Here is a 115343-nt window from a genome sequence, read left to right on the forward strand (position 1 = left end):
GTGGTACAGGTAAATGCATCATAGGAGAAAATGAAATAAAATCCGGCACAAATTTGTCATTGTGCCGATCTTTATACTAACCAAAAGTTAAGTTATTTAGTTTGTCTATGTAAGAAGGGAACAGTGTAATGCGCAAATGTTACAGTTTTATATGATTTGCTTTTACAAAAGTCATTCCCATTTCTCCGGCTTTTTCAAAAATAGCATCGGCCAGATGACCCCAGTTGGTTACGTCCGACATGCAATCCGAAAGAATCTTTATTTTGGGAGCAAGTTCCGGTGCATATTTCATAAGCTGGCTAATGCTCGTTGCCACACAATGCGAACGTGCTTCGCCGGCGACGAGTATCCGATCAAAACCTGCCAGTTCGTTCAGCAAATTACGGTCAAGTTCTGTTTCCGGCGCATTTTCAACAGGAACCTGCGCGCGAAAAATACCGAAATGCTCTGTTAACGGATTGGTTCCTTTGGATATTGCCCTGTATTCTCTTCCGGTGCTGTGCGTCCAGGCCAGGATAGCGCTCATAATGGTGTCATCCAGTGCATTTCCGCGCGATCCGATGAGGCAATGTTCCGGCCAGATAAAATGTTTGAATTCGCCTTCGCTTTCAAGCGTTTCCAGGTATTTGACAACATACTCTTTGTGAAAGCGCGGAATCCATTTACCGTCTTTTACGGCCTGTGAAGTAATCAGCGTAAAAGGAGCGACCGTATTTCCGTTCCGGTCTTCCCAGAAAAGCGGATGCGCAATATCCAGCACCTTATGCGTGTCGAGCGTTACAAAAATGGCGTCTATGTTTTTTCCTTCCAGCGCAATCAGCTGCGCAATGCGCCTGACATCTTCTTCCGCTCCGGGCACGTATAAGGAACCTTTGGGATCACAAAAATCAAACTGCGCGTCAATAATCAGTAATGCGGTTTTTTCCATAGCGGGCGTTTCGTCAGTAAGTCGGCAGGATCATTCTTCCAGTTCCTGCGGCAGTTCCAGTTGTTTTGCGTACGTTTTTGAACAAAGGCTGAATACCATTTTAAGCATCCGGTTTGTATCTTTTATATAATCCACGCGGTAATCTTCATCCAGCCTGTTCAGACCGTTCAGGATGGTCTGGGCTTTTTTTGCAATATACAAAGCGCAGGTGTCTGCACGGGAAGAATACGTTCTGAGAATATCCGGATATTTTTCCAGGAATGTGTTCAGCAGGAACAGGTTAAGTTCGATACCACCGATTTTGTCCTTTGTAACTTTCACATGATAGGAAATATCGCCGCTCAGGTTCCGCAAATCCATCAAAATCCAGCCCGGCGTATTCTGGTTGAAATTGGACGTTCTTACAATGCGGCCCATAATTTCTTCGCGGCGCTCGGAAATGGTTGCACTGTCTTCAATAAGCTCGAAATGCAGCCTGTCCGTTAATGTTTTGTCCTTGGTAATTAGCCTTAGCAACAGTTTATCCTTTTCTTTGGCAGGCATCTGGATAATTGCCTTTTTAAGCTGATCGGGTAACGCCATTCAGAATCCTTTTGATAACTTTATTTAAATTCCCAAAACAGGGACCATAACTTTATGTGTCGTCAGAGGCGCAAAGTTTCTTGACAAAAATATCAGATATGAGTAAATATTTCTCAATCGGCTTAACGCTTGCCATTATTTTAGTTTTTGGATTTACGCTTTTCAATAATGTCCTGAATGCACCCACTTTTGACGATTACAACACAACGCTGGACTTTATCCGCCGGTTTTATTTTGAAAACAATACTTTCACCGGAAAAGTCTCAGAAATATTCAACCGTCATAACGAACACAGAATACTGATTTCAAAAGCTGCGGCCGCTGTTTATTACGGCCTTTTCCATTATATCAATTTTGCGCATCTGATCCTTTTTCAGAATCTGTTTCTATGCGGTTTTTTTGTTCTGATGCTGGCACTTGCAAAGCAGCAGAAGCAGCTGGTTTCCGAAACGGTGCTTATCATAACGACATTTCTGGCCAGTTTGTCTTTCTGGCAGGTTACGTTTTATTACTGGGGCGGCATTCAGCATTATACTGTTTTTTTCTTTTCATTTTTAAGCCTTTTTCTGCTGAACAAAACTTCGGAGCGGCCGGACGGCAATTTTCTTGCATCCGTATTTGCTGCGGTACTGGCCGTGCTGTCGTTCGGAAATGGCTTTATCGTGTTGTTTCTGGGTACTTTTTTGCTGTTTGCACAAAAGAAGCGGCTTTTGCTTTTTATATGGGGCACGCTTTCGCTTGTACTTTTGGTCATTACTTTTCTCCCGCGTCCGGAAATCGGCGCTACGGCTCATTCAGCGTTCAATTTCGGATGGATGGCACGGCTGCTGTTTACTTTTCTGGGCAGCTTTATTTATGTCAATCCGCCGGCAGGTGTGAACGTAAACATTATTTTGTGCATGGTTACAGGCCTTGCTGTTGCAGTTTGCTGGCTTTGGCTTTTCCTGAAAGGCTATGCTTTTAAAAACCCGCTGTTGTATTGCCTGCTTTCATTTCCGGTTCTGACGGGCATCATTATTTCCATTTCAAGGTTTGAAACCAAGGCGGCCGGAGGCATAGCGCCGCGTTACATGTTTTTCACAGCTTCAATCCCGCTTTTCCTGCTCCTTATTTTTTTGGATATGAAAATCATCAAAAAAAGTCATCTCAAATTAATTGCAGCGTCCGGCGTGCTGATTTGGGGAATCAGCTTTCACAATAATCTTGCGGCACTTAAAAACATGAACAAAGAGCAGATTGCAACCATTATGAAGTGGAAAACGAATCCCGCTACGCCGCTGATTTATTATCGTGAAGCCAAAACCTACTCGGATATTATGTCCTGGGCAGTGGCTCATCATGTCGTAAAACTGCCTGTTGCGGAAAATTACCCAATAGATAAATCATGGTAAAAATGTGTGTTCCGTGTTGCGCGGAGGTATGTTTCGCAGTTAACTTGCAGCATTTTAAATCAAATTCTATATACACATTATGATTTCAGTAGCCATGTGTACTTACAACGGGGCAAAGTATTTGTCTGAACAGTTGAGGAGCATTGCTGACCAGACACTCGCTGTCGATGAGCTGGTTGTATGCGACGACAGGTCGAAGGATGATTCTATCAATATTCTGAAAACTTTTGCCGCAACAAGCCCTTTTCCGGTTCATATTTATATAAACGAACAGAATATCGGCTCTACCAAAAACTTCGAAAAATGCCTGACATTGTGTAAAGGTGACGTTATTTTCCTTTGTGATCAGGACGATTTGTGGCGGGAAGACAAAGTGCAGAAACAAATTGATTACCTGAATGAACATCCGCAAACCGACGCTGTTTTTTCAGACGGACTTTTGATTGACGATAATTCAAAACCTACCGGAATCACAATCTGGCAGGAAATTGAATTCAATCAGCCGGGGCAAAACAAATGGAAAAGCGGAAAGCCGCATGAAATCCTTTTTAACGGGTTTGTCGTCACCGGCGCAACGCTTGCCATCCGGAAATCCTGTCTGGAAAGGCTCATTCCTTTTCCGACGCATGTTCCCGATCTGATTCATGATGCCTGGATCGCCGTTGTACTGAGCCTGGAAAACAAAATCGATTTCATTGCCGATACTTTGATCATGTACCGCATCCATTCCAGTCAGCAGGTCGGGTTCGGAAGCCGGCTCGAAAAAGTGCAGCTGAAAGACCGGCTGCTGCGAGACCGTGAGGAAAAGCTTGTTCCATTAAAAGAAAAGGCAAACAAGCTCAACGAACTTTACCTTTTGCTAAGGTCCATACCGTTCATTCCGAGAGAAAAACTGATCAAGCTGTATTTATCGCAAAAGCATTTCAACCGCCGGGCATCTCTTCCGAAAACACGTTACAAAAGACTTACGCCTATTCTCAATCAGCTTGTGAGAGGTTATTACAAATTCAGCAGTAAAGACTGGTGGCTGCCTGCCATTGGCGACTTGCTGGAATAGTTTTCAGGTTATGAACAGTTCACAAAGCGATCCGTCCGTTGCCGTTGTCATTCCGGTTTATCAATCCCGGTTATCCGAAGCTGAAAAGTTGTCTTTAAAGCAGTGTATGACCGTTTTGCAAGGTTATCCTGTAAAAGTTTTCAAGCCCCGGAGTTTAAACCTTGATCACCTGAAAGAACAATATCCTGCCATTGACCTGATCTCGCTGGATGACGCACATTTTACCGGCATTGACGCTTATAATAAATTGCTTGTTTCCATTGAATTTTACAGGTCGTTCCTGCCGTATGAATACATGCTGATTTATCAGCTGGACGCATTGGTGTTCCGTGACGAACTGATGCAATGGTGCCGGAAAAGGTATGATTACATCGGCGCGCCTTCTTTGCATCAGAGTGAATTTGATGCGCTTCCGGCAGGCTCAGCGAATGTATTTTCAGCTGCATTGTCCAGCCGCCGTTTCGTACTCAACGGAGGTCTTTCCCTGCGCAGGATTCCGTCATTTATCCGTTACCTGAAAATTTACAACCGTTTTTATCCGCCGTGGAAAGGCAATGAAGACATGCTTTTTTCACAGGAAGCTACGCGTCTCTTTCCCATGAAACTGTTTCTGAAACTTCCGTCCTGGCAGGAAGCCATGCATTTTTCTTTTGAAAAAAGTCCGGCCGCTACATTCGAGCTTACCAATCATGAACTTCCGTTTGCATGCCATGCGTGGGAACGTTATGATCCGCAATTCTGGGCAGCGCATATTCCTGCTAATTAGAGAGTTCGCTGCGTTTAACAATTTTTAACAAACTATCAGAGCCGTTCGGGCGTTTTTTCGGATATTTATTAAAGATTAAATTTTTACAGTCATGAATGTCAAGTCATTATTAGTATTCCTTCTTACTATATGGACTTCCGTCAATAGCAGCTTCGGACAAATTACCGATAACCCGAAAGTGGACGAGCAGTCTGCGCCATATGTAAAGATCAAGCGCGTGGAGCTTACAGGCCAGCATACGGTTATTTATCTGCAGTTTACGGAAAACAAATCTTCGTCTCCACTGATGCCGCAGCTGAAACTGTACGGATTGCCTGATATGAAAAGTCCGGATATGCAAAATATGGGTAAAAACCAGATCTGGCTGGATCCTGAAACGCGGTTGTACAAGCCCGGTGAAATTGATAAAAAGTACAAGCTGATCAAAGCGGAAAATATTCCGACTACAACGACAAAAGGCGTAGTGCCGGGAGAAAAAGTGGATTTTGTCGCGTATTTTGAAAAGCTGCCGCCGGGAATGGAAGTGTTTGACTTTTATGAAGGCCGTAGTTCGCAAGGATCGCAGACTTGGAACTTCTACGGAATTCACATTAAAAATCCTTTGAATAAAACGCCTAAAACGACAGCAAAAGCCGAAAAGCCTGTAAGAAAGCCGGTTGAACCGGCTCCTGCTGAAAAGGCACCGGTTGAAAAACCGGAACCGCTGAAAAAGGAAACAGAAACTGCGGTTACGGCTGCTGTTCTGAAAGGAACTGTTTACAATATAAAAACCAGACAGCCGGTTGCAGCACAGATTACTTATGTTGAAAAAGGGGATTCACTTCAGATCAAATCCTCATCGGGCAAGTTCCGGATTGGCATGGACCCTGCGGAAAAATATACTTTGCGCGTAACGGCAAAAGGATATTACGGTTCTTCCTTTGAAATTTCCCCGGCGGATTCGGTAAGCCGCAGTGCATTTGAGCAGGATCTTTATCTGACGCCGCTGGCTGTGGGAGAAACGATTACACTTCCGAATATTTACTTTGAGACTTCCAAGTTTACGCTTTTACCCGAATCGTCCAGTGAGCTGGATCAGCTTGTGCAGATGATGAAGGACAATCCGGAAATCCGCATCCGCGTGGAAGGCCATACGGACAATGTCGGTGACTTTGACAAAAATCTTGAACTTTCCAGAAAAAGGGCAGAAGCGGTTCAGGAATATCTTGTAAATAAAGGAATTGACAACAGCCGTATTGAAGCCAAAGGATATGGCGGAACCCGGCCGCTGACAAAAGGAAGCGACGAGGAACGCAGGAAAAACAGAAGGGTTGAATTTGTAATTACAAACATGTAATTCCTGATTTCAGCTTCTAACATAAAAGCTCAGGCCAAAAGGATAACCTTTAAGCCTGAGCTTTTTATTTAAAACAATGCAGCAGAAATTATCTTGCCTTGATAATGTTAGTGAATTCTCTTGATTTCAATGACGCACCGCCCACCAGTCCGCCGTCGATATCGGGAGAAGCAAACAGTTCGGGCGCACTTGCCGCCGTAACGCTTCCGCCGTAAAGAATAGAAATTTCCTGCGCGACTTCTTCGCCGTATTTTGATGCAATGTGCTGACGCAAAGCTGAATGCATTTCCTGAGCCTGCAATGCGGAAGCAGTAAGCCCGGTGCCGATTGCCCAGATCGGTTCATACGCAATAACAACGGAAAGCAGCTGCTCGGCTGATAAATGGAAAAGGCTTTCTGTGATCTGGTTTTTTACAAATCCGATGTAATCCTCATTCTGTCTTTGTTTGAGCGATTCGCCGCAGCAGAAAATCGGAGAAACGCCATTTTCCAGCGCCGTATTGACTTTTTCAGCCAGCAGTTCATTGGATTCATGAAAATACTGACGGCGCTCGCTATGTCCGATCAGCACATATTCCACACCAATGGATTTCAGCATCTGTGCAGAGATTTCTCCGGTAAATGCGCCCGAAACTTTGTCGGAGCAATTTTGTGCAGCCAGCGAAAAATTCGGCGAATTTTCTATATATTTTTTAATGACCGTCAGATAAATGGCAGGCGGGCAAAGTATAATTCTGACATCGCCCTGTACTTCATCCTGAGCCATCGTAATCAGTTCGGAAGTAAGTGCAACTGCCTCATCCAGAACCTTGTTCATTTTCCAGTTACCGGCAACAATTTTTTTACGCATGGGAAAATTTTTATTGTGAAAAAACGTCTATTTACGCAACAAAAGTACCATATTTTCATCATTTACATGATTATCCGTAAATGTTCTGGAAAATTGCAGAAAGTTTGTAAATAGGAAGATTTTTTTGTGTTTAATTAAGACAAATAATATTAATTTTACCTTAATAACCGATCAGGCAAAAATCGGCACTTAAGACAGCGGACGAAGAGAAAAGCAGCGGTAAGTTGCTTGTAACCAAAGGGTTTTTGATGTTAATACAGGATTTTCGTACTTAGAATTTAAAGAAAGGAGGCCACGATGAAAACGTCTAAGTGGTTTATAACAGCAATCATACTTTTTACTTTCAGCATATCATTTGCAGAATCAACAGATGTTCCCCCGGTTTCAGAGGAAAAGTATGGTTATTTTCTTGAAAAGAACCGCAAATCTGCCCGCATCCGCTTTGAACTGCATTCCAATCTGATCCTTTTGTATGCAAAGATCAACGACACCGATTCGCTCCGCTTTATTCTTGACACAGGAGTAAGTTCCATTATTATTACCGATCCTTCCGTTCTGAAGCCCGACAAACTCCGGCTTACCAGAAAAGTAAACCTGACCGGCGCGGGAGAAGGAAATGCCATTTCAGCACATGTGGCCATTGATAACCGGTTTTCAATGGGCAGGTTAAAAGCCAATCACCAGAATATAGTCGTGCTGGAAGATGATTTCCTGCGCCTTTCGGAGTACGTCGGTGTTCCGGTGCATGGTATTTTCGGCTATGAAATATTCAACAATTTTGTTGTCACGATTGATTTTTCCAAAAAAGAACTCATTCTCATGCGTCCGGAAAACTATCGTTACAAAACAAGCAAAGGCGACAAGCACAAGCTTATTATTGAAGATACCAAACCTTTTACCGATGCGGTAACGCTGTTTGCCGATGGCCGCGAACGCCCGATCCGCGTCCTGATCGATACCGGCGCAGGCCACGCATTGTTACTGAACAATTCGCCCAAAGAATCTTTCCGACTGCCGGAAAAAGTGATCAGGGCCCAGCTTGGACGCGGTCTGAACGGCGTGATCAACGGGAATCTGGGCCGGATAGACAAGCTGCGGCTCGGACGTTTTCAGCTGAACAACATTGTGGCTTCTTTTCCCGACAGCATTGCATTTGCTTCCAAACTGCATCCGGGCTTTGAACGGCAGGGAAATATCGGATGCGAGCTGCTGCGACGGTTTAAGGTCACCATGAATTATCAGGAACAGTACATGGTGCTCAAACCGGTAAAAAGCCGTTTGCGTGAGAAATTCGAGCATGATATGAGCGGTATGGAAATCCGGGCGGAAGGAAATGACCTGCATTCCTATATTGTCAATCACATTGTAAAGGATTCTCCGGCTTCGCATGCGGGGCTTATGGAAGGCGACCAGTTGCTTTTTATCAACAATCATCCGGCAGAAGAACTGAATGTAAGTGAAATATACAAACTGATGCAGCGCGGCGACGGCAAAAGCATCGATCTGCTCGTGAAGCGCAGAGGAGATATTTTCTTTACACAAATAATCCTGCGAAGAATGATTTAATTACTTTTAAGCCAAACTAAATACACGGCTTAATTTTGGAACGCCTTATTGTAACAGAAGACGGTTCACATTCTTTGTACAGCTTCCGGCACAACCAGCAGTATCATTCTTTACAGGGTGCGCTCAATGAATCGGAGCACATTTATATCAACCTTGGCCTGCGTCCTGTACTGGAAAATGCAGCCGGCCCGGTTTATGTTTTTGAAATGGGCTTTGGCACAGGATTGAATGCGTTGCTTGCATGGAAGCTGGCGGATCAGCTGCAAAAACCTGTTTTTTATACAACCGTAGAAGCTTTTCCCGTACTGCCGGAAGAAGCTCTCCTTTTGAATTACGAAGCGCTTACCGGACAGGCAGGATTTATGAAACTTCATGAATGCACTTGGTCCGAAGAAAACCGCCTTTCGGAAAATTTCTCATTTCGGAAGGAAAATATCCAGCTTCAGGATTATACTTCGGACGTGCTTTTTGACGTCATCTTTTACGATGCATTTGATCCCCGCGCGCAGCCTGAGCTATGGACTTCGGAAACATTCCTTAAAATTGCATCACATACAAAGCCGGAAGGCATTCTTGTAACGTATTCGTCCAAAGGCATCGTTAAAAGAGCACTGGCCGCAGCTGGCTTTACCGTACAAAGGCACAAAGGCCCGGGCCGGAAAACGCATGTGCTGAAAGCTATAAAAAATTAAAGACATCACAGAAAATGGATTATAAAAGCATTGTTAACCAGGAATTAAATGAAGCACAAAAGGTTCTTGAAAATTTTCTGAACGACCCGGAGCAGGTAGCAAAAATTGAAGCCGCAGCCAGGCTCATGGCCGATTCGATCATCAATAATGGGAAAATCATTTCATGCGGAAATGGCGGTTCTCACTGTGATGCCATGCATTTTGCTGAAGAACTGACCGGCCGTTACCGCGATAACCGCAAAGCTCTGCCCGCCATTTGCATTTCGGATGTAAGTCACCTCAGCTGCGTCAGCAATGACTATGGTTACGAATTCGTATTTTCAAGATACATTGAAGCATTGGGCCAGGCGGGTGATGTTTTGCTGGGATTGAGCACGAGTGGAAATTCGGCCAATATCATCCGCGCAGTGGAGGCTGCAAAGGCAAAAGGCATGAAAGTGGTTATCATGTCGGGCAAAGACGGCGGAAAACTGGCCGGCGCTGCGGATGTGGAAATCCGCGTTCCGCACTTTGGTTATGCCGACCGGATTCAGGAAATACATATTAAAGTGATTCACATTTTTATGCTGCTGATTGAAAAAATGGTTTTGCAGGATTAATTTTTGTTTACTGATTATTTAAAACCTGAAATTCCGGGAAAAGAGCAAACAACAGCAAACAGAAATTATGAACGTACGTCCTTCGGCTATCATTCTCAGTAATAATTCACTTCTTACCCTGCGTTACTGCTATGGCGACAAGCATGTGTATGCTTTGCCCGGCGGTAATCCGGATTCAGGAGAATGTCTTTCCGATGCGCTTGAACGTGAGCTGAATGAAGAACTTGGGATTGCTGCAAAAGTAAATACGATGGTTTTCAGCGGCGAAGTTTTATGGCCCGAACTGGGCCGGGAAACATTGCATATGGCCTTTGAAACCGAGATTACCGCCGGCGTACCCCAATTGAATCCGGAACAGACGACAGCGCTTGAAATCGTCTGGATTCCGCTGAATGAACTGGATGCAAAACTCATGTACCCGAACATAGGCACGCATATTGCTGCATTCTACCAGAAAAAAATAAGTCCGGGCCATATTGGAGTTATAGATCAGCCTTACATACAGTAATTCAGTTTTTCTATATATGCCTTCTGCGTTTCTATAAAACAGAAACATCCCGTACTTTTGCATTTTAAATGGCAGCAGGGTAAATGGAAAACGAAAAGAAGGAGAAATTATCCAACTTCTTAATAAGGCGGGCGGAGAAAGATGTATTGTCAAGAGGACGTTCCATTTATAGCAGTGGCGGGCTGAAAGTCTCCAAACTGGACTATAACGGACCCGGTAACGCTGAATTCAAGGTCAAAAGCGACTATTCTATTCAATATTATCAGATCGGGATCCGGGATTTCCTCACACCCCAGATAACGACCGAGTGTTCTTGTCCTGATAAAAACGGACTTTGCAAACACCGCGTTGCAGCAATCCTGTACATACTCGATAAAATGCCGGCTATCAAGCAGGTGGATTATGAAATGAGCAGTACGGTGATCGAGCTGGCAGAAATCAAGGAAATTTACCTTAGAAACCTGGTTCTGGAAGATACCTGGAAAAACAGGGAATCCATTCAGAAAACAGAAATAGTTTCTGCAAAAGAAGGCGAGGCCGAATGCCTTGTTGAGGAAAATGGACAGGAATATACGGTTGGTGTTCAGAGAGTTAAAGGTACAAAACAGATACATACTTCCTGTACATGCAACAAGAAGCTGTGGGTTCCGCTTTGCGAGCACAAACTGGCGGCTTTGCTGAAACTCAGGCAGGAACTTGGCGAACGTGCATTCGAAGTCATGCGCGATCTGACAGCCGAGAAAACCAGTTTACTTGCAGAATACGGCTATTCGCTCGAAAATGATATTAAAGGCAAATTCGATTTCAAACTGGATGAAGACGGAAAGCTGAATCTTGTCAAACTCGATCCGGCCATTCAGAAAATAGGGGCATTTCAGGACTGGAATACTTTAAAGGAAAGAATACTGCCCGTTCAGAACACATCTTTCAGCGTTACAGCCGCTGACGGCAGTCAGGATGAAGAAGACCGCATATCAATATTTGTTTTCTGGCCAAAGGGAAAAGATCATTTGCTTGACGTTGGCTTCGGTGTATTTTCTGTCAAGCACAGTTCCAAATCCGAAAAAATCACCAACATCCGGAACATAGCCGGCGGATCGAGCCATTACTATACGGCTGATGAAATTCCGGTGCTTACAGAAGCCGATGCCAGACTTGTGCGCGTTGCCAAGCACTGGGAAGAAGGACTTCAGAAATTTATCCGCAAACAGGGCTGGGCCTATAACGCATATCTGCACTTTGACGATGTAAGTGCCGAGCAGCGCTACGAAGCCAGAAATTACGTAGGAAAGCAGCTGAACCGGATTTTCAGCGATCTGGACTCGGAAAGACTTTACCTTTCCGACGGCGATTATGTAACAAGCAATAACCAGCTTACACAGCTTGACCTGCATCGCGATCCGGTCAAGATTTTCTTTGTACTGACAGAAGACAAGGAATTTATTACGCTTAATCCTTACGTGGAACTGAAAGCCGGCAGTCCGGTGGAATTGCAGAAAGTGGTTTCACTCGACAGTTTCTGGCTGGGTATTTACAATGAAAATATCCTTTTCCGCTGGGCTGGCATCAGCGAAGCAGAAATGGTTGCTTATCTTAGTCAGACGGGTTACAAAATCCGCGTTAAAAAGGAATTTTCGGAAAGCTTTTTGTCAGAATGGATCATTCCGCTTACAGAACAGTTCGACATTATTTTCCAGACGCGCCATGAAGTACAGTCCAAACCGCTGAATTTCCTCAAACCGCGTATATTTCTTAAAGAGGACGAAGCCAATTTGCTGATTGTGCCTTCTTTTGTTTATGCCGGTGAAAACGATGAAAATGAGATCGAATTCCTGCACGATCAGCGGCGGACCAAAGCCGGTTTCGAAGACAACCGCATTACAATGCTGGAAAGAAATCTGGAAGCAGAAAGTTCAGTCTGGGAATGGATTAAATCATTGAATCCGATCTTTAAAAATCAGTCCGGACAGCCGTTTTTTTACGTTCCGCTGGACAATGTCATGAAAGAAGGCTGGCTGTTCAGTTTTGTGGAAGCAGTCGGGAAAAAGAAGTATGAACTTCTGGGTTTCAAAGACCTGAAAAAAATGCGTTTCAATCTCAATCGCGGTACTGTAAAAGTTACGGCTTCCTCAGGAATCGACTGGTTTGATATGCAGGTGGAAATCAGCTTTGGCGATCAGCAGGTTACATTGGCCGATGCTAAAAAAGCTTTGCTGAAAAAACAGAATTACGTTCAGCTTCAGGATGGTTCTCTGGGCGTACTGCCGGAAGAATGGATCAGCAAACTGGAACCGCTGCTGCAGTTCGGACGGGTGGAAGGAGAGCAGATTCATTTGTCAAAAATCCATTTTTCTCTGATTGACGAGCTTGTATCCGAAATAGACAATGAAGAAGTTTTCAGGGAATTATGGGAAAAAAAGCAAAAACTGCTCAATTTCAAACAGATCCCGAATGTTCCGCTTCCGGAAAATGTCAATGCGACATTAAGGCAATATCAGGAAGAAGGTTATAAATGGATTCATTTTCTCGATGAATTTGGTTGGGGCGGTTGCCTTGCCGACGATATGGGTCTTGGAAAAACATTGCAGATGCTGACGTTTCTTCAGCAGCAAAAAAACCTGAATCCAGAGTGTACGAACTTGGTCGTAGTTCCTACTACGCTGATTTTCAACTGGCAGGCTGAGGCAGCAAAGTTTACGCCGGACTTGAAATTATACGTTCACCGCGGCATGACGCGTCGTAAGGACATTGCTTTTTTCAGGGATTACGATGTTATTCTGACCACATACGGAACCATGCGCAGCGATGTGGAACTGCTGCGCAAATTTGATTTCAATTACATTGTTCTGGATGAAGCGCAGGCCATAAAAAACCCCGATTCACTGACTTCAAAAGCATCGCGGCTGTTAAGGGCAAAAAACCGCTTAACCATGACGGGAACGCCGGTAGAAAACAACACTTTTGATCTGTATTCCCAATTTGAATTCCTGAATCCGGGCATGCTCGGCCACGCGGATTTTTTCAGAGCGGAGTATGCAACGCCGATTGATAAATACCAGGACAAAGACAAAGCCGCTGAACTCAGGAAACTGGTTTATCCTTTTATGCTGAAACGCACAAAGGAAGAAGTAGCGACGGATTTGCCGGATAAAACCGAAACGATCCTGTTCTGCGAAATGGGTAACAAGCAGCGCAAGGTTTACGATACTTTCAGGGAAAGATACCGTCTTGAAATTGCAGAAAAACTGGCTACGGAAGGTCTGAACAAAAGCAGTTTTCTGATACTTGAAGCATTGCTTAAACTCCGCCAGATTTGCGATTCCCCGTCCATTTTATCGGGCGATGAAGATTATGGAACCGAATCGGCAAAGCTGGAAGAAATTACAAGGGAAATCGAGGAAAATGCTTCCAATCACAAGATTCTGATATTTAGCCAGTTTCTCGGAATGCTGGATCTGATCCGCAAGCATCTGGAAAAAATGAATATTCCTTACGAATATCTGGACGGACAAACCGTTGACCGTGCCGGACGGGTAAACCGTTTTCAGAATGACCAGACATGCAGGGTGTTTCTGATGAGCCTGAAAGCCGGCGGCGTGGGACTTAACCTGACGGAAGCGGATTACGTGTATCTTGTAGACCCGTGGTGGAATCCTGCCGTGGAAAGACAAGCTATTGACCGAACACACCGCATCGGACAAACGCGTAAGGTATTTGCTTATAAAATGATCTGCAAGGATACAATTGAAGAAAAGATCCTTTTGCTTCAGCAACGCAAGCAGGATCTTGCCGAAGACCTTGTCGGAGGGGAATCCGGGTTTATCAAAAAATTAAGTCAGGAAGATATAATGGGCCTTTTCAGCTGATTGAAACCTTTGTTTACCCAATTACCCAGAATTTCGCTTTCTGGTGAAATATTCAGCAAATCAGGGCTTAAAGCTTTGACTGGAGTTTTGACCCGGAAGTACTGTCGGCAGAAGTGAACTGAAGCATGGCGTATCTTTGGTAATCCGGTTTTTCGACAGCTTCATTTTCTTTGGTTTCAGGAGCAGTTTTATCAGAAATAACAGCATTATTGTAATTTTCTGATGTAGTGTTGAACATATTCTTTGCATTTTCAACTTTTGAAGCTTTATCGCTTGCATTTTTTTCAAATACGCAAAGAGCCAGCAGAACAGAGGATATAATTAATGTTTGTCGGTTTTTCATAAAAGGTGCCTTTGTTTTCAATTCCAATTCAGACAACTACTAAACAAAGAGCAATTTTCAAGCCAATTGGTTGTAACGCAGATAAATTAATGTATAGCATCAAAATGGCCTTAAAACATCGTTAAGGCCACTTTGACTATTCTTTTATATTATTGAATTATAGCTGTAAACTCAATTTCCACCAGATAATCGGGAGCGACCAGTTGACTGATCTCGTAAATTCCGGTTGCCGGTTTTATATCTTTGAAATAACCGCCATGTGCTCTTGCTATGTCGTCAAAATAAAGGATGTCCGTTGTAAATATACGTGTCCGGATGACATCGTTCAGACTGGCTCCGGCTTCTTCCAGCACTTTTGCAATTCTTTCAATGATGTTGTCGGTTTGTGCATAAGCATCGTTCGCTTTTACTTTTTCACCGTCCACAATGGCAACAGTTCCCGCCACTTCAATAACATTTCCAATCCGGACTGCCCGGCAATAGCCCATTTTATCTTCCCACGGAGATCCCGATAGTATATTCTTTCTCGACATAGCAATTGATTTAATTTATAATAAGGATTCTTCTTCTGTAATTTTCTGCTTTTTATATTTTTTAAAATGGGTCTTCATCTTCCGACAAAGCCAGCGCAAGCCTGATCTGGCCGTAATCAAACTGCTCATTAAGCAGCTCAAACAACGGTTTCAGCGGATCATTTTTGCCGACCTGTATTTCACGTGCCGCCTGCGTTATGGTTGTTAATGCTTTATGGTCAATGAGTTTTTTCAGATTAATATCGTGGCCGTCTTCTTTCAGCTTGATCAAGTGCGAAATGATCGTAACGGCATTGAGTTCTCTCTTTTCGGCAATTACTTTTACGGAATAGCCTTCCTTGTACAAATCCAGCGTTTCAATATAAGTCATTCCTTTCACGACACGCGTTCCCGGCTTAGTGTTCTCCTTTGCAAAAGCAACGATTTCATTGATAAACGTTTCACCGTACCTTCTGAATTTTTCGGCACCGACGCCAGAAACGGCCTTCATCTGTGCTTCGGAAACCGGCTTTTTCTGTGCCATTTCGGAAAGCGTGGCATCACTGAAAACGACATAAGGCGGCACGCCGAGTGCATCGGCCATTTGTTTCCGCATCATACGAAGGCGTTCGAACAGCGCGTCGCGTATAATTTCCTGTTTTGGTTTTTCTTTCGGAACAAGTTCTTCTTCCCGGGCTTTGCGTTCGGCCAGCGGGATAAATTTCACCAGCTCTACTTTGCGTTCGCCTTTCAGGATTTGTCGGCTTACCGGATTCAGTTTAAAAGCATGCGCCTCGTCATAAGCAATATCCATCGCGCCCGAATTCAAAAGCTGACTGATGTATTCGGCCCATTCTTCACCCCGCAACTCGGTTCCAACGCCGAAAGTCGGAAGCTGTTCATAGCCATAATGCAGCACATTGCGGTTGCGGCTTCCTCTCAGAATATCAATCAGCATACCCATTGCCACTTTCTGGTTCGTACGTGCAATGCCAGATAATGCTTTTTGTGCAATGATCGTTGCATCAAAGCGCGTTCTCGGATTCTGGCATACGTCGCAGTTTCCGCAATCTTTATCCACAGCTTCATTGAAATAGCTCAGTAAAATCCTGCGGCGACAAATATCGGCTTCTGCATACTGTTTCATGCGGTTAAGTTTGGCATGCAGCAATTCTTTCTGTTCAGCAGACTGATCCGAATTGTTGATCATATCCTGACGCGTTATGATATCGAGATAACTGTAAAAAAGAACCGTATCGGAAGGAGAACCGTCGCGGCCGGCACGCCCGATTTCCTGGTAAAAACTTTCAACGTTGGAAGGCAGATTGTAATGAATTACCCAGCGCACGTTGGATTTGTCGATGCCCATTCCGAATGCAATCGTTGCCACAATAATCTGAATGTCATCTTTCAGAAACTGTTCCTGAACGCGCGACCGTTTTTCCGGAGCAAGGCCCGCATGATAAAAATCCGCTTTGAAACCGGCACTTTGCAAGCTTGCAGCAACAGTTTCGGTTCCTTTGCGGCTCAGGCAGTAAATGATTCCAGGCTGGGAATCATGTTTGCTGATAAAACTCTGGATCTGCTGAAGACGCTTTCTTCCCGGAAGTACCGTCAGACTAAGATTCGGGCGGTCAAAACTGGCGACAAATATTTCTGCATTTTCAATGTTCAACTGTTTAAGAATATCGCGGCGCGTAACCCGGTCGGCAGTTGCAGTAAGTGCAATGACGGGAACATTCGGGAAACGCAGTTTCAGGGAATTAAGCTGTCGGTATTCCGGACGGAAATCATGGCCCCAGGAAGAAATGCAATGCGATTCGTCAATAGCAAACAGCGATACATTCCAGTCTTTCAGAAACTCAAATGTATTTCCTGAAAAGAGCCTTTCCGGAGCAATATAAAGTAACTTAAGTTCACCCGTTTTTGCCTGCCACATCACCTGATCCTGTTCCGAAGAAGAAAGAGACGAATTGAGAAATGCAGCATTGATACCATTGCTTTTCAGCGCCTCCACCTGATCCTTCATCAATGCAATGAGCGGCGAAATCACAACAGTAAGCCCGTTGCGGAGAATGGCCGGAATCTGGAAGCAAACCGATTTCCCGCCTCCTGTCGGCATCAGGACCAGACAATCCTTATCCGCCATTACCGTATCAATAATCTCTGATTGTTGAGCACGAAAGGCATCGTACCCGAAATATTTCTTTAGAACTTCTTGTTTATTGTCCGGCATTGGAAAATTAAAATTCTGTTTTGGAATTGCTTACAGATAAACAAAAATAGCAGGTCAGAATTGATACATCATCTGCATTTTTATTTCACTTCGTTTATTTCCTTCAATTTCGTTGAGCCCCGAACTGATTTTATCCAGATGCGAATACCTTGTTTGCGACCATCGTACCCATAGTTTTAAATGTTTGTCAAGATTGTACCGGACCATCATATAATGCCTTGTTCCGGTATCGTAACAGGCAGGAATCGAAAAGGCATAAAGCATGTCTTTTTCGTAAATGTATTGCCTGCTGTCGTAATCGTCCGTATTGAAATAGGCTATTCTGGCGCTTAATTCCATTTTTCGGAAATGCCAGCTGATATCCTGTAAAACCGTAAAACCTTTTGATTTTGAAATCTTAAGGTAATTCAGGCTGCCGCTTTGCAAACGCGTTCTCAACGAAAAAAGGAGCGGGAAATCATATTCAATATTGATCATGGCCGTATGGTGAACAGTTGTCCCAAGCGGAAGTTTGGCTGCATGGTTTCCGGGCTGGTTCTTTTGTTTTCTTTTTTCATGAAAAAGCGCGTAAGCGTTGAACTTCCTGTTTGGTTTCCAGAGCGCATGCAAGTAATAATCATGTCCGCGGGACGGAGAATCCACCTGATATTTCAGCCAAGGAAACCAGAAAAGGTCATAAAAAGTACTGAACTGCCAGCGTCTGTTTGGGGCATATTTCAGACCGGCATACAAGCCCGTTTCATTGATCGGGCGCGAACCTTCACCAAACGGATTTCCGTAAAATGTATGAAAATGCTTATCGTAATGCCGTGCAAGAAGCGTAAGATCCAGTTTCTTTCCCAATCCCGCTATCATTCCGCCGACTGCGCCCAGCCCGCCGCTTTGTGACCTTGCGCCTTCTCCGAAAAAATGAAAATTCTGCCAGCGGTAATCGCCATGCATGCCAATAATCAGATTCCGGTTTCCTGTAAATTCATAGCGGTTATAAGCAGCGTCCCGCTTTCTGATCGTCAGGCTGTAAAAAGTATAAAGCATGGTTACACCAACTTGCCCGTTCTGGGAAGGCATTTTGTACAGCAAATGCATGCCTGCATTCTGCTCGGAAAGGTTATTGTGCTTTTTCTGCTCGGCCGGCGTGCGGTGATAACCCGTTACGGGCAAGGAAGAGGCAACGATTTTGTCAGGCTCATCCGGAATGTTGTCCTCCGTTGCATCTCTGTTAACAAAGGAATAAAAGACGGAAAGCTCTGTATTCTTCTCCGGTGCAATGGTGGCCGCTATTCCGCGAAAGAAATTGGCTTCCAGCACGGATGTATACGGTTTTAACCCCAACGTACTTCTGTAACCGGTTTTGATCACTTCCGAACCTTTTCCAAGCGAAAACCCGGCGGCCATCACCAGACCTTGTCCGGCCTGCATCTGGAAATCGCCGGCGATAAAGTTTTTAAGCTTTCGCCGGTTCATGATCTGCGCGTGGAATGAAGTAAAATCACTGCCGAAAATCTGGCGCTTTCCGTTCCAGAGCCATAGTTTTTCTCCGGCGTCTTTCTCCATTGTTAAGCCAAAACTGTAAGATCCTGCGCGTGAATTTCTGTATTTCAAATAGCCGTTAAATGATTTTCCCTGATACCGGGAAGCAGAGGCCGAACTGGCGGGTAAATAGCCTTTTTGTTTTTCCAGCAATTTTCCGGAACGCAGCATCAGAAAGTGCTGCGTAGGGTTTTTCAGCGATTCCCGCAACGAAAGCACACGCGGCTGAACGGTTACAAACGGAAGCAGCCGGTAAATGGTTGCCAGGTCAAATTCCGGAACGGCCTGCAGTTCATAAAGCGACAGCAGCGGCCCCAGTTTCTCACGGTACAGAAAAAATGATTTTAACTGAATGTCTGAAAGGATAAATAAAGAAGCCAGCTCGTCATGCGTTACGGTATTCAGGTCCAGCGGATTGGCGTAAAGCTGAAACAGGGATTCATAAAGATCCGAATAGTCAGTGTCTTCCGAAGGATCAGGAAAAAGATTCTGTATAAACTGATTGATGTCAATTTCCCTGCGCGGAGGCTCCTGACCAAAAACGTGTGCAGGCACAAAAAGAAGAAAAGTAATCAGGCCGTAAAACCCTGCATATACAGGGTTACAGCAAAAGATTTTTAAAGCGTATGCATTTTTATAAAATATAAGCATACGCTTTATATTTTGGTTAAAGATCAGAAGGCTTTCAAACTTAGATCCAGACTTTTTGCCTGATGCGTCAACGCACCGCTAGAAATGCCGGTTACGCCCGTTTCAGCCACAGCACGGATCGTTTTTTCATTAATATTGCCCGAAGCCTCCGTTTCAAATCGGCCGTTGATCCGCTTTACTGCCTCACGCATATCTTCAATGGAAAAATTATCCAGCATGATAACATCCACTTGTCCGATCCGCAGGACTTCATCGACTTCGTTCAGGTTCCGGGTTTCAATTTCTATCTTCAGGTTTTTCCCGGTTCTTTCAAGGTATTTTCTTGCATTTGTAATGGCTGCTTCAATGCCGCCGGCATAATCCACATGATTATCTTTCAGCATAATCATATCGTAAAGGCCCATTCGGTGATTGACCGCTCCGCCTATTTTCACTGCCTTTTTTTCAAAAAGCCTGAAATTGGGCGTGGTTTTGCGGGTATCCAGCAACTTGACAGGCAAATCGCCGATCAGTTTCAGCATGTGGTTTGTATAAGTGGCAATGCCGCTCATACGCTGCATCATGTTCAGGACCAGGCGCTCTGCTTTCAGTATCAGTCTTGCATTTCCGGCTACCGTAAATACGATATCTCCGCTTTTGACGGAAGTTCCGTCAGAAAGTAACACATCTATTGCAAGCGGCGGATCATTATAATAAGCTGCTGTCTCTTCCAGGATAATCAGTGCGACATCCACACCGGCAAGAATTCCGTCCTGCTTGACGAGTAATTTTGCGCGGTTCTTTGCATTTTCGGGTACGGAGGAAAGGGAAGAATGATCGCCATCGCCAATATCTTCCAGCAGTGCAAGCCGGATCAGATCGCGGAGTTCGTGCGGGTTAGTTTCCATAATAAAAAAGTAAATTCAAAAAGTTTGCTGCCTGTATGCCATGTTGTACCGGATGGCAAAAGAGAACACGTTGGCATCGGCTGTAGTCCTTGTTTCTGCAGATTTGATTTTCCTCATCAGATAACGTCCGTCGAGAAATAAATTGTGTGCCAGAGAAAAGCTGAGCCGCAGGTCTGTATAAGTAGTTGTAGCCTTGATTCCCTGCAGGATTTTCTGATTCAGGTCGCCGTTCCGCGTTTCGTAGCTCTTTGCAATATTTCCGCCGTAATTGATATTGCTGCCGAAAGGATCATTTCCTTTTTCTGCATACATCACGGTTCCGTAAGCAGAAAGGCGTGCGGATAATTTATAACGTAGAATGCCAATGTATTCTTTAAAATTGGCGCCGAGCGGATGCGCAAGTGCCTGTCCGTAATGCATGTAATTTCTTCCGCCGTCCTTGTGCGAGTAAGTATAAGGCCGCGCCATGTTATATTCCGCCTGCAGGTCCAGATTAGGAATCCCGAATGCATCCACATATTTGGCTCCTACCTGCAGACTGTATTTATTGGTCCAGGATTTACTTCCGTTGAAAAGGAATTTGGTAAGAAATTCGTCCAGAACGAACTGGCTGTAAAGCGAAGCTTTTTTACCGATCAGCCAGCGAAAATCAAAGCCCAGAATGGCATTGTCCTGACTTCCGATGTAGGATTCGACATATCTGTAAAAAATGATCGGATTGAGATAATTCAGGTCATAACCGCCGCCGACCGAATCACGGTTGAAAACTTCCGCCTCAAAAACGCCGATGTTGACGCGTTCGCCGAGATTTACGCTCAAATGGTGAATTGCCGCAAATTTTTTACCCCTTAACCCTTCCCGCCACGACTGATCATCCGAATTGATCATGCTTGTCCAGAGGTTCGTATAATGGAACCGTCCAAGCTGCGTATCCAGTCTTAAAAACAAGTACGGGCTGCTGTTATTGGATAAAATCATGGAACGGTAGCCACTGCCGAATACATTATAGTCATGGCCAAAACGGACGTTCACACTTCTCAGCGGACGAAATGTGATATAACCGCGTGCAGACAAAAAATCGACGCCATTATTCCTCGTTACTTTGGCAAGTCCTTCGCCGGGAAAGCTGTACTGCGGCTTGAAATCATTTACATACCTCGGAAAGCGGCCCTGATTATCGGCTACGTACGTGTAAAATCCCAGTTTTTCATTGATCATTCCCCTGATTTCAACGCCTCTGCCGGTAAACCACAAGTTGGAAGTACTGTCCGGATTTTGGTCCTGACCGATAAAATTGGTCGTTGTAAAATTGAAGTGTAGGTCAAAATCCTTGTTGTGAATGCTGTATAAGTCTGCCGGATGTTCAAAAAATTTCCTCTTTTTTCCGGGAGGCGGCGATTTGAACCAGCCCAGCCTTCCAAGGCGGCTGTATTGCAGCGAGTCGGTTGCAACCATATTATCGGCCCATTCCCAGCTGTCTTCTCTCAAATAATCAATCGTTTCCCAATCCCGCTTGGTGAGATCAACCGTACCTTCCTTAAGAATGGAATCGGTTAATGCGACAACTGCTTTTCTTTCAAAGGGTTTTACATTGGAATGAAAACCTTCGGTCAGCTTGCCGCGCTTGATCTCCAGCCGGTCAATCAAATGGTAATAATCATCATTAAGCGGAATAAAAGAGCTTTGTGCATGTACGTACGACAAGGATGTCAGTGTTATAAACAGTATTTGGGAAAGACGGATAATTCCTTGATACATAGGCAAAAAATTTCTACTGGACACATAACTCAGGCATTTGCCCGAAATTTTTCGAATCACTGTTCCAAATTACGTCAATGAATTTGTATTATCTTGCATGAAGTAGTTTAAAATACTGTCATCCCTATGTTTTTACTTACCCAGAAACCTTCTATCGCCGACCATTATCTGGCTGAATTGCGTGATGTGAATTGTCAGAACGACCGGATGAGATTCCGGAGAAACATGGAGCGGATAGGAGAGTTGCTGGCTTACGAACTTTCCAAAACACTTACTTTTAAAACGGAAAGGGTCGAAACCCCTTTGGGGCAGGCTTCTTCCAGGTCTTTATTACAGCCGGTGGTTCTTGCTACGATTTTACGCGCCGGACTTCCTCTGCATCAGGGTTTTCTCAATCTCTTTGACAAAGCGGACAATGCTTTTATCGGTGCATACCGAGGCCATCATATCAATGATGAAGATGAGTTTGAAGTAGAAATGGATTACATCACCAGCCCGGACCTGACAGGAAAAATACTGATCCTTATTGATCCGATGCTGGCAACAGGCCGTTCGCTGGAAAAAGTGTATCATGCACTGCTGCGTTTCGGTATTCCCGCCCAGACGCATATTGCCTCCGTTATCGCCAGTCCCGAAGGCGTGGAGTTTCTTCAGAAAAGAATTCCGCACTGCCGTTTATGGCTGGGTGCTGTGGATCAGAAACTGAACGAACAGTATTACATCGTTCCAGGCCTCGGCGATGCCGGCGACCTGGCTTATGGTGAAAAGTAAGTTTTCTAATTCAGCAGTTCATCAAAAGTGATGCTGACGTAATAAGTCGAACCTACGCGGGCACTTCCGTATGCCTGAAAGTACGATTTTCCGAAAAGATTCGTCCCGCCAATCTTTAAAATAGATTTAATCGATGAAACTTTCAGACTCACCTGCGCATCCAGATTACTTATTGCCGGAACCATTGTGTTGGAAAACAGCGGCGCATCCGTTGAAGTGGGCACTACAAAGCTGGATTCCCATAAAAATGCCTGCTGATAGCGATAGGAAACATTAAACCCGAAAGAACCGGTGCTGGTGATTCTTTTTCCGAAGTTCAGGTTATAACGGTATTTGGGCGTGTTGAACTGTGAATACTGTACTTCTGCCGAAGGTTTGAAATCGGTCAGCTCGTTATTTGCAACATTGCCGCCTGCATTGAAGCCTCTTGGAAATGCGTAGTTCAGCCCGAGCGCAAATCCGCGCGTGGTGATTGTTTCAGATGTGTTGACCGTTCTGGAATAGGCATTGTAACTGCCTACGCCGATTCCGGATTCTACGGGCAGTCCCGGCGCCGCAGCTGCTGTGGGCACTACAATCACCGAACCGCCGAGGAAATTTCTGTATTTACTCACATAATAATAAGCGTCTATGAAAAGCTTTTTGGCAATCACGCCTTTATAACCGATTTCATACGAGGCAATCCGTTCCGGTTTCAGTTTGGTTGCTTTGTATTTGGGCAATTTTTCCAGTGCATAAGCCTTGGCAAGATCGGGAACGAGGCCGGGAACCTGAGCCGCCAGAATACCCGGAAGCTGTGCGGCCAGTACGCCGGGAAGGCTTTGGTTTACGCCGGCAGTAATGGCTGCCTGGATTGCTGCGGGCTGGTTCGGGATTTGGCCGGCTGCAACGGCCTGGTTTACAGCTTGTGTAACCTGAGCGGTAACTGCCTGCGTAATGGCAACCGTTGCCTGCTGCGTAACGGCTGCTTTGGCATAATTCGTCGCACTTTCCAAAATAGAAGGATCGCTTGCTATGGCATTTCGGATGGATTCTTCGGATAGATTCTGTCTTAAAATCCCTTTGGAAAGATGATAGCGTTCATCAAATTCAGGAAGACCGCCGATCAGCGTTCCGGCCGGCGTTTTCAGGTCAATATACTGGTTTTGTGTAGTCGGGATGCGAAAACCGGTCTGGTATGACAAGCGGATATTGTGCTCGCCGAAAGATGTCACGGCTGAAATACGCGGCGTAAACTGTCCGTCAAAATTCTCATTTTTATCATACCTGACAGATCCGGCCAATTTAAGGTGATTCGAAAGCAGGTTTTTTCCTGCCTGAACAAAAGCGCCGTATTCATTGATCGGGATAACGCCGTCTCTTCCTTCTTTTGTATCTGCAAACAAAGTTCCCGCCGAACGCAGCTGATACAACCTGTAATTGGCGCCTGCAAGCAATTCAACAAACCGGACTTCATTTTTAAAATTGTAAAAACCTTCCATATGATAAAGATTCGTTTTGTCCGCAAAGCCTCCGCCGCCGTTAACAATGGCTGTATTCCGGTATTTGTTCAGCAAATCGTTGAATGCAGCAGTTCCCGGCATGGGCATGTCTTTATCCGCAAACTGGCGGGCGGCAATATGCGCTTCTGCCTCCGGAACGCCGGAACCCCGTGCCGTTGCAAATGCGCCCACGTATTGTCCGAACCATGTACTGTTGGGTTTAGCCTCGTTGAGCATGGAAACGGCCGCCAGGCCGGACAAATACGATTTTCCGGAACGTTCCTGCGTCGTGTAGGCACGAAGTGTGAAGTTATCGCCGCGCAGTTCAAGCTTGGCCTGCGTAAGATTGAAATTCCTTAGCGAGTAGCGCCCTGTTCCGGTATAAACGGTCGTTCCGTAACCGTAATTTACCTGTGCAACCGCTTCAACTTTTTCATTGATCCGGTAATGAATGGCCGCATTGGCTTTTAAACTTTTCGTGTTGTAATCCACAAGGTCTTTTTCTCTGTAACCTGTACGGCTTACGAATGTACTCGGAACCAGCCCTACGGCCTGCTGCGGAATGATGCCGTTTGCGGCCAGTGTTCTTGCTACGGAATTGATGTTTGTCTGGATTTCATCCCCGTAAATATTTACCCCGTCATAATCAAGGTCTGTTCCTGCGCCGCGGTTCGGATCGCCGTTTCCGCCAACGTTAAGATTGGTATAATTGTTTGCCTCCCAGTCCTTTGCGGTTACATAAGACAGATTTGCCTTAAACGCAAACTTGTTGTTAAACGCTTTGGCATAACGGATTGTACCTTCCACAAACGGCGTAGTTGCTTTGGAGCGGCTGGATTCATGCATAACGCCGCTTTTTACGTTCGCACTTAATCCCTGATACAAAAACGGACTCTTGCTGTTCATCAGGATCAGGCCGTTAATGACATTCGGGCCGTAAAGTGCCGAAGCTGCGCCGGGCAGTACTTCCACGCTCTCGACATCCAGTTCCGACATTCCGATCATATTGTCCAGAGCAAAGTTCAGCCCGGGCGCCTGATTATCCATTCCGTCGATCATTTGAACGGTACGCGTATTTCCGGTACTTCCGAACCCGCGCATGTTGACCGATTTGAACAAAACACCCTGCGTTGCAAAGTCGATGCCTTTCAGGTTGGCAAGTGCATCGTAAAAATTGGGCGAAGCCGTTTCCCGGATTCCTCTGATGTCCATTTTTTCAATCGCAACCGGCGATTTCATAACGCTTTCTTCCATTCTGGATGCGGAAACGACGAGTTCTTTTCCCAGAACAGCCTGCTCAACCAGCTTTATATCCAGATTTGACAATCCGCCCGTAATCCGGATTTCCTGCGCCTGGAACCCGACTGACGAAACGGCAATAACAAACGGCGGCTCCGAAGTGGTGCTCAGGCTGAATTTTCCTTTGTTGTCTGTTATGGTTCCGGCTACTTTTCCCTTCACCTGCAGACTTACGCCTGCAAGCGGCTCGCCCGTGACGGATTCCGTTACGTTTCCTTCAATTACAATCTGGGAAAATGCCCGGTTGCCAGCAACAACAAGCAAGACCGACAGGCAGATTTTTATAACAGTAGAAGTGTATTTCATAGGATTGTGAGGAAAGATTTTAGCAATGTTGTATAAAGTTATAAAGATTAAATATTAAATTTTATATTCTATTTTTTCTTAAAATATTACTTATTTAACGCACCTGTTTTATGGATGCCAACCTGGGCATTTTGCTTAGTATAAGTAATTTAGAAGGTAAATCTTTATGCTTTGCAACTTTCCGGAGGCTCATTCCCAGCTTGCCACAAGCGGTCTGACCGGGCATAAGTGGCTCTTTATACTTAGATTTGAACAGATTTTACAGTTTGAATATAAATTGCCTTTCACAATGCAGGATACCTTTGTTATCATTATGGCCGGCGGAGTCGGCACGAGATTCTGGCCTTTCAGCAGAACCCATTTTCCAAAGCAGTTTCATGATGTATTGGGAACGGGGAAAACGCTTTTACAGCAAACTGTTGAGAGATTTTACGGTGTTTGTCCGGTAGAAAATATATACATCGTCACAAGTCTGGAATATAAAGATATTGTAAAAGAACAGGTTCCGTTTTTGAATGACGAACAGATATTGCTGGAACCGAACCGCAGGAATACAGCGCCCTGCATTGCTTATGCCTGTTATAAAATCGCATCCAGAAACCCCAACGCCAACGTTGTAGTGGCTCCTGCCGATCATATTATTCTGAAAGAGGACGTTTTTCGAGATACGATAAAAGTGGCTCTGGGCGCAACGCGGAACGAGGATATTCTGGTGACGCTGGGCATTCAGCCAAGCCGGCCGGATACGGGTTACGGCTACATTCAGTACATTCCCGACAAGCTGACCGTAAAGAAAGTAAAATCATTTACCGAAAAGCCGCATCTGGAACTGGCCATGCAGTTTCTGGACAGCGGGGACTTTGTATGGAATGCAGGCATATTTGTATGGAACATCAATGCATTCAAAAAGGCGCTGAAGAAATTTCAGCCATATACCGCGGAAATATTTGAGGAAGGCAACACGCATTATTATCTGGAAACAGAAGATATGTTTGTTCAGCGCGCATATCAGCATTGCGGCAGCATTTCCATTGACAACGGCATTATGGAAAAAGCGGATAATGTCCACGTGGTTTTAAGCAATTTCGGCTGGTCGGATCTCGGGACATGGAAATCGCTTTATGAAGTATCGGAAAAAGACGAGCATATGAACGTTACCGACGGCAATGTAATCCTTTACGATACAACCAATTCCATTATCAAAACGCCAAAGGATAAGCTGGTTGTCATCAATGGCCTCGACGGTTTTATCGTAGCCGAATATGATGGTGTTCTGCTGATCTGCAAAAAAGAGGATGAACAAAGAGTAAAAGAGTTTGTCGCGGATGCAAAAGAAGTAAACAGCAAGTTCGTTTAGACTGTAAGCAAAGCTGCACATTCTCTGTGCAGCTTTCTCTTATTTTATTAAATTTGTCAAGTGTTCAAACAATTATTTCAAAGATGTCATCAGTCGAATTAAAATCGGAAGTAATCCGTCTTGTGAATGAAATGGACGCTGCATGGATGGAGGATCTGCTGTCTTCAATCCGTGTATTTATTGAGCAGCAGCATTCGCATCATATCGATACTACTTCCCCCGAATTACTAAAATCTTTAAATGAGTCTCTGATTCAGGCTGGACAAAATAATCTATTTTCCAACGAGGAAGTGTTAAAAAAGAATTTCGACTGAGCAAGTTGAAGTGTTTGCTTCTCATAACACTTTCTTGATCTCAAAAAAGCGGACATCAGCCTTTACATTTTCCAAAATCCGCTGTGAACGTTCGGGTCGTGCATCTGTAATGAAAACCTGTCCGAGAAAGCCCGTATCAATCAGTTCGATCAGCTTGTGTATGCGGCGGTCGTCCAGCTTGTCAAAAATATCGTCCAGCAGTAAAATCGGCGTTTTTTCCTTTTCTTCTTTCAAAAGTTCAAACTGAGCAAGTTTCAGCGCAATCAGGAAAGATTTCTGCTGTCCCTGCGAACCGAATTTTCTTAAAGTAACACCGTCTATTTCAAAGATATATTCATCTTTGTGAACACCTTTGCCGGTGCGCTGCGCATGAAGGTCTTTGCTACGGTTTTTGCGGAACCCGGCCGGAAAGTTCGGATCGGCCACTTCACTTTCGTAAATGACATCGACCAGCTCGTTTCCGCTGCTCAGGAATTCATAATATTTATAAAAAAGAGGCACAAACCGCTTCATGAATTCACTCCGGTGTTCGTAAATCCGCTGAGATAAGATAATCAGCGGCTCGTTGTAGGTTTCCAGCAGGTCTTCGTCAAGGTAATTGCGCTCCGCAAACAGTTTTAGCAGTCCGTTGCGCTGCGACAGGATTTTGTTGTAATTTAAAAAATCGCTGAGGTAGCCGGGCGCGGCCTGCGCCAGAACACCGTCGAAAAACCGTCTCCGTTCCTCGCTGCCGTCGCGGATCAGATCCGTATCGTTGGGTTCGATCAGCACAAGCGGGAAAAGGCCGATATGATCGCTCAGTCTTTCATAATTCTTCTTGTCGGCCATAAAAACCTTGCGCTGGCCGCGCTGAAAGCTGCATGTGATCTGAATGTTTTTGCCGGATTCATGGAATATTCCGTCCAGCACAAAAAAATCATTGGCATGCCGGATGCCCAGCGCATCCTGATTGTGAAAGGCGCTTTTGGTTAGGGTAAGAAAGTAAATGGCATCCAGCAGGTTGGTTTTACCGCTTCCGTTCTCACCGACGAGGCAATTTACACGTTCCCCGAAGGTAAAGGCTTTCTCTTCATAACTTTTAAAGTATGTAAGGTGAAGCTTTTCTAGCCACATGAACTTCTTTGTTATTTAGTTTATGCTTATTTTCGCAAATCATTTGCGTGAGTACGGCAAAAAACAGACTCTGTTCAAACCACTAACTTTAAGACAAAGTTCTGTCTTTATAAACGAGAACCAAATACATGGCCACCGTTACTGAAAATATGGAAGCATCAGCGCCTCAAAAGTTGCAGCATCCGAAGGAACAATATATGTTCTGGTTCGAAAGTATGCTTTTACAACGACGTTTTGAAGAAAAATCCGGCCAGCTTTACGGCCAACAGAAAATCCGGGGTTTTTGCCACTTGTATATCGGGCAGGAAGCCTGCTCATCAGGAGCAGTTTCAGCTTTAAAGAAAGGTGACAAGTACATAACCGCTTACCGCGATCACGGCATTCCGCTTGCGCTGGGTACCGATCCGAAAGCGATTATGGCTGAACTTTACGGCAAGAAAACAGGAACAACCAAAGGAAAAGGCGGTTCCATGCACATTTTTGATAAAGAAAATAACTTTGTCGGAGGACACGGAATCGTTGGCGCACAAATTCCGCTGGGTGCCGGAATTGCATTTGCTGAGAAATACAACAAAACAGGAAATCTTTGTATTTGTTATTTCGGCGACGGAGCTATTCGTCAGGGTGCTTTTCACGAAGCGCTGAACATGGCGATGAATTGGAAACTGCCTGTGATTTTTGTTGTGGAAAACAACGGTTATGCCATGGGAACTTCGGTTGCAAGGACTTCCAATGTTACCGAGCTTTACACCATGGGCGAAGCTTATGATATTCCTTCAGAGCCTGTGGACGGCATGAGCGTGGAAGCAATCCACGAAGCAGTTTCCCGCGCTGCCGAACGTGCGCGCAGCGGAGAAGGTCCTACATTTCTTGAATTCCGTACTTACCGTTACCGCGGACACTCCATGTCGGATCCGCAGAAATACCGTTCAAAGGAAGAAGTGGAAGAATACAAACACCGCGATCCGATCGAGCAGATCCGCGCTGTAATTCTTTCCAATAATCTGGCAACAGAAGAAGAGCTGGAAAACATTGATAAGAAAGTAAAGGATATCGTTGCTGAATCTGTGCAGTTTGCCGAGGAGTCCGAATTTCCGGATCCCAAAGAAGCTTATACGGATGTGTATGTAGAGAACGATTATCCTTTTGTCATGGACTAATCAGATATCAACCAATTTAAAAAAACCCGCCGGATTATTTCGACGGGTTTTTTAAGTAAATTCGGCCATTGACAAACAGGGAATGATCCTGTTTTTACTTTTTTACGTAGATTGAGTTTCAGTAATTTTTAATAATATGTCCTTGGATCAGGAATTTGATAACGAAGAAGATGGAGGAAAGGAGATGTCGTTTATCGGACATCTGGAAGAGTTAAGATGGCACGTTATCCGTGCAGCAGGCTCAATACTGGTATTTGCAATTCTGTCCTTTATTTATATCAAAGAAATTTATCATTACGTCATTATTGCACCTGCAAAGCCGGATTTCTGGACTTACAGAATGCTTTGCAAGCTGGCAGATAAAGTAGGTTACGATGAACTTTGTATAAAAGCGCTCAATTTCAAGTTACAGGCCATCGGCGTAGGAGACCAGTTTACGATGAGTATGACTTCTTCTGTAATCGCCGGGCTCGTTTTTGCTTTTCCATATGCTTTCTGGGAAGTATGGCGGTTTATCAAGCCAGGACTTAGACCGGCCGAAAGAAAGTCTGCAAGCGGAGCTGTATTTTATGTAACGTTTCTTTTCTTTTCAGGGGTATTTTTCGGATACTTTGTTGTTACGCCCCTGGCAATGAACTTTTTAGCTAATTACACACTGGACGAATCCATTATCAACGAGTTCAGCCTGGCGTCTTATATTTCTCTTGTTGCTACGCTTACACTGGCATGCGGCATTGCCTTTCAGTTGCCCATCGTTGTGTTTGTACTTTCAAAAGTAGGCGTGCTGACCCCGGCATTTATGCGGGAATACAGAAAACATTCCATGATCGTAATTTTGATCGTGGCAGCTGTTATTACGCCTTCGCCCGATATTTACAGCCAGATCCTTGTTGCCATTCCGCTTTTCCTGCTTTTTGAAGTCAGTATTCTGGTTTCTGCAAAAGTAGAAAGAGAAAAGCTCAGGGAAGAACAACGGCTTGCCAAACTTGGAAATACAGAACTGTAACAATTAATCCTGACTAATGAACAATTTACAGACCTCGGCTAATTTGTCGAGGTCTTCTTTTTGGTGCAAGGCGCTTACAACGATGCGTGTTACAGGCGCATCGGTCGGCATCGGATAGGAAAAGCAGCTTGCCATTATTTTATTTTCGAGCAAATGATCAAATAAAGCGGGATTTTTGCTGCAATAAACGGGATAAGCATTTATTCTTTGAAAGAGGTTGCCCGCAGGAATTTTTTGCTCAAAGTATGCGATATTCTGCATCAAAGCAGAATGAAGCGTTGTATAAAGCGAGGTTTCCAGCATCATTTTCAAAACATGCATGTAAGCCGGAGCCGGCGGAGATGCGCCTGCAAACCATGGAGAACGGCGTAACTGACTATTTGTAATGTCATCACTCAGAATGACGCCGCCCGGAATGCCCAGTGCTTTGTTCAGTGAGGAAAGAACAATTTTGTTTACACCCGAAATCTGATTTAAATTTTTCCAGAAACCGCATCCGTCTTGTCCGGCAATTCCAAGGGCATGCGATTCATCAACAATCAGCCACGTATTTTGTGAAGGAGAAAGTTCGCTGAAAATGGAAAAATCAAATTCTTCAACCATCGGTGAACCTATTGCATCCGTGCAAATTATATGTGCCGTTTCTAAGGAACTGCTTTCAATTTCATACACAACCTGATCTGACCATTCTTTCCAGCTTTTGTTTTCAGGCTTGAAATAGTTGCCCCACAAAGCCGGATGTACCCGCGGAGCATAATGGTATTTTATCAGCTCAGCTTCTGACCTGCTATGAACAAGATTTTCTATTTCTTTCATAACCAGCTGCCCGGCCCACATTCCTGAAGAAACCATTATTGCAGAAGGAGCTCCTGTAAATGCAGAAAACAACTCCTCTGCCTCATCATAAGCTACAAGCTGAAGGCTATTGTTGCGTGAACTTCCAAAATGGTTTCCATAAGCTTCCAGACCATCTTTCAGGAATATACGAAATGCTTCGTTGTGCCCAAGGCCAAGATAATCGGTGCCGCTAAACCAAAGAAATTCTTCATTTGCAGCCGAGATTACAGTTCTTCCGGGAAGTTTGTTGGTTTTGAATATACTCACTGGAAAGATGCCGGAACATGGTTTTTCAGGAAGGCTCCGGTTCCGTTTTCATTGGCGTAAATCACTTTTCCAAAATCAAAAGTAACGCCGGACGCCGGATCATTTTTAATCAGTAAAGTGCCATCCATATCAACATAGTCGAGCAAAGGCAAAAGATGTGCAATGGCAGAAATCCCAACACTGGACTCTGTCATGCAGCCGATCATGGTTTTCATTCCAAGATTTCTAGCTTCGGAAATCATTCTTCTGGCGGCAGTCGGGCCACCACATTTGGTAAGTTTTATATTGACGCCATGAAAAAGACCATAGCAATTTTTTACATCACTTTCAACAATGCAGCTTTCGTCTGCAATTACCGGAAGTGCGCTTTTGGCATAAACCAGTTTCATTCCCTCCACATCGTTAGCGGCAAGCGGCTGCTCGATAAATTCCACACCCAACTTTTTCAGCTCGGGGGCAATTTGAATGGTTTGCTCCGCTGTCCACGCACAATTGGCATCCACACGGAACAAAGCACTGGTATGCTGACGTAATTCCTTGACTATACGAAGGTCTTCATTGGTGCCCAGTTTTATTTTGTAAATAGGCCACGGAAGTTCTTTCATCTTTGAAACCATTTTTTCAACAGTATCAATTCCAATTGTAAAGTTCGTGAGCACATTATTTTCAATAGACAATCCCCAGCTTTGATAAAGTTTTTGCCCGTTCTTTTTGGCAAAAAAATCATGTGCCGCTTCATCCAGCGCGCATTGTGCAAAGGAATTGGATTGAAGCTTCGGATGTACTTTACTCCATAAATCCTCTGCGTCTGAATAAGACCCGCTTTCAACAATGTTTTTGACACTTTCCAGTGCTTGAACCATATTATCGATCGTAACGCCGTAATATGGATTAGAGGTAGCCTCGCCGTAGCCGCTGAATTCACCGTCCGTAAGCTCTGCTATCAGTGTAGGCTGCACATCCCGGGAATCGTGTGCAATCGTAAATGTATGTTTGAGTTCCAGATTGAAGGTGTGAAAGATCAGCTGCATTGGCTTGTTTTGTTTACCGCGTGTATTTAATTGCGCATGTCCAGACCCCACGAAAGTTTGCTGCGTAAGGTATTCAGAAAGCTGTCGTCAAGCATTTTAATCAGTCTGGCTGTAAAATCTGCTTTCCGGATTGTAAGTTGTGTATTTTCATCGACGATAAGCGACCGGGCATCAAGGGAAATAAGGAAATTGTTGCTTCTGCTTTTTACTTCCAGTTTGATCACGGCTGTATCTTCCACGACAAGCGGCCGTACGTTAAGGTTATGCGGGCTTATGGGAGTAATGATAAAGTTCTGGGAATGCGGAACAAGAACCGGGCCGCCGCAGCTCAGTGAATATCCGGTCGATCCGGTTGGTGTGGAAACAATCAGTCCGTCGGCCCAGTAGGAATTCAGAAATTCGTCATTCAGGTATGAATGGACGGTAATCATGGAAGAAGTATCCGTTTTTGTGATCGTGAAATCATTCAGGCCAAAATTCAGGCCGTCAAAAACATCCGTATTTGATTCCAGTGCGACCAGTGTTCTTTCGTCGATGCGGTATTGATCATTTTCCAGCGAATTGACAAGATCCGAAATGCGTTCCGGAGAAACAGTAGCCAGAAATCCAAGCCGTCCTACATTAATACCAATTACAGGAATCTGCCTTTTTCCGATATGGGAAACTGTTTCCAGTAAAGTTCCGTCGCCGCCCATACTGATTACCTCGTCTGCCTGGAAAAGTTCTGCGGGCTTGTCATAAACCAGTTCCGAGTAATGGGGGATTCCAATCTGATCCAGAAACATACGAAATGGTTTGGAGAGCTGGACTTCAACCTTCCGTCGGGACAGTTCATTGAACATATTTTCAATAAACGGGCGGGCGGACTCATTAAAGCTGCGTCCGTGAATTGCTATTTTCATGGAAGAAAAAGTAGATCATCTTGATTCTTCCGAAAGATACGTGACAAATATGCCGATTCAAAGGCAGCGGCATTTACTGCAGTGAAGAATCAGGTTGCAAGATATCTCAAAAGCATATCCAGCCGCTCCTGATCCACACTCTCGATCGGGTCGTTGGCATGGGCTTCTTCAATCTCGTAGCCAAAGCGTTCCAGCGTGGCAATAACCGGCGTAATGTGCGTGCGGTTGAGTTTCAGGGTAAGCCGGGCTTCATTGGCAGGATTATAGGTTTCTCCTGATGAGTAATAGCTGCTGAGGATTTTGGTACCGTTGGATTCAATAAGCCGGCTTATTTCTGAAAGCGAATAACTGCGTTCGGCAATTTTCAGCACAATCACAGCGCCTTTTTCCTGCACGCCCAGTTCATTGACAAAATGCTCGACCAGATCATTGACAAGAATGCTGCCTGCAAAAGTCCGGTCTTCATGAAGAACCGGGATAATCAGCAGTCCAAACTGATTGACAAGCCGTAAAAGTTCGTACGGATGCTGGTCTTCAGATGCAAAAATATCCTTGTGCTGAATAATTATTTTGGAAAGCGAATCGGAACTGTCGACAACATCATAAAGAATATCTTCAGAAACAATTCCCTGATAAATGCCTGAATCTGCAACAACAAGCTGTTTTACACTGAATTCGTCCATCCAGTCCAGTGCCATGCTTACCGGATCGGTAAGTTTAAGGACGGGAATCATGGGGTTTATCAGTGTTGCTGCGAGCATATCAGGATGTCTTTTTTCGAAGCTATAAAAAAACTATATATGTGTCAACTTTCGTATCAAAAGAAATTTCAGTCAGAGTAACCGGATTTTGTTTTCTAAAGTTTACAGAACCTGAACTGAAGCATGCTTTTCAAGAAAACGCTCAAGTATAAGATTAAATTCACGCGGATGTTCCATCATCGGCGCATGAGAGCATTTATCGATAAAATATAACTCCGAGCCGGCAATCAGACGGTTGAATTCGTAACCGACATGCGGCGGCGTAATCGTGTCATTCAGGCCCCAGACGAGCAGCGTAGGAACATTTATTTCGTGCAGATCCTTGGCAAGATTATGCCGCTGTGCAGATTTGGCAATGCCTACAATACTCATGCATTTGGGAATGCTGGACGTGGTTTCAAAAACTTCATCCACAAGGTCTTTTGTCGCAACTTCCGGATTGTAAAAGGTATAGGCTACGCGTTCCTTGATATAATCATAGCTTCCGCGCTTTGGAAAAGACCCGCCCATGGAATTTTCAAACAGGCCCGAACTTCCCGTCAGCACAAGCTTGTGTACGTTGCTCTGATTTTTAAGGGTGTAAAGCAAACCGATATGTCCGCCAAGCGAATTGCCGATAACGGTCACATTGCTGAGTTCCTTAAAACGCACGAAATCTTCAAGAAACGCCAGAAGAGCTTCCAGCCCGGCCTCGCGCGGCGGCAGTTCATAAATTGGCAGCAAGGGAATAATAGTGCGGTAACGACTGGAAAAATGCTCAATAATACCGTCCCAATTGCTCAATGCTCCGAAAAGGCCATGCAAAAGCAGTAAAGTTTCGCCTTTTCCCTCGTCGATAAACTGAAACCGGCCTTCTGCATGTACTGTAAATTTCATTCTGTATACTGTGGTGAATTAATAATGATTACAAAGTTGAAAAACAGAAAAAGCGTTCAACTTATCTTATAACGCATTAAAGAAACAAATGCATGATTTTTATACCCTGCAAAACTAATTATTTTTTTCGTTGAATACGGGCTTAACATGATTTACCGGGTTTTAATTTCTTGTAAATATTATATTAATGATAACATAATACGATTGCTGACATTAAAAGATACAATTTGCTCCGGCACGGGAACCAGCATTTCTGTTATTAAACGTATGGCGTACAGGTATATTCAGGCATCGCTGAACTTCATTCTATTAAATGCAATATAACAGGCTTTTTAATGGCATGCATGTTATTTTGATCATCTTAAATTAACTGATTATCAAGTGTAGCCAAAAATAATTCAGGAACTGCATTTATTGGATTAGAAAAATATTAAAATAAATACTACAAATCATGACTTTCCTGCTGAAAATTGCAAGGCCTCTAACTTTATTGTTCTGTATGCTGTGCTTAGCCCTGAATGCATTTGCACAAACTGAAATTCCGCTTTACCCCGCTCAGATTCCCAATTCCATTCAGGTTGCGGATCAGGAAACGAACAAGGATAATATCATCAGAAATGTCTCAAAACCTACACTGACTGTTTATTTGCCCGAACCCGGAAAAGCGAACGGAACTTCTGTAATTGTGTGTCCGGGCGGAGGATACGGCGTGCTTGTAATGGATTATGAAGGTCACAGAATTGCAAAAGAACTGAACAAATCGGGCATTGCAGCTTTTATCCTGAAATACCGACTTCCGGATGCCCGTATCATGAAAGACCAGTCCATCGGGCCCTTGCAGGATGCGCAGCAAGCCATTAAAACCGTTCGGGAACGTGCTGGTGAGTGGAAAATTGATCCCGGTAAAATCGGAATCATGGGCTTTTCAGCAGGCGGACACCTGGCATCTACGGCAGGAACGCATTATGACAGCACTTTTATAGAAAACCCTCGTAAAATCAGTTTAAGGCCGGATTTTATAATTCTTATTTATCCGGTTATCAGTTTGTCGGACAGAATAGGGCATAAAGGTTCAGGCACTAATTTGCTGGGAGCAGCGCCGTCAGCTGAGAAAATCAAGTACTTCTCAAATGAACTGCAGGTGAGTAAAACCACACCTCCGACTTTTCTGACACATGCCGGTGACGATACGGTTGTTCCGGTTTCAAACAGTATAAAATTCTATGAAGCGTTGAATGCTCACGGCGTGCCGGCGGACATGCATATTTATTCCAGGGGCGAACACGGTTATTTAAAGTCTCCTGCTTTTCAGGAATGGTTTGGGCGCTGCCTGCAATGGATGCAAAGCAATCAACTGCTTCCTGACAGCAAATGATCGCCAATGCCGGTCTGAAATAAGGAGTATTCCGGAACGGCAAGTTTCAGCAAACAAATTGATTTTTTGACCGGAAGCAATAAAAAAAGAGCTGTAAAACGTACAGCTCTTTTTGCAAATATAAATTCGGGTACTTCAAATCAGGTTGTCAAAAATGCCCGGAGCCAGGCCGAATAGAATCGTTAGAAAAGTTGCTATGAGCAGTATAACCTGATAAAACGGCGCAATCCGGATCTTGATCATATTTCCTTCTCTTAAATAGGAAGCAATGATAACGCGGAAATAATAGTAAATCCCGACTGTCGACATCAGCACCGCAATCACGGTAATCCACATAATGCCTCTTTCCGCCGCGCTTGTGAAAATAAAGAATTTACCCCAGAAACCCGCAGTCAATGGAATTCCGGCAAGAGAAAGCATGGAAACAGCCAGTACAAATGCAAGCAAAGGGTTCTGTTTTGCCAAGCCGTTAAATGCATCGTAATGTTCGTTCGGCTGACCTTCAATCGTCTTTTCTTTTGAAACGAGCATCAGAACGCCAAATGCGCAGATGGTTGAAAGGGAATAAGCAAGAGAGTAAAATACAATCGCGTTTTCCGACGGTCTGGAAAGTGCTGTCAACGCAATCAGTAAATAGCCCGCATGGGAAATCCCCGAGTAAGCAAGCATTCTCTTGAAGCTGTTCTGGCTGGTTGCTCCGATATTCCCGACAAGCAGCGTAAGTACCGCAATAAGCGCAATAATAATCCACCAGAAGCTGTAAATGTTTGTAAAGGAAGTATTCAGCAAGCGGAATAAGGCTGCAAAACCTGCCGTTTTTACAATCGTTGACATAAATGTCGTAAAAATCGTCGGTGCGCCTTCGTAAACGTCCGGCGTCCAGAAATGGAACGGCGCTGCGGATACTTTGAACAGCATTCCGATCAGCAGCAGCAGCAAGCCGGCGTACAGAATATAAGACTGCGAGCCTTGCTGCATATTGGAAGCAAAACCCTGAATCTGGCTGAGTTCGAAAGAACCTGTTGCTCCGTAAAGCAAAGTCATGCCAAAAAGCATAAAACCGGTCGCAAAGGCTCCCATCAGAAAGTATTTCAATGCAGCCTCATTGGAACGAAGATTGCGTTTGTTGCTTCCTGTAAGCACATACATGGCAACGGACAAAATCTCCACGCCGATAAAAAGCATGATCATATGTTCAAAGCCGACCATCATCATGGCCCCGACAAGCGAAAACAGCATCAGGCCGTAATATTCTGCCGGCTCGGAATCGGCGTTATCCTGAAACCCGCCTGAGATAGCCACAATCATAAAAGCAGAAAGCAGAATGATGCCGTTAAAGGACAGCGTAAGATTATCGACCCGGAACATATCGTAAAAATACAGCAGCGGCCCTTTGTTCCATTCAACGAAATTTCCGATCAACGCAATGATAAGGAACAGAAGCGTTGCAGGAAGAAGGATATTCTTGGATTTCGAAAAGCCCAGAAAAAGGGTTACGACGCCAAGAACAGACAGCAATATAATGGGATACATATTTTTACTTAGTTATTTACCAGTTGTAAAAGCTGACTTACAGCAGGCTCGGTTAATTTCAGAAATGTATTGGGATAAATTCCAATCCAGAAAACCATAATGACAAGCGGCAGCAATACGGCACTTTCGCTTGCCGTAAGATCCTGAAATCCTTCCACCCATTTGGATCTCGGTCCGAACATGGATTTCTGAAAAAGCCGCAGCATATACACAGAACCTAAAATGATGGTCAGACCTGCAATGGCTCCCAGCCAGCCATCGTAATGGAACACGCTGGACAGCAGCAGAAATTCACCTACAAATCCGTTGGTTAAAGGCAATGCAACGCTTCCAAGCAATAAAATCATGAAATAGATGCTCAGATGCGGCGTACTTTGCGAAATACCGCCAAGCTGATCGAGAAACCTTGTTTTGGTACGGGAATAAATAATATCAATGATAAAAAACAATCCGATTACATTGATCCCGTGTGCAAGCATCTGGATCAAGGCACCTTGCAGGCCGTTTACCGAATAAGAAAAAACACCCGCAGCCATCAGTCCGACGTGTGCGAAGGACGAATACGCAATAAGGCGTTTCATGTCACTTTGCTGGATGGCAATGATGGAACCGTAAATAATGCCGATTACCGAAAGGATCATCGCCATCATTCCCCAGCTTTCCATTCCCTGCGGAACAATCGGTAGCAGAAAGCGGATCAGTCCGTAAACACCCATTTTCAGCATAATCCCGGAAAGCAGCATGGTGGCCGCAGTCGGAGATTCCGTGTAAGTATCCGGCTGCCACGTATGGAACGGGAACAAAGGCATTTTGATGGCGAAAGCAATAAAGAACGCCCAGAAAATAAATCCTTGCGTTTGCGGGCTCAGCTGAAGCTGGTAAAAAGCCGTGATTTCAGAAGTATGCGTTCCGGGTGTCTGGTAATAAAGATAAACCAGCGCCACCATCATGAACAAACTTCCGAAAATGGTGTATATAAAGAATTTGAAAGTAACCTTGATCCGGTTTTCTCCGCCCCAGATTGCTGCGAGAAAATAAACGGGAATCAACGCGGCTTCAAAGAAGAGGTAAAACAGAAACGCATCCGTTGCTGTAAAAACACCGATCAGTGCAGCTTCCATGAAAAGGATCAAAGCATAAAAAGAAGCCGGTTTTTTATAATCGTGCTTGAAGGCAGAAAGTACAATAAGCGGTGTCAGAAAAGTGGTAAGCAGCACAAGCACCAGGCTGATTCCGTCCAGACCGGCAGCAAAGGAAATTCCTCCTGATGAAACCCAGGCGTATTTAAAACCGAACTGCGTCCCTGCAGCCGGATCAAACTGCAGCCACGTCATTACGGCCAGGCCAAGTGTAGTAAGGCCGCCGATCAGCGCAACTGTTTTGGCCAGCCGTTCCCCTGAAAAAAGAGTGATGACAGCGGCTATTACCGGTAAAAGAATCAATAGAAGAGTAAGCATATTTTCAAGTCAACGGTCAGCAGTAAATGGCAAACGGATTTTATTGATAAATACTGATCAAAGTAAAAGCTTCCAGAACAATATAAGCGCAATGCCCAGAACCATGGCAAAAACGTAATCACCTGTGGAGCCGGTTTGGGTTTTTCTCAGCAATCCGGAAAGAAAGCCAACAAGCCGGGCAGCGCCGTTTACAATCAGATCAATAAAGAATTCACCAAAACTGTAAAGAATATTGGATAATGTTTTGACGGGTTTTACAAAAACGGCATTGTAAAGCTCATCAACATAATACTTGTTGTAAACCAATCTTTCAAGTCCTGATTTTTCATGCGAATCTAGAGCAGGAACAGCTCCTCTTTGTACATACATGACGTAAGCCGCTATAGCTGAAATCAGGGCAGCGGCTACAGAAATGCCCATTAAAATGTATTCTTCGGTATGCGAAAGTTCTGTTGGCATAAATGCTTCCGGATTGGCCTGCCGTGCACCTTCGTACAACGGACTCATGAATTCGGCCAGATAATGCGAGCCGTGCAGCGCAGCCGGCACACCGATAAACCCGCCAACTGCCGAAAGGACCGCCAAAATAATCAGCGGTACAGTCATGGAAGCAGGCGATTCATGCAGATGATGTTCCTGTTCGTGCGTGCCGCGGAATGTTCCGAAAAAGGTAAGGAAAAGCAGGCGGAACATATAAAAGGACGTCATTAAAGAGCCGAGAACACCGATTGCCCAGAGCAGTTTGTTATGCTCGAACACATGCGCCAGAATTTCATCTTTCGAGAAAAACCCTGCAAATGGCGGAATTCCGGAAATTGCAATGGTTGCGATCAGGAAAGTAAGAAAAGTAACAGGCAATTTTTTTCTTAAACCGCCCATATGACGAATATCCTGTTCGTCGGACATGGCATGGATCACGCTTCCGGCTCCAAGGAAAAGCAGGGCTTTAAAGAACGCATGCGTAATGACATGGAACATCGAAGCTGAATAAGCCATAGCGCCCAGACCCATAAACATATAACCCAGCTGGCTCACAGTGGAATAGGCAAGTACTTTCTTGATGTCATTTTGTAAAAGGCCGATGGATGCTGCAAAAAGCGCCGTGGCACCGCCGATTACGCCGACAATTTCCAGCGTTGAAGGCGCAAGGGAATACAGGATATTGGAACGGATCACCATGTAAATCCCGGCTGTAACCATGGTCGCCGCGTGAATAAGCGCCGAAACCGGGGTAGGGCCGGCCATTGCATCCGGAAGCCATGTGTATAATGGAATCTGGGCCGATTTTCCCATTGCTCCGATAAACAAAAACAATGTGATTGTAATAATTACCGGATCACCGACACTGAAAGCAGTTGCTTTGCTGAAAACTTCCGAATATTCAACCGAACCGAAAGTGGCAATGATCGTAAAGATTCCCAGCAGAAAGCCAAGGTCACCTATACGGTTCATAATAAACGCTTTACGAGCAGCATCGTTGTAGTTTGTATTTTTGTTCCAGAATCCGATCAGCAAATAGGAACACAGTCCAACGCCTTCCCAGCCGATGAACATGATCACATAATTGGAGCCCAGAACAAGCAGCAGCATGAAAAACAAGAACAGGTTCAGATAAGCAAAAAACTTTCCGAAACCCGTGTCGTGATGCATGTAGCCGATGGAATAGATATGGATCAGCGAGCCGACACCTGTAATGATCATCAGCATCAATAAAGAAAGCTGATCGATCTGAAATGAAAAGGGAATGTTCAGTTCTCCGACCGTAATCCAGTCAAAAAGCGGTACAATCAGCGTTTCACTTCCGGATGCAACAAATGCATTAAATGTCATGACAGACAAAACAAAACTCGCTACAACGGCCAGTGTTCCGATAATACCGACGGCACTTTTGGGTATGTTTGGGAATCCGATTCCGTTGATCAGGAAACCGATAAGCGGTAACAGCGGGATCAGAATAAGTAATGATGCAGACATATTTAATTTTTAATCTTGAATCCTGAGTATCTGTGTCGGGAAATACTTACCACTTAAGTTTATTGAGAAAGCCGATGTCCGTATTTCTTGTATTCCGGTATATCATTACAATAATAGCCAGTCCGACAGCAACTTCGGCCGCAGCAACGGCCATAATAAAAAATACGAAAACCTGTCCGGAAGGATCTGACCGGTAGGAAGAAAATGCGATTAGCAGCAAATTAGCAGCATTAAGCATCAATTCTACAGACATGAAGATGATAATGGCATTACGGCGGGTCAGTACGCCAATGATGCCGATTACAAAAAGTAAAGTACTGAGAATTAGATAACTTTGAAGTGGAATATTCTGAATAACCGCTGGTACATTAACCTCTGGAATATTAGGGTTTGGAATCATATCAGGTTTACCTGTTTGGATATTCGGTTAAAATAATCAAAAATAGATTTCCGGCAAAAATAGACATAAATAGCACTTACTCAAATGCGGGCGAATGATTATGTCAGCGCTGGGTTAATCCTCGCAGTTTAATCTCGGTCAGTTTTCTTTTGGTATCCAGCGGAAATTCTCCTTTCATCATCCAATCGAAGAATGACGGCTCGTTTTTTAGTATATCTGCTACGCGTTTGCCATTATGTTTGCCAAAGTTAAAAATTTCTTCTCCTTTGTCATTATAAGCCATTCTGCCCGCAAAATCAATTAGCCTGGAAGCCGTAAGTTCATGTAAAACGGCCACATCATTTTTAATGGGTTCCGTTTCATTGCCGTGCACATCTGTAATCTTGACGCCTTCGTAACGGGCAATTTGTCCCTGAAGAACTTCGAATGTAGCAATGGTATCAGCTTCTGCACTGTGCGCGTTGGTGAGCGTCTTGCCGCAATAAAATTGATAAGCTGCCGAAAGATTGCGGGGCTCCATCAAATGGTAAATGCGCTGTGCATCCACCGTTTTCCTGTTTTTCAGATCAAATTCAACGCCGGCGCGCAGAAATTCTTCCACCAGCATGGGAATATCAAACCGGTTGCTGTTAAATCCCGCCAGATCACATCCTTCCAGAAATGCAGCAAGGGTTTTGGCAATTCCCTTGAAAGTCGGAGCATCTTTAATGTCTTCGTCATAAATGCCGTGAATCAAACTGCTTTCCAGCGGAATGGGCATTTCAGGGTTAACCCTGCGTGTACGTATTTCAGTTTCGCCGTTCGGCAGGGCCTTTACAATAGAAATTTCTACAATGCGGTCACGGACAATATTGACTCCGGTTGTTTCAAGATCAAAAAAAGCGAGCGGCTTTTTCAGACGGAGGGTATGCATAAGGCACTCTGATTTGATTTTCGAGCCGTGAAGTTACGTTTAAACATAAGATAGCGCAAGAAAGAGATTAGTTTATACAGATTATAAAAAGATTAAAACATTTTGGGAAGGATACTGTTACGAGTAGTTACGGATTGTCATGTTTGGTTATTTTTTGTCATGTATGGTCAAGTGTGGTCAGGTGTTGTCAATTATGGTCAAGTGTTGTCAAGAGTTGTCGTGTTTGATTCGGGATTATAACAAATTGTTAAGAGTTGTCATTTTTTGTCATGTGTGGTCATTTTTAGTCAAGAGTTGTCAATTATTGTTAAGTGTTGTTATGAATGGTTTTTTTGTCAGGAATTGTTAGTTGTAGTTATGAGGTATAAAAAATGGTCGGGAAATGGCAAAGGATTTTAGCATTTTTTACTATTTTCCATAAATCTTCAAAATTCCTCAAAACAACAAATGATAGTCCTGCCTTCCAATGACCATTAATGACAATGCATGACTACTTATGATAATTTAAACAATGCTTGACTACTTTATGACAAAAAGTGATAATATATGTCACTGAATGACTTTCATGACCAATCATCCTCTCAAAACAAATCCCACCAAATGACCACCTCATGACAATTTATGACAATCCATGACCACTCATAACAACCTATGTATGACAACAAATGACTACCTGGACAATTCATGACCACTCATTAACAAAAAATGACCACCACATGACAACAAAGTAACCGCCACAACTCATCCCCGCTTTCTTTACTCCATCCAGTCGTAAGACTTTGTTACAGCCTTTTGCCAGCCATTATAGAACCTGTTTCTTGTTTCTTCGTCCATGTCCGGGTTCCAGGTATGCGCTATGGTCCAGTTTCTGGTCAGTTCTTCAGTATTTTGCCAATAGCCTACGGCCAGGCCGGCAGCGTATGCGGCTCCCAATGCAGTCGTTTCGGCAACGGCCGGAGACACAACCTGCGTGTTCAGAATGTCTGCCTGAAACTGCATCAGCAGCTGATTAGAAACCATTCCGCCGTCCACACGGAGTGAAGACAATTTTATACCGGAATCCTGCTCCATTGCTTTTACGACATCGAGTGTTTGATAAGCAGTGGCTTCCAATACGGCACGGGCAATATGTCCTTTGTTCACATAACGCGTAAGGCCGGCAATGACGCCTCTTGCATCGTTGCGCCAGTACGGCGCATACAAGCCTGAAAAAGCAGGAACGAAGTAAGCGCCTCCGTTGTCATTGACAGTCTGTGCAAGCTGTTCGATTTCACTGCTTTGTTTTATAATGCCGAGATTGTCACGTACCCATTGCACCAATGCACCGGTGATGGCTACACTTCCTTCCAGCGCATACTGTACAGGCTCATCTCCGAATTTGTAGGCAATCGTTGTAAGCAGCCCGTTTTCCGAAGTTTTCAGTTCGTTTCCTGTGTTCATCACCAGGAAGCAGCCTGTTCCATATGTATTTTTGGCCATTCCGGGATAGAAGCAGGTTTGCCCGACCAGCGCGGCATGCTGATCGCCCAGATCGCCGGCAACGGGTACGCCCGGCAGGATTTCATTGGTAACATGTCCGTAAATTTCACTGCTGCTTTTGATTTCAGGCAGCATGTTTTCAGGAATGTTGTAAACCGACAGCATTTTCCGGTCCCATTGCAAAGTATGAAGGTTCATTAATTGAGTACGGCTTGCATTGGTGACATCCGTTACATGAATGCCGCCCTGCGCACCGCCGGTAAGATGCCAGATCAGGAAAGTATCCATATTTCCGAAAATGGCTTCTCCTTTTTCTGCATCTTCACGAATGCCGTCTACATTTTCGAGCAGCCACTTCAGTTTGAGGCCGCTGAAATAAGTGGAAACCGGCAAGCCTGTTATCTCTCTGAACTGATTCAGTCCGCCTTCTTTTTCAAACTTTGCAACCAGATCCGTTGTCCGTGTATCCTGCCAGACGAGTGCATTGTAATAAGGTTTTCCCGTTCGCCGGTTCCAGACTACAGTTGTTTCCCTCTGGTTTGTAATTCCAATGGCTGCAATATCCGATGCCGTCGCAGACACGTTGATCCGGGCAACAGCAATGACTTCCAGTGTGTTTTTCCATATTTCGGTTGGATTATGCTCCACCCAGCCCGGATGCGGATAAATCTGTTCATGCTCTTTTTGCCCTACCGAAACAATTTTTCCCTGATGATTAAACAATATACAACGGGTGCTCGTTGTCCCCTGATCAATAGCAGCAATGTATTTGGACATAATCGGAAATATGGATTTTGGTTGGTTTTATTTGCAATAAAGATTGTAATAAGTAAAAATTACCTGATCCTGACAAAAACAGCTGAATAATATTGCAATCCATGTTACTGAACTTCATACGGGCATCCTATATTTATAATTGCTAAAAAGCAGTCTGACACACAACTACGAAATGAAGAATATTAAAATCAGAAAGGGAATACTGTTCATCCTGGCGGTAATCCTTCTTTTTTTTATCGCCGATTTCATTTTTCCTTTCCGGCCCGAAATCCGTTATGCCACGCAGGTTACCGATGACAAAGGCCGTGTGATCCATGCATTTCTGAGCAATGATGACAAATGGCGGTTGTACGCGGATATTTCAGAAATTACGCCGCTGCTTCGCAAAACGCTCATTTACAAGGAAGATCAGTACTTTTATTATCACCCGGGTGTAAACCTGCTGGCCGTTGTCAGAGCTGCTGCCCGAAATGTTTTTACAGGCCGCAGAACTTCCGGCGCTTCTACGATTACGATGCAGGTAGCGCGCCTTCTGGAACCGCGTCCGCGTACTTATTTTAATAAAGTACTTGAAATTTTCAGGGCTGTGCAGCTTGAAATGCATTATTCCAAAGCAGAAATCCTCCAATTTTATCTTAACCTCGTTCCGTACGGCGGCAATATAGAAGGAATCAAGGCGGCATCGCTATTGTATTTTGGAAAACCGCCGCAATTACTCAGTCTTGCAGAAATAACCGCACTGACCATTGTGCCAAACCGTCCGTCCAGCCTTCGGCCGGGAACGAGAAACGAAGCACTTAAAACAGCACGCAACGAATGGCTGAAACGCTTTGAAGAGGATAAAATATTTGACAGAAATACCATTCGGGACGCGCTGAACGAGCCGTTGCTTGTAAAGCGGCTGCATGCGCCAAAGCAGGCTCCGCATCTGACAATAAGGCTTAAACATGAATTCAGTGATCAGCCGGTGATTCAGAGTGCATTGAAAATCCAGTTACAGAACCAGATTGAAGAACAGGTAAAAAATTTCATCAATCGCCGTAAGGTTATGAACATTCACAATGCGGCGGTTCTGGTTGTGAACAACGAAACCATGCAAGTGGAAGCTTATGTTGGCTCTGCGGACTTCAATAATCCTTACGACGGCGGTCAGGTGGATGGCATCCGCGCTGTTCGTTCGCCGGGAAGTACGTTGAAACCTTTGTTGTATGCAACGGCATTCGACAGAGGAATTATCACGCCAAAAACGGTTCTAAACGATGTTCCGGAAAATTTCAGCGGATATGAGCCCGAAAATTTTGATCTGCACTTCAACGGCCCGGTAACTACAGAATTCGCACTTGCCAATTCACTCAACATTCCTGCTGTGAAGGTTTTAAAGGAAATCCAGACTTCGTCGTTGATCGAAAAACTCAGGAAAGCAGGTTTCAAAACGGTGGATAAACAGGCAAAAGACTTGGGCTTGTCGATGATTCTGGGCGGTTGCGGTGTTACGCTGGAAGAAATGACCCGGTTATTTGCAGCATTTGCCAATGAAGGAAAACTGAGAAATCTCCGTTATACGGCTCAAACCGTGCCCGGCCAAAATGGCACTGCTCTGATCTCAGCGGATGCGTCATTTCTGATCACCGGAATTCTTACGCAAATAACACGTCCGGATCTTCCCATTAATTTTGACAATACCTATCATTTACCAAAAATTGCCTGGAAAACGGGCACTTCTTACGGCAAACGGGATGCATGGAGCATTGGTTATAACCGGCGGTATACGGTCGGAGTTTGGGTCGGGAATTTTTCAGGCGAAGGCGTTCCGGAGCTTAGCGGTGCCAACACGGCCACGCCTTTGCTGTTTTCCATTTTCAATTCACTGGATTACAATTCTCCGAAAGGCTGGTATAAGCCTACGGAAAAAGTTTCCCTGAGAAAAGTATGTGCCGTCAGCGGGGATGTGCCGTCTGAATTTTGTACCAATCAGATTCTGGATTATCATATCGCAGGCGTTTCGGCCTATAAAAAGTGCCAGCATCTGCGCTGGGTTTTTACGGATCCGTCCGGAAAAATTTCCTATTGTACTTACTGCCTTCCTGAAAATGGTTTTGAAAAGAGAACGTACGCGAATCTGGCTCCGGAGCTCATTGCCTTTAACGAAATGCAGAAGATCCCGTATCAAAAAATTCCTCCGCACAATCCGGCATGCGAACGGGTTTTCCATGAAGGCGCGCCGCTTATCGTAAGTCCAAATGAAGGCAGCGAATATTATATCCGCAAAGAAGAACCGCAGCAGCTTCAGCTCGCCTGCCATACGGCCAATGACGTGCAGGAAGTTTTCTGGTATGTCAATGACAAACTAAGCAAGAGAGCTGCCCCGCACGAAGGCATATTTATCAATCCGCCTTTGGGAAGAGTGAAAATTTCATGCAGTGACGACAAAGGCCGCAATTCGGATGTCTGGATCGTTGTAAAGCGGATGTAAGTTTCTGAAACCAACCATTTTTACAAGCATCCGGAAAGTTTTACAAAGCTGCGCCTTCCGCCTCCTGATAAATAACCTGAACAAGCGTTTGCCCGACTGCCTTTAAAGTTTTCGGATCAATGTTTTCCATGGTATCCTGCGTAGTATGCCATTGGTCAAAGAAAGTTTTGGAAAGGTCATTGTGTCTTGTATGAATAATATCGATCATCGGGATATGCGCTACTTTGTTCACCGGCAAGTGATCATCCGTGATGGCAGAACCGGTTTCGTCAATAAAATAATTGTTATAACCCAGTTTGCTGGCTGTATTCCAGACTTCCCTTACAACGCCTTCCGCCATTTGCACAGAATATCCTTCCTTAAAAAATGTAGCACCTTTGGCACCGGTCATATCCAGCAAAACGCCGAAGTAAGCCGTGTAATCGGGTAAATGCTTGTTGGCTGCCCAATGCTGCGAACCCAGGCAAAATCCGCTGTACTCCATTCCTCCGGCTTCTTCTGAACTTCCCCAGTCTTCGGCATCAAAAAAGATGATATCCACACCGATTTCCGGTTTGGCTGTTTGTAAAGAAAGAGTCCGGGCAATTTCCAGCAGGATTCCCACGCCGCTTGCACCGTCATTGGCTGCCGGAACCGGTTTGGTTTTTTCAGTCGAATCCTGATCTGCAAAAGGCCGTGAATCCCAGTGTGAAGTAAGCAAAATGCGTTTGGATGCTTTCGGGTTGTAACTTCCGATGATGTTCCTGGCATTCAGTTGTTTGCCGTCATATGTTTTAGCAATAAACTTTTGCTCCGTAACCTGCATTCCATACTTTTTTAAAGTAGCAGCCAGATAATCGCCGCATGCAACATGCGGTTTTGTATTGGGGACTCGCGGCCCGAAATCAACCTGTTTCTGAACAAAGCTGTAAGCAGAATCCGCGTTGAAATCAGGGCTTTTTACAAGCTCGGGAACCTGTTCATTCGTTTGTTCTGAACTTTCCTTGGTTTTGCAGCCGTAAATACTGAATACGGCAAGAAGCAGCAGATAAAATCTTTTTTTCATGGAATTATTCTTCGTAGGCCCAGTCGATCCGCACTTTGGTATCACGGATTACAAGTCCCTGGTTTTTAAAATAAGAACGGATTTCATCTACTTTTTCGTAGTTGCGCGACAGTTTATATTCACTGTACAGTTTCAGCATGCCGTCGAGAATGGCATAGCCTTCACTTAATTCTTCTTTCAGGCCAAGTACATCTTCAAAGAAAATGATGAAATTGTCTTTCAACTTCTTCACCGTTTCTTCGCCCAATGCGGCCGTTTTCAGCTGGCCCATATGGATCATATTGATGTATTTGAGCAGGTTGAACAAGTTGGCAAATGCAACGGCTGTATTCAAATCGTCGTTCATGGCCGCATAAAAGCCTTCGATTGCTTTTTCAATGTCAGCAATTTTGGCTTTGTCCTCCGCAACATCGTCTTCCTGAACATAAGCAAGCAGCTTGGCAATGCGCAGTCCGTTTGCCAGTTTTTTATAACCCTTATGCGCAGCTTTAAGTGCTTCGTTGGAAAAATCAAGCGTACTGCGATACTGGCTCTGCAGCATGAAAAACCGAACAGTCATCGGGCTGTATGCCTGATCAAGCAATGCATGGTTTCCTGAAAACAGTTCAGCCGGAAGAAATGAGTTGTTCAGCGACTTGGACATTTTCTGTCCGTTTACCGTCAGCATATTGGTATGCATCCAGTAACGTACGGGTTCTTCGTTGGTCAGTGATTTTCCCTGCGCGATTTCACATTCGTGATGCGGGAATTTCAGATCCATTCCGCCGCCGTGAATGTCAAACTGTTTTCCAAGATATTTGGCGCTCATGCACGTACATTCCAGGTGCCATCCCGGAAATCCCATGCTCCACGGCGAATCCCATTGCATAATATGCTCGGGACTTGCTTTTTTCCAGAGTGCGAAGTCGAGCGGATTGCGTTTTTCTGCCTGTCCGTCCAGTTCACGCGTTTCATTCAGAAGGTCTTCAATCACCCGGCCGGAAAGCTTGCCGTACTCATTTCCGCCCGCCTGATATTTATTGATGTCAAAATAAACCGAACCATTCGATTCATAAGCGGCGCCTTTTTTAATAAGCGACTTCACTGCCTCAATCTGTTCGATCAGATGACCCGTTGCCGTTGGTTCTATGCTGGGCGGAAGCAGGTTAAAAATTGCCGAGACGTCGTGAAAATCATTGGTATACCGCTGCACAATTTCCATGGGTTCCAGTTTCTGCAGCTTGGCCATTTTCCCGATCTTGTCCTCGCCTTCCTCACCGTCGCCTACCAAATGACCAACGTCGGTAATATTCCTTACATAGCGTACTTTGTAGCCGATGTGCGTCAGATAACGGTACAGAATGTCAAAAGACAGGAACGTACGGATATTTCCAAGATGGACATTGTTGTAGACCGTTGGTCCGCAGACATACATTCCGACGTATGGAGGTGCTATCGGAACAAATACATCCTTTTTACGGGTAAGTGTATTGAATATTTTAAGAGGCTGGAAAGATTGTGCGGTCATTTAGTTTACTTTCTTTGATTACGGATTCTTCATTTCTTTCTTCGTCAGGCGGGTTTCCACCCAATCTATTATTTTTTCTGCTTCTTCCAGTCCAACATTGGCAATTTTTACACTTTTGGTGCCGTCATAACCCATATTCAAATGCAATAATTGATAACTCGTTATAAAATGGGAAAGCATTTTTTTATCCAAAGCGCTTAATTCCTTTTGATACCATTCCACACTTTTCCGGGTTTTCTTGTTTGTGCCGGGCAGTATTTCATTCAGCGCAAGCAGTACGCCGGTATAAGCCGTGTGCCCTGCAATTTTGACGTATTTTGGATCCTGAAACAGGCCGTCCTGTTTTCTTGCGTTGTTTTTGAGAAATCCTTTTGCATTGTCAATGTGCCTTCTTGCTTCTGTAATTGTTTCCATCAGTATGTGTAAGATTTAAATTATTTCCTTGATCTATTTGATTACTGCCGGCTTCTCAAGCCGCTGTTCTACCCATTTGATAATCTGTTCAGCTTTATCCAAACCGATTTCGGCAAGTTCTGCGCTTTTGGTACCATCGTAACCCATTGCCAAATGTAAAATCTCATAAGCAGTGGCGAAGTTTGATGTTACTTTTTTATCCAAGCTGCTCAGTTCCTTCTGATACCATTCTGCACTTTTTCTTGTCTTCTTTCTTTTCTCTCTTAGTAATTCATTCAGGGCAAGCAAAATGCCGGTATAAGCCGTATGCCCTGCAATTTTGACATATTTTGAATCCTGAAACAGGCCGTCCTGTTTTCTTGCGTTGTTTTTGAGAAATCCTTTTGCATTGTCAATGTGCCTTCTTGCTTCTGTAATTGTTTCCATCAGTATGTGTAAAAATGCGTGATATAGAATAACTTATCCGAATGCCAGACCGTAGCCTGATATCCGGTCCCTACAAAAATAGCAAATAACCGATGATTGATCCGTACGTGTTCATGCATAAAGCGTACGACAGGAACGCTATTCGGGCGTTTTGATTATCTTCGCAGCGATTATGGCGTGAAACCCAAGTTTGAAACTAACTTAAAATCAACACAGTACTAATTTATGAGTTTATTAACCGTAGGATCTGTAGCATTCGATGCACTTGAAACACCATTTGGAAAAACAGATAAAATTATTGGCGGTGCTGCCACTTACATCACACTTGCTGCATCTTACTTTACAAAAGAAAACAATCTGGTTGCTGTAGTCGGCGGGGATTTTCCAAATGAAATGATCTCGCTTCTTCAGGATCACGGCGTCAATACGGAAGGTCTGGAAATTGTTCAGGATGGAAAAACATTCTTCTGGTCAGGGAAATATCATGAAGATATGAATACCCGCGATACGCTGGAAACCCAGCTGAACGTCATGGAACATTTTGACCCGATTATTCCGGATACCTATCAGGGAACAGAATTTCTGATGCTTGGAAATACGGTGCCGGCCACGCAAAAACTCGTTATTGAACGCATGGCCAAACGCCCGAAGCTGATTATGCTGGATACCATGAACCTGTGGATGAACATTGCATTGGACGATCTGAAGGCAGTTCTGAAACTGGTGGACCTGATTACGATCAATGATGAGGAAGCGCGCCAGCTTTCAGGCGAATATTCACTGCGCAAGGCAGCCAAGAAAATCATGGCCATGGGCCCGAAAACGCTGATTATTAAAAAAGGAGAACACGGTGCGCTGCTTTTTCAGGATGACCGCATCTTTTTTGCACCGGCTTTGCCGCTGGAAGAAGTTTTTGACCCGACCGGCGCCGGCGATACTTTTGCAGGCGGGTTTATCGGATATCTGGCAAGCACAAACGATATTTCTTTCGAAAATATGAAACGCGCCATTATCTACGGTTCCGCGATGGCTTCTTTCTGCGTTGAAAAGTTTGGTACGGAGCGGGTCGTGAACCTTACGCAGCAGGAAATTGACGCACGTGTTCAGGATTTTGTAAATTTATCCAGTTTTGAAATACAATAAATTTTTCAGTTACTGAAATGAACAGGTCTATAAGTCGGAATGAAAATCTTCTTATAGACTTGTTTTTTATATGCTTTTGTAAATGCCCGGCTGAAATACATATTAACCCTGCTAAATATTTTATTTGATGATGTTATCAAGAAGCATTACAGGTTTTTTTATCCTGCTTTTCATTTCCTTTTCTGTAAAATCACAGCATCCGAATGCTTTGCCTCAAAGTAAAAACAAAATTGTCGTCATTGCACACAGAGGAAATCATGTCAATGTTCCTGAAAATACCATTGCAGCCTGCAAGGAAGCAATGGCCAGCGGAGCGGATTATGTGGAAGTGGATCTGAGAACGACAAAGGACGGACATCTGATTGTAATCCATGATGCAACAGTGGACCGAACGACCAACGGAACCGGAAAAGTAAGTGCCATGACGCTTGCTGAAATAAAAAAGCTTCAGGTTTTTAACCAGAACAGAAGAACGCACCATATTCCTGAGTTCAGGGAAATTCTGGCGCTTTGCAAGGGTAAAATCAATATTTATCTCGATTTTAAGGAAGCGGATGCAGCCCAAGCCTGGAAACAGATTCAGGCAGCAGGAATGGAAAATCAGGTTGTGGTTTATGTAAATGACGTAAATCAGCACAAGCACTGGAAAAGTACCGCTCCGCATGTGCCGCTGATTTCCAGTCTGCCCAAAGAAGTAAACAACGTGGAAGGACTAAACGGCTTTCTGAAAAAAACGGATCTGAAAGTGCTGGATAACATAACTGATCCTGAATTGATAAAAGCTGCGAATGCACAGGATATTTCGGTCTGGATGGATGTGCAGCGCCCCGATGAAGGGCCGGCTTCCTGGAAAGAAGCCTTACAGAAAGGCGTTCAGGGATTACAGACCGACAAGCCCGCCGAGCTGGTAAAATATTTAAAAGAAAACGGGTACAACTAGCTTCCGGTCTTGTAGTTCAGGAGTAACTCCGGACTTTTTCATAAATCGGGCATTCGGGACTATGTGCGCCCGGAAGATAACCCGTACTCATCAAAAACTCATTTACGATTTCACCGCCGGTAAACTTGAAAGTCTTTTTAAAAAGCCTGATCCATTCTTCTTTGGTGAAAGTATGATGAGCGTCCAGCCAGTTTTTAAAAGATCCGTATGCTGTTTTCAGTTCAAGTATTTTCTGTGCATTTACAATAGTGGCGTTTATTTTAAGCCGGTTTCGTACAATACCCGGGTTCAGCATCAGTCTTTCCCGGTCGCTTTCGTTGTATGCCGCTATTTCTTCAATGGAATAATTGCTGTAAGCCGCACGGAAACTTTCCTGTTTTCTCAGCATAAGCGTCCAGCTCAGGCCGGCCTGGTTTATTTCCAGGATCAAACGGCCAAATAGCTCATTGTCATCATCAATCGGGAATCCGTACTGATTATCGTGGTAATATTTGTGTAGCAGAAAATCGGGCATTTCTGAAACGTTGTTATTAACGTAGTTGCAGTAAGACATAGGAGCGTTTATCGTTGACTAAGCTGACTTAATTATTCCAATCTGGACTTCAGTAATGTTGTTTTCAGGATTTTCGAAATCCATATTCAAGTAAATTTCACGGTTTTCACCTGACATGATCCGTTTTTCTGTTGCCAGATCGTGAGCCAGCTCACTATATATCCTGCCGAGCCCTTGCCAGCTTCCATAAAGATGCCCTGCAACGCAGTCAAACGGGTTTAAATATTTCAGTTTAAATTCGGAACCGGCAAGTTCCGTATTTGAACACGAAACCGGTAATGCTATGGACAGATTGAACTGTGTTTCCGGATTTCCGTCTGCACCCTTGTAGATCCAGTAAATGGGACCTGTTACTTCCAGTTCCTTACGATATGCCTCGCGATATAAACGGTGTGCAACCACGCGCACATACTGCATAATGTTGTTGAAACTCGTCTCAGTTTCAAAGTATAAAACGTGAATCGGCTGAATGGTTTTAGTCTGCATCTGAACGGTATTGGATTGTTTTATGCAAATAAATCCATCGTCAGTGACAACCCTCTGTCAGTTGCTTTTCATTTCGGCAGGCTTTTTGTGCTTTATTTTTCTGACCGTTTTCTGAAGCCACGGGTAACTGATGTACAGCACCTTTGTTGCGCCGATTCCGATGCCGGCTCCCATCAAAACATCAGCAAGCCAGTGTCGGTTATTCAGAATCCGCATGGACCCGACTGCCGTAGCCGTACCGTAACCGCCAATGCTGTACAAAACGCTCCGCTGGCCGTATTCTTCATGCAAAACAGTAGCATTGGTAAAAGCCGAAGTGGTATGCCCTGAAGGAAAAGAATAATAATCCTGCCGGTCCGGACGCGGATAGCGGACAATTAGTTTAAGGCTTTGCGTAACGCCTTGAGAAATAACATTGGATAAAATGGCCAGTATAACCTGATCACCGAGCGAATGTTTTCCCTTGACGCCCGCCGAGGCAAGTCCGAGGCTTACTGCGGCCGGTGCATACAAAAGATAATCATCCAGACTGGAATGAAAAGCAGGGTATCTTGAAATCGTTTTTTCCTGTAAATGGCGGCTGATTTTTCCCTGAGTTGCCAATCCCGCAAGCGCAAGCGTAACTGGCGGAATGACATCTGCCGGCTTGACGACCCAAAGCGTTGAATCGCGTTGGGCACTGGCCTGCGGAGAAGCTATACCGAAGCAGAGAACAACACAGAACAGGTGTGTTTTAAAAAAACGTAAAATCATATAATTGCTTCGCGGACACGTACTAGTCTTTCCAGAAGTCCTTCAAGCTGATCCAGCGGAAGCATATTGGCTCCGTCGGATTTAGCTTCGGCAGGGTTGAAGTGCGTTTCAATAAAAAGACCGTCGGCGCCTACGGCAATGGCTGCTTTTGCTATGGTTTCGATCAGTTTCGGTTTTCCGCCGGTTACGCCGGAGCTCTGGTTGGGCTGCTGTAAGGAATGCGTGCAATCCATGACAACAGGAACACCAAAGCTGCTCATTTCCGGTAAGTTGCGGTAATCCACAATCAGGTCGCCGTAGCCAAAACTGTTTCCTCTGTCTGTAAGGATAACCGGGCATTCCGGATTGATTTCATTGATTTTTTCAACAGCGAATTTCATGGAAGCGCCGGAAAGAAACTGTCCTTTTTTTACATTGACTGCTTTTCCCGTTCTGGCAGCGGCGGCGAGCAATTCCGTCTGACGGCATAAAAAAGCCGGTATCTGCAGTACATCCACGTATTCTGCCGCCATGGCCGCTTCATGTGATTCATGAATGTCCGTGACGGTTGGAATGCCAAAAGTATCGCTTACTTCTTTCAGGATTTTAAGTGCTTTTTCGTCTCCGATCCCGGTAAAAGAATCGATTTTGGTACGGTTGGCTTTACGGTAAGAGCCTTTGAAAATGTATGGTATGCGTAACCGTTCGGTAATTGTAACGATGTGTTCAGCAATGCGCAATGCCATATCCCTGCCTTCGATCGCGCAGGGTCCTGCAAGCAGAAAAAACATTGGAGAATCTGCATTTTTTATATTCGCTATGGAAATCATACAATATTTATTTCACAGTTAAAAAAGTTTTGCGAATGTACATTTATCCATAAAGTTCTCCTTACAATTGCCAGATTTCTTGGGACGTATAATCTTTAAACATTTGATTTTCTGCTTTTTTAATCTTGCAGGCACTGAATGCAATAAATTATATGAACTAAAAAAATTTTGAAAAATTGAACTGAAATATCTTTCTTTGTTGCGATTTTAACCAAAAAGTGATTAGAAAATGTCAGCAATTTCAGAAAGAGTTAAGCAAATTATAGTCGAAAAACTCGGCGTTGAAGAGTCGGAAGTAACACCAGAAGCAAACTTCCAGAACGACTTGGGAGCGGACTCTCTAGATACCGTTGAATTAATTATGGAGTTCGAAAAAGAATTCAACCTTTCTATCCCTGACGATCAGGCGGAGAACATCGGTACAGTTGGCCAGGCTGTTGCATATCTGGAAGAAAACGTGAAGTAATTCGGTTTCACCAGTATCATTTTCTATTTCTGTCCCTATTTTATGAGTTTGAAGCGAGTTGTAATTACAGGAATGGGTGCATTAACGCCCATCGGAAATGATGTTTCTACCTTTTGGAAAAATTTGGTTGCAGGTGTAAGCGGAGCAGCACCTATCACGCGTTTCGATGCTGAAAAGTTTCGTACACGCTTTGCCTGCGAAGTAAAAGGTCTGGATATCAACAATTACATTCCTCGACAAGAAGCACGTAAAATGGATCCGTTTGCCCAGTACGCCGTCATTGCAGCAGATGAAGCAATGAAGGACGCCGGCTTTGGCGCAGATACGCTTGATCTCGACAAAGCCGGTGTAATTTGGGGTGCTGGTATCGGCGGTCTGAAAACCTTTGAAGATGAAGTCATGGGCTTCGCTGAAAACGGAAAAACGCCCCGATTCAATCCATTCTTTATTCCAAAAATGATTGTGGACAGCGCGTCTGGAATCCTTTCCATACGCTATGGCTTCCGCGGTCCTAATTTCATTACCGTATCTGCCTGCGCATCTGCAACCAATGCCTTGATTGATGCATACAATTATATCAAGCTGGGCATGATGAACGTATGTATTTCAGGCGGCTCCGAAGCGGCCATAACCAACGCCGGTGTCGGAGGTTTCAATGCACTGAAAGCATTATCCGAAAGAAACGATTCTCCCGAAACTGCTTCCCGGCCTTATGACAAGGACCGTGACGGATTTGTGTTGGGAGAAGGCGGTGCAGCCATTATTCTGGAAGAACTTGACCATGCAAAAGCACGCGGGGCCAAGATTTATGCAGAAATGATCGGCGTGGGCATGTCTTCCGATGCTTATCATATTACGGCGCCGCATCCGGACGGCCTGGGTGCACAGATCGTGATGAAAAACGCAGTTGAAAATGCAGGTTTGAATCCCGAAGATATTGATTACATCAATACGCACGGAACCTCAACACCGATCGGAGATCCTCAGGAAATCAAGGCCATTGAAAAATACTTCGGGGAACATGCCTATAAAATGAACATCAGTTCCACGAAATCAATGACCGGTCATTTACTGGGTGGAGCCGGGGCCATTGAAGCTGCGGCCTGCATCATGGCAATCAAAGATCAGATCATTCCTCCGACGATCAATCATTTTACGGACGATCCGGACATCAATCCTGCATTGAACCTTACATTCAACGAGGCACAAAAACGAACGGTCAATATTGCCCTAAGTAATACTTTTGGTTTTGGCGGTCATAATGCATCGGTCATTTTCAAAAAGTATGAAGACTGAGTAAACTTTTATACGTGGCAAAGCGAATCCTTTTACCGATACTTTCTCTCTTCCGGACCGGAACTGCTGAGGATAAGAAATTCAAGGAATCGATTGCACATGTAATTGGCGACCGGCCTTCCAATCTTGGCGTTTATCAGCTCGCATTCCGCCATACTTCCGCATCCAGAGAAACAGCAATAAAAGGTTTCCGCGAGTCCAACGAAAGACTGGAATACCTTGGCGATGCCGTTCTCGGAATGGTTGTAGCAGAATTTCTTTTTACCAAATACCCTTACAAGGACGAAGGCTTTCTTACCGAGATCCGTTCCCGGATTGTAAACCGCGAGTCGCTCAACCAGATTTCCCGCAAACTCGGACTGGATCACCTTATTGAGTATGACGGCAACCGGCGCGGCATGTCACCCCGTTCTTCTATGTACGGCGATGCTCTGGAAGCTTTTGTAGGAGCCATTTATCTGGACAAGGGTTTTCGTTTTACCAGAACCTTCATCATCAGCAAACTTATTACCCATTACGATCTGGATAACATTATCCAGAACAATGCCAACTTCAAAAGCCTGATCATTGAATGGGCGCAGCGTGAAGGAAAGGAAATCCGCTTTGAAATCCTTGAAGAGCGCGGAACGCGGCATCACCGTGAATTCATCTCACAAATTCTTGTCAATGACGAGCCATTTGCTACGGGCAACGGATTTACCAAGAAAAAAGCAGAACAATCCGCTTCTGAACAAGCCTGTGCGCTTCTTGATTTGAAATAAGGTAGCTACTTGCCTTTCATTTTGACCTGTATTTTTGCTTCAAATCGGCCATGTTGTCATTATGAATTGGATTTATTTCCATTATTAAGACATTGTGTCATATATTTTCTGTTTTTTCAGGCGAGGAATAAAAGTTGATAATATCAGTATATACCGCAAGGGAATTATAAAACTGAAACTTAAAAACTTAAAATCTTATAAAAATGAACACGCTTGTTAAAACCCATTTTGCCAATCCTTCTTACCTGAACGGAATTTTCAGAAAAGACCTTTTCAATGAATTTGCTGCTCCTGCTTTTTCAGGAAGCGTTCCGGCTGTAAATGTTATAGAAAGTAAAGAAGGTTTTCGCATAGAAGTAGCTGCACCCGGTCTGCAGAAATCTGATTTCAAACTGAACCTGGAAAAAAACCAGCTGACAATCTCTGCTCAGAAAGAAAATAAAGAGGAAGAAAGCAATGAAAAATACACACGCAGGGAATTCAATTATGTTTCTTTCCAGCGCACTTTCACATTGCCGAATTCGGTTGACGGTGACAGAATTGAAGCAAACTACTCTGAAGGCATCCTGAGCATTGCATTGCCGAAACGCGAGGAAGCCAAAGAAAAGCCAGCCCGTGCAATCGAGATTGCCTAACTAGCCGATAAATTGCAAAGGCGTTATTTTTATAAATAACGCCTTTGTTATGAACCAAGTTAATAATAAATTGTTTGCTAGATCTGGCAGGGTTTTTTAATGAATTATTTAAAGGAATGTCACTGTTAAATAATGTTAAATGAGCCGGATACGGGAATAATTTGTTATTTGCTTTGCGTTATTTATTTACAAAAATAAAACCCCAACATATGTCTATGAAAACAAATTGGAAAGGTTTAGTGTTGGTTGGGTTGATTTCTAGCGCATCAACTCTTGCTGGCTTTAAACTATTAGGTACAGATAGTGACAGAGATGTAATTATTAAGGAAGCTGCTGCGGAATCCATCAACCGCTTTACTTCTACCGGAATTCCGGTGGGGACACCAGGCGATTTTGTTTATGCAGCAGAAGCAACGACTCCGACAGTAGTTCACATAAAATCGACAATCACACGTCAGGCTTCACGTCAGCAGATTCCTGATATTTTCAGGGACTTTTTCGGTGATGAATTTGAAGGCGGTTCGCGTGGCCCGCAATCGGCCGAAGCCTCAGGTTCCGGTGTGATTATTTCTCAGGACGGATATATCGTAACCAATAACCACGTTGTGGAAGGTGCTCAGGAACTGGAGGTAACGCTTCATAATAAAAGCAAATTCAGAGCCAAAGTAATTGGTACCGACCCTTCGACGGATATTGCAGTTATTAAAGTGGAAGCAAAAGACCTGCCGGCTGTAACGCTTGGCAATTCTGATGCGGTAAAAGTAGGAGAGTGGGTTGTTGCAGTTGGTAACCCGTTTAATCTTGAGTCTACTGTAACAGCTGGTATTGTAAGTGCAAAAGGCCGCGGATTGGGAATTATTGGCCAGTCGAGCCGTCGCAATGGTGTAAAACCTGCTGCTGCTACTGCCGGTGATTCTCCACTTGAATCTTTTATCCAGACAGATGCCGTTGTCAACCCCGGGAACAGCGGCGGTGCCTTGGTGAACCTGAAAGGAGAACTGATCGGTATCAATACAGCGATTGCAAGTCCGACCGGAAGTTTTGCAGGTTATGCATTTGCAGTTCCGTCCAGCATTGTTAAAAAAGTTTCAACGGATCTGATCAAATTCGGTAATGTTCAGCGCGGTTATCTTGGCATTGCCCTTGACGACCTCGACAGCAGAAAAGCTGAAGAATATGGCGTAAAAGTAAATGACGGTGTTTACGTTCGTGAATTTACTGAAAACAGTGCTGCAAAAGCAGGCGGTGTAAATAAAGGTGACGTAATCGTGAAAGTAGACGGAGTAAATATCCATTCCATTCCTGAACTTCAGCAGTCTATCGGTTTGCACAAGCCTGGCGATAAAGTAAACCTGACCGTAAACCGCAATGGCAGCGAAAAAGAGCTGACTGTAACTTTACGTAACAGAACCGGCGGTTCGGATATTATCAAACGGGATGAAACGGCTGCTATCATGAATGCACTCGGCGCACAGTTTGGTGATTTGAGCGATCAGGAAAAACAACGTCTTTCCCGTTACAAACTCGAAGGCGGCGTAAAAGTGCTTTCAATTGAAGGAGGTAAATTTGCACGGTCACAAGTAGAAGAAGGCTTTATCATTACCAAAGTAAATGGCAAGGCTGTTCGTACAGTGAAAGAATTCCAGAGCGCAATTGCCGGAAAAGAAGAGTCGATGGTGCAGTTTGAAGGGTTGTATCCGGATGCTCCGTATGACATTTACTCTTTCGGTTTCAGATTGTAAAATAGCAGTATAAAAGAGAAAGGCTGCCTTGAAAATCAAGGCAGCCTTTCTCTTTTGTATGCAATTGGTCAAACTTTGATCAGAGCATGAATTTGAGTTTAATAACTTCTTTCTCAGTTAGAAAACGCCATTTGCCACGCGGCAAATCTTTCTTGTTCAATCCTGCAAAAACCGTTCTGTCCAGTTTCTGAACTTCATATCCAAGATGCTCAAACATACGGCGCACAATGCGGTTTCTGCCACTGTGGATTTCAAGGCCCACAACCATTGCATCCGGCGTAACAATTCCCACTTCGTCAGGACGGATGAATCCGTCTTCCAGTTCAAGTCCGTGCTGTAAAAGCTCAAAATCTTCATTCGTAATCGGCTTATCCAGTTCCGCCTGATATATTTTTTTGATACCTCCCGACGGGTGTGTCAGTTTTTCAGCCAGTTCACCGTCATTTGTCAGAAGCAGCAATCCTGTTGTATTCCGGTCCAGACGTCCAACCGGATAAACACGTTCGGAACATGCACCCTGAATCAGGTCCAGAACCGTCTTGCGTTCTTCCGGATCGTCTGTTGTCGTGATATAATCTTTTGGTTTATTGATCAGGATATAAACCATTTTTTCAGGATTAAGCGACTTTTTACCGTATTTAACTACATCAGTAAGCTTTACCTTATAGCCCATTTCTGTAATTGTTTTACCGTTTACAGAAATCTGGCCCGAAGAAATAAGATCATCGGCTTCCCGGCGCGAGCAAATGCCTGCATTGGCTATATACCGGTTAAGGCGGATTTCTGTATCTTCTTCTTTTTCCTTACGTTTTTGTGCCGATTTTTTTTCGTATTCCGAAAGGTTATATCGCGGCGCACTTTCATAACGTCCGACTCTTCTGTCTAGGCCGCTGCGGTCTTCTTCGGCAGATGAGCTTTCATCCGATCTTCTGCGCGGACTTTCACGATCGGAACGGTTAGAATCTCCTTTTTTTTTAAAATCTGGATTTTCCTGTCTGCCTCTGGATGAATGGCTTTCAGATGATCTGGATTCGCGCGGTTCGTTGCGGTCCGGTCTTTCAAAACGGCTTCTTTCCTGTCTTTCGCTGGAAGGCCTTTCTCTTTGTGCGTAATTTTCTCTTGGTCTGAAAGATTCCTGATCCCGGCTTGGCCTTTCGTTGCCTCTTCTTTCAAAACGGGGTTTGTCAGCATTTCCGGTCGCACGGTCTCTTGGTTCAAATGCACGGTCTCTCGGCGTGAACTCGCGTCGGTCATTTTCGCCTCGGGAATCGTCTTCACGCCTGAAAGGTCTTGGTTTGCCGGAGCCGAATTTGTCCGATCCTGACTTTGTAAAAACAGGTTTGTCAAAACGCGGGCGCTCTGAACGGCTTTTTTCGTGATCGAAAGTCGGTCTTGCTTTTTGTCCTTCGTTTTCCGGCTTGGAAGCGGCCACTCTGAAGCTTGATTTTTTAATGCTGGGCTTGCTGAAACGGCTTTCTACTTGCGGACGTGATTTTGTAAATGAACGGCCGGTGCCGTCGTTGCTTTTACGGAAGGTTTTTTGCCCGCCGTTCGAAGGTCGCGATGTGTTTGCTTCCTTCGGGTTGTTTGTTCTTTTTCTCATTAGGAATGCAGTATCACTACTGGATTTTTTTTCCTCTTTAACAAATTACCTTGTAACTGAAAGTGATTTTAATTAGCCTTAAAATTGTAATTGCCACTAAAATCAGCTAACCAACGTATCTGATGATCAGAGTACTAAGTGTTTTAAAATTTTAGGATACAAAGATACGCTAATTTCCTGACTAAATTTTTTTGTTTTGGGCTATGTCAAAAGTAATAACGGAACGTTTATAAGTACAATTAAATCAAAGCTGCCAACAAAGCTTTGATTCTATGATAACCTTCAACAAAAAGAAAAAAATATGTCAGTGGAAGTCAAGGAGCAGCCGCTATGGAAGCCCGGGAGAAATTTACTGGAACAATCCAATCTTAAACGGTTTATGGATTGGCTCTTTGTTAAAAAAGGTCTTTATTTCCGTTCTTATCACGATTTGTGGGACTGGTCGGTAACAGATCTGGAAGATTTCTGGGAAAGTCTCTGGCATTATTTCAACATCAAATCACACGATCTTTATCTGGAAGTCCTTCAGAGACCGCAGTCCGGCATGATCGGTACCAAATGGTTTACAAGATCCAAGCTGAATTATGCCGAGCATATTTTCAGGAATAAAACAAAGGACCGTCCTGCCATTATTTTTCAGTCGGAACAATCCGCACTGAAGGAAATTTCCTGGGATACGCTGGAATCCGAAGTGGCGGCAGTGGCAGCCTGGCTGAAACAGCGCGGCGTTAAACCCGGTGACCGCGTTGCAGCAATAGTTCCTAACATTCCGCAGTCCGTTATAGCATTTCTTGCGGCCAATTCCATCGGCGCCGTCTGGTCGTCCTGCTCTCCGGATTTTGGCAAAGCGGCGATTATGGATCGTTTTTTACAAATTGAACCCAAAGTACTTTTCATTGCAGACGGTTACTCCTATAATGGAAAAACATACGATATTACGTCGTTTGCACAGGATCTGTCATTTTCACTGCCTTCTGTCAGGGATACGGTCTTAATCAGCAATATCGATTCGGAAACGAGGCCGGAGCGTTTTACTTCCTGGGAAGATATTCTGCACCTTCAGAACTTCGGAATTGACTTTGAGCCCGTTCCTTTTGACCATCCGATCTGGATATTGTATTCGTCCGGAACAACCGCACAGCCAAAAGCCATTACGCACAGCGTAGGCGGCTGCCTGCTCGAACATTTCAAGGCATTGATCCTGCATCAGAATGTAAAGCCGGGCGACCGTTATTTCTGGTATTCCACAACCGGATGGATGATGTGGAATTACGCACTGGGTTCCTTGTTATGCGGTGCAACACTGGTTTTATACGACGGCGCGCCTGCATACCCATCTTCGCAAGTTTTGTGGACGCTGGCTGAAAAGGCAAAAATCACGCATTTCGGAAGCGGTGCAAGTTATTTCATCAATTCCATGAAATCGGGTGTAAGCATCGCATCCGAACGGCTCAACAAGCTGGAAACAATCGGTTCTACGGGTTCTCCCTTGCCGGCGGAAGTTTATGAATGGATTTACAAACAGGTAAAAAAGGATGTCTGGCTCATTTCACTGAGCGGTGGAACGGACGTCTGCAGCGCATTCGTAGGCGGCTGTCCTATTCTGCCGGTTTATGCCGGAGAAATCCAGTGCCGTATGCTGGGCTGCCGGGTAGAAGCTTATGACGCAAACGGAAAACCGGTACAAGATGAACTTGGAGAGATGGTCATTACGCGTCCGATGCCGTCCATGCCCGTATATTTCTGGAACGATGAAGACGATGAAAGATATTACAGCAGCTATTTTGAAATGTACCCGAATGTATGGCGGCACGGCGACTGGATCAAAATAACTTCCCGGCAATCAGTGATTATTCATGGCCGGTCGGATGCTACTTTAAACCGCGGCGGCGTACGGATCGGAACGGCCGAAATTTACCGCGCCGTAGAAAGCATCGCGGATGTAAAAGACAGTCTGGCCGTATACCTTGAAAAAGAAAGCGGCGGCGGGACCATATCGCTGTTTGTGGTTCTGGGCAAGGACAAAATACTTACGGAAAAACTGAAACAGCAGATTAACGAAGTCTTAAGAAGCCAGTACAGTCCGCGGCATGTTCCCGACACAATTGAGCAGGTAAGCGAAATTCCTTACACAATGAACGGCAAAAAGATTGAAGCGCCGATGAAGCGGATTTTAATGGGCGAAGATCCCTTGAAATGCATCAATATGGATACCGTCCGTAATCCCGAATCTCTGAAGGCTTTTGTTTGATGATATGCATTGATATTCATTTGCTTTAGGCAACCAAAATCGTTTACTTCACGTTAATGAATAGGCTTCCGAAAGCAGTTGTGACACTCACTCCTTTTAAATTCTATTAGAATGAATCCAGAAAAATCCCAGACCCCGATTCGCAATTCACGTTCAGTTGTCCGGCTGCCCATCATTATCGGTATCACGCTCGCTGCAGGCGTGCTTTTGGGCAGTACTTTTTTCAGCGGCGGACGCAAGCTTTCCGATGTTGCCAAAGGATATGCAAAATACCGCGAGGTTCTGATGCTCGTCGAAAATAACTATGTGGACTCTGTCAATACAGACGAACTTGTCGATTTCTCCATTTCAAAAATGCTGGAAAAGCTGGATCCGCATACTGCGTACTTCAATGCAGAAGAGGCAACTGCCGCAAGGTCGCAACTGGAATCCGGCTTTGACGGAATCGGTGTTGAGTTCAATATTTACAACGATACGGTATATGTAGTGACACCGCTGAGCGGCGGGCCTTCCGAAGCAGCCGGAATACAAAGCGGTGACCGCATCCTTTCTGTAAATAAGGAAAATCTTTCCGGGCCGGGCGTTACCAATGCGCAGGTTTATAAACTTTTACGGGGCAAAAAAGGAACAAAAGTTGATCTGGCCATTGAAAGGGTAGGATTGAACGAGAAAATGAATTTTGCCGTAGTTCGTGACCGCATTCCTACTTATTCTGTGGATGCATCTTATATGGTTGATAATGAAATTGGCTATATCAAAGTCAGTAGGTTTTCGGAAACAACTTTTGATGAATTCAAATCTGCTTTGAAAACGCTTAAAGCAAATGGTTTGAAAAACCTGATTCTTGACTTGCGCGGCAATCCCGGCGGCTATATGGAACGTGCAACGAGCATGGCCGATGAATTTATTTCCGGTGACAAACTGCTGGTTTATACTGAAGGAAAAGACAGTCGGTTTGACAGAAAAACGCGCTCGCATGTGGACGGACTTTTTGAACAGGGCCCGCTGATCGTGCTTGTGGACGAAGGAAGTGCATCGGCATCCGAAATTCTGGCGGGCGCTCTGCAGGATCATGACAGGGCTTTGGTCGTAGGAAGAAGGTCTTACGGAAAAGGACTGGTGCAAATGCCGATCAAACTGACAGACGGCTCCGAACTGCGGTTAACAATTTCCCGTTATTACACGCCGAGCGGACGCAGTATCCAGAAGCCGTACGAACTCGGGAAAGGGGAAGATTACAGCCAGGACCTTTCGCACCGTTATGAAAGCGGTGAGCTTTTTAACGTAGACAGCATTAAATTTGACAAAAGCAAGGTCTATAAAACAGACGGCGGCAGGATTGTTTATGGCGGAGGCGGTATTACGCCGGATGTTTTTGTTCCGAAAGATACATTGATGAACAGCAAGTACCTTTTTGAACTTTATTCTAAAAACATCATCCGGGAATATGCACTGCGATACGCCAATGCAAATCAGAAAAAGCTGGAAAAAGAATCGTTCAATGAATTTCTGCAGAATTTCCAGATCACGGACGAAATGCTGTCCGATATGGTTAAAGATGCTTCAAAAGCCGGCATCAAGCCTAATGAAAAGGAGCTGAATCTTTCCAGACCGGTTATTGCTTCTCAAACCAAAGCCATTATTGGCCGTTATGTTTGGGGAAGAAAGCAAAAGAACGGATTGAACAATGAAGTTTTTCAGGTTCTGAACCCGACGGACAATGTTTATCAGCAGGCTGTTCATTTATTCAGTCAGGCGGCGCAACTGGAAAAAGGCCAGTTCAGCAGTCTGAACATTCCGAAGAACAAGAAGTAAAACCATTTTGCTTCTTGCCCGATTACAAACGAATTGAATTTCAGTAATGTCCCGAATTGCATTAATTACCGGAGCTACTTCCGGAATAGGAAAGGCAACAGCAGAAGTATTTGCCAGATCAGGAATCAATCTTGTTCTTTGCGGCCGCCGTCAGGAAAAGCTGGATGAAGTTTCCAGAACCGTGTCTTCACAGGTCCGGGTAACCACGCTTGTATTCGATGTCCGTGACAAAGGTGCGGTGCTGGCCATGATCGGATCTTTGTCCGACGAATGGAAAAATATAGATATTCTGATCAATAATGCGGGCAACGCACATGGACTTGGCTCGCTCGATGAAGGCGATACGGAAGACTGGGACGCGATGATTGACGGTAACGTAAAAGGATTATTGTATGTTTCCAAAGCCGTTATTCCATTAATGCTCGAACGTGCAAAAGGCCATATTGTGAATATCAGTTCCATTGCCGGAAAGCAAACCTATGCAAACGGAACGGTTTATTGTGCTTCAAAGGCTGCCGTTGAAGCGGTAAGTGAAGGAATGCGGCTGGAACTGACGCAGCACGGAATCAAAGTTACAAACGTAGCGCCCGGCGCAGTGGAAACTGAGTTTTCGCTTGTAAGGTTTAAAGGAGACGAAAGCCGTGCCGAAAAAGTGTATCAGGGTTTTGATCCTTTGCAGGCTTCCGATATTGCCGATGCCATTCTTTATGCCGTAAATGCGCCGGCGCGGGTAACCATTGCCGATCTTACAATTCTGGCCGCTGCCCAGTCTGCTGCTACGGTGATTTATAAAAAGCAGGTCTGAATTATTCCTAAAAATCATTTTGGTTTGCTGCTGTCTTGTAAATATTTGTAAAACAGCAGCAAACCATTTTTTATTTATTTTCCGGAATCCTCAGAATCAGGTTCGGATCAGGGCAAATGGATAAATAATACGGCTGATCCGGAAGGCTGCTCACACCGGGGAAATCTCCTGAATAGTTTTTCATATCTTCTATAATCTGAAAATGAAGATGCGGCGGCCAGTCTCCGTTTTCCGGGTATGTTCCGACGGAAGCAAATCTTTCGCCCGATGCAATGCTTTTTCCTTCATACAATCCATCAAGAGATTGTAATGACAAATGTCCGTACAAAGTATAAAAGGTAATTTCCTGCAATTCATGGCATAAAATAATGGTCGGGCCATAATCGCCGTACTGATTATTGAATGCAAAACTGTGAACCTTTGCGTTCAGCGGAGCATAAACCGGTTCTTCTGCATCCGTCCATATATCCGTTCCAAGATGAATGCTGCGCGGATTTTGTTCACTTGTGAAATGCCGCATATTCCGGTAAATAACCCGGTTTTCCGCATACCCGCCAATGCCGGTAAATTCATTGCAGGAAAGAAGTCTGTTTGATACATACTCCGAAAATACAGCTGTTTCAGACAAGTCAAGACGCAGCAATTCTTCATTATTTTTGGAAAAATCCAGCTTTCTGTACGGTTTCTGACTTCGGATAACGGCGTCAAATTCCGGATGTTTCTGAAGAAGATCAGTTAATTTCAGCATAACAATTTTGGTCAGAAAATATGCCGTACTTCATGGCCCGGCAAACTTTCTCTATTTGGGATCAAGCGCAAATTTGATTCGCTGCAATACATCCTGCATATGGTATTTTGTGATTTTGTCACTGGTTTTGGTAACTGAAAGCTGTAATGTCGCTTTCAGGCTTTCCAGATGCGCACGTGCAACAGAAGGCAAATCCGTTTTGTCCAGCTCCACAACGCGTGTAGAATAGCCGTAAGTTATGCCGACAGGAACAGACAGCACATTTGCCCTTCCGGGTTTTAAAAGGTCGATCAGTTTTTCGGTATAAACTTTCTGAAGGTTTCTGCGGTACAGATCAATGCTTTTTCCGGTTTTTGCTTCCGACCAGATTCCGCTTTCCAGATCGGTAAAAAGATCATCCAGCGTGTAGTACTTTGAAGTAAGCCCCGTTTCCATCAAGCGCACCGCACGATCTCCGGCAAACAGCGACGTAAGCGTATATTCCTGCAAAGCCTTAACCGATTCCACTCCGGTTTCCGGTTTTATCTTGCTTAAAATATTCTGATCAAGCAGCCAGGAAGGCGTTTTAAACAACTGGGTATTTAAAAATTCAATGGCTTCTTTCTGAATAGCTTTCGGTACCGTTTCAAAAGTGGAACCTTCCATGTCGTACGTTACAGGATTGTCGTAAATACCGCCGACATTTTTAATTACATGGCCCAGGTACCTGCGGTACTGCGCTACAACATTGCTGTAAATTTCGTCCAGTTCCTTGTAACTTTCACCGTCTTCCTTGCTCCATTCAATCAGGTTCGGAAGTATCCTTTTCAGGTTTCTGATACCATATTCCGAGGCTTTCATGGCATTGTCGCTCAAATCTTCCGTCTGGTAACGCGGGTCGTAAGGGCTGATTTCCGTTCCGAAATGCAGACGCGGATCTTTGTAAGCTTCAATCGTCATGGCATTAAGCCGCGCTTTTTCGCCAGAAGCACCGCTGCAGTCAGAAATGCTGCTGTAACCCCATTTAATCGCCCATTTGTCATAATCCCCGATTCTCGGAAAAAGATTTGTAATACTGTCTTCGGGCTGCGCCACATAATTGAACCGCGCATAATCCATAATGGAGGCCGTATGCCCGTGCAGTTCGATCCATTCTTTATCGCGCAGCTTTTCCACAGGCGTTGCCGAACTCGCGCCCATATTGTGCCGCAGGCCAAGCGTATGGCCGATTTCATGCGACGACACAAACCGTACAAGCTGGCCCATCAGTTCATCGTCAAATTTTTTCTTGCGCGCTTTCGGGTCCACGGCACCAGCCTGAATAATATACCAGTTTCGCAGCAACCGCATCACATTATGGTACCAGCCAATGTGACTTTCCAGGATTTCGCCGCTCCGCGGATCGTGCACGTTCGGGCCGTACGCATTCTGGATATCGGCAGCAAAATAGCGGATTACAGAATAGCGCGCATCTTCGAGGCTCATGGTTGTGTCGTTTTCAGGCCAGTACTCGGCGCGGATGGCATTTTTCCAGCCTGCTGCCTCAAACGCAACCTGCCAGTCGTCAACGCCGGCCTTCAGGTATTTGCGCCATTTTTTCGGAGTGGCCGGGTCAATGTAATAAACGATCGGCTTTTTGGGTTCAATCAGTTCTCCGCTGCGCTGACGTTCTTCATCTTCCTCATTTTTTGGTTCCAGCCGCCATCTTACCGCAAATGTTTCTATATCCGACCTTTGGGATTCTTCTCCGAAAATGGCATACTGGTTTGCAAAGTAACCGACGCGGCTGTCGAAAGTCCTTTTTCGCATAGGATGTTTCGGAAGCAAAATCATCGATGTATTCATTTCCAGTGTAATAACGCCCGCATCAAGTCCGGAAGGTAAATATTGGCCGATAGAAGGAATCGGCGAAGAAGTAAGTAGCTGAGGTGTAACCGAAAAGGTCTTCACCGTTCTGATTTCCGTATTGATCGGGTAAGAACAGATTTTCTCAATGTACGATGCTTCTTTTTTGAACGATGTCAATTTGAGCAATTGCTTGCTGACGGAACTGAGCGAAAATACCTGATTGTCGGAATTGAAAAAATCGGTTACTTCAACAACCGACGATTTCGCGCCGGGCTCTTTCCGGACCGCGCGGACTTCAAAAACACCGATGATCGGATCGGAATTCGAATTTTTTACTGCCTGAAAAATAGGTTTTGTACTGTCCGGACTGGCAACCGTTATCGTAACAGAGCGCAGCAGCAGGTTATTGTCCATGCCTTTTTCCCAGCGGATCATTTGCCTGTTTACTTCTTCACCGCCGAAAATGCCCCCGCCGGCGGCTGTTTTGGAATAACGCGTAACGGCCATAATATCCCGGCCAAGCAGGGAATCGGGAATTTCAAAATACCATTTTTCATCCATTTTATGCACAGAAATCATTCCTTTCTGGCTAACGGCAATGGTTGTATCAATTAAATCCTTAAAAGCTTTCGGACTTTTTCTTCTGTCGTCTTTCAGCTTGTCTTTTACAGCAGTGGCAACTGCCTCAACGGCTTTATCAATCTTGACGTCCTCCTGTTTCTCATTTTTGTCTTTTTTCTTTTGAGCATAAGCATTATTAAAGTACGCGAGTACAAGACCCGCCAGAAGTAGGTAACGAACAAATCGCATAGAGTTGGTTTAATTAAGCACGTATACAAAAATAAACATTACTTGCAATAACAAGTAATATTAGGTCAAAAGAGAAACTAGTTTGTAGTCAAAGATTTAGTAATTCGGCGAGCACACCTTCTTTCAACGCGTAGCTGGAAACCTGTATTTTATTGATACCATAATTTTTCAGAACATAATCCACAAGGCAGACTGCCACGACTATCATATCCACGCGAAGTTCAATCATGCCCGGTATAAGCATGCGTTCCTGATGGTTACCGGAGAGGATAGCCGTATAAATCCTGTAAAATTCTGCTATCGGAAGCGTAAAATCCGTTTGGTTTTTGGGAGGCCGGGAATTTGTTCTGTGCTGATAATCAATGTCAATAAGTGTGTCAAACGTTCCGGAAGAGCCGACAAGCTTTAAGGGTGCATACTGGTGAACAGCATTTGCAAGCGGGATCAGGCTTTCTTCAAAATAATTGTAAAGGTTCTTTCTGTCTGATTGTGACATCGGATCATTTCGCATGAATTTTTCCATCAGCCGCTGTCCACCGATTTCAAAACTTTGTTTCCAGAAAATCTGGTTTTCGTTGCCTACAATAAATTCTACACTGCCTCCGCCGATGTCCATAATCAGGCAGGGATCATTTCCGAGAGCGGCGCCGTAACGTACACCCTTATAAATGTATTCCGCTTCGCGATTGCCGTCGATTACATGGATGGAAATGCCGGTTTTGGTCAGGACTTCCGAACAGAAGTCGGCTTGGTTTTCTGCATTCCGGATGGCACTGGTTCCAAAGGCAAAAGTATGCTCCTGTCTGACGCCGAAGAAATCCAGCTTTTCACGGAAATATTCCAGAACGGCAAGTGCACGGCCACGGGCTTCAGGTGTTATAATGCGCTTGCTGATTCCGCCAAGCCCGATCCGGGCCGGCCTGCTCTCATGAAAAACGGTAGTGACAGAGTCGTTTGTTTTGTCTGTAATGAGGAGGTGAAAAGTATTGGTTCCTAAATCAATAATTCCCAGTCGCGAGTTCATATCGGGCTGTTTAGCGGGTTAGTGGTTTGTATGCCAGTACAATTAATACAAAAATAACCTAATATTAATGACTTATTTCTTGATTTTCTGTTTGATATAGCTTTTCTTTGCAGTCCGATTTCAGAAACCAATTCAAAGAACATTATATTTTATAAGCATGCTTATCATAAACATTAAAGATAACGAATCGATTGACCGCGCTCTTAAGCGTTACAAGAAGAAATTTGAAAGAACTGGTACAATGCGCCAGCTTCGCGCCCGTACTGCTTTTGAAAAGCCATCTGTAAGACGTCGTTTCGAAGTTTTGCGTGCCGTTTACAAAGAAAAAACCTACGGTCATTTAGAAGACTAGTTCTCCGGAATTTGTTTCTGAAAGATCCTGCAGGGAAAAGTTATATCCTGTCAGTACAAAAAGAGCAGTCTTGTCACAGATTGCTCTTTTTTGTATGTTAGGGCCATGATAACATTATTTCTGGAATATCTGAAGTTTGAGAAACGTGCGAGTGAGCATACGGTAAAAGCATATCAGACGGATCTGGACCAGTTTCAGAAATATCTGCTGTTCCAGTATGAGTGCAGTACGCCGGAAACGGCCAGTCCGCCCATGCTCCGCTCGTGGGTTGTGAGCCTGATGGAAGAAAGCCTCAATCCGTCGTCTGTTAACCGGAAAATTGCTTCCCTGCGTACTTATTACGGTTTTTTGAAGCGCAAAAAAGTGATTTCAAATGATCCTTCCAAAATTCTTTCGGCCTTAAAAACCCGTAAAAAGCTGCCTGCGTTTGTAGAAGAAAAATCAATGGAAATGCTTTTTGAAGAAGCTGCATTTACCGATGATTTTGAAGGAACACGCGATCGCACGATTATGGAACTGCTTTACGGCAGCGGCATCCGCCTTGCAGAAATCATCAGTCTGGAAATAAAAGATCTGGATCTTGCGACCCGGACCATCCGGGTTTTTGGAAAAAGGTCCAAAGAACGCATTGTTCCCGTTTCCGTTTCGCTGACGGAACTGCTCAGCAGGTATCTGCAATTGAGAGCACCTTCAGAAGATACCGATTCTCTCATCCTTACAGATTCGGGCAAGCCGGCTTATCCGGTTTTTGTTCAAAGGGTCGTCAAGAAATATTTATCGGCTGTAACCACCCTTTCACAAAAAAGCCCGCACGTATTGCGCCATACTTATGCAACACATTTGCTCAACAGAGGCGCGGACCTGAATGCCATTAAAGAATTATTGGGCCATGCAAATCTGGCAGCAACACAGATATATACGCACAACTCCATTGAAAAGCTTAAAAAAACACATCAGCAGGCCCATCCGAAGGCCTGAAACCCATTTTTTAAGAGTATCTTTGCTTTTATTGCAAGTTTCAGAATATAATTTTGTCGCCAGAGTATGAATAATAGTTTCCAGGACGCAGTTGTAACGAAGTACAATATTTTTAACAGCCTTTTTCTGAGTTTGCCTTATCGCGGCATTTTTCAGACAGGTTCGTTGCTTCCCATTCTTACACAACAAAGTGAGACAGGATTTCAGGAAGGGAAATCTCCAAAGGAAATCATTGAGCATTTCTTTTCGGAATTGCTGGAAACTGCTACGCCAAAGGAAAGGGCAGATCTGCTTTTTGCTTTTATTCAGTACATTGAACGGCAAGTTGTGCTTTTCGATTCTGTGGAAGATGCAGCCTTTGATCTCACGCATGACCTGACCGGAAAAGGCTCTGTCAATTATCTGACGGATCGGCTGGACAATGAAGAGCTTAAGAAAAAGCTGCTTGCAAAGCTGGAAGATTTCAGCGTGCGCATTGTGCTTACCGCGCATCCAACGCAGTTTTACTCCGGTAAAGTGCTGGGCATTATCAACGATCTTGAAGATGCGATCAAGAAAAACGATTTTACCGAAGTGAATCAGCTGCTTCTGCAACTCGGCAAAACGGCTTTTATCAATCACGAAAAACCAACGCCTTTTGATGAAGCTGTAAGCCTTTGCTGGTTTCTTGAAAATGTATATTATGACGCGATCCCTTCCATTCTCGAAAAACTGATCAATGGCCTGGGCATGAGCGTACACGACTGGCCTTATCCGAATGTTTACAGGCTTGGCTTCTGGCCGGGAGGCGACCGGGATGGAAATCCGTTTGTAAATCCTGAAATCACACTTCAGGTTGCAGCCAGGCTAAGAGAAACATTGCTGAGAGGCTATTACCGTGATCTGAGAACATTACGGCGCCGTCTGACTTTCAAAGGAGTGGATGAGGCCGTTGCGCTGGCCGAGAGAAAAATGAACAGCACCATTTTCGGGCCGTTTGAAGAAGGATACAGCAACGCACAGGAACTGATCGACGAGCTCCTGAAGTCCCGTGAAGTGCTGGTGTCCAAGCATCAGGGGCTGTTTGTGGAGTTACTGGATAACTTTATTCTGAAACTGAATATTTTCGGGTTCTTTTTTGCCAGCCTGGATGTTCGTCAGGACAGCCGCAAGCATGCAAAAGCGTGGGAAGATATTTTAAAAAGGCTCGAAAAGAAGGTTCCTCTGCTGAAATACAGTGATTATGAAAGCTGGGATGAAGCAAAGAAAATTGATCTGCTCCTTTCACTGAATATTCCGCTGCGTGACGAAGATTACGAAGATGAACTGACAAAAGATATTCTGGGCTCGATACGTGCTATCAAGACAATCCAGCAAAACAACGGTGAAAAAGGAGCGCATCGTTATGTAATCAGCAATAATACCTCGGCTTTGAATGTCATGCAGGTTGTGGCTTTGGCCAAAAACCTGATTGCCGATGAGCAAGGCAAACTGGCACTGGACGTGGTTCCGCTGTTTGAAACCGTGGACGACCTTGCCAATGCGCCGGGTATCATGCGTCAGTTGTATGAAAATGAATATTACCGGAATCATTTGAATAACCGTGAAAACCACCAGACCATTATGGTTGGTTTTTCAGACGGAACAAAAGACGGCGGTTATCTGAGAGCAAACTGGTCTATATACCGTGCAAAAGAAGAACTGACGCAGGTTTCGCGGGAGTTCGGGATTAAAGTCACTTTCTTCGACGGACGTGGCGGGCCTCCTGCGCGTGGCGGCGGCAATAACCATAATTTCTATTCTTCTCTGGGAAAAGACATTGAAGATAAGGAAATTCAGCTGACCGTACAGGGGCAAACGATCAGCTCCAATTATGGAACGGTAACTACGGCCATGTATAATCTGGAAAGGCTTTTTACAGCCGGACTTGAAAATCATTTGTTCAGAGGAAGCAGGGTTGAAGAAGAATTGTCTGAAAACGACAAGATACTGATTGAACAAATGGCGGAAGCCGCATATAACTCTTATCTTGATCTTAAAAATCACCCGATGTTTGTAAAATATCTGGACAAAAAGACGCCGCTGCGTTTTTACGGCCAGACAAACATCGGCAGCCGTCCTACCAAACGTGGTAATGATGATGAAGGCTTGAAATTTGAAGATCTTCGTGCAATTCCGTTTGTAGGATCGTGGGCGCAGATGAAACAGAACGTACCGGGTTTTTACGGCTTCGGAACGGCCATACAGCAACTGATTGAAGAGGGCAGGAAAGAGGATATTGTTCAGTTATATAAAAAGTCGCTCTTTTTCCGGACACTGATAGAAAATTCCATGCAGTCGCTGTCCAAAGCATTTTTCCCCGCAACCAAATACCTGCGTGACGAAGAGGATTACAGAGAGTTCTGGGATAAAATGTATGATGAATTTCTGCTGACACGCGATCTGCTGCTGGAAGTTTCGGGGCAAAAGGAATTGCTGGACAGCAACAACATTACAAAGGTTTCCATCAAAACGCGGGAACGGATTGTCCTGCCATTGATCACCATTCAGCAATATGCGCTCCAGATGCTGGCGCAGGATTCCAAAACATTGCCGGTGGATGTAGAAACATATAATCAACTGATTATGCGGGCTATGTTCGGGATTATCAATGCGGCCAGGAACTCGGCGTAACACATATTAAACATACAAAGCTGCCTGATAAAGTAATTAATCAGGCAGCTTTTGGTATAATGGAGTTAAAGTAATTTCCTGTTCCTTCTTTTGTGCTCCATTATTTTAGTATGGAATTTTCCATTACGAAATCGTAGTGTATCAGGCAAGGCGGTATCATAACGAGGTTTGTTAATAACAAATGTCACCTGAAATGTGCCTTTAATTTCCCTAGTCTTTGTAATGGCTTCGTCAATTTGGAAGAAAGCTTTTTCTGTATCCAGTACACTGTAAGTATCTCCGGAAGCATCCCCGTCACTCACGAGCGTGTATAAGCTTCCATAAACAAACCTATCGTACTTATTCTCATAGGGAATGTCCTTTAACATAGTATAATGTCCTTTTTCCGAGGGAATATTTTGAAAATACAATTCCTGACGCCGGGCACCATACGGGTTATATAAATCGGCCATTATTACAAAGGTATCTGAAACATTATCGTTACTGTCCCATGCTTGAATTGTTTGATAAGCATTCTTGTAAGTTTTGCTCCAGTCTTTTCCATTCATATCTGCAGTTAAATAACCCCAGGAAGGCATTTGCGGAAGTGGAAAGTCATCACAAGCAGTGAGAAGCAGAATGGAAATGCTGAAAATGTATAGCCATAGATTTTTCATATTCATAGCTATTTGATGATTATTACTCTGCTTATTTCTACTATATCTCCATAGCTGATTCTTGCAAGGTAAGTGCCTGCCGGAACATTCTTGCAATTCCAGTTAACGGCATGCAATCCTTTAATCTGCCGGGTATTTTCCTTTTTAAGTAACTTTACCAATGTGCCGGACTGGTCGATAACTTCAAGTTTAACATCAGAGTCAGCTTGAAGATTATAGCTGATATTTACTTCGTCTGAAGCAGGGTTAGGCGTAACCTTTAAATTGGAATTTTTCTGACTAACAGAATCTATTTCAGCGTTTGTGCCTTTTTTGTAAGGGCTTGGCATTTGTGCAGTTACGGTTATAAATGCTGTTGCAGATTTTCCGCTTCCGGTAACAATACCTTTGATGTAAATTTTTTGATTTTGATAAAAATACCAGGTGAAAACTTCTGTGGTAATATTGGAAGAAGTATAATTTACACCATCATAACTGTATTGCCATGAGAATGTATAAGGCCCTGTTCCGCAGCTGTAATTAAGTTCGTAATTCTTTCCACTAGCTGCATTTACATAAGTAGGTCCATCCAGATAAGCTGTAAACACAGTACTTGGATTTGGCCGGAAAGCACTGACAACAGCATGTGACTGGCTTATACGTAATGCATTGTTTTCGTCACTGGTTCCCGTTGCTCTTCCTCCTACTGAAACATTCGGGTTAGAAAAATTCATTAAACGATTTATAGCCTCGTTCTCAGTAATATTGTTTCCTACCATTACTGTACGATCAACTGTTATTTCAAGATTTTTTATATTGTGGCCTTTTGCATAAGAAGGAGGTTGAGAATTGTCATCTTCATGCCTGCATCCATATAAATGGCCAACTTCGTGAGCAAAAGTCTTACTGGCGGTTGCATGCCAAAGTTCGACGATGGCATATGATTTGGAATTTTCTAGTGATACGGTTTGTGATTTACCACGTGTGCTTCCGCCCTGATACTCAGCATCTGTAAAAAGCACAACCATATCGGCTTGATACTGATCTCGCAAATTTTTTGCTGTAGCATTAATTTCAAGATTGTTAAGATCCGTAGTTATTGTACTAGTTTCAGCAAAATTCAGAAATTCAACTCCGGCTAAAACGAGTGCTGCATTACTGGTGATTCCACTATTGTAAATGCAGGAATTGAACTGAGAAATAGACATATTGGCCAGTGTCTGCATGTTAGCAATGCTTCCGGCAAGTGCCATGGCCTTTGATGTATAAAGTATCAGTACTCTGGGGTTTACAACTGGCTGGCATGCGTACATCTTGGCATTCTTGTGAATAACAGAATCTGCGACTGATTTTAAACCTTCTCTTTTACTATCAGCATTGTTAGAAGTTGTAACACATCCAATGTCATTTCCTTCTGAAGTATCTATTTCCTGAAGACAGTATAATTCACCGAAAACCGGGAATATTTCATAAACTCCGTCCGGAGTAGAAATATGTGCTGCAATCCGGCCTTCTTTTGACAAGATAATCACAGTACCGCGACCTTCATCTGTTTTGCCAATCCACTCATATTCTGTATCAGAATAATATGTAACGTGACTTGCCTGCGCAACAATTGCCTTTTCTTTATCCGGTATTTCCAATATCAAGGATCCATCCTTTTGCGAAGATGCCAGCGGGTTCAATGTCACAAAAAAATATCTTGCAACATTTGGGTTTTTACTTATTCTGATCTTAAAATCTCTTACTTCCGAATTGTCAATGACTTGATTCTCATTGGCTATCTGAACAAATTTCTGAATTTGGGCAGAAGTATTTTTTGCTGTCAGAACAACGATATAAATGAATATTGCAGTCAGGCGGATTAAAAATGGATGCATAAAGAACTGATTAAGTGTGTGAAATGATTTATCGGCATCAATATTGTACTTTTAAAGTAAAAAAAGGCACTAAATTGGTGTTGCAATTTCGAGTAATTAGCAATCGGCAGGTTACAGCTTTCAAATGGCTTAATAATCACAAATTTGTATTTACAAGCCGTTAAATTTTCCATGCAATTATTAGTAGACGAATAGTTGAGCGGACTTATAAAAGGTAATCCTTATAATTCATTAACCTCAACCGCACTCCGCATGACACATCATTCCGACCAGCGTGCCTATTTTTTCAAGATAGACACGACTATCAAGAAAATCAGGAACGCTTTGCAAAAGCAACTTACAGAAGCAGGTTTTGATCTGACCGTGGATCAATGGGTTCTTATTGATCATATATTTCGCAAGCAGGGAATCAGTCAGAATGAGCTGGCGGAACTTACTTTCAAAGATCCGCCAACTGTTACGCGCATTATTGATCTGCTGGAAAAAAAAGGATTGGTGCAGCGTGGCCCGGCAGCCGGAGACAGGCGTAAATTCAATTTGTTCCTTACCAAAGACGGAGAAACCATCTATAACCAGGCTTTTCCCATTGTGGCGGACATCCGCAGAAAAGGTTGGGGAAGTCTTAATGATTCCGATTATCAGCATTTTGTCCGTATTATGGACTCGATTTATCAGAATTTTACCTGAAATTTCAGCAAAAGCAACTTTACGATTTTATACTTAATGGATGCGAAAACAAAAAGGTAACCTTTTGTCTTCGCATTTTTTATGAGCTGCAATGAACCGATCGTATCATAAAAACGGCAATCATTTTTATGCTTGCTTAAACCTTTGGCATATGTTTCTATCTAACCTTTAAAATTGACAACAAATGTTAGCTTTGCTGTCAGTTAAGGCCATTTTTAACTTATACCATCATTTATTAAGCCATGAAAAAAACCATTTTGCTTGCAGCACTGATGTTCAGTGCTGTTGTATTCCCTTCTCTTGCACAAATGAATTCATCACAACAAAATCCGGTCCGGAAGATTGAAGTAGCAGGCTTTGCCGAAATGGAAGTTGTTCCGGATGAAATTTACTTCAGTATTTCATTAAGAGAGTACTATGAAGATGAAAAAAGCCAGAAAAACAAGGTAATCATCAGCACGCTGGAAAAGCAGCTTATCAAAGCAGTTACGGACGCAGGTTTTCCCAAAGAAGCATTGTCCGTCAGCAGCTTGGGCGGTTACCAAAATTATGCAGACAAGAAGAAAAAACCGACTACTTTTCTGGAAAGCAAGGAATATGAACTCAAAGTGGACCGTCCGGACAAGCTGGATGGCGTACTGTCAAAAATAGACAGCCGGGGCATACAATATGCGAATGTTGCCCGCGTGGATCATTCCAAAAAAGAGGAGTTTAAAAAACAGGTTAAAATTGATGCGTTAAAAGCAGCAAAAGAAAAGGCAAATTACCTGCTGGGAGCGCTGGACCAGAAACTCGGACAAGTGCTTGAAGTGCGCGAACTGGACGAAAACGTGTATTATCCGCAGCCTATGTTTGCAAAATCGAACATGAGAACCATGGCGATGGCCGAGGCGGATGCCGCTCCGGACAGCGATATCGCTTACCAGAAAATTAAAATAAGTTACCGGATGCAGGCTGCTTTTGAAATAAAGTAAGTCTCTGAAGCTGTTGATTAATGCAGGCACAATTTTTCTGGAAACCGTTTTAGATCAGTAAGGCACATTTTTTGTAAAGGAATTTATTCTTTAACTAATCTCAAACTAAGTAACTGGAAATCATGAGCATAAATTCAAAACACCTGGCCACATTTATTCTTGGTGCTGCCGCCGGAGTAGCTGCACACAAATATCTTCAGAGTGAAGAAGGAGAAAAGCTTCTGGAAGATCTGAAGACAAAAGCAAATAATATCAAATCAGATGCGGAAGGAGCCGTGAATAAAGCGCCTGAGTATCTGGATGAACTGAAAGCCAAAGGATTTGACAGTTTAAAAAGCAGCTTTCCGGAAGCAGAAGCATTCTTTAAAGATCTTTACGAAAAATTTACAGGAAACAAAGGGGCAACTGCGGCTACACCCGAAACAATGCCTATTCCTGACCCGATTTCATAGTTTCAGATAAATTGTTGAGGCTGTCCCGGGATTGAAAAATTCCGGGACAGCCTCTTTTATGCTCCGAACAAACCATTTATCTGCGCATACTGAAGCAGTATAATCGTTTTTGCATCTTTTATTTCTCCGTTTTTCATCATTTCCAGTGCCTGAACAAACGGAACTTCCATTACTTCGATATTTTCCTGCTCCTGTTCTTTTCCGCCGCCCTGACTTACTTTCATATCGTCTGAATACTCAGCTATGAAATAATACAGTATTTCGGTCACAGATCCCGGCGACATGTAAGCTTCATAAATCTTTTGGACGGATCTGATTTTATATCCGGTTTCTTCTTCGGTTTCCCTGATAATACAATCTTCGGGATTATCCTTGTCCAGCAAACCCGCGCAGGCTTCAATCAGCATGCCGGACGGATTGCCGTTTACATAACTCGGAATGCGGAATTGTCTTGTGAGCAGCACCGTCTGCTTTTCGGTATTGTAAAGCAAAATCGTTGCGCCGTTTCCGCGATCGTACGATTCCCTCGACTGGCGTTCTACTTTTCCGTCTTCACGTTGGTAATCAAACGTGTATTTTTTAAGCGTATACCAATTGTCAGAAAGGATGTCTTCAGAAATTATAGTGACTTTGTCGTTATTCATCTGATCAAATTTGATTGTTTGTGATTTATTTTGAGCAAAATTACGTAATCCTTGCAATTTCAAAGCAGAAGAATGTATAATTGAGTAAAAGGCAAAACCGGAAAACCATAATGCACGGTTATTTCAAAAACCCAATTGCAGAAATTTATGCAACAAGCGTCCTACTGGATTAAAAAATACAGCCTAAAGCAGCATCCCGAAGGCGGATATTTTACAGAAACTTACCGTTCGGCAGGAATCATTGAAGAGAACGCTTTGCCAAAGCGTTTTAAAGGAGCCAGATGTTTTTCAACGGGAATTTACTTTCTGCTGGAAGCACATCATTTTTCTGCATTTCACCGGATCCAGTCTGATGAGATGTGGCATTTTTACGCAGGTGACGCACTGGAAATCTTTGTTATTGATCCCGAATCAGAAAATCTGGAAACCATCTTTTTGGGAAATAATCCTGAAATAGGAGAAACGTTTCAGGCTGTCGTTCCGGCCGGAAGCTGGTTTGCATCCCGTCCGTGTGCCGGAAGTTCCTACGCGTTGGTTGGCTGTACCGTAGCGCCGGGTTTTGACTTTGAGGATTTTGAAATGGCGGAACGGGCAGCATTGCAGGCATTGTATCCGCAGCATTCCGGATTAATCCGGGAACTGACAAGGTCCTGAATCAATCCGGAAAAAGTACGCTTATATTTTTAATAACCAGCGCTCGTATCGTCGCCTCTCGGATCGGAGCCGCCTTCCAGCGTGCCGTCCGGGTTTACAAGGATGCAGTCCATACGGCCAATCGTATTGCGCTGCTGTTCAAGAATGTATCCTTTTTCCTGTAATTTTTTTATCGTTCCTTCCGAAAAAGCGCTGGCTTCAAAAGTCGTTTTGTCCGGCAGCCATTGGTGATGGAATTTCAGCGCATTTACGGCCTGCTGCATCGTCATGCCGTGTTCCAGCACATTCAGGATTGTCTGATATACAGAAGTAATAATCGTTGAGCCGCCCGGTGTTCCTACAACCATCAGCAGCTTGCCGTCTTTTTCGATAATTGTCGGTGTCATGGAAGACAGCATACGTTTGCCGGGGGCAATGGCATTGGCCTTGTTGCCGATCAGTCCGTACATGTTCGGTGCGCCCGGTTTTATGCTGAAATCGTCCATTTCGTTGTTCATGAAAAATCCGCCGCCTTTGACTACAACGCGGCTGCCATAGCCGCCATTCAACGTTGTAGTTACCGAAACTGCGTTTCCTTCTTTGTCCACAATGGAAAAATGCGTTGTTTCCAGACTTTCATATCCCGGAAATGTGCCGCCGGCTATGGTTTTGCTGTCTGTCGCTTTGTCCCAGCTGAAATCATTCCAGCGTTTCTGAAGATAATCGCGGCTCATCAGGGTTTCGGAAGGAATTTTGATAAAATCGGGATCACCGAGAAATTTCGCCCGGTCTGCATACACGCGGCGTTCGGCTTCAATCATCACCTGAATGGTCGAATCGCTGTGCCAGCCCCATTTACGGAGCGGATGCTGTTCTGTAAGCCGCATGAGCTGCACAAGCGCAATGCCGCCGCTGGACGGAGGCGACATGGTGATGACTTTATAATCTTTGTAATTTTCAGTGATAGTCGGCCGCCATTGTGCATGGTATGCTGCAAGGTCTTTTTTGCTGATAATTCCTTCATTGTTGCGGTTAATGTCCTTAAAGAGCTTTCGGGCCGTCTTGCCTGTATAAAATCCGTCCCGGCCTTTCTTTTGTATGCGGCGCAATACTTTACCCAGATCTTTCTGAATTAAAATATCACCTGCAGCCCATTCTTTTCCGGACGGATTGATAAAATACGTTGTACCCGGATTCAGTTTCAGCAAATCCTGTTTGATAGCATTAAGCCCGCGCGCTTCTCTTTCTGTCTGGATCACGCCTCTTTCCGCCAGATCAATGGCAGGCTGCAAAACGGCTTTCCAGGTCAGTTTCCCATATTTCGAATGCGCTTCCGCCATTCCTGCCACGGAACCCGGCACGCCCGAAGCCAGCCGCCCGAGTATGCTTGCATTCGGGATTACGTTGCCGTCTTTATCCAGATACATATCCGCATGGCCTTTTGCAGGCGCTTTTTCACGAAAATCGATGCTGAAACTCTTGCCGGCTTTGTCCCGGAAAACAAGAAAGCCGCCTCCGCCGATGTTTCCGGCCGACGGATGTACAACGGCAAGCGCAAACTGAACGGCAACAGCCGCATCAATGGCATTACCGCCTGCTTTCAATATATCAACGCCCACTCTGGACGCTTCCGGATGTGCAGAAGCCACCATTCCGTTTTTGGCGATCACGCCCTGCCGGTCACTGTAAAATGGTTTCTGATTGGGGTCGTCCGAAAGAAACTGGTAAAATCCGGTTGATTCCTGAACAGGTTTCTGGGCAGCCAGAAACCCGGGCAACATGCTGGCCAGAAAAAATAGTTTGTAACGTACAGCCATTTCAGTAGTGTTGTGGTGGATGATGTAAGATATTAAATGTCTTCAAAAACAGTTATATTATATGTGTTTTATGAAATTTTTCCATAGAATGTTTTTACTGTTGAAATGCATGTAATCAGTCCGGTCATTTTTTATTGCCATTTATACCAATTTGTTTTAGGACCTTGTACTTAACTGCTAACTTTTGAATTCCACGGGAAAATTTAAGTTCATTCTATTCATCATGTCCTTATGAAATTTTTACGGCAGCTTTTGGAAAGTTTTCGATTTGCCCTTCAGGCGCTGAGATCCAACATTACCCGTACCATTTTGTCGCTGCTTGGTGTAACCGTTGGAATATTTGCTATCGTGGCGGTATTTACAATTGTGGATTCACTGGAAAAAAACATCAAGGACAGTCTGAGCTTCATTGGCGACAAAGTAATTTACGTTCAGAAATGGCCGTGGGGCTTTGGCGGTGAATACCAGTGGTGGAAATATTTTCAGTGGCCGGAACCGACCTTTGCCGAGTACAAATACCTGTATGAAAACATGGAAAATGCCAGTGCCGTGGCTGTCATGGATTTTCGTGGCAACACCACACTAAAAAATCGTTCTAACAGCATTATCGCGCAGATTCAGGGTGTTTCGTACGAGTACAATCAGATATCCGATATCGCAATCGGCGCGGGAAGGTATTTTATCCCGCTGGAAACAAACAATGCCCGGAATGTAGCTATCATCGGTGCAGACATCGGCGAATCGTTGTTTCCGGGGCAGGATCCTGTCGGAAAGGAGTTCAAGCTTTCAGGAAATAAATTTACAGTCGTCGGCGTGCAGGTCAAAAAAGGGGAAAGTCTTGTAAATTTCGGCGGCAGCCCGGACAAGATCTGTATTATTCCTTTTGCTTCATTTTCAAAATTATTCCAGTCGGGGCGCAGAAATGCGGATATTGTCGTGAAAGCACTTCCCGGCGATGAAGGTATGCTGGAAGCAGAAGCGGAAATTACAGGCTTGATGCGTACCAAAAGGGGAATAAAGCCGAGAGACGGGAATAATTTTTCACTGAATCGTCCCGAAGCTGCCGCAAAGGCACTGGAAGGACTGTTTGCGGTACTGACGCTTTCCGGTTGGGTAATCGGCAGTTTTTCCATTTTGGTAGGCGGCTTTGGAATTGCCAACATCATGTTTGTTTCCGTAAAAGAACGCACCAATCTCATTGGTATACAGAAGTCGCTCGGTGCCAAAAATTATTCCATTCTTTTCCAGTTCCTGTTTGAAGCTGTTATGCTCAGCCTTGTGGGCGGTGTGGTCGGGATATTTCTGGTATACTTATTGTCATTTGTTCCTGCAGGATCGCTGGAAATTTTACTGACTCCCGGAAATGTAATACTGGGATTGGGAGTTTCCAGCATCATAGGCGTGCTTTCGGGAATAATTCCTGCTTTGCTCGCCGCGCGGATGGACCCTGTGATTGCCATTCGTGCAAAATAATGACTAGGAAAAATCAAACTGTTTTGCGAAGTTCGCTTGTACCATAAAACTGAAAATTACTGTTATGCGTAAATGGGTCATATTTGCCATATTTCTGGCCATCGTGTTTGGAATCCTGTACTACCTTACTTTTGGATATTACAGCGAAGGAAAGCGCGGAGGTTTTATTACAAAGCTGAGCAATAAAGGTTATCTGTTCAAAACCTATGAAGGCGAACTCCGGATGGGCGGCCTGTATGAAGGCGATGGCACCATGAATTCATCGGAATGGATATTTTCGGTAAGTGCAAAAAACAAAGACGCCATTGCAAAGCTGGAAGATGCCATTGCAAACGGACACCGCGTTTCACTTACTTACGAGGAAAAGTTCTTTACGTTGCCCTGGAACGGCGATACCAAATATTTTGTGACCAACGTGGAAGTCCTGGACACCGGACGCGGCAATGTTCCGCCTGCTGCTGAAACGCCAAGGCAGTTGCCAGCGCCGACGGAGCTGGACACCAACGCTACTTTATAACCGGCGGGAGGATTATCCTCCCGCTTTTTTTGCCTTGTAATTTTTACCCGTAAGCCAGTTGATCACCTTTTCGCGGTGATCGCCCTGAATCTGTATTTCATTGTCTTTTACCGTTCCGCCGCTTCCGCAAAGCGCTTTAAGCTGTTTTCCCAAAGCTTCCAGATCGGCGTTTGTCCCGATAAAGCCCTTTACAACCGTAATAATTTTCCCGCCTCCTTTCCGGTCGAGCCAAATTCTTAAGTCCTGCTGTGCAGGTGACAATGTTTCGGGTTCTTCATTTCCTGAATTCTGATATTCATAATCAGGATTGGTGGAGTATATAATGCCTTCTCGGTTTTTCTTTGACATAAAAAAGTGAATTACTGTATTTCTATTTATAAAAAGCACCTTAAACGATTACACGCAAGCTTTCAGGATTTATTTTAATTTCAATACGCGTTGTTTCCAGCTGCATCGGCTCGCCGTCGTAATGGATGATGGGCGGCGTATCCGTTTCAACAAGCAATTCCGTCATATTCCGGTATTCTATGTAACGCGAGTTTTTAAGCCCTTTGGTAAAAAGTCTGTACGCCAGCGAGGTTCCGTACCATTTCGGAAACGGCTTTATCACGCAAACGTCCAGCAATCCATCCTGCAGACTGGCTTGCGGCGCAACCCATGCGTTGTTCCCGAACTGGCCGGCATTGGCAAAAGACAAGGAAAATGCCGCCGTTTCGACGCCGTTAATCCGTAACAACTGCGCTTTGTAATTCCAGTATGACTGCACCGAAACCTGGACATAAGTAGCAAGACCTCGGCCGCTTTGCTGACTGAACAAATAGCCGACATAAGCATCAAAGCCGATCCCGGCAATGCAGAAAAACGGAATGTCGTTCAGTTGTGCACTGTCAATTGTAATGACCTTTCCTTCGAAAACCCTTTTAAGCGATCCTTCGAACGTGAGCGGAAGGCCGAGATGCCTGGCCAGTCCGTTTCCCGAACCCAGCGGCAATATCCCGACCGGTGTATCCGTGCCGATCAATGCGCGCGCAATTTCATTTACTGTGCCGTCGCCGCCAACGGCAACAATGGCTTTCCAGTTTGTTTTTGCAAGATTTTCCCTTACAAGCGCAGTAGCATGGCCCCGCTCTTTTGTAAAAAGAACCGTAGCCTGATTTCCGCTTTTTTCTGCAAAGTTCCGGATCATCTGCCCGATGATCTCCGCTTTTTTACCGATGGAAGTGCCGGAATTGGGGTTCAGAATAAAAAGGTAAGGCAGCTTGTCCACAGGTCAGGAAAAAAAGATGAACAGGATGAGCAGAAAAACGAGAATGAACAAATAATAAATGCCATCAATGAACGGGTATTTCTGGCGGTCAAGCTTTTTGAATAAATGATCGAACTTGCTCATGCCGGTTGGATGCTGATTTGTAAATACAATCTTTTTGAATGAATCTTTCGTGTATATTTAAAATCAGGATTCATTTTGCAAAAATCGTAAAAAATATGAGAAACTGGCTTTTCACCCTCATTCTGCTGACCGCGGCTGTTTCAGGAATGGCGCAGACCAAAAGTAACAAGGAAATTATCTATGCCATCATGGACCGGCAGGCAGCCGACTGGAACAAAGGAGATATCGCAGCTTTTATGAATGGCTACTGGGAATCCGACTCGCTGATGTTTGTAGGAAAAAGCGGCGTTACTTATGGCTATAAAGCAACTTACGAAGGTTATCTGAGGCGCTATCCGGACCGTGCTGCCATGGGAACGCTCAAATTTACCTATATCAATTTTACAGAGCCGCAGCCGGATGTTGCTTTTCTGGTTGGCAAATTCCATCTGACGCGCCCGGAAAAAGGCGATCTGGAAGGTTACTATACTATTCTCTGGAAGAAGATCAACGGCAAGTGGGTTATCCTTTGTGACCATACCAGTTAAAACCGGCTTTACATTACGGCTTTAACTGGTGTCAGTATTCAGATTTTATACTCTTTTGAACAGCAACAAAACATTTACAGCCGGCTTGGTTGTATCTGTCTGAGTGTTTACAACAACCGTAAGGTCCGTTGCAGTCTGTGTAATCTTGAATTCCTCGCTGGCCGATCCTTTGGTCAGGACCAGTTTGTCGCCATCCACTTCCCATTTTGCGTCGGTACCTACGGGTACAAACGGATCAATAAGCGAAACCGCAGCATCGCAATCCGAAGTCGTAATTGTATTGTTTGCATTAAAATTAAGTTTCAGATCGTAAAGACAGGAAGGCGCAACGGTAGTCAGAAAAACAAGTGCTGGGATATTGGTTCCGGCTACTTCCGGCGTAATGGCGGTAAGCTGCCATTTGCCTACAATCGGATTGGTCTCAGGCAAAACGGGATCCGGATCATCATTGTCTTTACATGCAGAAAATGCAAGTACAGCAAAAATGAAAGTCAGTAAAGTAACTCTGCTCAAAGCGTTAATCATTTTCATAATTATAAATTGTTGATTATTATAAATTCACACGCAGCTTAAAAATCAAACCGGGAAACTTGTGCTTATAATTTCTATACCAGAAACAGAAGCCTGTATTTTCCATTACAAGGTTATATTGTTCTCTTTACAAACAAATTAATCAGTTGCTGAGCAGCGGCAGCCGGAAGCAGCTCGCCTTTGGCAACTGCTTTTTTTACAGCCGTTAATTTACGCTTAATATCCGGATGATCGTAAAAGCTTTCTTCCAGCATTTGCCGGACAGAATCCTGCATCCAGTCCAGATTCTGTAATTGCCGGTTTTTTTTTAAAAAGCCATTTTCTGACGTAATCTCATGAAAGCGCTGCACATGTTCCCAGATTTCCGCAATGCCGCTTTCCTCCGCTGCAGAACAGCATACAACCGGATTGCTGAAACCCGATTCCGGCTCCGGCAACAAATGAAGTGCATTTCTGAACTCCGCCATGGCCTTTTGTGCCGCTGCCTTGTTATTGCCGTCACACTTGTTTATAGCAATTAAATCCGCCATTTCTGTAATCCCTTTCTTCATTCCCTGAAGCTCGTCACCGGCACCCGCCAGCATCAGCAGCAAAAAGAAGTCCGTCATGCCTTTCACCAGCGTTTCCGACTGGCCTACACCGACGGTTTCTATCAAAATGACTTCATAACCGGCAGCTTCACAAAGCAGCATGCTTTCGCGGGTGCTGCGGGCCACGCCGCCGAGCGACAAACCGGTTGCCGACGGCCGGATAAAAGCCATCGGGTCGTGAGCCAGTTTTTCCATGCGTGTTTTATCACCAAGAATGCTGCCGCCCGACTTTTTGCTGGAAGGATCAATTGCCAGAACTGCAACGCGTTTTCCGAGCGAAGTAATATGTTTTCCCAGAACTTCTATGAATGTACTTTTCCCGACGCCGGGCACGCCTGTAATTCCGATCCGCAGGGCGTTGCCTGCATAGGGAAGAATATCCTGAAGAATAGCCGAAGCAAGTATCTGGTCCTCTTTGAGCCTGCTTTCCGTGATGGTTATAGCCCGGCTGAGCGTATTTCTGTCGCCTGCCAGAATTCCTTTGGTATATTCATCAACAGAAAGGCGTGGGCGCATGGAGTGTTTACAGACGAAAAATCAAAGCCTATTTTAAACCGTTATTCACAGGCAAAAATCAAACTTTTTATTTTAAAAAAGGCGAAAAGCTGTATATTGCTCGTTTACAATTACATATTTATTAAATCATACGAATGAAACTTTTAATATTTCGCCTAGGACTGTTTGCTATGGGCAGCCTTGGATTCTTTAATGCATTTGCGCAGGAGCCTGAAAAGCCGAAGTATGATGCGCATACATTATTTCATCCCCTGTTTAATTTTCAGCCTGGAAATGAGTACCGTACAGGAAGCGGTGCGCCCGGCCCGAAATACTGGCAAAACAAGGCCGATTACAAGATCAATGTTGCGCTTGATGAAGCAAAAGGTATCGTAAGCGGCGATGTGGAACTGACTTACAAAAATAACAGTCCCGAAAACCTTGAATTTATATGGCTCCAGCTGGATCAGAACGCATTCAGCGATCATTCAAGAGGCGGAAGGACTACGCCGGTTACAGGCGGCCGTTTCGGGAATACCGGTTTTAACGGCGGCGATTCCATTCAGGCTGTTTCGGTGCAGCAGGGAAAAGACAAGTTTACGCAAGCCGATTTCAAAATTACCGATACACGCATGCAGATCCGTCTGGCAACGCCTGTAAAAGCCAACGGAGATGTGATCAAAATCAAAATTGCTTATTCATTTAAAATCCCGGAGTACGGTTCTGACCGGATGGGAACGCTGGAAACCAAAAACGGTATCGTTTATGAAATGGCACAATGGTATCCGCGTGTAGCTGTTTTCGACGACATTGAAGGCTGGAACCTGCTTCCTTATCTTGGAGCCGGAGAGTTTTATCTGGAATACGGTGATTTCGAATACAATGTAACTGTTCCCTGGGATCATATCGTTGTCGGATCGGGAGAATTGCTGAACCCGAATGACGTGCTTACGGCCGAACAGCGCAAAAGACTGGCCGATGCAGCAAAAAGTGACCAGACTGTAATCATCCGCAGTGCAGAAGAAGTAACCAATCCGGCTACACGGCCCAAGCAGTCCGGAACTTTGACATGGCGTTTCCGCTGCCTTCAGGCGCGCGATATAGCCTGGGCTACTTCCAAGGCATTTGTCTGGGATGCTGCAAAAATGAATCTGCCAAAAGGGAAAACGGCATTGGCACAATCCGTTTATCCTGCTGAAGACGGTGGTCTGGACGGATGGGGACGTTCCACGGAATACGTAAAAGGCTGCATCGAATTTTACTCCGGTTATATTCATGAATATACTTATCCGGTTGCGACCAATGTGGCTGGTATTGTGGGCGGAATGGAATATCCGGGAATTGTATTTTGCAGCAGCAAAAGCCGTAAAGACGATCTTTGGGGCGTAACAGACCATGAATTCGGCCATAACTGGTTTCCGATGATTGTAGGTACCAATGAGCGTAAATACGCGTGGATGGATGAAGGTTTCAATACTTTTATCAACTTCCTTTCAGCGGATAATTTCAACAACGGAGAATATAAAACTCCGCAAATGAACGATATGCAGCGGCTGGCACCGATGATTTTCCGTCCGAAAGCAGATCCGATCATGACAATTCCGGATGTTGTACAAGCTGTAAACCTTGGCTGGGAAGCCTATTACAAGCCGGCACTCGGTTTGAAAATGCTCAGAGAGCAGGTTCTTGGAAAAGACCGGTTTGATTATGCGTTTCATTTGTACGTGCAGCGCTGGGCTTTCAAGCACCCGACGCCGTATGATTTTTTCAGGACAATGGAAGATGCAGCCGGAGAAGATCTGGGCTGGTTCTGGAAAGGATGGTTTTTCGAAAATTACAAACTTGATCAGAGTGTGAAAGATGTAAGCTACGTTGAGCAGAATCCGCAGAAAGGGTCTTTCATCACGATAGAAAACCTGGATCGCTGGGCAATGCCGGCCAAAGTGGATATTGAAGAAGTAAGCGGCAAAAAAACCAGAGTGGAACTGCCCGTTGAAATCTGGCAGCGCGGCGGAAGCTGGACTTTCAAAGCATCTACGCAACAGGCCATCCGTTCTGTAACGATTGATCCGGAGCACAGCCTGCCGGACGTTAATCCTGAAAACAATACATGGAAGCCTGCAATGTTTGCAGAGCCGGAAGTGAATTAAATGGCTGTTAGGTATTAGCAACTGGCTTTTAGCTGACGGCAACCGGAAAGATGCACGAATAGCAGTTTTCTGAATTTCTATAAAATAGCTTCAAGCAAATTCCCAATGGCTAATAGCCAACAGCCAATAGCTAGTTAATAGCCAATCCAATATAAAAGCCTTTCAGCAGGATCTCCGCTGAAAGGCTTTTGTGTTTATAACCGTTTGAAAACGGATCCTTGCTATACGGTAATCAGCATGGCGCCGTAAGAATAACCGCCGCCAAAAACGGTAATGACAATATTTTCTCCTTTTTTAAACTTGTCCTTATTTTCAGAAAGTGCAATGGCGCAGCCTGCACAGCCCGTATTTCCAAGATATTGAATATTTGAAATCAGTTTCTCCGCCGGAATTCCAAGCGTATTGATCACATTCAGACTGATGCGGTGATTGGCCTGATGCGGAATAAGATAATCAAGGTCATCAATGGTAAGGCCGCACGCCTGCAAAACCTGCTGACTGACTTTCGGCATATAAATACACGCATTCTGGAATACATCGCGGCCGAAAGGCATTACAACACCGCGCTCGTTCGGGCGCAGTACGACGGCTTCTATCGCTTTTCCGCTTGTTGCCGCGCCGCCGGTAATCAGCTTTTTGATCTGCATATCCGAGTCAGTCTGGCGTTCTTTTGAGATCAGAATCGCAGAAGCGCCGTCGCCCCATAAATGTCCGGAAACGGTATCCATTTCGTTGTAATAAGCCGTGTTATGATCCGATACGACCACAATGGCTTTGGATGCCTTGCCCAGTGCAAAATAACCTTCCACAATTTCAATGGCATTCAGCAGCGAAGAACAGGCGGATGAAATACTCACAACCGGAATATCCGGAATCTGAAGATGATGCTGAACGGCATGGGCTAACGTAACAATGGTATCATAAGGCGTGTAAGTTGCCCCGACAATAAGATCAATTTCATTTTTACTGTAAGGAATGCTTTCAAGCAGGGACTCAACGGCCTTGATCGCCATTGTGGTTGTATTTTCATCCTTGGAAGCTTTACGTCTTTCCGAAATTCCCGTGCGTTCTACAATCCACTCGTGAGACAGATTGTTAATGTTTGTAAAATATTCATTACCAATTACTTCGCTTGGCAAATAATGACTGACTGTATTAATATACATGATTGAGAAGTTGACTTCGCAAGCTACGATTCTATTTGATTCCGAAAGTTAAATATTTCATAGAAATCGTAGCACTTAATATTTGAACAATTCAATAATAAGTTTTATAAATTATAATCTTTTATGATCCACCTGAATGTTCCAGGATTGTTTTGTAAAATGATAAAAGAATGGCTTCTTCCTGTTTCCAGTTGTAATGAATTTCGGCTGCCTTCCGTCCGTTCCTGCCCATTACAGCACCTTTTTCGGGATTTTGAATCAGCCATAGCAGTTTCTGGTACAATATACCGGCATCATATGGAGAAATACAAAACCCGCATTCCGATTGTTCCACAACATGCCTGTAAAGCAGAAAATCCGATGCAATAACGGGCAGTTTCAAAGCCATGTAATCGAACAATTTGGTTGTGTAGGAATCGGGGTAATCTGCAACCGGTTTGAGCAGTGCAATGCCGGCAACCGCATTTTTTGCATAGGAAAGCAGCCTTTTCTGGTCTGTATACCCGTAAAATATCAGATTCGGACGAATTTCGGCATAACCCGGCAAACTTGCTGCTTCGCCCGGCTGAAAACGAACGGGCCCGAACAAGTGCATTCTGAAATCCGGATACCGGGTTTTCAACTTTGACAATGCCGTAACCAGAACATCAAAGCACCTTTCCATGGAAATGACGCCTGCATAGAAAAATTCCGGTTTTTCATTTACCGGAAATTCCCGGGCACCATATTCGTCCATAAACGGAATGGAAGCATAATTATGGATAACGGCATACGGCAATGCAAGATTTTCATACTCTTGAAGGTAAGCATCTTCCGTAAAAACGCAGAAAAAGCTTTTTCGGGCAAGATGATCAAAAAGCCTGAAAATGGCGCGGAACACTAAACCGTTATTAAACTGCTTGATGCTGAATTTTTTATAAAGGTTTTCCTGCACTTCATAAATAATCTTTGCTCCAAGCCATTTGAAAAGAAAAGCTGCGGGAATCAGTTCAGGGACAAAAATATGCACCAGATCCGGCCGGATACGCAGGCATTTCCACAGCATAACCGGATGACAAAACAGAAGTCTGGACAGTAATTGCCGGAAATAAGGAAGGTTAATGAATGCAATATTGCTTTTCTGCTGATTGGAGCGTGCATTGGGCAACGCACAAAACACTTCATGATGTATGGCCAGTGAAGGCGCAATTTTGTACAAAATGCGCGGGTCTGTTGCCGGATGTACAACGCTCAAAAGCAAAATCCGCTGTCTGTTCATAGTCCGGAAACAATCGAAATTCCGCTTGCAGTTCCGATGCGCGATGCGCCGGCTTCTACCAGTGCACTGGCCTGTGCAGGTGTAAAAATCGCTCCGGCTGCCTTTATACGGACATGCGGCGGCAATATCGTTTTCAGCTTGCGAACGGTCTCTTCATCTGAGTAATTTTCTGCAGATCCGGTAGCAGTCACGATAAAATCAGCTCCAGACTCGGCGCAGATTTCAGCAGCTGTGTACAATTCAAAAGAATCGAGAAAAGCCGTTTCCACGATGACTTTGAGCAAGGCATTTTTTTCATGCGCCAGTTCGGAAAGGGTTCTTAATTCTTCACGCACGCTCAGATAAGCCATGGATTTGAAACGGGAAAGGTTCATGACCACATCCAGTTCCGTGGCTCCGTTCTGCAGCGCGTCACTCGCTTCAGATACTTTTGACCTGGTTGTCGAATAGCCGAAAGGAAAACCGATTACCGTAGCAATTTCAATTTTTACCGGACAGAATTCCAGCATTTCGACAGCATAGGTTACATAAGACGGCGCCACACAAATGGCTTTGAACTGATGAATCCAGGCTTCTTCACAAATTTTGCGGATATCCGTTTCGCTTGCCGTCGGGCCAAGCAGTGTGTGATCTATAAAATCAGAAATAGGGATCATGATTGTTTTTGCCGGATCTTTTGAAAAGTAAAAACCCCGCCGGTACGACAGGGTTCTATTGCAATTCGTTTGTAATCCTGAATTAAGCCTCGTTTTCTTCTTCCTTAACCGGTTCTGCGGCAGCCTCCGCAGCTGGCTCTGCTGCTGCTTCTTCGGTCTGCTGTACGGCAAAAAGTTCAGGCGTATATTTTGACAATAAATTATACCAGCTTATGATTTTTTTAATGTCGGAAACATAAACTTTGGATCTGTCGAATTCGGGAAGAACCTCATTCAGAAACTCGACCAGTTCTTTGTCGGAAGATGTTTTTACCGGCAAGGCAATTTCTTCTCCGTGTACTTCCCGGATTTTAAGAAAAACATCAGCCAAAGCAACGGATTCTTCTTCGCCATCTGTAAAAATCGAAACATCTTTTAACACCGAGACGCGAGCTGTCGGTCCGATCAGTGTTTTTTCACGTTTTTCATCCAGGCTTTCAACGATAACGCCTGCACGGCTTGGCTTCAGAATCCGGAACAAACCGCTTTTCCCTGAAACATTGGCAATTTCCTTCAACAAATCCATTCCGGTTGATTCTGCTTTTTCACTCATCCTTTCTTAACTATTAGATATATCTTGATTTTGTGTCGAATGCTATGACTAAATTTTGCGCAAAATAACAGAAAGATTGGCCGTTAAACAACCTTGCGGCTACTTTGTATTCTGAAACGACTGGTTATAAGTTTCTATTGTTTCCAGAATCGGGTCTCTTCCTTCATTTTTTTCTGCCGAAGAAATGAACATCGGCGGAATTTCTTCCCATATTTCTTCCAGTTTCTGCCGGTATGCCTCCACATTGCTCGCAACCTGCCCGGATTTGAGCTTGTCCGCTTTGGTAAAAATAATATGGAACGGAATGCCGGCTTCGCCCAGATTCGCCATAAAATCAAGGTCTACGGCCAATGCGCTGTGGCGGATATCAATCAGTACAAAGGTGCAGATCAGGTTTTCACGGTTATAAAGATAATCTCCGATCATTTTTTCCCATTTCTCGCGCTCCACTTTGCTGACCTTGGCATAACCATAACCCGGCAAATCGACGAGGTACCACGAATTATTGATCAGAAAATGATTGATAAGCTGTGTTTTTCCGGGCTGCTGCGAAGTTTTGGCCAGCGACTTCTTTTCCACAAGCATATTGATGAGCGACGATTTGCCCACATTGGATCTTCCGATAAAAGCATACTCGGGCAAATCAGGCGAAGGGCATTTCTGATAATCCGAATTGCTCATAACATATCTGGCATCCTGAACTTTCATAAGATTTTAACGTTATTGAGACTGTAAAGTTACTTTTTAAAAAATGTTTTACCGCAATATGTAAACAAGCGGATTCCAAGGCTTTGGATAAAATAAAACAAAAGGGTATTTTCGTTATTGACTAATCAGAACCGAATCAAACCAGATAAACTATGCAAGGGTTAAAAAAAACAGCTTTTCTTCTAATGTGTCTTGCCCTGACTTTTTCAGCTGTTAAGGCGGATGATAAAAACAGTAAAAACAAGGCGGAGGAAAAAGGAATCCAGTTTACAGAAGCAACGTGGGCATCCATTCTGAAAAGAGCCAAACAGGAGAAAAAAGTAATATTTTTTGATGCGTACACAACCTGGTGCGGACCTTGTAAATTACTTCAGAAAAATGTTTTTACCCGTCCTGATGTCGCAGAGGTTTTTAACAAGAATTTTATCAACGTAAAGTTTGATATGGAAAGCGGGGAAGGTCCGGCGCTTGCCAATAAATATCCGCTGGAAGGTTACCCGACATTGTTCTTTATTGATCCGGACGGCAAGATCGTAAAACAGGTTATCGGTTATCAGAAGCCGGAAACGCTGATCAAAATTGCAAAGTCCATCAAAAAAGTACCGGGAGCGGTTTAATGAAAAGCTGTTGGCAGATAGCTGTTAGCTTTTAATTGAATTGATGATCTTTATTGATTGTAATACCAGATTCTTAAATGAAAATGCCCTGAATTTTAATGTTCAGGGCACTTTCATTTATAAGCGTACAATTTAATATTTACTCGAAATAGTTTGGAACACGGTGGCCGCTGCTTTCCAGAAGCCGGTCTTTTTTGAACAGCATAACGTCCGCTGCCACCATATCGTTAACTAGTGCTTTCAGGTCATATTTCGGTTTCCAGCCCAGTTTGGTCATTGATTTTGTGGGATCGCCGATTAAAAGTTCCACTTCTGTCGGACGGAAATACCTCGGATCGACTGCAACGACTTCCCGGCCCGTTTCAATCTGGAAATCAGGATTGTTACAGCGTACAACTCTGGCCGTTTCGTTCACGCCTTCTCCGGTGAATTCCACTTCAATACTGACTTCCGCAAATGCCATTTTTACAAAATCCCGGATGCGGGTTGTGATGCCGGTTGCAATTACGAAGTCTTCGGGTTTTTCCTGCTGAAGAATAAGCCACATGGCTTCTACAAAATCCTTGGCATGTCCCCAGTCGCGCTGTGCGTCCAGATTTCCGAGATAAACTTTATCCTGAAGGCCCAATGCAATCCGGGCAACGGCGCGGGTAATTTTTCTGGTTACAAAGGTTTCGCCCCGCAACGGCGATTCGTGATTGAACAAAATCCCGTTTACCGCAAACATATCGTAAGCTTCGCGGTAATTTACCGTAATCCAGTAACCGTACAGTTTGGCAACGGCATAAGGTGAGCGCGGATAAAACGGCGTGCGTTCGGATTGCGGCACTTCCTGAACAAGTCCGTAAAGTTCCGATGTGGAAGCCTGATAAATGCGTGTTTTCTTGGTCAGTCCCAAAAGCCGGACCGCTTCCAGGATACGCAGCGTCCCGATTCCGTCCACGTTGGCTGTATATTCAGGTTCTTCAAAACTCACCTGAACATGTGACATGGCACCCAAGTTGTAAATCTCGTCGGGCTGTACTTCCTGAACAATGCGTATAATATTGGTAGAATCGCTCAAATCACCGTAATGCAGATGAAAACGGACGTTCTTCTCATGCGGATCTTCGTAAATGTGATCAATGCGCTGCGTGTTGAACAATGAACTCCGGCGCTTGATACCGTGTACTTCGTATCCTTTGTCCAGCAGAAGCTCTGCCAGATAAGAGCCGTCCTGTCCAGTAATACCGGTAATTAAGGCTTTTTTCATGATGATCAAAATGTATGTGTGGATAAATAATATCCGGTTAATTGAGCGCGCAATTTAGTCAAGTGCCACATATATCAGTTGTTTTCCAGCGATGTATTTAGCAGAAGGCTGCGTTTTATTTCTACCCGGTCTGCAAGAATAACAGCAGAGGAATACTGTTCCCGTATAAGTTCGAGGTATTGTTCTGCATCGCTGCGGTACATGAAATCCCCGACCTTCACACGGTAAGTCGGCTGCGTATAGGTGACGTAAGGAAACATGTCGGGAAACGTCTGATAAATGTACGACTTGGCTTCATCCGCTTCCTGACGTACATTTCCTACATATATCTGAATCCTGAAACCGTTGATATAACGAATCGACTTGTTCTGCTTTGCCAGTGTATCCAGTACGGTTTCCAGCTTTTTGTTTACATATAACGGTTTATCGGCATTGGCACCGGAAGCTGGTTTTGAAGGAAGCGGAGTCGCTGCATCCGGTTTCTTTTCCGTTACAGGTTCCGCCAGTTTCGGGCGAGGCCGAACCGTCGCAAGATCTTCCCGGTATTCTGCAGAAGATGTACTGACAACCGTTTTTTTACTGCATCCTGAAAGAATGATAATTCCAGTAAGGAAAGTCCAGAAAAGTTTGTTTTTCAGCAACATAACTATCATCATTACAAATGAGCTTGCAAACTTAGTTAAAAATGGATGAATCACCATACTGCGCAATTTTCAATGTAATACCTAACTTTGCCCGACTTATTCGTATTTTCTATGCAAATCCAGACCAACTTTTCACTTCGCCACTTTAATACTTTCGGGCTGGAATCAACCGCCCGGTATTTTGCAGAAGTGAGGTCCGTTGATGAATTAACTCAAATCCTGCTGGATCCCGTATGGCAGCAGACGCCAAAATTTATCCTGGGCGGCGGAAGCAATGTGCTGTTCACAAAAGATATAGACGCGCTTGTCATTCATCCGGATATCAGGGGAATTGAAAAAATAAAGGAAGACGATGCAGATATTTGGCTGCGGCTGGGCAGTGGCGTAAACTGGCATGTTTTCGTTATGTACTGCGTTGAAAATAATTACGGCGGTGTTGAAAACCTTTCGCTCATTCCCGGCACTGTCGGCGCGGCCCCGATGCAGAACATAGGTGCTTACGGCGTTGAAGTTAAAGATGTGATCGTTTCAGTTGAAGCGGTTGCTGTAAATGACGGCACATTAAGGATTTTTTCAAAAGAGGAATGCCGGTTTGGTTACCGGGAAAGTATTTTTAAAAAGGAACTGAAAGATCAGTACATTATTACAAACGTAACTTTTAAGCTCAGTAAAAATCCTGTTCTTAACATTGCATACGGGGATATTCAGAAAACATTGCAGGAGCTGAATGTAACCGAAGTAACCATAAAAGACGTAAGCAACGCCGTCATTCACATTCGCCGGAGCAAACTTCCCGATCCTGCGCAAATCGGGAATGCGGGCAGTTTTTTTAAAAATCCGGAAATTGCCGAAACGCAGTTTTCAATGCTCAAAAACCGTTATCCCGAAATGCCGGGCTATGCTGTAAATGAAAGCAAAATAAAAGTTCCTGCAGGCTGGCTCATAGAAAAAGCAGGCTGGAAAGGTTACCGCGAAGGTTCCATCGGCGTACATGAAAGACAGGCTTTGGTGCTGGTCAATTACGGCGGCGGAAACGGAAACGAGATCAAGTTGCTTTCAGAAAAAATACAGGATTCCGTTGAGGAAAAGTTCGGAATCCGGCTGAGTGCCGAAGTAAATTTTGTTTAAACAAACACCATGCTTTCCAGAAAATTATACACATCGCTATTCATTACCGCTTTATTCCTGATCATCTTTTTGCTGAAAGATCATTTTACGGTAGAACTGTATCAGGACGAATTTCATTACTTGCCTACTGCGGTACTTTTTAGTCACGAAATTCTGCCTTCCATTGACCTGCTGAAAAGTTATAACGAATTAAATACGCCGGTTCCGTTCATACTCGGAGGCTGGGTTGTACGCATATTCGGAGAAAATATCCAGCATTTGAGGCTGCTTACTTTTGCCACAAGCTTTTTACTATTGATGCTTTTTATCTGGAACAGTCCGGACCGTTCAAAAAGGTTCTGGCTTTGCCTTGCGGGGCTGATGGCTTTTCCCAATTACTACCTTTGCAGCGTTTATTACTACACGGATATTTTTGCGTTGTTCTTTGTGCTCGCCGGCATCATTGCATATCTGAAACGCATGCACTTGGGCGGCCTTTTGCTGTTTGTTGCGGCGGTAAGCTGCCGCCAGTATATGCTGGCATTTCCGGCTGCCATTGTGGCTTACGAATTCTGCAATGTCTTCAGAAGTTCATCCAATGTCAGAGATTTTATAAACCGGCTGCTCATTGATAAAGTCTGGATTTATTACGCCATTGCCGTTTTAAGCATCATACCGTGGTTTTTACTCTGGAAAGGCCCGGCGCCGGCCGAAGTAATGGCGCAGCAGCATTATGATTCGGACAAGCTTGTAAAATACAACTTTGGGTATGTCATGTACGCATGCGTCTGTCTGTCTGTTTATTACGTTATCCCGGAAGTAGTTTTGACAGGAAAGGCAAAGTATTTTGTAGATTATCCGCGCAGACATCCTCGTCTTTTTGTATTATTATTGTTACTCGTTGCGGTTATGGTGTTGTTTTTTCCGGCCAGGCAAGCGCATAATCCGTATTTTACATGGCCGTATCTTGGTTATATTGACCAGTTTATGATGACAATCGGCATTACGGGTATGATCAAACAGCTATGTTTCGGATTGCTGATGCTGCTGGCATTAATGCGGTTTATTTCACCTCAGTTCAACCTTGCCGGCTGGATGATGGTTCTGAACACGTTGCTGCTCGGAAAGGCGCAGCTTTCGTGGGACAAGTATTCCTTGCCGGTGATTATGGCTCTATGGTTTCTGACGATGTTCGATGCGCATTGGTCTTTATCTGAAAAAGAAGCGGTTACAAAGTCTGTGACAGTGAAATAATTTACCCAAAAGTCGAGTTATTGATTTTAAAACAGGATCTGATAAAAGCAGGTCCGGACATTCATAAACATTACTGAATGAAATGAACTTTACCAAAACGAAGGTTATTGCATTTTTTATCCTGCTTGTCACGTGTGCGGACCATACATTTGCGCAGCGTGCCTACTCGGTGATTTTCGACCGTCTTCCAAGAGATTTCCAGTTATATGCCCGGGACGACAGCAGCTATGCGGAAGTTCCGATCTCGGGTATGATCGAGATTCCGGGCTGGGATTACATATCGGTCGTTACTTACAGAAACAAGGAGCGGTATGCCTATACGAAAGATTCCCTGCGCTACAACGGCAAAACGACGACGACATTTGAATTACTGCCGACTATAAAAGCCGAAATGGCCGATTATGATTTTGAAGTATATGCCCGTAATGGAAAGGATTCCATGCAGCTTATCAAACGGACCGATATTGTTGCAGGCGATATCTTTGTCGTAAGCGGGCAATCCAATGGCGCAGCTACGGTCTTTGGTGACTGGTCAAACAAGTATTGCCGGACTATTGCCAGAATTCCGGACGGAAATCCGGCCATTACGCCCGCCGATACACTCTGGATTCCTTCTTCCTGGTCGTGGACGTATGTCGGCGCATGGGAAATCCAGCTTCAGAGAATGATTCTGGAAGAAGAAGGCATTCCGACCTGTATAATCAACGGATGTTTGCCGGGAAAAAAAATCAGTGAATTTCTGCAGAGAGACAATGCCAATCCTGCCAATCAGAACACACTTTATGGCTCACTTCTTTATCGGGTGAACGTTGCCAAACCGAGCCGCATCCGTGCATTTGTGTGGATGCACGGCGAACAGGAGGTATTTGAATACATTCCCAATTATGCCGCACAGTACGATCAACTTTATAAATACTGGGAGAAGGACTATCCTGCGGTAGAAAAGTTTCTCGTGATGCAGAGTAACGTAATCGTTTTGAATCACGAAAATACAACGCCGGTAGGAGGGCAGATCCGGGATTTTTTACGGCGGACCAAATACATTTATCCCAAAACAGATCATTTTACACCAATCGGAGTTGCGGGCTATGACGGTGTTCATTACAGCAAGGCAGGGTATGAAGAAATTGGGCGCAGGCTGTTTGCTTTTTTACGGCCTTCGCTTTACTATTCTACAGATACAAGCAATGTAAGCTGTCCGGATATTATCAATGCCAGATTTACAAAAGAAAGCAGGAATGAAATCATACTGACTTTTGATGAAGGCCAGGAACTGAAATGGGCTGCGGATACCGTTATTACCGGCCAGAACGGACAACCGTTGACGCTGAGCCTGAAAGACTTTTTTTATCTGGACCGCGATGAAACCCAGCAGCAGGTGCTTTCCGGAAGAGTAGAAGGCAATGAAGTTATACTCACGCTGAAAGAATCGTCCAACGCTACGAAAATCAGTTATCTTCCGAATTTTTTCCCTAAAAACCTGCCGGAACCCGGCGGCCTTAAGATCGGATTTTTAAGCGGTCCGTTCCTGCGCAACAAAAGAGGACTTGGCGCATTTTCGTTTTATGATGTGGCCATTGATTCACCGCCTGTGCTTGGCGTGGAACCAGGCAAGAAAGAGATTTTCTGGCAGGTTTATCCAAATCCTGCAAGCAATCTCTTAACTGTCAATTTTGAACAGCCGGCTACCGGGCAATTTCAGGTTTACAACATCAAAGGCCAGCGTTACCATACTTCCCGGCTGAAAGCAGAAAAGAACTTTGCGCTTAATATTGCCATGTGGCCGGCCGGAACCTATATTCTCAAACTGCAGAATTCAGCGGGTGCGGTAATTACACAAAAAATCGTCAAACAATAACTTGTTTATTGTCTGACGATTTTTAAAAATGATGAAAGGATCTAGCTTCCCAATCCGTAGCGTACAATGCAGTATAATGCGCGGAAACCGTCTTTCCAGTTGATTTTTTTACCTTCCTCGTACGTTCTTCCATAGTAGGAAACGCCTACTTCATAAATCCTGATTCTGGGAACTTTGGATATTTTGGCGGTTACTTCGGGTTCGAATCCAAACCTTTTTTCCAGTAATACGATGTTTTTAAGCAAATCCGCCCGGAACAGCTTGTAACAGGTTTCCATATCCGTAAGATTCAGGTTTGTAAACATGTTACTCAAAGTCGTCAGGAACTTGTTTCCGATTGTATGCCAGAAAAACAGAATCCTGTGCGGTCGTCCGCCCATAAAACGGGAACCGTAAACCACATCGGCATAACCTTCAATGACGGGCTTTAAAAGAATATTGAATTCCTGCGGATCATACTCAAGGTCGGCATCCTGCACAATAATATAATCCCCGCTTGCTTTCCGGATACCGGTATGTAATGCCGCCCCTTTTCCCTGATTAAACTCATGCCTGAAATAGCTTACTTCCAGTTGCGGATTTTCCTGAATAAACCTTTTGGCAACGCCTTCAGTATTGTCGGCGGAGCAATCGTTTACAATCACAATTTCCTTACTAAAACCGCCGATCAGCTCGACGGATTTAAGCTTTTCCAATACTTTCCAAATGGTTTTTTCTTCATTGTAAGCTGGAACTATAACAGATAATTTCATCAGGAATTAACAGGACGGTTAAAAATGCAAGTATTTCTACAAAAATAACCGAAATTATTATTAATCAAAACACAAGGAGGCTGCTCCCAAAAGTCCGGCGTCATTTGCCAGTGTAGCACGCTTTATCGTAATTGTCTGTAAATAATAAGGAGTAAGCCAGTATTGAAAACGGTCATTGATTGCAGGCAGGATAAATTCGAACGAAGCCGAAATTCCACCGCCGATCAGAATGGTTGTAATATCCAGAATCCGGATCATGGATACAAGCCCTTCGCCGAGCAAGTAACCCATTTCATAGAAAACCTGTTTGGCGAGCTCGTCTCCGCCGGATGCAGCAGCTACAAGTCCGGTTGTAGAGATGGTGCCGTCAGCCGGAAGCTGGGTTTGTCCGGTATAATTGGCGCGCATGGAATTGGCAAGATCGAGCAGTTCTTTCTTTCCGATATTTCTTTCCAAGACTTTACCGTTTTTGGAAGGAACGTGTCCCGGTTCCATGGCATTACCGCCGCCGCCTTTGAACACTTTTTTGTCGATAATTGCCGCGCCGCCGATCCCGGTTCCGAGCGTTACAAAGATGTAATCTTCAGGCAGTTTATCTTCTCCGAAGTAATATTCACCGAGTGCAGCAGCATTGGCGTCATTTTCAAGATAAAAATCATGGTTCGGAAACCTTGCTTTCAGATCTGGAACAATGGCGATTCCGTCAATTTCGGGAATTGCAGTAATTTCTATCAATGTAGTCCGGTCTCGCGTTGTTAGTCCGGGAACGCCGATACCTACTCTTCTGACCTCAGGATATTCAACAAGCTGCAATGCGATGGCATCTCCCAACCGTTCTATAAAATGCCCTGAACTGCGCCAGCTGGCGGTATCGTGACTGTAAAAGTTTGAAATTCTTCCATCCGTAGCGTCAACGATCCCCATTTTTACGTTAGTACCGCCCACGTCTATACCGAGGTATTGTTCCATGAAATGAAATATGGGTTTAATAAATAATTTTAAAAATGCGGCAATTTAGTAAAATTGCGTTATTGTTTACTAATCAATCCAAATCTCCAAGCTGAGGACGGATTAAAATTTCTTCCACAACGGCCCGGGCAGAAAGCGAATAAGCCGCCCATATGGAATCGGCAACATCCATGGCGTCCATAAAACGGTCTTCCGGCAAATCCGTTCCTTTCCAGCTGTCAGTAAATGTGGCGCCGGGCAATACGGCCGTCACTTTAATCTGATAAGGCTTCATTTCTTCCCGCAGCACTTTCGTCATGCCCAGAAGCGCAAATTTGGAAATGCAGTACGAGCCGCCGTTCGGGTACGCCGTAATGCTTGCCGTGGAACAGATCGTAAAAATATGCCCTTTCCTGTTTTCCATCATTTCCGGAAGCAGGCTGCGGGTAAGGTGATAGGCGCTGTAAACATTTGTTTCCATTGTTTTTTCCAGCGTTCCTTCCTCTTCATTATGGATCTGTCCGGGAATAAATACGCCCGTGTTATTGATAAGAACTTCCGTTGTGCGGTTTTTTGATTTTACGAATGCTGCAAAAGCATCCCGTTCACTTCTGACGGAAAGATCAGCCGGTAAATAATACAGTGCGGATGAAGGAAAACGTTCATGCAATTCCTTATGCATTGCTTCAAGATCATTAACCTTTCTGGCACAAGTAATTACGTCAAATCCTTTTTCCAAAAAACGTTCAATCGACGCCCTTCCGATCCCTTTTGTTCCGCCGGTTATAACCGCTAATGGATTCATTTTTCTGATTGCTTCTTTTTTTGCCTAATTTTCCCGAAAATATTGAATACAATCTAGATATTATGTCTGTAATCGGGAAATACTTTATTTTTTTGGGAACCTTGCTCGGAAAAGGGGAGAAGCTGGCTGTTTACTGGCGGCGGCTCATGGAAGAGTGCGTGGGAATCGGTGTAAGTTCGGTGTTTATTGTAGCCATTGTATCCACATTCATCGGCGCCGTATCCTGCATCCAAACGGCCTATAACCTCGTCAGTCCGATTATTCCTGTTTCCACAGTGGCGCTGATCGTCAGGGATATGGAAATTCTGGAACTGGCACCGACGATCACCTGCATCGTACTTGCAGGGAAAGTAGGTTCCAACATCGCCAGCGAACTCGGAACCATGCGCATTACGGAGCAAATCGATGCACTGGAAGTTATGGGCATCAATTCCGCTTCCTATCTTGTTCTGCCGAAAGTAGTGGCTGCCATGATTACGTTTCCGATGCTTGTTATTTTTTCTGCTTTTCTGGGAATTTTCGGCGGTTATCTGGCCGGAACGCTGACGGGCGTGATTACGGAACGGGATTATTTATACGGGATCAGAGATTCTTTTGTGCCTTACAATATATTTTTCATGTGTGTAAAACCATTCGTTTTCGGCTTTCTGATTGCAACCATATCTTCCTTTAAAGGGTTTTTTACAGAAGGCGGCGCACTGGAAGTCGGAAGGTCAAGTACGGATGCGGTTACAAACAGCTGTATTTCTATTCTTATCGCAGATTATTTGCTGGCCCAGCTGTTGTTATAAGCTTGAAAGCGGCGTCCGGAATCAAGTACAAATGAATTAGAAATGATTGAAGTTGATAATATAGTCAAAGCTTTTAACGGCAAGGAAGTTTTAAAGGGGATTTCTTCTGCTTTCCAGAAGGGTGAAACCAACCTGATTATCGGAGGAAGCGGAACCGGAAAAAGTGTTTTGCTGAAATGCATGATCGGGCTTGTCAAACCGGATCAGGGCCGCGTACTTTACAATGGCCGCGACTTTTACAACAGCGACAGGGAAACGCAGCAATCCATTCGGCGGGAAATGGGCGTGCTTTTTCAGGGCGGCGCCCTTTTCGATTCCAAAACCGTGGAGGAAAATGTACGTTTCCCGCTGGATATGCTGACGGATCAGTCCGTGGAGGAAAAGCAGGAAAGAGTTGCATTCTGTCTGCAGCGCGTCGGACTGGAAGCGGCTGCCAAAAGAATGCCTTCGGAAATCAGCGGCGGGATGAAAAAGCGGGTCGGCATTGCGCGTGCCATTGTGATGAACCCGATGTATCTTTTCTGCGACGAACCCAATTCCGGCCTTGATCCGCTTACGTCCGTAAAAATTGACGAGCTTATCAAGGAAATCACCGAAGAATATCAGATTACAACCATTATCATTACGCACGATATGAACTCGGTAATGGAAATCGGCCAGAACATTATTTTCCTTTATCAGGGCAACAAACTCTGGGAAGGACTGAATACCGACATTATCAAAACCGACGTGCCGGAACTCAAAGAATTTCTGTTTTCCAACAAGCTGCTCCGGGAAATGGAGAAATAACGCAGGCTATTTTCTTTGTAAAAAAGGAATGTTTTTCCGTTCAATCAGAAAGACAATGCCTGCGAAAGCTGCAAATATGAGCATATGTACAGGAACGGCGATCCAAAGGTCACTGAAGCTGAACAAGCTTGAAACATAGATAAGCACTGCCCCGGCTCCGATATATCCAAGTGCCGAACCCACTTCGTACGGCACCGGATAATATTTCTGGCCATAGTAATAACACATCGCAACCGTTACAAAGCCCGAAACTGCAAAGGCAATGGCAAAGCCGAGATAACCGATATTGGGAACAAGCACAAAACTGGTGGCCATGGTTATAGCAGCGCCTGTGAGTGTAAGCCAGGTCCCGTATTGTGTTTTGTCCGTAAGTTTGAACCAGGCCGCCATATTGTAATAAATGCCCAGAAAAAGATATCCTGCCAGAAGCCACGGCACAATCGGAAGCCCTTCGTGATAAATTTTCTGTTTCAGGAACAACTCGGCAAACAAATCCAGGTTCAGGCAAATTCCGACCCACATCAGCACGCAAATGATGATAAAGTATTTGGTAACTTTTGCAAATACCGGCGGCGCATTTTTGTCTTCTCCTTTTGAAAAAAAGAAAGGCTCGGCAGCATATTTGAAAGCCTGAATGGCAAGGTTCATAAAAATAGACAGCTTGTAACACTGCACATAAATCCCGATGGCCTGCTTGGTCGTACGTCCGGGATAAAAATTTTCGGGCAGCAGAAACTGAATAAATGCACGGTCAAAAAGCATGTTTACAACGCCGCCGGCATTCATGACCATAATCGGGAATGCATAAACCCATACGGGCTTGAAAAGCTCTTTGCTGAAAACAAACCTGAAATCGGCCAGTTCCTTCCGCAGCATCCAGAAAAAGAGCATGTTGGCAATCAGATTGGCCATGATGATATAATCCGGCGCATGCAGCGGATTATAGATAATATCAATCAATGGTTTCAGAAAGCCCAGATATTTGCCTGCATGAATATCCCGGCAGACAATCAGAAAAAAGATGTTAAGGAAAATATTAATCAGAATATTGACAACCCTGATCGTTACGAATTTTTTCCCTTTTCCTTCCAGCCTCAGCCGTGCAAACGGGATGGAAACAATGCCGTCAATAGCCATAATGACGGCGAACATTCTTACTATAAAGACGTTTTCGGGGTATTTTATGAATTCGGCAGCACTTTCGGCAAAAATAAAAAGCAGGCCGGAGAAAAAAACACTGACAATGATGACAGCGCTGAGAATGAGGTTATAATATTGTTTCCGGTCTGTTTCCTGCCTTCCGTAACGGAAAAAGGCAGTTTCCATCCCGAAAGTGTAAAGTACCATGGCAAGTCCGGCATAAGCATAAAGCTGGCCTTGTACGGCAATTTTTTCGGGTTCAAACAGTTTGGTATGGAGTGCAACCAGCAGATAATTCAGAAAGCGGCCCAGCATGGTGCTGATTCCGTATATTGCCGTTTCACTGGCCAGTTTTTTTAAAGCACTCATGATCATTTAACCGGCCCGGGAATTAATGAGGCCGGCTGTAAATTCGGGTTAGAACAACGTTCGGTAAAGTATAACGGGACAAATATAAGTGAAGGAAAATGTATATCCCGAAATAAAAAAGAGAGCCCTTTTCCGCAACGAAAAAAGGCTCTCTTTTTTATTTATGACTTCAATTACGAATGTTCAGCTTTTGACATCCATAATAATTCTTTCAATTATATGTTCAATGCGTTTCCAGCCTTCATCGGAATGCAGGTCTACGTCAAGCATTTTTTCACGGTAATCAGCGGAAATTGCCAGAAAGTAAACTCCGGCGGATAAAAAGGCTATCAACGCACTTGTATCATTGTAATTGGGAAGGTCGCCGATTTTTTCGAGAATCTTCTTGGCTACCTGATTTCTGGCGTCGGACAGCATCGATTTTCCTGTCCCGATTTCCCATCTGAGCAGGTCGCGGGTTGATTTACGGTCACGCAAATCGTTCATAAAAGTGTGCATCAGGCTGGTCAGGGCTTTGCCGCGCTCCTCCGGAAGCAGATTCGGAATACTTTCAAAATATTCGGCTTCGTATGTAGAGGTGTATTCGCCTGACTTCACATATTCTTCCATTAAACCGTCAACACTATTGAAATATCTGTAAATCAGAACTTTATTAACTCCGGCGGTTCTTGCAATAAGGTTCACACCGACTTTTTCAGTTCCATGCTGTTCTATCACTTCACCCACAGCTTTAAGGATTTTTCCTTTTGTGCGTTCGCGATCACGCTTTTTGATTTTATCGACTTTCATATGGGTGCCATTTAGGTTAATAAATTATTAATGTAATATTTGATCTGGAAATATTCTATTAATAGACAATATATGTAACCTTTGTTCAATTTTTGTTACTAATCAAAGTATTTAATTTCAATACCTAAACTGTTGGTGTCATTCTAGAATAATTGCGACTGTAATGCATAAAAAAAGAGCTCATTTTGGATGAGCTCTTTAAGAAACTGTTGGCCGACAAGGACTCGAACCCTGAATAAGACAACCAAAATGTCCTGTGTTACCATTACACCATCGGCCAAAACCGTAAACAGTGGTGCAAAAGTAATGCGTGTTATTCAGGTTGTCAAGTTTTTATTGAAAAAAATTTAAATGCTTTTTACTTCCACGCTTCCGGCGATCTTTTTTACCAAGCCCTGCAGTACCTTGCCGGGACCGCATTCAACAAAGCTTTCTGCTCCGTCAGCAACCATCTGCTCAATGGATTGCGTCCATCTCACGGGTGCTGTCAGCTGTGAAATCAGGTTTTCCTTGATGACCGTAACTTCGGTTGCAGGCTTTGCATTTACATTCTGATAAACTGTACAAACCGGTGGCTGAAACTGGGCTTCATGTATGGCGGCAGCCAGTTCTGCCCTTGCCGGCTCCATTAACGGCGAATGAAAAGCGCCGCCGACCGGCAATATTAAAGCTCTTTTTGCACCTGCGGCTTTCAGCAGCTCACAAGCCTTTTCAACGCCTGCTATGGTGCCGGAAATCACAACCTGGCCCGGGCAGTTATAATTGGCGGGAACCACTATCTCATCCTTTATGCCTGCACATATATCTTCAATGACATTGTCAGCCAAACCGAGAATGGCGGCCATTGTGGAAGGACGCAGTTCACATGCTTTTTGCATGGCGTCGGCCCTTTTGGCAACCAGCGCCAGCCCGTCTTCAAAAGACAATGCATCGGCAGCAACAAGCGCAGAGAATTCACCCAGCGAATGGCCCGCAACCATATTCGGCTTAAAATCGGGATTGATCTTGGCCAGAATTACGGAATGGATAAAGATGGCTGGCTGCGTAACATTGGTTTGCTTGAGTTCTTCGTCTGTACCTTCAAACATAATCTTTGTTATTTCAAAGCCCAGAATCTTGTTGGCTCTTTCAAAAAAGACTTTTGCTGAGTCTGATGACTGATATAAATCAAGCCCCATTCCTTTGAACTGAGAGCCCTGGCCGGGGAAAATATATGCGGTTTTCATGTTAAGAGTATTTTAAATTATTCACAAGCAAACAAAAAGCCCGGTATGGTTAACCGGGCTACAAAGGAAATACTTGATCTTGAAAGAAAAAACTGGATATCTTATCTGAGCAACTGCACCCAGCCTTTAATGGTTGTCGGAGCGCTTTCTTTTTTAGAAGATTCAAAATGGATTACAGCTTCGTAGTAATACTGTCCTGCTGCCAGTTCCTTTCCCGCGTTGGTTTTGCCGTTCCAGTTCACATTGACGTCCTGCGTTTTGAATACCTGCGCGCCCCATCTGTTATACACCTTGAATTCAACAGACTGCACAAAGCTCGGGCATTCGTAAGGCTGGAAAATATCGTTTTTTGAATCGCCGTTCGGAGTAAATACATTCGGCAGCACAAACATCGGGCAGTTGTCTTTGCAAACGGTATTGCTCGGAGCGCTTTCCGCACCAAACCGGTTCACAGCCGTTACATAATAACATCCTGCAAAGGAAGTAAGTCCCTGATGATCATAACTGGTCGAAAGCGGAACCGGCGGGGTTGTGATTGTAGTCAGCAGTGCCGGAACATCGCCTTCATAACGTGCGTAATACAACCGGTATGCAGCTACGTTCTGGTCGCATTCCTTGCCGTTAACTTCCTGCGGATAAGTCCAGGAAAGATGATTTGTAAAGCTCACCTGATCACAAAAAGCGTCCGGATGCGCATTCAGTGAATCGCAGTTCAGCGGATCAATGGCCAGTACCGGCGGACACGGTTTGGTGGTGTCGGAAGATGATACGCAGAGAATTTGTGAGAAGTTATACAGTACAGCCGGTCTGATCTGGCTGTTGTTGTAAGAACCCACGGTTTCTACTTTGTAGCAGTAAGTTGAATCGCTTACAATCGTAGTATTGACCGTTCCGTCAGCAGCATATTTGTCTGTTCCGTCATCGGTATAGGTAAATGTTTGCGTGCCTTGTACGCTAACTTCGGCAATGCGGTTAAAAGTACCCGGTTTGGTTTTGTCTTCCCTGTAAACCCTGTGTATGCGGTTACTATTGCTCCACGGAACAATTGCCGACCAGTTCAGTCTGACCTGATTGGGCTGTGCTGCGCCTTGTTCCAGCCGCACGCTGCTTGCCGTTTCAGTTTCGTCCATTTTGACCAGCTTGCCGCCCTGTGTATACCAGTATTCCAGTTTGTAGTTATAGGCATTCAGCAGCGTGTTAAGGTTTCTGTCAATAAAAAGCGTATCCGGTGCACCTGATGCAAGGTTTGTATTGATAGAAGCAATCTGCGTAAATGCAGTTCCGTTTTGTCCTGCGGCCCTGAAAAGTCTGTACTGTGCAGGAAGTCCCGCAGAAGCAGCCGGCTTGATCCATTTAACAGTAATCACCCCTTTGGAATCGCTTGTGGAATCAACAGTTACATTGGTAATGACCGGCATGATTGAAGGCAGGTTCAAGCAGAATTCGTCAGAAACCATGCTTTCTCCTCCGCCGATAAGACTTCCGGGTTCATTAGCAGTGACGCCGGGGCGCGGAAATTCTACCATAATCCTGTAACTGTATGATATGCCGGCCCGAAGTCCGCTGCCATTGTTATTGTCCAGATAAGTAGTCTGGTTAACAGGTACCGTTCCGATCCGCTGATATCCGGAGCCGGCAGGAATTCCTGAAGGACAATCCTCTACAACTAAATCAGTACAGCCTTCTTTTCTGTAAACAACAATACGTGCACCGGCAATCTGACATTGATAGGCATTCCATGTAAGTCTGTAAGCAGGCCCGGCCGGGTCTGTGGCAGCAACGGCCTTCAATCCCAGCGGTTTCGGTCCGTAAACCCGGATGCTGAGGGTTGTCATATCAGCAAGTTTGCGGAACAGTGAAGGATTGGGTACGCCCGTTCCCGGCGCATCTTCAACTTTAAAAAGCACGTCATAAGGTTCAAGCCTGATGTGATTGCAGGAAGTCTGCCATGTAAATTGTCCGGTTACAGAACCGGCAGCACCCTGCTGCGTAACGGTAAATTTGGCAACTTCGGGCGAAACGAGCGTATTTGTATAAACTCCGCCGCTTGTTGTCAGCGTAAGCCTGTCCCCGTTTTTATCCGTTGCTTTTACCTGCTGGTTAATTAATGTCCCTGCTACCACGCAGATATCGGGCAAAGGTGTAATAAGCGGCCTGTCGTTCCGTGCATCTTCTACAATAATCTGCATGTCACGCACAATTTCCCCGATCGGGATACCGTCCCGCCATTCTTCCACAACAAAAGCAACATTGTAATACCCTTTGACCACAGGAGCATCCCAGATCAGATCGCCCGTCAGCGGGTTCATGCTGAAAGTAGCAGGAGAAGCACCGGCTTCTGTTCTGCCCGGCGCGCCGATCTGGTTCGGGTCCACATACTGAAGATTGATTCCCGCACCATTCACGCCATATTTTTGAGGTATGAATAAACGGTAAGCAAGACTGTCGCCATCGGCGTCAAACGCATTGGGATTATGAATGTAGCGCTGGCCTACCGCTGCAAGGTCAATAGGTGCATTAAGCAATACTGGCGTCCGGTTCAGTCCGAAGCTGGCATTGATTTCAAGTATCGTACTTACATAAAAGTTCAGCCCCTGCGTAGGAGGAGGGCCGATATTGAGAATGCCATTGTTCCGGTTATCTTCTTCGAAAGAAATCCTGTACTGACCCGTAGACCGGAAAGTATAGTTGATAATGTAAGTGTTCTGCGTTGTGTTGTTGCCGATATTGAGAATAGGCTGGACACGCGGGGCTCTGATTATATCCGGCGTACCCGAAGAAGCGACATTGCCGATTGTAAATTCGGCATCGTTTTGGGCATCGGCAGCATTTTTGCCGTTTTCCATATCAAAATAGGCCGTAAGCTTAATCTCGTATGTTGCCGTAGTGAGAGAAATTCTTCTTGCAGTAATTTCACCGGCGCGTATGTGCGTCGCCATGGCATCGTATCCGGTGCACAGCAGGGTCAGCAGAAAGGAAAATACTAAGAGTCGTAAAGCAGGTCGCATAAGTATCAGAGTCGAGCTAATAAGATGGAGGTTGGCACAATAAAAACCGTCATTTGTCAACCATTTAAATCAACGAAAATTTAAATAAAAATGTGTGCTTGAAGAATGATTATAATTCGTGATCTGTAAACTTACAAAACAACTTCATAAATCAGGTAGAATCGTACCGCACCTATTTTGCAAAAACTTTGTTATACTTCAGATGCGCCTGAGCCAGCCGAACGGTTGCAAGCCGGTTATTTCTAAAACGTTTGAGATAGCCTGCAAGCATATGCGACGGTATGGTTTTTTAAGCGCAACCGCGATAATGCTGTATCTCACTAACTCATATACAAAGTGTCAAATTAAGTGGTTTTTATAAGCCGGGCAAATTCTTAATAATCATTATAAATAATAGCCCCGTTTATAAAAATAGCTAGGTTTTTTTGCCTTGCATACGTTTGTGATATACCTTTGAAAGGTTCTAAATATACCTAATTTTTGCACTAAAACCATTCGTGTTTGCTATGTCGTGGTTTTCACAAACGTTAACGAGTTCAATCGGTAAAAAACTTCTGATGGCTCTTACCGGACTTTTTTTAATAACTTTTCTGGTAATCCATGCCGGTATCAATGCCATGATTTTTTATAATGACGGCGGAGAGACATTCACCCACTGGGGACATTTTATGGGAACCAACCCGATTATCCGTACCCTTGAAATCGGTTTGGTTGCCGGATTTCTGATTCACATTATTGACGGGTTTCTGTTATGGAAAACCAACAATGACGCAAGACCGGTTAATTATGCGGTTAACAACCCGTCTGCGAACAGTACCTGGTATTCCAGAAGCATGGGACTCCTGGGAACATTACTGCTTATTTTTCTGGTGATCCACACAGCTCATTTCTGGATCCCGAACCGCTCCAACCAGTTTGCAACCGGAGAAGAACTGAATCTGTATCAAATGATGCTGGATATTTTCAAGAACATCTGGGTTGTGCTTATTTACGTTGCCGGCTGTTTTTCATTGTACTGGCATTTGCTGCACGGGTTCAAGAGTGCTTTCCAGACTCTGGGATGGAACCATGTCAAATACAACAGGTTTGTTTCCTTCATCGGAACCGCTTACGCCATTGTAATACCGCTTTTATTCGCTTTAATGCCCATTTCAATTTATTTTGGCTGGGTTCAGTAACATGGCTGTGAGTTATCCGTACAGCTTAAATTTATTTCAAATTTTTTGATTAAATAACATTCATATATGGCAACTTCATCTCGTCTGGATGCCAAAATACCTCAAGGGCCGCTGGAAACAAAATGGAGTAAATTCCGTTCTTCTGTTCCGCTCGTAAATCCTGCGAATAAAAGAAATCTTGAAATTATTGTAATAGGAACCGGACTTGCCGGTGCTTCTGCGGCTGCGACACTTGCCGAGTTGGGCTATAAAGTAAAAGCTTTCTGTTTTCAGGATTCTCCGCGTCGTGCGCACTCCATTGCTGCACAGGGCGGTATCAATGCAGCTAAAAATTATCAGAACGACGGCGATTCCATTCACCGTCTTTTTTACGATACAGTAAAAGGCGGCGACTACCGCGCGCGGGAAGCAAATGTGCACCGGCTTGCAGAAGTTTCGGGAAGTATCATTGACCAATGCGTTGCACAGGGAGTTCCTTTCGCCCGTGAATACGGCGGTTTGCTGTCAAATCGTTCTTTTGGTGGTGTTCAGGTACAAAGAACATTTTATGCAGCGGGGCAAACGGGCCAGCAGCTGCTGCTGGGCGCTTATTCCGGTCTTCAGCGTCAGGTTGGAATGGGAACAGTGCAAATGTACAACCGCCATGAAATGCTGGATGTTGTTGTGATCGACGGAAAATGCCGTGGAATCATTGCAAGGAACCTTATTACTGGTGAACTGGAAAGACATGCCGGACATGCCGTTCTGCTTTGTTCAGGCGGATACGGAAACGTATTTTACTTGTCTACAAATGCATTGGGCAGCAATGTAACGGCAGCCTGGAAAGCGCACAAACGCGGTGCTTTCTTTGGAAACCCGTGCTTTACCCAAATTCACCCGACTTGTATTCCGGTATCCGGCGAGCACCAGTCCAAGCTGACTTTGATGTCGGAATCATTGCGTAACGACGGACGTATCTGGGTTCCGAAGGCGAAGAATGACAATCGTCCGGGAAATGAAATTCCTGAAGAAGAACGCGATTACTATCTGGAACGCAGGTATCCTGCATTCGGAAACCTTGTTCCGCGTGACATTGCTTCCAGAGCTGCCAAAGAGCGCTGCGATGCAGGTTACGGCGTTGGAACTTCCAAACTTGCTGTTTATCTTGACTTTGCAGCTGCCGTACAACGTTACGGACGTGCGGAAGCAAATAAAAACAATATTCACAATGCGTCTGATGTAGACATCACATTGTGGGGTAAGGCAGTTGTAAAAGAGAAATACGGTAACCTGTTTGATAT

Annotated in this window: 102 protein-coding genes and 1 tRNA gene (2 of these 103 cut by a window edge); 45 read left to right on the forward strand and 58 right to left on the reverse strand. The window is 44.4% G+C overall.

Annotated features, from left to right (window positions below; translation table 11 throughout):
• The 3 genes from uvrA to FEM33_RS05470 all read right to left on the reverse strand — a co-directional run.
• Window positions 1-22, reverse strand: the 5' portion of a protein-coding gene (gene uvrA / locus FEM33_RS05460; RefSeq protein ID WP_139011082.1) for an excinuclease ABC subunit UvrA. It extends 2843 nt beyond the left edge of the window; 22 of the gene's 2865 nt are visible here — the first part of the coding sequence; it begins with the start codon at window positions 20-22; its stop codon lies off the left edge, out of view.
• A 117-nt stretch (window positions 23-139) separates the two neighbouring features.
• Window positions 140-928 carry a cysteine hydrolase family protein gene (locus FEM33_RS05465; protein WP_139011083.1) on the reverse strand — a complete coding sequence of 263 codons (789 nt, stop codon included), beginning with the start codon at window positions 926-928 and terminating at the stop codon, window positions 140-142.
• Window positions 929-958: 30 nt separating this feature from the next.
• Window positions 959-1510 carry a hypothetical protein gene (locus FEM33_RS05470; protein WP_139011084.1) on the reverse strand — a complete coding sequence of 184 codons (552 nt, stop codon included), beginning with the start codon at window positions 1508-1510 and terminating at the stop codon, window positions 959-961.
• A gap of 98 nt (window positions 1511-1608) precedes the next feature.
• Between FEM33_RS05470 and FEM33_RS05475 the strand changes: the two genes are divergently transcribed.
• From FEM33_RS05475 to FEM33_RS05490, 4 genes are all read left to right on the forward strand, one after another.
• Window positions 1609-2901, forward strand: a complete 1293-nt coding sequence (locus tag FEM33_RS05475) for a hypothetical protein (RefSeq protein ID WP_139011085.1) — start codon at window positions 1609-1611, stop codon at window positions 2899-2901.
• 79 nt (window positions 2902-2980) lie between these two features.
• Entirely contained in the window at window positions 2981-3958 is a 978-nt protein-coding gene (locus FEM33_RS05480; RefSeq protein ID WP_139011086.1) for a glycosyltransferase family 2 protein, read from the forward strand.
• A 10-nt stretch (window positions 3959-3968) separates the two neighbouring features.
• Complete coding sequence (locus tag FEM33_RS05485) at window positions 3969-4724, forward strand: DUF5672 family protein (RefSeq protein WP_139011087.1); 756 nt, start codon at window positions 3969-3971, stop codon at window positions 4722-4724.
• A 91-nt stretch (window positions 4725-4815) separates the two neighbouring features.
• Window positions 4816-6060 (forward strand): OmpA family protein, encoded by a 1245-nt coding sequence (locus tag FEM33_RS05490; RefSeq protein ID WP_139011088.1) that lies wholly within the window; start codon window positions 4816-4818, stop codon window positions 6058-6060.
• Window positions 6061-6148: 88 nt separating this feature from the next.
• On the opposite strand, the gene tpiA is transcribed toward FEM33_RS05490, so the two are convergent.
• Window positions 6149-6910 carry a triose-phosphate isomerase gene (gene tpiA / locus FEM33_RS05495; RefSeq protein WP_139011089.1) on the reverse strand — a complete coding sequence of 254 codons (762 nt, stop codon included), beginning with the start codon at window positions 6908-6910 and terminating at the stop codon, window positions 6149-6151.
• Between the two features lie 297 nt (window positions 6911-7207).
• Here tpiA and FEM33_RS05500 point away from each other — a divergent pair, with 297 nt between their 5' ends.
• The 5 genes from FEM33_RS05500 to FEM33_RS05520 all read left to right on the forward strand — a co-directional run bounded on the left by FEM33_RS05500 (window position 7208) and on the right by FEM33_RS05520 (window position 14141).
• Window positions 7208-8476: an aspartyl protease family protein gene (locus FEM33_RS05500; protein ID WP_139011090.1), complete on the forward strand. Its 1269-nt coding sequence runs from the start codon at window positions 7208-7210 to the stop codon at window positions 8474-8476.
• A 35-nt stretch (window positions 8477-8511) separates the two neighbouring features.
• Entirely contained in the window at window positions 8512-9168 is a 657-nt protein-coding gene (mnmC2, locus tag FEM33_RS05505) for a tRNA (5-methylaminomethyl-2-thiouridine)(34)-methyltransferase MnmC2 (RefSeq protein WP_139011091.1), read from the forward strand.
• A 14-nt stretch (window positions 9169-9182) separates the two neighbouring features.
• Window positions 9183-9767: a D-sedoheptulose 7-phosphate isomerase gene (gene lpcA, locus FEM33_RS05510; protein ID WP_139011092.1), complete on the forward strand. Its 585-nt coding sequence runs from the start codon at window positions 9183-9185 to the stop codon at window positions 9765-9767.
• 67 nt (window positions 9768-9834) lie between these two features.
• A complete protein-coding gene (locus tag FEM33_RS05515; RefSeq protein ID WP_139011093.1) occupies window positions 9835-10275 on the forward strand; it encodes an NUDIX domain-containing protein in 441 nt (146 codons plus the stop codon).
• Between the two features lie 83 nt (window positions 10276-10358).
• Window positions 10359-14141, forward strand: a complete 3783-nt coding sequence (locus FEM33_RS05520) for an SNF2-related protein (protein ID WP_139011094.1) — start codon at window positions 10359-10361, stop codon at window positions 14139-14141.
• Window positions 14142-14208: 67 nt separating this feature from the next.
• On the opposite strand, the gene FEM33_RS05525 is transcribed toward FEM33_RS05520, so the two are convergent.
• The 6 genes from FEM33_RS05525 to FEM33_RS05550 form a co-directional block, all read right to left on the reverse strand.
• Window positions 14209-14511, reverse strand: a complete 303-nt coding sequence (locus FEM33_RS05525) for a hypothetical protein (protein ID WP_139011095.1) — start codon at window positions 14509-14511, stop codon at window positions 14209-14211.
• Window positions 14512-14633: 122 nt separating this feature from the next.
• Entirely contained in the window at window positions 14634-15017 is a 384-nt protein-coding gene (locus FEM33_RS05530; protein WP_139011096.1) for a RidA family protein, read from the reverse strand.
• Between the two features lie 61 nt (window positions 15018-15078).
• A complete protein-coding gene (gene recQ / locus FEM33_RS05535) occupies window positions 15079-17232 on the reverse strand; it encodes a DNA helicase RecQ (protein WP_139011097.1) in 2154 nt (717 codons plus the stop codon).
• 54 nt (window positions 17233-17286) lie between these two features.
• Window positions 17287-19413, reverse strand: a complete 2127-nt coding sequence (locus FEM33_RS05540; protein WP_139011098.1) for a ComEA family DNA-binding protein — start codon at window positions 19411-19413, stop codon at window positions 17287-17289.
• Window positions 19414-19436: 23 nt separating this feature from the next.
• Window positions 19437-20300 carry a carboxylating nicotinate-nucleotide diphosphorylase gene (gene nadC, locus FEM33_RS05545; RefSeq protein ID WP_139011099.1) on the reverse strand — a complete coding sequence of 288 codons (864 nt, stop codon included), beginning with the start codon at window positions 20298-20300 and terminating at the stop codon, window positions 19437-19439.
• A gap of 15 nt (window positions 20301-20315) precedes the next feature.
• The gene (locus FEM33_RS05550) at window positions 20316-22058 is read right to left on the reverse strand and encodes a capsule assembly Wzi family protein (protein WP_139011100.1); all 1743 of its coding nucleotides are present in this window, start codon (window positions 22056-22058) and stop codon (window positions 20316-20318) included.
• A 126-nt stretch (window positions 22059-22184) separates the two neighbouring features.
• Between FEM33_RS05550 and upp the strand changes: the two genes are divergently transcribed.
• The gene (gene upp / locus FEM33_RS05555) at window positions 22185-22829 is read left to right on the forward strand and encodes a uracil phosphoribosyltransferase (RefSeq protein WP_139011101.1); all 645 of its coding nucleotides are present in this window, start codon (window positions 22185-22187) and stop codon (window positions 22827-22829) included.
• 5 nt (window positions 22830-22834) lie between these two features.
• On the opposite strand, the gene FEM33_RS05560 is transcribed toward upp, so the two are convergent.
• Window positions 22835-25915: a carboxypeptidase-like regulatory domain-containing protein gene (locus tag FEM33_RS05560; RefSeq protein WP_139011102.1), complete on the reverse strand. Its 3081-nt coding sequence runs from the start codon at window positions 25913-25915 to the stop codon at window positions 22835-22837.
• A gap of 289 nt (window positions 25916-26204) precedes the next feature.
• Between FEM33_RS05560 and FEM33_RS05565 the strand changes: the two genes are divergently transcribed.
• Window positions 26205-27272, forward strand: coding sequence for a mannose-1-phosphate guanylyltransferase (locus FEM33_RS05565; protein WP_139011103.1), 1068 nt, complete (start codon window positions 26205-26207; stop codon window positions 27270-27272).
• Window positions 27273-27355: 83 nt separating this feature from the next.
• The gene (locus FEM33_RS05570; RefSeq protein WP_139011104.1) at window positions 27356-27586 is read left to right on the forward strand and encodes a hypothetical protein; all 231 of its coding nucleotides are present in this window, start codon (window positions 27356-27358) and stop codon (window positions 27584-27586) included.
• Window positions 27587-27607: 21 nt separating this feature from the next.
• On the opposite strand, the gene recF is transcribed toward FEM33_RS05570, so the two are convergent.
• Window positions 27608-28699, reverse strand: coding sequence for a DNA replication/repair protein RecF (gene recF / locus FEM33_RS05575; RefSeq protein ID WP_139011105.1), 1092 nt, complete (start codon window positions 28697-28699; stop codon window positions 27608-27610).
• Window positions 28700-28827: 128 nt separating this feature from the next.
• Here recF and pdhA point away from each other — a divergent pair, with 128 nt between their 5' ends.
• Both pdhA and tatC read left to right on the forward strand, forming a co-directional pair.
• The gene (pdhA, locus tag FEM33_RS05580) at window positions 28828-29859 is read left to right on the forward strand and encodes a pyruvate dehydrogenase (acetyl-transferring) E1 component subunit alpha (protein WP_139011106.1); all 1032 of its coding nucleotides are present in this window, start codon (window positions 28828-28830) and stop codon (window positions 29857-29859) included.
• Between the two features lie 136 nt (window positions 29860-29995).
• A complete protein-coding gene (gene tatC, locus FEM33_RS05585; protein WP_139011107.1) occupies window positions 29996-30865 on the forward strand; it encodes a twin-arginine translocase subunit TatC in 870 nt (289 codons plus the stop codon).
• A gap of 3 nt (window positions 30866-30868) precedes the next feature.
• Here the strand turns inward: tatC and FEM33_RS05590 are convergent, their stop codons facing one another.
• From FEM33_RS05590 to FEM33_RS05610, 5 genes are all read right to left on the reverse strand, one after another.
• A complete protein-coding gene (locus FEM33_RS05590) occupies window positions 30869-31969 on the reverse strand; it encodes an aminotransferase class I/II-fold pyridoxal phosphate-dependent enzyme (protein ID WP_139011108.1) in 1101 nt (366 codons plus the stop codon).
• Complete coding sequence (locus tag FEM33_RS05595; protein WP_139011109.1) at window positions 31966-33000, reverse strand: dipeptide epimerase; 1035 nt, start codon at window positions 32998-33000, stop codon at window positions 31966-31968. Before FEM33_RS05595 ends, FEM33_RS05590 begins: the two co-directional genes overlap by 4 nt.
• A gap of 26 nt (window positions 33001-33026) precedes the next feature.
• Window positions 33027-33902: an NAD kinase gene (locus tag FEM33_RS05600; RefSeq protein ID WP_139011110.1), complete on the reverse strand. Its 876-nt coding sequence runs from the start codon at window positions 33900-33902 to the stop codon at window positions 33027-33029.
• A gap of 89 nt (window positions 33903-33991) precedes the next feature.
• Window positions 33992-34663, reverse strand: a complete 672-nt coding sequence (locus FEM33_RS05605) for a CBS domain-containing protein (RefSeq protein ID WP_139011111.1) — start codon at window positions 34661-34663, stop codon at window positions 33992-33994.
• A gap of 102 nt (window positions 34664-34765) precedes the next feature.
• Window positions 34766-35539 carry an alpha/beta fold hydrolase gene (locus FEM33_RS05610; protein ID WP_139011112.1) on the reverse strand — a complete coding sequence of 258 codons (774 nt, stop codon included), beginning with the start codon at window positions 35537-35539 and terminating at the stop codon, window positions 34766-34768.
• A 499-nt stretch (window positions 35540-36038) separates the two neighbouring features.
• Here FEM33_RS05610 and FEM33_RS05615 point away from each other — a divergent pair, with 499 nt between their 5' ends.
• Window positions 36039-36914 carry an alpha/beta hydrolase gene (locus FEM33_RS05615; protein ID WP_139011113.1) on the forward strand — a complete coding sequence of 292 codons (876 nt, stop codon included), beginning with the start codon at window positions 36039-36041 and terminating at the stop codon, window positions 36912-36914.
• Between the two features lie 135 nt (window positions 36915-37049).
• Here FEM33_RS05615 and FEM33_RS05620 read toward each other — a convergent pair whose 3' ends face one another.
• From FEM33_RS05620 to glpK, 6 genes are all read right to left on the reverse strand, one after another.
• Entirely contained in the window at window positions 37050-38447 is a 1398-nt protein-coding gene (locus FEM33_RS05620; RefSeq protein WP_139011114.1) for an NADH-quinone oxidoreductase subunit N, read from the reverse strand.
• Window positions 38448-38455: 8 nt separating this feature from the next.
• Window positions 38456-39904 carry a complex I subunit 4 family protein gene (locus tag FEM33_RS05625; protein ID WP_139011115.1) on the reverse strand — a complete coding sequence of 483 codons (1449 nt, stop codon included), beginning with the start codon at window positions 39902-39904 and terminating at the stop codon, window positions 38456-38458.
• 57 nt (window positions 39905-39961) lie between these two features.
• Window positions 39962-41878: an NADH-quinone oxidoreductase subunit L gene (gene nuoL / locus FEM33_RS05630; RefSeq protein ID WP_139011116.1), complete on the reverse strand. Its 1917-nt coding sequence runs from the start codon at window positions 41876-41878 to the stop codon at window positions 39962-39964.
• Window positions 41879-41924: 46 nt separating this feature from the next.
• Entirely contained in the window at window positions 41925-42278 is a 354-nt protein-coding gene (gene nuoK, locus FEM33_RS05635) for an NADH-quinone oxidoreductase subunit NuoK (RefSeq protein WP_139011117.1), read from the reverse strand.
• 103 nt (window positions 42279-42381) lie between these two features.
• A complete protein-coding gene (locus FEM33_RS05640) occupies window positions 42382-43191 on the reverse strand; it encodes a 3'-5' exonuclease (RefSeq protein WP_139011118.1) in 810 nt (269 codons plus the stop codon).
• 756 nt (window positions 43192-43947) lie between these two features.
• Window positions 43948-45447 (reverse strand): glycerol kinase GlpK, encoded by a 1500-nt coding sequence (glpK, locus tag FEM33_RS05645; protein ID WP_139011119.1) that lies wholly within the window; start codon window positions 45445-45447, stop codon window positions 43948-43950.
• Between the two features lie 172 nt (window positions 45448-45619).
• On the opposite strand from glpK, the gene pbpC reads away from it, so the two are divergent.
• Window positions 45620-47920: a penicillin-binding protein 1C gene (gene pbpC, locus FEM33_RS05650; RefSeq protein ID WP_139011120.1), complete on the forward strand. Its 2301-nt coding sequence runs from the start codon at window positions 45620-45622 to the stop codon at window positions 47918-47920.
• A gap of 40 nt (window positions 47921-47960) precedes the next feature.
• Here the strand turns inward: pbpC and FEM33_RS05655 are convergent, their stop codons facing one another.
• The 4 genes from FEM33_RS05655 to FEM33_RS05670 are packed head-to-tail and all read right to left on the reverse strand — an operon-like array spanning window position 47961 to window position 51312.
• A complete protein-coding gene (locus FEM33_RS05655) occupies window positions 47961-48965 on the reverse strand; it encodes a M28 family peptidase (RefSeq protein WP_139011121.1) in 1005 nt (334 codons plus the stop codon).
• A gap of 4 nt (window positions 48966-48969) precedes the next feature.
• Window positions 48970-50472: a cysteine--tRNA ligase gene (cysS, locus tag FEM33_RS05660; RefSeq protein WP_139011122.1), complete on the reverse strand. Its 1503-nt coding sequence runs from the start codon at window positions 50470-50472 to the stop codon at window positions 48970-48972.
• A gap of 18 nt (window positions 50473-50490) precedes the next feature.
• Window positions 50491-50886, reverse strand: a complete 396-nt coding sequence (locus FEM33_RS05665) for a DUF5618 family protein (RefSeq protein WP_201747703.1) — start codon at window positions 50884-50886, stop codon at window positions 50491-50493.
• 33 nt (window positions 50887-50919) lie between these two features.
• On the reverse strand, window positions 50920-51312 hold the full coding sequence (locus FEM33_RS05670; protein ID WP_139011124.1) for a DUF5618 family protein: 393 nt from the start codon (window positions 51310-51312) through the stop codon (window positions 50920-50922).
• Window positions 51313-51537: 225 nt separating this feature from the next.
• On the opposite strand from FEM33_RS05670, the gene FEM33_RS05675 reads away from it, so the two are divergent.
• Window positions 51538-52455: a PfkB family carbohydrate kinase gene (locus FEM33_RS05675; protein ID WP_139011125.1), complete on the forward strand. Its 918-nt coding sequence runs from the start codon at window positions 51538-51540 to the stop codon at window positions 52453-52455.
• Between the two features lie 127 nt (window positions 52456-52582).
• Complete coding sequence (locus FEM33_RS05680) at window positions 52583-53395, forward strand: glycerophosphodiester phosphodiesterase family protein (RefSeq protein WP_139011126.1); 813 nt, start codon at window positions 52583-52585, stop codon at window positions 53393-53395.
• A gap of 16 nt (window positions 53396-53411) precedes the next feature.
• Here FEM33_RS05680 and FEM33_RS05685 read toward each other — a convergent pair whose 3' ends face one another.
• Genes FEM33_RS05685 through kdsA form a run of 4 tightly spaced genes read right to left on the reverse strand, consistent with a single transcriptional unit; the run spans window position 53412 to window position 55996 of the window.
• A complete protein-coding gene (locus tag FEM33_RS05685) occupies window positions 53412-53948 on the reverse strand; it encodes a DNA-3-methyladenine glycosylase I (RefSeq protein ID WP_139011127.1) in 537 nt (178 codons plus the stop codon).
• Between the two features lie 18 nt (window positions 53949-53966).
• Complete coding sequence (locus FEM33_RS05690) at window positions 53967-54434, reverse strand: GyrI-like domain-containing protein (RefSeq protein ID WP_139011128.1); 468 nt, start codon at window positions 54432-54434, stop codon at window positions 53967-53969.
• A gap of 57 nt (window positions 54435-54491) precedes the next feature.
• Window positions 54492-55187 (reverse strand): phosphatase PAP2 family protein, encoded by a 696-nt coding sequence (locus tag FEM33_RS05695; RefSeq protein WP_139011129.1) that lies wholly within the window; start codon window positions 55185-55187, stop codon window positions 54492-54494.
• On the reverse strand, window positions 55184-55996 hold the full coding sequence (gene kdsA, locus FEM33_RS05700) for a 3-deoxy-8-phosphooctulonate synthase (protein ID WP_139011130.1): 813 nt from the start codon (window positions 55994-55996) through the stop codon (window positions 55184-55186). Before kdsA ends, FEM33_RS05695 begins: the two co-directional genes overlap by 4 nt.
• Before the next feature lie 229 nt (window positions 55997-56225).
• Between kdsA and FEM33_RS05705 the strand changes: the two genes are divergently transcribed.
• From FEM33_RS05705 to FEM33_RS05725, 5 genes are all read left to right on the forward strand, one after another.
• Complete coding sequence (locus FEM33_RS05705) at window positions 56226-56462, forward strand: acyl carrier protein (protein WP_138283793.1); 237 nt, start codon at window positions 56226-56228, stop codon at window positions 56460-56462.
• A 42-nt stretch (window positions 56463-56504) separates the two neighbouring features.
• On the forward strand, window positions 56505-57758 hold the full coding sequence (gene fabF, locus FEM33_RS05710) for a beta-ketoacyl-ACP synthase II (protein ID WP_139011131.1): 1254 nt from the start codon (window positions 56505-56507) through the stop codon (window positions 57756-57758).
• Window positions 57759-57772: 14 nt separating this feature from the next.
• Window positions 57773-58519, forward strand: a complete 747-nt coding sequence (rnc, locus tag FEM33_RS05715; RefSeq protein WP_139011132.1) for a ribonuclease III — start codon at window positions 57773-57775, stop codon at window positions 58517-58519.
• 203 nt (window positions 58520-58722) lie between these two features.
• Window positions 58723-59154 (forward strand): Hsp20/alpha crystallin family protein, encoded by a 432-nt coding sequence (locus tag FEM33_RS05720; RefSeq protein WP_139011133.1) that lies wholly within the window; start codon window positions 58723-58725, stop codon window positions 59152-59154.
• Between the two features lie 215 nt (window positions 59155-59369).
• Window positions 59370-60896, forward strand: coding sequence for a Do family serine endopeptidase (locus tag FEM33_RS05725; protein ID WP_139011134.1), 1527 nt, complete (start codon window positions 59370-59372; stop codon window positions 60894-60896).
• Between the two features lie 79 nt (window positions 60897-60975).
• Here the strand turns inward: FEM33_RS05725 and FEM33_RS05730 are convergent, their stop codons facing one another.
• Complete coding sequence (locus FEM33_RS05730; RefSeq protein ID WP_139011135.1) at window positions 60976-62499, reverse strand: pseudouridine synthase; 1524 nt, start codon at window positions 62497-62499, stop codon at window positions 60976-60978.
• Window positions 62500-62800: 301 nt separating this feature from the next.
• Between FEM33_RS05730 and FEM33_RS05735 the strand changes: the two genes are divergently transcribed.
• From FEM33_RS05735 to FEM33_RS05745, 3 genes are all read left to right on the forward strand, one after another.
• Window positions 62801-64750 carry an acetoacetate--CoA ligase gene (locus FEM33_RS05735; RefSeq protein WP_139011136.1) on the forward strand — a complete coding sequence of 650 codons (1950 nt, stop codon included), beginning with the start codon at window positions 62801-62803 and terminating at the stop codon, window positions 64748-64750.
• Between the two features lie 111 nt (window positions 64751-64861).
• Window positions 64862-66565 (forward strand): S41 family peptidase, encoded by a 1704-nt coding sequence (locus FEM33_RS05740; protein WP_139011137.1) that lies wholly within the window; start codon window positions 64862-64864, stop codon window positions 66563-66565.
• Between the two features lie 46 nt (window positions 66566-66611).
• Window positions 66612-67370 (forward strand): SDR family NAD(P)-dependent oxidoreductase, encoded by a 759-nt coding sequence (locus FEM33_RS05745; RefSeq protein WP_139011138.1) that lies wholly within the window; start codon window positions 66612-66614, stop codon window positions 67368-67370.
• Between the two features lie 70 nt (window positions 67371-67440).
• Here FEM33_RS05745 and FEM33_RS05750 read toward each other — a convergent pair whose 3' ends face one another.
• The 3 genes from FEM33_RS05750 to FEM33_RS05760 form a co-directional block, all read right to left on the reverse strand.
• Window positions 67441-68118, reverse strand: coding sequence for a peptidoglycan DD-metalloendopeptidase family protein (locus FEM33_RS05750; protein ID WP_139011139.1), 678 nt, complete (start codon window positions 68116-68118; stop codon window positions 67441-67443).
• A gap of 51 nt (window positions 68119-68169) precedes the next feature.
• The gene (locus FEM33_RS05755; RefSeq protein WP_139011140.1) at window positions 68170-70755 is read right to left on the reverse strand and encodes a zinc-dependent metalloprotease; all 2586 of its coding nucleotides are present in this window, start codon (window positions 70753-70755) and stop codon (window positions 68170-68172) included.
• Between the two features lie 88 nt (window positions 70756-70843).
• A complete protein-coding gene (locus FEM33_RS05760) occupies window positions 70844-71779 on the reverse strand; it encodes a Ppx/GppA phosphatase family protein (RefSeq protein ID WP_139011141.1) in 936 nt (311 codons plus the stop codon).
• 157 nt (window positions 71780-71936) lie between these two features.
• Here FEM33_RS05760 and rpsU point away from each other — a divergent pair, with 157 nt between their 5' ends.
• From rpsU to FEM33_RS05775, 3 genes are all read left to right on the forward strand, one after another.
• Window positions 71937-72131, forward strand: a complete 195-nt coding sequence (rpsU, locus tag FEM33_RS05765; protein ID WP_026629542.1) for a 30S ribosomal protein S21 — start codon at window positions 71937-71939, stop codon at window positions 72129-72131.
• Between the two features lie 105 nt (window positions 72132-72236).
• Window positions 72237-73109, forward strand: coding sequence for a tyrosine-type recombinase/integrase (locus tag FEM33_RS05770; protein WP_139011142.1), 873 nt, complete (start codon window positions 72237-72239; stop codon window positions 73107-73109).
• A gap of 66 nt (window positions 73110-73175) precedes the next feature.
• Window positions 73176-75761, forward strand: a complete 2586-nt coding sequence (locus tag FEM33_RS05775; RefSeq protein ID WP_139011143.1) for a phosphoenolpyruvate carboxylase — start codon at window positions 73176-73178, stop codon at window positions 75759-75761.
• A 65-nt stretch (window positions 75762-75826) separates the two neighbouring features.
• On the opposite strand, the gene FEM33_RS05780 is transcribed toward FEM33_RS05775, so the two are convergent.
• Complete coding sequence (locus FEM33_RS05780; protein ID WP_139011144.1) at window positions 75827-76423, reverse strand: hypothetical protein; 597 nt, start codon at window positions 76421-76423, stop codon at window positions 75827-75829.
• 2 nt (window positions 76424-76425) lie between these two features.
• Window positions 76426-78276, reverse strand: coding sequence for a M12 family metallo-peptidase (locus FEM33_RS05785; RefSeq protein WP_139011145.1), 1851 nt, complete (start codon window positions 78274-78276; stop codon window positions 76426-76428).
• 252 nt (window positions 78277-78528) lie between these two features.
• Here FEM33_RS05785 and FEM33_RS05790 point away from each other — a divergent pair, with 252 nt between their 5' ends.
• The 3 genes from FEM33_RS05790 to FEM33_RS05800 all read left to right on the forward strand — a co-directional run bounded on the left by FEM33_RS05790 (window position 78529) and on the right by FEM33_RS05800 (window position 80389).
• Window positions 78529-78963 (forward strand): MarR family winged helix-turn-helix transcriptional regulator, encoded by a 435-nt coding sequence (locus FEM33_RS05790; RefSeq protein WP_139011146.1) that lies wholly within the window; start codon window positions 78529-78531, stop codon window positions 78961-78963.
• Between the two features lie 242 nt (window positions 78964-79205).
• On the forward strand, window positions 79206-79937 hold the full coding sequence (locus FEM33_RS05795; protein ID WP_139011147.1) for an SIMPL domain-containing protein: 732 nt from the start codon (window positions 79206-79208) through the stop codon (window positions 79935-79937).
• A gap of 122 nt (window positions 79938-80059) precedes the next feature.
• Entirely contained in the window at window positions 80060-80389 is a 330-nt protein-coding gene (locus FEM33_RS05800) for a YtxH domain-containing protein (RefSeq protein ID WP_139011148.1), read from the forward strand.
• A gap of 56 nt (window positions 80390-80445) precedes the next feature.
• On the opposite strand, the gene nudK is transcribed toward FEM33_RS05800, so the two are convergent.
• A complete protein-coding gene (nudK, locus tag FEM33_RS05805) occupies window positions 80446-81033 on the reverse strand; it encodes a GDP-mannose pyrophosphatase NudK (protein WP_139011149.1) in 588 nt (195 codons plus the stop codon).
• Between the two features lie 147 nt (window positions 81034-81180).
• On the opposite strand from nudK, the gene FEM33_RS05810 reads away from it, so the two are divergent.
• The gene (locus FEM33_RS05810) at window positions 81181-81687 is read left to right on the forward strand and encodes a cupin domain-containing protein (RefSeq protein ID WP_139011150.1); all 507 of its coding nucleotides are present in this window, start codon (window positions 81181-81183) and stop codon (window positions 81685-81687) included.
• Between the two features lie 29 nt (window positions 81688-81716).
• Here FEM33_RS05810 and ggt read toward each other — a convergent pair whose 3' ends face one another.
• A complete protein-coding gene (ggt, locus tag FEM33_RS05815; RefSeq protein WP_139011151.1) occupies window positions 81717-83483 on the reverse strand; it encodes a gamma-glutamyltransferase in 1767 nt (588 codons plus the stop codon).
• A gap of 231 nt (window positions 83484-83714) precedes the next feature.
• Here ggt and FEM33_RS05820 point away from each other — a divergent pair, with 231 nt between their 5' ends.
• Both FEM33_RS05820 and FEM33_RS05825 read left to right on the forward strand, forming a co-directional pair.
• Window positions 83715-84956, forward strand: coding sequence for an ABC transporter permease (locus tag FEM33_RS05820; RefSeq protein WP_139011152.1), 1242 nt, complete (start codon window positions 83715-83717; stop codon window positions 84954-84956).
• Between the two features lie 64 nt (window positions 84957-85020).
• A complete protein-coding gene (locus FEM33_RS05825; protein WP_139011153.1) occupies window positions 85021-85473 on the forward strand; it encodes a DUF8785 domain-containing protein in 453 nt (150 codons plus the stop codon).
• Window positions 85474-85485: 12 nt separating this feature from the next.
• Here FEM33_RS05825 and FEM33_RS05830 read toward each other — a convergent pair whose 3' ends face one another.
• Together FEM33_RS05830 and FEM33_RS05835 are read right to left on the reverse strand one after the other, a co-directional pair.
• Window positions 85486-85821 (reverse strand): translation initiation factor, encoded by a 336-nt coding sequence (locus FEM33_RS05830; RefSeq protein WP_139011154.1) that lies wholly within the window; start codon window positions 85819-85821, stop codon window positions 85486-85488.
• 40 nt (window positions 85822-85861) lie between these two features.
• Window positions 85862-86740, reverse strand: coding sequence for a diacylglycerol/lipid kinase family protein (locus tag FEM33_RS05835; protein WP_139011155.1), 879 nt, complete (start codon window positions 86738-86740; stop codon window positions 85862-85864).
• Window positions 86741-86958: 218 nt separating this feature from the next.
• On the opposite strand from FEM33_RS05835, the gene FEM33_RS05840 reads away from it, so the two are divergent.
• Window positions 86959-87390, forward strand: coding sequence for a YybH family protein (locus tag FEM33_RS05840; RefSeq protein WP_139011156.1), 432 nt, complete (start codon window positions 86959-86961; stop codon window positions 87388-87390).
• Between the two features lie 45 nt (window positions 87391-87435).
• Here FEM33_RS05840 and FEM33_RS05845 read toward each other — a convergent pair whose 3' ends face one another.
• Together FEM33_RS05845 and meaB are read right to left on the reverse strand one after the other, a co-directional pair.
• Entirely contained in the window at window positions 87436-87921 is a 486-nt protein-coding gene (locus FEM33_RS05845; protein ID WP_139011157.1) for a lipocalin-like domain-containing protein, read from the reverse strand.
• 113 nt (window positions 87922-88034) lie between these two features.
• Window positions 88035-89027 (reverse strand): methylmalonyl Co-A mutase-associated GTPase MeaB, encoded by a 993-nt coding sequence (gene meaB / locus FEM33_RS05850; RefSeq protein WP_139011158.1) that lies wholly within the window; start codon window positions 89025-89027, stop codon window positions 88035-88037.
• Between the two features lie 134 nt (window positions 89028-89161).
• On the opposite strand from meaB, the gene FEM33_RS05855 reads away from it, so the two are divergent.
• Complete coding sequence (locus tag FEM33_RS05855; RefSeq protein ID WP_139011159.1) at window positions 89162-91156, forward strand: M1 family metallopeptidase; 1995 nt, start codon at window positions 89162-89164, stop codon at window positions 91154-91156.
• A gap of 221 nt (window positions 91157-91377) precedes the next feature.
• On the opposite strand, the gene FEM33_RS05860 is transcribed toward FEM33_RS05855, so the two are convergent.
• From FEM33_RS05860 to yihA, 5 genes are all read right to left on the reverse strand, one after another.
• Window positions 91378-92322: a 3-oxoacyl-ACP synthase III family protein gene (locus FEM33_RS05860; RefSeq protein ID WP_139011160.1), complete on the reverse strand. Its 945-nt coding sequence runs from the start codon at window positions 92320-92322 to the stop codon at window positions 91378-91380.
• Window positions 92323-92443: 121 nt separating this feature from the next.
• Window positions 92444-93580: a glycosyltransferase gene (locus FEM33_RS05865; protein WP_139011161.1), complete on the reverse strand. Its 1137-nt coding sequence runs from the start codon at window positions 93578-93580 to the stop codon at window positions 92444-92446.
• Window positions 93577-94236 (reverse strand): deoxyribose-phosphate aldolase, encoded by a 660-nt coding sequence (gene deoC / locus FEM33_RS05870; RefSeq protein WP_139011162.1) that lies wholly within the window; start codon window positions 94234-94236, stop codon window positions 93577-93579. The genes FEM33_RS05865 and deoC overlap by 4 nt, the downstream gene beginning before the upstream one ends.
• Before the next feature lie 82 nt (window positions 94237-94318).
• Window positions 94319-94828 (reverse strand): DUF5606 family protein, encoded by a 510-nt coding sequence (locus tag FEM33_RS05875; RefSeq protein WP_139011163.1) that lies wholly within the window; start codon window positions 94826-94828, stop codon window positions 94319-94321.
• A 99-nt stretch (window positions 94829-94927) separates the two neighbouring features.
• Window positions 94928-95536 carry a ribosome biogenesis GTP-binding protein YihA/YsxC gene (gene yihA, locus FEM33_RS05880; RefSeq protein WP_139011164.1) on the reverse strand — a complete coding sequence of 203 codons (609 nt, stop codon included), beginning with the start codon at window positions 95534-95536 and terminating at the stop codon, window positions 94928-94930.
• A gap of 185 nt (window positions 95537-95721) precedes the next feature.
• Here yihA and FEM33_RS05885 point away from each other — a divergent pair, with 185 nt between their 5' ends.
• A complete protein-coding gene (locus FEM33_RS05885; protein WP_229214106.1) occupies window positions 95722-96153 on the forward strand; it encodes a thioredoxin family protein in 432 nt (143 codons plus the stop codon).
• A 139-nt stretch (window positions 96154-96292) separates the two neighbouring features.
• On the opposite strand, the gene gmd is transcribed toward FEM33_RS05885, so the two are convergent.
• Both gmd and FEM33_RS05895 read right to left on the reverse strand, forming a co-directional pair.
• Window positions 96293-97405, reverse strand: a complete 1113-nt coding sequence (gene gmd, locus FEM33_RS05890; RefSeq protein WP_139011166.1) for a GDP-mannose 4,6-dehydratase — start codon at window positions 97403-97405, stop codon at window positions 96293-96295.
• Window positions 97406-97479: 74 nt separating this feature from the next.
• On the reverse strand, window positions 97480-98061 hold the full coding sequence (locus FEM33_RS05895; RefSeq protein ID WP_229214107.1) for an SPOR domain-containing protein: 582 nt from the start codon (window positions 98059-98061) through the stop codon (window positions 97480-97482).
• 99 nt (window positions 98062-98160) lie between these two features.
• Here FEM33_RS05895 and murB point away from each other — a divergent pair, with 99 nt between their 5' ends.
• From murB to FEM33_RS05910, 3 genes are all read left to right on the forward strand, one after another.
• Entirely contained in the window at window positions 98161-99177 is a 1017-nt protein-coding gene (gene murB / locus FEM33_RS05900) for a UDP-N-acetylmuramate dehydrogenase (protein WP_139011168.1), read from the forward strand.
• Between the two features lie 9 nt (window positions 99178-99186).
• Window positions 99187-100410 carry a Dol-P-Glc:Glc(2)Man(9)GlcNAc(2)-PP-Dol alpha-1,2-glucosyltransferase gene (locus FEM33_RS05905; protein ID WP_139011169.1) on the forward strand — a complete coding sequence of 408 codons (1224 nt, stop codon included), beginning with the start codon at window positions 99187-99189 and terminating at the stop codon, window positions 100408-100410.
• 82 nt (window positions 100411-100492) lie between these two features.
• On the forward strand, window positions 100493-102268 hold the full coding sequence (locus FEM33_RS05910) for a T9SS type A sorting domain-containing protein (RefSeq protein WP_139011170.1): 1776 nt from the start codon (window positions 100493-100495) through the stop codon (window positions 102266-102268).
• A 41-nt stretch (window positions 102269-102309) separates the two neighbouring features.
• On the opposite strand, the gene FEM33_RS05915 is transcribed toward FEM33_RS05910, so the two are convergent.
• From FEM33_RS05915 to FEM33_RS05925, 3 genes are all read right to left on the reverse strand, one after another.
• The gene (locus FEM33_RS05915; protein WP_139011171.1) at window positions 102310-103020 is read right to left on the reverse strand and encodes a glycosyltransferase family 2 protein; all 711 of its coding nucleotides are present in this window, start codon (window positions 103018-103020) and stop codon (window positions 102310-102312) included.
• Window positions 103021-103080: 60 nt separating this feature from the next.
• Complete coding sequence (locus tag FEM33_RS05920) at window positions 103081-103989, reverse strand: ROK family protein (protein WP_139011172.1); 909 nt, start codon at window positions 103987-103989, stop codon at window positions 103081-103083.
• Window positions 103990-104062: 73 nt separating this feature from the next.
• Complete coding sequence (locus tag FEM33_RS05925) at window positions 104063-104773, reverse strand: SDR family oxidoreductase (protein WP_139011173.1); 711 nt, start codon at window positions 104771-104773, stop codon at window positions 104063-104065.
• A gap of 62 nt (window positions 104774-104835) precedes the next feature.
• Between FEM33_RS05925 and FEM33_RS05930 the strand changes: the two genes are divergently transcribed.
• Both FEM33_RS05930 and FEM33_RS05935 read left to right on the forward strand, forming a co-directional pair.
• Window positions 104836-105564 (forward strand): MlaE family ABC transporter permease, encoded by a 729-nt coding sequence (locus FEM33_RS05930; protein WP_139011174.1) that lies wholly within the window; start codon window positions 104836-104838, stop codon window positions 105562-105564.
• A gap of 42 nt (window positions 105565-105606) precedes the next feature.
• Window positions 105607-106353: an ABC transporter ATP-binding protein gene (locus FEM33_RS05935; protein WP_139011175.1), complete on the forward strand. Its 747-nt coding sequence runs from the start codon at window positions 105607-105609 to the stop codon at window positions 106351-106353.
• A gap of 6 nt (window positions 106354-106359) precedes the next feature.
• Here FEM33_RS05935 and FEM33_RS05940 read toward each other — a convergent pair whose 3' ends face one another.
• The 5 genes from FEM33_RS05940 to FEM33_RS05960 form a co-directional block, all read right to left on the reverse strand.
• Window positions 106360-107862, reverse strand: coding sequence for a lipopolysaccharide biosynthesis protein (locus FEM33_RS05940; RefSeq protein ID WP_139011176.1), 1503 nt, complete (start codon window positions 107860-107862; stop codon window positions 106360-106362).
• A gap of 183 nt (window positions 107863-108045) precedes the next feature.
• On the reverse strand, window positions 108046-108651 hold the full coding sequence (locus FEM33_RS05945; RefSeq protein ID WP_139011177.1) for a TetR/AcrR family transcriptional regulator: 606 nt from the start codon (window positions 108649-108651) through the stop codon (window positions 108046-108048).
• A 209-nt stretch (window positions 108652-108860) separates the two neighbouring features.
• Window positions 108861-108931 (reverse strand) — tRNA-Gln (locus FEM33_RS05950).
• Window positions 108932-108998: 67 nt separating this feature from the next.
• Complete coding sequence (gene fabD, locus FEM33_RS05955) at window positions 108999-109877, reverse strand: ACP S-malonyltransferase (protein ID WP_139011178.1); 879 nt, start codon at window positions 109875-109877, stop codon at window positions 108999-109001.
• 101 nt (window positions 109878-109978) lie between these two features.
• Entirely contained in the window at window positions 109979-112816 is a 2838-nt protein-coding gene (locus tag FEM33_RS05960) for a T9SS type B sorting domain-containing protein (protein WP_139011179.1), read from the reverse strand.
• A gap of 575 nt (window positions 112817-113391) precedes the next feature.
• Here FEM33_RS05960 and FEM33_RS05965 point away from each other — a divergent pair.
• Together FEM33_RS05965 and FEM33_RS05970 are read left to right on the forward strand one after the other, a co-directional pair.
• Window positions 113392-114063 (forward strand): succinate dehydrogenase cytochrome b subunit, encoded by a 672-nt coding sequence (locus tag FEM33_RS05965; RefSeq protein ID WP_139011180.1) that lies wholly within the window; start codon window positions 113392-113394, stop codon window positions 114061-114063.
• A gap of 66 nt (window positions 114064-114129) precedes the next feature.
• Window positions 114130-115343 carry the 5' portion of a fumarate reductase/succinate dehydrogenase flavoprotein subunit gene (locus tag FEM33_RS05970; protein WP_139011181.1) on the forward strand. The gene runs 775 nt beyond the window's last position, so only the first 1214 of its 1989 coding nucleotides appear in the window; the start codon lies at window positions 114130-114132; its stop codon lies beyond the right edge, outside the window.

The sequence above is a fragment of the Dyadobacter flavalbus genome, from assembly GCF_006149045.1.
GTDB lineage: Bacteria > Bacteroidota > Bacteroidia > Cytophagales > Spirosomataceae > Dyadobacter > Dyadobacter flavalbus.

Excerpts from the sequence above, each read along its gene's own strand:
- FEM33_RS05485 (WP_139011087.1), top strand. The coding sequence starts at position 3,969 with ATGAACAGTTCACAAAGCGATCCGTCCGTTGCCGTTGTCATTCCGGTT.
- FEM33_RS05820 (WP_139011152.1), top strand. The coding sequence starts at position 83,715 with ATGAAATTTTTACGGCAGCTTTTGGAAAGTTTTCGATTTGCCCTTCAG.
- FEM33_RS05615 (WP_139011113.1), top strand. The coding sequence starts at position 36,039 with ATGCTGTGCTTAGCCCTGAATGCATTTGCACAAACTGAAATTCCGCTT.
- tpiA (WP_139011089.1), bottom strand. The coding sequence starts at position 6,910 with ATGCGTAAAAAAATTGTTGCCGGTAACTGGAAAATGAACAAGGTTCTG.
- recQ (WP_139011097.1), bottom strand. The coding sequence starts at position 17,232 with ATGCCGGACAATAAACAAGAAGTTCTAAAGAAATATTTCGGGTACGAT.
- FEM33_RS05935 (WP_139011175.1), top strand. The coding sequence starts at position 105,607 with ATGATTGAAGTTGATAATATAGTCAAAGCTTTTAACGGCAAGGAAGTT.
- FEM33_RS05640 (WP_139011118.1), bottom strand. The coding sequence starts at position 43,191 with ATGCATACCCTCCGTCTGAAAAAGCCGCTCGCTTTTTTTGATCTTGAA.
- FEM33_RS05540 (WP_139011098.1), bottom strand. The coding sequence starts at position 19,413 with ATGCTTATATTTTATAAAAATGCATACGCTTTAAAAATCTTTTGCTGT.
- FEM33_RS05685 (WP_139011127.1), bottom strand. The coding sequence starts at position 53,948 with ATGTCTTACTGCAACTACGTTAATAACAACGTTTCAGAAATGCCCGAT.
- FEM33_RS05755 (WP_139011140.1), bottom strand. The coding sequence starts at position 70,755 with ATGCGATTTGTTCGTTACCTACTTCTGGCGGGTCTTGTACTCGCGTAC.
- FEM33_RS05775 (WP_139011143.1), top strand. The coding sequence starts at position 73,176 with ATGAATAATAGTTTCCAGGACGCAGTTGTAACGAAGTACAATATTTTT.
- FEM33_RS05475 (WP_139011085.1), top strand. The coding sequence starts at position 1,609 with ATGAGTAAATATTTCTCAATCGGCTTAACGCTTGCCATTATTTTAGTT.
- FEM33_RS05520 (WP_139011094.1), top strand. The coding sequence starts at position 10,359 with ATGGAAAACGAAAAGAAGGAGAAATTATCCAACTTCTTAATAAGGCGG.
- FEM33_RS05925 (WP_139011173.1), bottom strand. The coding sequence starts at position 104,773 with ATGAATCCATTAGCGGTTATAACCGGCGGAACAAAAGGGATCGGAAGG.
- FEM33_RS05790 (WP_139011146.1), top strand. The coding sequence starts at position 78,529 with ATGACACATCATTCCGACCAGCGTGCCTATTTTTTCAAGATAGACACG.
- FEM33_RS05895 (WP_229214107.1), bottom strand. The coding sequence starts at position 98,061 with ATGATGATAGTTATGTTGCTGAAAAACAAACTTTTCTGGACTTTCCTT.
- meaB (WP_139011158.1), bottom strand. The coding sequence starts at position 89,027 with ATGCGCCCACGCCTTTCTGTTGATGAATATACCAAAGGAATTCTGGCA.
- FEM33_RS05915 (WP_139011171.1), bottom strand. The coding sequence starts at position 103,020 with ATGAAATTATCTGTTATAGTTCCAGCTTACAATGAAGAAAAAACCATT.
- tatC (WP_139011107.1), top strand. The coding sequence starts at position 29,996 with ATGTCCTTGGATCAGGAATTTGATAACGAAGAAGATGGAGGAAAGGAG.
- FEM33_RS05695 (WP_139011129.1), bottom strand. The coding sequence starts at position 55,187 with ATGATTTTACGTTTTTTTAAAACACACCTGTTCTGTGTTGTTCTCTGC.
- FEM33_RS05750 (WP_139011139.1), bottom strand. The coding sequence starts at position 68,118 with ATGCTGAAATTAACTGATCTTCTTCAGAAACATCCGGAATTTGACGCC.
- nuoK (WP_139011117.1), bottom strand. The coding sequence starts at position 42,278 with ATGATTCCAAACCCTAATATTCCAGAGGTTAATGTACCAGCGGTTATT.
- FEM33_RS05465 (WP_139011083.1), bottom strand. The coding sequence starts at position 928 with ATGGAAAAAACCGCATTACTGATTATTGACGCGCAGTTTGATTTTTGT.
- FEM33_RS05655 (WP_139011121.1), bottom strand. The coding sequence starts at position 48,965 with ATGAAAAAAAGATTTTATCTGCTGCTTCTTGCCGTATTCAGTATTTAC.
- FEM33_RS05785 (WP_139011145.1), bottom strand. The coding sequence starts at position 78,276 with ATGCATCCATTTTTAATCCGCCTGACTGCAATATTCATTTATATCGTT.
- FEM33_RS05490 (WP_139011088.1), top strand. The coding sequence starts at position 4,816 with ATGAATGTCAAGTCATTATTAGTATTCCTTCTTACTATATGGACTTCC.
- recF (WP_139011105.1), bottom strand. The coding sequence starts at position 28,699 with ATGTGGCTAGAAAAGCTTCACCTTACATACTTTAAAAGTTATGAAGAG.
- FEM33_RS05875 (WP_139011163.1), bottom strand. The coding sequence starts at position 94,828 with ATGAGTGAAAAAGCAGAATCAACCGGAATGGATTTGTTGAAGGAAATT.
- FEM33_RS05610 (WP_139011112.1), bottom strand. The coding sequence starts at position 35,539 with ATGAAATTTACAGTACATGCAGAAGGCCGGTTTCAGTTTATCGACGAG.
- FEM33_RS05470 (WP_139011084.1), bottom strand. The coding sequence starts at position 1,510 with ATGGCGTTACCCGATCAGCTTAAAAAGGCAATTATCCAGATGCCTGCC.
- FEM33_RS05760 (WP_139011141.1), bottom strand. The coding sequence starts at position 71,779 with ATGAACTCGCGACTGGGAATTATTGATTTAGGAACCAATACTTTTCAC.
- FEM33_RS05745 (WP_139011138.1), top strand. The coding sequence starts at position 66,612 with ATGTCCCGAATTGCATTAATTACCGGAGCTACTTCCGGAATAGGAAAG.
- FEM33_RS05860 (WP_139011160.1), bottom strand. The coding sequence starts at position 92,322 with ATGTATATTAATACAGTCAGTCATTATTTGCCAAGCGAAGTAATTGGT.
- FEM33_RS05830 (WP_139011154.1), bottom strand. The coding sequence starts at position 85,821 with ATGTCAAAGAAAAACCGAGAAGGCATTATATACTCCACCAATCCTGAT.
- FEM33_RS05960 (WP_139011179.1), bottom strand. The coding sequence starts at position 112,816 with ATGGCGACGCACATACGCGCCGGTGAAATTACTGCAAGAAGAATTTCT.
- ggt (WP_139011151.1), bottom strand. The coding sequence starts at position 83,483 with ATGGCTGTACGTTACAAACTATTTTTTCTGGCCAGCATGTTGCCCGGG.
- glpK (WP_139011119.1), bottom strand. The coding sequence starts at position 45,447 with ATGTCCAAATACATTGCTGCTATTGATCAGGGGACAACGAGCACCCGT.
- FEM33_RS05865 (WP_139011161.1), bottom strand. The coding sequence starts at position 93,580 with ATGAACAGACAGCGGATTTTGCTTTTGAGCGTTGTACATCCGGCAACA.
- upp (WP_139011101.1), top strand. The coding sequence starts at position 22,185 with ATGTTTTTACTTACCCAGAAACCTTCTATCGCCGACCATTATCTGGCT.
- fabD (WP_139011178.1), bottom strand. The coding sequence starts at position 109,877 with ATGAAAACCGCATATATTTTCCCCGGCCAGGGCTCTCAGTTCAAAGGA.
- FEM33_RS05625 (WP_139011115.1), bottom strand. The coding sequence starts at position 39,904 with ATGCTTACTCTTCTATTGATTCTTTTACCGGTAATAGCCGCTGTCATC.
- FEM33_RS05680 (WP_139011126.1), top strand. The coding sequence starts at position 52,583 with ATGATGTTATCAAGAAGCATTACAGGTTTTTTTATCCTGCTTTTCATT.
- fabF (WP_139011131.1), top strand. The coding sequence starts at position 56,505 with ATGAGTTTGAAGCGAGTTGTAATTACAGGAATGGGTGCATTAACGCCC.
- FEM33_RS05800 (WP_139011148.1), top strand. The coding sequence starts at position 80,060 with ATGAGCATAAATTCAAAACACCTGGCCACATTTATTCTTGGTGCTGCC.
- FEM33_RS05550 (WP_139011100.1), bottom strand. The coding sequence starts at position 22,058 with ATGTATCAAGGAATTATCCGTCTTTCCCAAATACTGTTTATAACACTG.
- FEM33_RS05770 (WP_139011142.1), top strand. The coding sequence starts at position 72,237 with ATGATAACATTATTTCTGGAATATCTGAAGTTTGAGAAACGTGCGAGT.
- FEM33_RS05730 (WP_139011135.1), bottom strand. The coding sequence starts at position 62,499 with ATGAGAAAAAGAACAAACAACCCGAAGGAAGCAAACACATCGCGACCT.
- FEM33_RS05500 (WP_139011090.1), top strand. The coding sequence starts at position 7,208 with ATGAAAACGTCTAAGTGGTTTATAACAGCAATCATACTTTTTACTTTC.
- FEM33_RS05670 (WP_139011124.1), bottom strand. The coding sequence starts at position 51,312 with ATGGAAACAATTACAGAAGCAAGAAGGCACATTGACAATGCAAAAGGA.
- FEM33_RS05480 (WP_139011086.1), top strand. The coding sequence starts at position 2,981 with ATGATTTCAGTAGCCATGTGTACTTACAACGGGGCAAAGTATTTGTCT.
- FEM33_RS05885 (WP_229214106.1), top strand. The coding sequence starts at position 95,722 with ATGTGTCTTGCCCTGACTTTTTCAGCTGTTAAGGCGGATGATAAAAAC.
- FEM33_RS05705 (WP_138283793.1), top strand. The coding sequence starts at position 56,226 with ATGTCAGCAATTTCAGAAAGAGTTAAGCAAATTATAGTCGAAAAACTC.
- FEM33_RS05530 (WP_139011096.1), bottom strand. The coding sequence starts at position 15,017 with ATGTCGAGAAAGAATATACTATCGGGATCTCCGTGGGAAGATAAAATG.
- FEM33_RS05605 (WP_139011111.1), bottom strand. The coding sequence starts at position 34,663 with ATGCTCGCAGCAACACTGATAAACCCCATGATTCCCGTCCTTAAACTT.
- FEM33_RS05795 (WP_139011147.1), top strand. The coding sequence starts at position 79,206 with ATGAAAAAAACCATTTTGCTTGCAGCACTGATGTTCAGTGCTGTTGTA.
- FEM33_RS05940 (WP_139011176.1), bottom strand. The coding sequence starts at position 107,862 with ATGAGTGCTTTAAAAAAACTGGCCAGTGAAACGGCAATATACGGAATC.
- FEM33_RS05600 (WP_139011110.1), bottom strand. The coding sequence starts at position 33,902 with ATGAAAATAGCAATTCACGGACGCAGCTTTAATGAGTCCGCCCGCCCG.
- FEM33_RS05810 (WP_139011150.1), top strand. The coding sequence starts at position 81,181 with ATGCAACAAGCGTCCTACTGGATTAAAAAATACAGCCTAAAGCAGCAT.
- FEM33_RS05910 (WP_139011170.1), top strand. The coding sequence starts at position 100,493 with ATGAACTTTACCAAAACGAAGGTTATTGCATTTTTTATCCTGCTTGTC.
- nadC (WP_139011099.1), bottom strand. The coding sequence starts at position 20,300 with ATGGAAACTAACCCGCACGAACTCCGCGATCTGATCCGGCTTGCACTG.
- nuoL (WP_139011116.1), bottom strand. The coding sequence starts at position 41,878 with ATGTCTGCATCATTACTTATTCTGATCCCGCTGTTACCGCTTATCGGT.
- FEM33_RS05740 (WP_139011137.1), top strand. The coding sequence starts at position 64,862 with ATGAATCCAGAAAAATCCCAGACCCCGATTCGCAATTCACGTTCAGTT.
- FEM33_RS05920 (WP_139011172.1), bottom strand. The coding sequence starts at position 103,989 with ATGGAACAATACCTCGGTATAGACGTGGGCGGTACTAACGTAAAAATG.
- FEM33_RS05560 (WP_139011102.1), bottom strand. The coding sequence starts at position 25,915 with ATGAAATACACTTCTACTGTTATAAAAATCTGCCTGTCGGTCTTGCTT.
- cysS (WP_139011122.1), bottom strand. The coding sequence starts at position 50,472 with ATGACCGCACAATCTTTCCAGCCTCTTAAAATATTCAATACACTTACC.
- nudK (WP_139011149.1), bottom strand. The coding sequence starts at position 81,033 with ATGAATAACGACAAAGTCACTATAATTTCTGAAGACATCCTTTCTGAC.
- pdhA (WP_139011106.1), top strand. The coding sequence starts at position 28,828 with ATGGCCACCGTTACTGAAAATATGGAAGCATCAGCGCCTCAAAAGTTG.
- FEM33_RS05905 (WP_139011169.1), top strand. The coding sequence starts at position 99,187 with ATGCTTTCCAGAAAATTATACACATCGCTATTCATTACCGCTTTATTC.
- FEM33_RS05965 (WP_139011180.1), top strand. The coding sequence starts at position 113,392 with ATGTCGTGGTTTTCACAAACGTTAACGAGTTCAATCGGTAAAAAACTT.
- murB (WP_139011168.1), top strand. The coding sequence starts at position 98,161 with ATGCAAATCCAGACCAACTTTTCACTTCGCCACTTTAATACTTTCGGG.
- gmd (WP_139011166.1), bottom strand. The coding sequence starts at position 97,405 with ATGAAAAAAGCCTTAATTACCGGTATTACTGGACAGGACGGCTCTTAT.
- FEM33_RS05855 (WP_139011159.1), top strand. The coding sequence starts at position 89,162 with ATGAAACTTTTAATATTTCGCCTAGGACTGTTTGCTATGGGCAGCCTT.
- FEM33_RS05720 (WP_139011133.1), top strand. The coding sequence starts at position 58,723 with ATGAACACGCTTGTTAAAACCCATTTTGCCAATCCTTCTTACCTGAAC.
- FEM33_RS05825 (WP_139011153.1), top strand. The coding sequence starts at position 85,021 with ATGCGTAAATGGGTCATATTTGCCATATTTCTGGCCATCGTGTTTGGA.
- FEM33_RS05595 (WP_139011109.1), bottom strand. The coding sequence starts at position 33,000 with ATGCAGCTGATCTTTCACACCTTCAATCTGGAACTCAAACATACATTT.
- pbpC (WP_139011120.1), top strand. The coding sequence starts at position 45,620 with ATGAAGAATATTAAAATCAGAAAGGGAATACTGTTCATCCTGGCGGTA.
- FEM33_RS05945 (WP_139011177.1), bottom strand. The coding sequence starts at position 108,651 with ATGAAAGTCGATAAAATCAAAAAGCGTGATCGCGAACGCACAAAAGGA.
- deoC (WP_139011162.1), bottom strand. The coding sequence starts at position 94,236 with ATGATCCCTATTTCTGATTTTATAGATCACACACTGCTTGGCCCGACG.
- FEM33_RS05845 (WP_139011157.1), bottom strand. The coding sequence starts at position 87,921 with ATGAAAATGATTAACGCTTTGAGCAGAGTTACTTTACTGACTTTCATT.
- kdsA (WP_139011130.1), bottom strand. The coding sequence starts at position 55,996 with ATGATTTCCATAGCGAATATAAAAAATGCAGATTCTCCAATGTTTTTT.
- FEM33_RS05675 (WP_139011125.1), top strand. The coding sequence starts at position 51,538 with ATGAGTTTATTAACCGTAGGATCTGTAGCATTCGATGCACTTGAAACA.
- rpsU (WP_026629542.1), top strand. The coding sequence starts at position 71,937 with ATGCTTATCATAAACATTAAAGATAACGAATCGATTGACCGCGCTCTT.
- FEM33_RS05725 (WP_139011134.1), top strand. The coding sequence starts at position 59,370 with ATGAAAACAAATTGGAAAGGTTTAGTGTTGGTTGGGTTGATTTCTAGC.
- FEM33_RS05735 (WP_139011136.1), top strand. The coding sequence starts at position 62,801 with ATGTCAGTGGAAGTCAAGGAGCAGCCGCTATGGAAGCCCGGGAGAAAT.
- FEM33_RS05930 (WP_139011174.1), top strand. The coding sequence starts at position 104,836 with ATGTCTGTAATCGGGAAATACTTTATTTTTTTGGGAACCTTGCTCGGA.
- FEM33_RS05570 (WP_139011104.1), top strand. The coding sequence starts at position 27,356 with ATGTCATCAGTCGAATTAAAATCGGAAGTAATCCGTCTTGTGAATGAA.
- FEM33_RS05840 (WP_139011156.1), top strand. The coding sequence starts at position 86,959 with ATGAGAAACTGGCTTTTCACCCTCATTCTGCTGACCGCGGCTGTTTCA.
- FEM33_RS05515 (WP_139011093.1), top strand. The coding sequence starts at position 9,835 with ATGAACGTACGTCCTTCGGCTATCATTCTCAGTAATAATTCACTTCTT.
- FEM33_RS05565 (WP_139011103.1), top strand. The coding sequence starts at position 26,205 with ATGCAGGATACCTTTGTTATCATTATGGCCGGCGGAGTCGGCACGAGA.
- FEM33_RS05690 (WP_139011128.1), bottom strand. The coding sequence starts at position 54,434 with ATGCAGACTAAAACCATTCAGCCGATTCACGTTTTATACTTTGAAACT.
- lpcA (WP_139011092.1), top strand. The coding sequence starts at position 9,183 with ATGGATTATAAAAGCATTGTTAACCAGGAATTAAATGAAGCACAAAAG.
- FEM33_RS05780 (WP_139011144.1), bottom strand. The coding sequence starts at position 76,423 with ATGAATATGAAAAATCTATGGCTATACATTTTCAGCATTTCCATTCTG.
- yihA (WP_139011164.1), bottom strand. The coding sequence starts at position 95,536 with ATGAAAGTTCAGGATGCCAGATATGTTATGAGCAATTCGGATTATCAG.
- FEM33_RS05665 (WP_201747703.1), bottom strand. The coding sequence starts at position 50,886 with ATGGAAACAATTACAGAAGCAAGAAGGCACATTGACAATGCAAAAGGA.
- FEM33_RS05620 (WP_139011114.1), bottom strand. The coding sequence starts at position 38,447 with ATGTATCCCATTATATTGCTGTCTGTTCTTGGCGTCGTAACCCTTTTT.